The sequence below is a fragment of the Streptomyces sp. LUP47B genome, from assembly GCF_001746295.1.
GTDB lineage: Bacteria > Actinomycetota > Actinomycetes > Streptomycetales > Streptomycetaceae > Streptomyces.
Map to the genome: position 1 here is coordinate 1 of NZ_MJAH01000013.1, position 112671 is coordinate 112671.

Genomic DNA, 112671 nt, shown 5'->3' on the forward strand with positions numbered 1-112671 from the left:
CCCGTACGCCTCGCCGGCGCCCAGGTGCCCATCGGGCCCGGACCGCGGGTCGCCGACGCCCGTGCCGCCGCCGTGAAGGCGCCCCCGCCGGAGGCCGGTCTGGTCGCCACCTGGTCCCGGCCGCGCCCCGGCGTCAACGGTACGGAGCCCGCCGTGGGCCCCGCCGTACCGGTACCCCCGCCCGCGCCGCCGGAGAGCTCGGGCGGTTGGCGGCCCTGGCGGTTCCGTATGTCGAACGACGTGTGGGGCACCCCGGCCGTCGCCGGGGACCTCGTCTACGTCACCTCCTTCGAGGTGCACGCCCTCGACGTCGGTACCGGCCGGCGTCGCTTCAAGACGCGGGACGTGGCCTGGTCGATGGCGGTCGCGGACGGCCGTATCCACGCCTCCGACGGCCCCACCCTCTTCGCCCTCGACGCCCGCGAGGGCGCCGACCAGTGGCGGCTGAACACGGATGCGTGGGTGTACTCCCTCAAGGCCGAACGCGGGACGGTGATCACCGGGACCCGCGGCGGCGGCGTACAGGCCTGGGAGGGCGCCACCGGACACAAGCTCTGGGAGCTGGCCGGCTGCCAGACCGACTTCGAGTCCCCCGAGGCCGGGCCCGCGCTGCACGAGGGCACGGTCTACGTCTGGCAGGAGGGCCGCCTGCGGGCCCTGGACGCCCGCACCGGCGAGGAGCGCTGGGCGTTCCCCATCGGCGACGCGGCCTCCTGCGGCGGAGTGCCGGTCCGGGTGGCCCAGGCCCACGACGGGTTCGTGTACCTCTCGGCCGGGACACGCGTCATGGCGCTCGACGTGGCGAGCGGACGGGTGCGCTGGCACTTCGAGGCCCCGGCGGTCTTCCTGTGCCCGCCGACCTTCGTACCGGGGGCCGCGGTCACGGGCGGCGGGGTCTACCTCGCCGACTACCTCGGCACGGTGTACGCCCTGGACGCGACCGACGGCCGCGACCGCTGGCGCATCGCCACCGAGGCCCGGACGTCCGTCGAGCCGGTGCTGGTGGCCGGGGGACATGTCCACGTGGGCAGCGGCAAGGGGCTGTACACGCTGGACGCGGTCACCGGGACGCCGAAGTGGCGGTTCCAGGCGGGCGGGGACATCGTGGGGGCACCCGCGGTGGCCGAGGGGCGGATCCACTTCGGGTCCACCGACCATCTGCTCTACACCCTGAAGGCCGACGACGGCCGGCTGCGCTGGAAGCTCGCGACCGGCGGGGAGATCACCGGTTCGCCGGTGGTCAAGGACGGGGTCGTGTACGCGTGCAGCAAGGACCGGTGCGTGTACGCGCTGGACGCGGAGAAGGGGACGGGGACGGCCAGGGCCACCTGAGCGCGCTGTCGGAGGCCCCCGTTAGAGTGATCCCATGCATTCACGGGGGCGTGTTCTCAAATTCACGGCGGTCATGGCGACGGTGGTGCTCGCGCTGACGGGGTTCTCCAGCGGGCACAAGAGCAGCGGGCGGCACAAGAGCAGTCACAGCCACAGGGACAGTGACAGCGGCGGTGGCTGCAGCAGCTCCAGCCAGGACCACGACAGCTACACGCCGCCCCGCACCACCAGCACCCGCCGCACCTCGACACTCCAGGACGGCACGGCGAGGGTGGTGAGCTGCGCGACGAAGGCGACCCCCTACACGACGGTCGAGGTCTCCAACCCGAACAGCAGTCGGGCCACCTTCGAGATCGAGTTCTCCTTCACCGACACATCCGGCCGGACGCTGAGCTCTGCGGACAAGCGGATCACGGTGCCCGCCAGAGGCACGTCGAAGATCAAGGTGCAGGCGAGTGGGGCCGTCCTGGCGAAGCTCGACCGCTGCTGGGTGGAGCCGGAAGCCGACGTGGTGTAGCGCTAGCGCGACCTGAATCCCGGCTGCCGGGAACGGAACAGCTCCGCCTGCCGGTCCGGCGGGAGGTTCCCGAGCGCGACGAGGTGCGCCGCCTGCGCGAAGCCCTGTGCCACGGCGGCCTCCTTGGCGGCCCAGAGCGCGCGGACCGTGCCCTGCACCCCTTCCGGCGGATACCCGGCGATGACCTCGGCGGCGGCGACCGCGGCCGCCAACACCCCGCCCGGTGAGGTGAGTTCGGTGACGAGTCCGAGGGCGTGGGCGCGCTCGGCGGAGAGCCGTTCCGCCGTCCCCATCAGGGCCATCCGCGCGGCCTCCCCGTGCGGCATGACCTGCGCCATGAGCACCGACTCGTAGGCGCTGACCATCCCGTAGGTGGTGTGCGGGTCGAAGAAGGTGGCGGCCGGGTCGGCGACGAGGAAGTCGCTCTCCCCCAGGAGATAGAAGGCACCACCGCAGGCCATCCCGTTCACGGCGGCGACGACCGGTTTCCAGAGGTCGTTGGACTTCGGCCCGATGTGGAGGAGCGGATCATCCGCCATGTAGGGGGAGGTGGGCTGCGGAACCTCGGCGTCCCGGTCAAGGCCCGTGCAGAAGGCCCGCTCCCCGGCACCGGTCAGAACCACGGCCCGTACGGAGTCGTCGAACCGCAACTCCCGCCACGCGGCGATGAGTTCGTCCCGCATCTCCAGATCGACGGCGTTCAGCCGGTGCGGCCGGTCCAGAGTGACGACGGCGACACCGGTGTCCTTGTCCGCGGTCACCCGCAGGCCGGTCACGACAGCACCCACTGCGGAAGCCCGTCGGAGAACACCACGTGCACCCGGGCGCCGATCCGGATCCGGCCCGGGTCGACGGAGTTCAGCGGCGCGCCGGCCGCGGTGACCAGGTTCCCGACCAGCCGTATCCGGGGGGCCTCCTCCAACTCGACGACGACCACGTTGTACGGTGCCTGCGCCGCGTAGTCGGGCAGAAGGGGCGGGTGGGGGACGACGTAGGACCAGACGCGGCCGCGCCCGGAGACCTGGCGCCACTCCTCGGCGAACGACTGGCAGTGCGGGCAGCAGGGCCGGGGCGGAAAGCGGAGCTCCCCACAGTCGGCGCAGGCCTGGACGCGCAGTTCGCCCCGGGCGGCGTACTCCCAGAAGGGGGCGCCCGTGGCGTCCTTCACCGGTTCGAGCATGTCAGCTCCTGTTGGTCAGCAGCAGGGCGGAGGTGGGCACGCCCTCGCCGGCGGTGACGAGGCAGGTGGTGGCGTCCGGTACCTGGGCGGTGCTGGTCCCGCGCAGCTGCCGTACGCCCTCGTCGATGAGGTTGAAGCCGTGCACGTAGGCCTCGGACAGTCCGCCGCCCGAGGTGTTGATCGGCAGCCGTCCGCCGATCTCCAGGGCCCCGCCCTCCGTGAAGGCACCGCCCTCTCCGCGACCGCAGAAGCCGTAGCCCTCCAGGGAGAGCGGGACGAGGGAGGTGAACGCGTCGTAGATCTGGGCCACGTCGACGTCCTGCGGGGTGAAGTCGGCGTGTTTCCACAGGTGCCGGGCGGCGGTCCAGGCGGGCCCGGTGAGCGGGTCGTCGTTCCAGTAGTTGACCATGCCGTGGTGCTGGGCGGGCAGGCCCTGGGCGGCGGAGTGGACGTAGACAGGGGTGTTCGGGCAGTCGCGGGCGCGCTCCCGGCTGACCAGCACGCACGCCAACGCCCCGTCCGTCTCAAGGCAGTTGTCGAAGAGGCACAGGGGTTCGCTGATCCAGCGGGAGGACATGTACATCTCGCGGGTCAGGGGGCGGTCGTACATGATCGCGGCGGGGTTCTGGTTGGCGCGGTTGCGGCAGGCGAGGGCGACGTTGAAGAGGTGGTCGCGGGTGGCCCCGTACTCGTGCAGGTAGCGGCGGGTGAGCATGGCGATCTCGTCGGCGGGGCGGAGCAGGCCGAAGGGTCTCGTCCACTGGGCGGGGGTGGGGAGCTGGACGGTGGTGTTGGTCCAGGGGCGGGGGCCCGAGCCGCGCTTGCGGGACCGCCAGGCGACGCCGACGCTCGCCTGCCCGCTCGCTATCGCCGCCGCGAGATGCGCGACCGTCGCGCACGAACCGCCGCCGCCGTAGCCGGCCTTGCTGAAGAAGGTGAGATCGCCGAGGCCGACGGCCTTGGCCAGTTCGACCTCGTCCGTCTCCTCCATGGTGTACGAGGCCAGGGCGTCGACCTCGCCGGGGGCGATCCCGGCGTCGTCGAGGGCGGCGAGAACGGCCCGGCAGGCCAGGGTTCTCTCGTCCTCGGCGAGGCGTTTGGCGAACGGGGTCCGTCCGATGCCGACGATCGCCGTGGCGTCCTTGAGGGTCACGCTGCACGCACCTCCACACACTGTGAGGCCTGCTGACAGCCCGTCAGGCTACAGCTAATCTGACGGGTAGTCAGCTAATGCGTTTCCGCTTTCGGGGAGGCCGATGTGGAGTGGCGGAGCATCCCGGAGCTGGTCGCCCGGGCCGCGGAGCGGTACGGCGCCGCGGAGGCGGTCGTCGAGGGCCGCGGCCGGGTCACGTACGGCGAGTTGGGCACCCGCGTGGAGCGGGCGGCGGCCGCGTGCATCGCGAACGGCGTGCGCCCGGGCGACCGGGTCGCCGTCTGGGCCCCCAACTCCCTGGACTGGATGGTCTCGGCACTGGGCGCGGTGTCGGCGGGCGCGGTCCTGGTGCCCCTCAACACCCGCTTCAAGGGCGCCGAGGCGGCGGACGTCCTGCGCCGCAGCGGGACCCGGCTGCTGTTCGTGACCGGCACCTTCCTCGGCACGTCGTACGTGGCGTCCCTGCGCCGGGCGGTCGCGGAGGGGCCGGAGCTGCCCGAGCTGGAACAGGTGGTGGTGCTGTCGGACGACGCCCCGGCGGACTTCCGTACCTGGAAGGACTTCCTGGCGAGCGGGGACGGGGTCGGTCGGGCCGAGGTACGGGCGAGGGCCGCCGCGGTCGAGGGTTCCTGGCCCTCGGACATCGTCTTCACGTCCGGGACCACCGGCCGCCCCAAGGGCGCGGTGATCACCCACGAGCAGACCTTGCGGGCGTACGACGTCTGGTGCGAACTGGCCGGGCTGCGCCAGGGCGACCGCTACCTGATCGTGAACCCGTTCTTCCACACCTTCGGTTACAAGGCCGGGGTGATCGCCTGCCTGATGCGCGGGGCGACGATGATCCCGCAGCCGGTGTTCGACGTCGACACCGTGCTGGCGAACATCGCGGCGGAACGGGTCTCGGTGCTGCCGGGCCCGCCCACCCTCCACCAGTCGCTCCTGGACCACCCGGCGCGCACCTCCCACGACCTGTCCGCACTGCGCCTGGTGGTGACGGGCGCGGCGGTGGTGCCGTTGCGTCTGGTCGAACAACTGCACGGCGAGCTGGGCGTGGAGACGGTCCTGACCGCGTACGGCCTCTCGGAGGCGAGCGGCATCGTGACGATGTGCCGGCGCGGCGACCCACTGCCGGTGATCGCGTCGACGTCCGGGCGGGCCATCCCCGGGACGGAGGTGCGGGTCGAGGCGCCGCCCGGCGAGCCCGGCGAGGTCCTGGTCCGCGGCTTCAACGTGATGCGCGGCTACTACGAGGACGAGGCGGCCACCGCGGAGGCCGTGACGGAGGACGGCTGGCTGCGCACGGGGGATGTGGGAGTCCTGGACGCCTCCGGAAACCTGCGCATCACCGACCGGCTGAAGGACATGTTCATCGTGGGCGGCTTCAACGCCTACCCGGCCGAGATAGAGCAACTGCTCGGGCTGCACCCGGCGGTGGCCGACGTGGCGGTCGTCGGCGTGCCGGACGCACGGCTCGGCGAGGTCGGCAGGGCATACGTGGTCCGCCGCGCGGGCTCGGTCCTCACCGCCGACGACCTCATCGCCTGGGCCCGCCGGGAGATGGCGAACTACAAGGTGCCGAGGTCGGTGGAGTTCGTGACGGCGCTGCCGCGGAACGCGAGCGGGAAGGTGGTGAAGGGGGAGCTGCGCCGGTCCTGAGCGACCGGCCCCGGGACACGCCTCGGCCGCGACGGCTCCCCCTCCGCGCCGCCGCGGCCGATCCCCGTGCGAGGAGAAGTCCTTGTCAGGCCTTCTCGTCCGTGGCGTGGTTGTCGAGCGGCTTGACCGTGCCGTCCGTCGTACCGGCGGCCAGGGTGACGACCTTCTCGGCACCGGTGGCGTGGTTGTCGAGCGGCTTGACCTCGTCCTCGGTCCCCGTGGCGTGGTTGTCGAGCGGCTTGATCGTGCCGTCCTGCTTCTCGGTTGCACTCATGGGTGGTGACTCTCCCGTTCGTGTGATGGGCGATGCCCGCCCGGCGACTCCCCCGAGGGTCGCCGGGCGGGCACGTCAGGGTCGGTAACCCTAGCGATGGAGACCACCGCTGACCCGTCTGCCCCCCGACGCGACGGATCGACACCTTGAGGGTGCCGTGCGGCGATAAACGAACGATGAACGTCCGTCCGCCGGACGCCTGGACGGTGGCCGAAGGGGTCGGTGCTGCTCACCAGGGAATGCACACAAGGCCGCATTAGCTCGATCGTGTGATCGTCGCCTGCGAGCTCGCAGCGCCCTGGGCTGTTTGGGCTAGCGTGGTCGTGCGACCTGGGGATACCGGGTACGGCGTCAGCGTGCGGGGCCCCTGCTCCACCAGAGGATGGTTCAGGGCCTCCCCGTCGCCTCTGGCCGTACCCACATGGCCAGGTCGTGAGGGCTGTGTCCATCAGCGGCCTCCGGCCGCGGGGGCCTCCCGGGCCCGGACCGCGCACAGGATGCGTGTCGCCGCCCCGGGGTCGAGTACGCCGGGGACCTGGGGGTACCTCCCACGCCCTTAAGGCAGTGGGGGATCGCCCAAGACCGTTCGGGGCGCGCGGCTGAACGGACTCACTCCCGCTCAGTCCACAGGAACGGTGAGCAGGAGCCGTACGTCGGCCGCCTCCGGCGAGCCCAGTTGCTCGAAGATGCCGAGCGCCTCCTGCCAGCACGCCTCGGCCCGGCCGGGCTGCCCGAGCCCGCTCAGGGCCCTGCCGAGGACCGTCAGGACGTTGCCGCGCCGCCACTCGCCGCCGATGCCCCGCAGTACCGCCAGGGCCTGCTCGGTCAGGGCGGCGGCCTGCGCGGGCCGGTGGCCGACGAGGTGCGCCTCGGCGAGCCGGAAGAGCGTCATGCCCTCCCACAGCCGCTGCCGGCTGTCACGGAAGACCTCGAGCGCCTCGGTCAGCCGCTCCACGGCGGCGTCCAGCCGCCCCTGCCCGGTGAGCGCCAGGCCCAGCGCGTACCGGCCGTTCGCGCCGCGCAGCGCGTGCCCCAGCCGGTCATAGATGACGATGCCCTGCTGGGCGAGTTCCACGGCGCTGGTGCTCTGCCCCATGGCCAGGTGGATACGGGAGAGGTTGCACAGCGCGCTGGCCTCGCCCGCGAGGTTCCGGTCGAGCCGGAAGCTCTCGATGGCCTCTTTCAGGTACGCCTCGCCCTCGGGGTGGCGCCCTTGGTAGAGCGCGATGATTCCGCGGTCGTTGGCGGCCCAGCAACGGGGCGCCAGGTCGTCCGCCGCGCGGGCGAGGTCCATGGCCAGCCGGGCCTCCGTGTCCGCCTGCTCGAAGCGGCCGGCGACGAGATGGACGTTGGTGAGCGTGGTGAGCGCACGCGCGCGGCTGCGCGGGTCGTCCGCCGCGTCGGCCGCGTCCCGCAGGGCGACGGCGGCGACCTCGTACTGCTTGGAGTTGGCCCCCGACTCGGCCAGGTCCTTCGCCACCCACAGCAGATCCACCGCGCGTCGCAGCAGGGCCCCCTTCGCGCACTGCTGGACGAAGGCGAGCAGGGCGTTGGCCTCGGCGTACAGCCAGTCCTGTGCGGTGTGGCGGTCCTCGAAGGACAGTCCGGGGTAGCGGATCTCCTCCAGGTGCTCCACCAGCCGATCGCCCGGCCGCTCGATCGCGTACACACCAGCGGCGGTCGCCAGATAGAAGTCCAGCAGCCGCGACAGCGCCGCCTCCCTCTCGCTGGGCGGCCATTCGTCGCGTTCCGCGCACGCACGCGCGTAGAGCCGTACGAGATCGTGGAACCGGTAGCGGCCGGGCGCCGCCGATTCCAGCAGGGAGGTGTCGACCAGGGCCTCCAGGAGGTCCTCGGTGTCCTCCGCGGGGAGATCCAGCACCGCGGCGGCCGCGGCCAGCGAGATGTCCGGGCCGTCGGCGAGGCCCAGCAGGCGGAAGGCGCGGGCCTGGGCGGGCTCCAGCTGGCCGTAGCCGAGTTCGAAGGTGGCCTTCACCGCGAGGTCGCCGGCCTGGAGTTCGTCGAGGCGGCGGCGTTCGTCGGCGAGCTTCGCGGCGAGGACGGAGACCGTCCAGGTGCGGCGGGCCGCCAGGCGGGAGGCGGCGATGCGGATGGCGAGGGGGAGGAATCCGCAGGCGCCGACCACGTCGAGGGCGGCCTTGCGCTCGGAGGCGACCCGTTCCTCGCCGACGATCTTGGTGAACAGCTGGAGGGCCTCTTCGGGGGACATCACGTCCAGGTCGACCAGGTGGGCGCCGGCGAGGTCGACCATGCGGACCCGGGAGGTCACCAGGGCCGCGCAGCCCTCCGTGCCCGGCAGCAGGGGCCGTATCTGGGCCGCGTCGCGCGCGTTGTCGAGCAGGACGAGGATCCGGCGGCCGTCGAGGACCGAGCGGTACAGGGCGGACCGCTCCTGAAGGGAGTCCGGGATCGCGGAGTCGGCGGTGCCGAGGGCTCTGAGGAAGGCGCCCAGGACCGTCTCCGGCTCGGCCGCCCGGGAGCCCGCGCCCTGGAGGTCGACGTAGAGCTGCCCGTCGGGGAAGGCCGCGCGGGTCTGGTGGGCCACGTGCACCGCGAGGGTCGTCTTGCCGACGCCGCCGATGCCGGCCAGCGCGGAGACCGCCATCACGCGGCCCTCGGAGCCGGAGGCGAGCACCTGGCTCAGTTCGGTGACGAAGGACACGCGGCCGGTGAAGTCCGGGACGGTGGCGGGGAGTTGTGCGGGGCGGACGGGGGCGGCGACCGGTTCGGGCTGCGGGGAGGCGGGGGCCGCGAGGCCGGGGTCGGCCTGGAGGATGCGCTGCTGGAGTTCGCGCAGGCCGGGGCGGGGGTCGACGCCGAGTTCGTCGGCGAGCAGGCGGCGGGTGTCGGCGTAGACGGCGAGAGCCTCCGCCTGGCGGCCGGAGCGGTACAGGGCCAGCATGAGCAACTCGCGCAGGCGCTCGCGCAGGGGGTGCTCGGCGGTGAGGGCGGTGAGTTCAGAGACGGCCTCCGCGTGGCAGCCCTGCTCCAGGTCCATGTCGAGGCGGGTTTCGAGGAGTTGCAGCCGCCACTCCTGAAGGCGTACGCGCTGTGCCTCGGCGTACGGGCCCGGCACTCCCGCGAGCACCTCGCCGTCCCACAGGGCCAGCGCCCGGGTCAGCGCGTTTCGCGCATGGCACAGGTCCCCGGTGCTGCGGGCCTTCTCCGCCTGGGTGGCCAGTTCCTGGGCGGCCGCGAGGTCGAGCGCGTCCTCGCCGAGCCCGCGGATCGCGTACCCGCCGGACTCGCTGACCAGGATCCCGGGGTCGAGGATCTTGCGGAGCCGGGAGGCGTACGTGCGCACGGCGGCCAGCGCCTGGGAGGGCGGCTCCTCGCCCCACAGGGCGTCGATCAGCTCGGCGGCGGTCGCGGTACGGCCCTCACGCAGCAACAGTGCAGCGAGCAGCGCCCGTTGCTGGGGCGAGCCGGTGTTCAGCAACTCCTCCCCACGCCGGGCCCGCACCGGCCCGAGCACACAGAAACGCAGCGACTGTACGGGGTTCGTGTGCTGCCCGGCTTCCGTCGGGGGGCTCGTGTGCTGCCCGGCCCCGTCCACGGAGCCCACGTCCTCCCCGCCCCCCGCCGAGGAGCCGGGGCGCCTCTGCTCCGGCACCCGCGGTGCACCGTCCATCGCCGTCCCCCTAGGGCCTGTCTGCAACCCCGTCAGTTTGCCTTGTCCATGGCGGATGCGTCAGCTGTGGAGAGGCTGATCACAGATGGGCGCGCGGTAAGTCACAAGGCTCTCACCCTCTCTCCGCACACTTCCGCACAGGAACCGGCGTCATCGGCCGCCGCCCACCCAGCTGACGGACCGTCAGATCGGCGCTACCGTGAGCGCCATGGAGACCACGACGGCACTTCCGAAGATCATCTCCGTCGACGACCACACGGTGGAGCCCTCCGACGTCTGGCAGAACCGGCTCCCGAAGAAGTACCTCGACACCGGCCCCCGGATCGTCCGCGCCCCGCTCAAGGAGATCAGCTTCCTGGGCGGCCGCTTCAAGCCCGTGATGGGCGCCCCCGGGGACGACGGCCCCCTGGGTGACTGGTGGTTGTACGAGGGACTTCAGCGCCCCCTCACCCGCCTCGACACGGCGGTCGGCTACAGCAGGGACGAGATCAAGCTGGAGGTCATCACCTACGAACAGATGCGCCCCGGCTCCTACGACGTCCCGCAGCGCCTCACCGACATGGACGTCAACCACGTCCAGTCGGCCGTCTGCTTCCCGACCTTCCCGCGCTTCTGCGGTCAGACCTTCACCGAGGCCAAGGACCACGAGCTGGGCCTGCTGTGCGTCCAGGCCTACAACGACTGGATGGTGGAGGAGTGGTGCGGCCCCGACGCGCAGGGCCGGCTCATCCCGCTCACCCTCATCCCGCTCTGGGACGCCGAGTTGGCCGCCGCCGAGGTCCGCCGCAACGCCGCCCGCGGGGTCCGCGCCGTCGCCTTCTCCGAGATACCCCCGCACCTGGGCCTGCCCTCCGTCCACTCCGACGACTGGGATCCCTTCCTCGCCGCCTGCGACGAGACCGGCACGGTCATCTCGATGCACATCGGCTCCAGCAGCCGTATGCCCTCCACCTCCGCCGACGCCCCGCCCGCCGTCGGCTCCACGATCACCTTCGCCAACTGCTGCTTCTCGATGGTCGACTGGCTGATGAGCGGCAAGTTCGAGCGCTTCCCGAACCTCAAGGTCATGTACGCGGAAGGCCAGATCGGCTGGATCCCCTACATCCTGGAGCGCGCCGACGTGGTCTGGGAGGAGAACCGCGGCTGGGGCGGGGTGGCCGACAAGGTCCACCGCCCGCCGTCCGAGCTCTTCACCGAGCACGTCTACGGCTGCTTCTTCGACGACGCGTTCGGGCTGCGCAACCTCGACTCCATCGGCGTCGCCAACGTCCTCTACGAGACCGACTACCCGCACTCCGACTCCACCTGGCCCAAGTCCCGCGAGGTCGGCGAGGCCCAGATGGGACACCTGGACGCCGACGTGGTCGAGCGGATCGTCCGCGGCAACGCAATCGACCTGCTGGGCCTCACCCCCGAGGGCCTGTGGAGCGGTTCATGAAGTACGGCATCCAACTCCCCGTCCAGTCCCAGTCCACGATCTACGCCGAGCCCTGGGAGACCGGCGCCGGGCCTGAAGACCTCGCCGAGGTGGCCGGCGCCGCCGACCGCGCCGGGTTCGCGTACATCGCGGCCTGCGACCACGTGGCCGTCCCGCGGCGCCTCGCCCCCGCGATGAGCACGGTCTGGTACGACCCGGTCGCCACCCTCGCCTTCCTGGCCGGAGTGACCGAACGGGTGCGGCTGCTCAGTCACGTGGCGGTGGTCGGGCTGCGGCACCCCCTGCTCACCGCCAAGCAGTACGCCACCCTCGACCATCTCAGCGGCGGGCGGCTGATCCTCGGTGTCGGCGCGGGACATGTGCAGGAGGAGTTCGAGGCGCTCGGGGTCGACTTCGCGGGGCGCGGGGCCGTCCTCGACGAGTCGATCGACGCGCTGCGAAAGGCCCTGGGACCCGAGGAGTTCCCCGAACACCACGGCAAGCTCTACGACTTCGAGGGCCTCGGCCAGCGCCCCCGCCCCGCGCAGTCCCGCGTACCGGTGTGGGTCGGCGGGTCCTCTCCGGCCGCCGTACGCCGGGCCGCGCTCAAGGGTGACGGGTGGCTGCCCCAGGGAGACCCCCGGGACCGGCTGCCCGCACAGATCGACCGGATACGGCGGCTGCGGGCGGAGGCGGGCGTCGAAGGACCGTTCAGCGTCGGGGCCATCGCCGAGCCGCTCTACGTCGGCACGCCCACGTGGGACGTCGGCCGCAGGACGCTCAGCGGCTCGCCCGAGGAACTCGCCGAGTCCCTTCGCGCCTACCGCGCGATGGGCGTGGACCAGATCCAGGTGCGCTTCCGCAGTCGCGGCCGTACCGAACTCATCGACCAGATCTCGGCGTTCGGGGCCGACACCGCCCCCCACCTCTGAGGAGTCACCGCATGGGCAAGCTGGACGGACGTGTCGTCCTCGTCACCGGCGCGGCGCGCGGGCAGGGCGAGCAGGAGGCCCGGCTGTTCCGGGAGGAGGGCGCCGAGGTCGTCGTGGGCGATGTGCTGGACGAGCAGGGGAAGGCGCTCGCCGAGGAGATCGGGGCGCTGTACGTCCACCTGGACGTGAGTCAGGAGTCCGACTGGCGGCACGCGGCACAGGCCGTCGTCGAGGAGTACGGCCGGGTCGACGGGCTCGTCAACAATGCCGGCATCCTGCGCTTCAACACCCTTCTCGACACCCCCCTCGACGAGTTCATGCAGGTCGTGAACGTCAACCAGGTCGGCTGCTTCCTCGGCATCAGGACCGTGGCGCCGGTCCTGTCCGACGGCGGCACGATCGTCAACACCGCCTCCTACACCGGGGTGACCGGGATGGCGGGCGTGGGCGCCTACGCGGCCTCCAAGCACGCGATCCTCGGGCTCACCCGGGTCGCCGCGCTGGAGCTGGCACCACGCGGTATCCGGGTCAACGCCATGTGCCCGGGTGCCGTGGACACCGCGATGTCCAACCCGGCGGTCCTGGACCCCTCGGCGGACGGCGAGGAGGCCTCCCGGGGGCTCGACCGGTTCTACCGCAAGGTCGTCCCGCTGGGCCGGATCGGGCGGCCGGAGGAGGTGGCGGCGCTCGCGCTCTTCCTGACCTCCGCCGACTCCTCGTACATCACAGGCCAGCCGTTCGTGATCGACGGCGGGTGGCTCGCCGGGGTCTCCGTCATCTGACGGGACATCTGACTGACCGTCAGCTATTGACGGTGCATGCGGCCGGTGCCACAGTCGGCGGCAGATCGACAATCTGACGGTGTGTCAGAAACAGGAGCGTCAGGACCAGACTGGGGACGGTGAACCTCCTTGGAATTCGGGCTCTTTGTACAGGGATACGTGGGCAAGCGCGCCGAGACCGACCCGCTCGCCGAGCACAAGGCGCTGATGGAGGAGACCGAGTACGTCATCCAGGCGGACCGGTCCGGCTTCAAGTACGCCTGGGCGTCCGAGCATCACTTCCTGGAGGAGTACTCGCACCTCTCCGCCAACGACGTGTTCCTCGGGTACCTCGCGCACGCGACCGAACGGATCCATCTCGGCTCCGGGATCTTCAACCCGCTCGCCCAGGTCAACCACCCCGTGAAGGTCGCCGAGAAGGTGGCCATGCTCGACCATCTCACCGAGAACCGCTTCGAGTTCGGCAGCGGGCGCGGGGCGGGGTCGCACGAGATCCTCGGGTTCATACCGGGCGTCACCGACATGAACTACACCAAGGAGATCTGGGAAGAGACCATCGCGGAGTTCCCCAAGATGTGGCTCCAGGACGAGTACGCCGGCTTCCAGGGCAAGCACTGGCAGCTGCCGCCCCGCAAGGTGCTGCCGAAGCCGTACGGGAAGTCGCACCCCGCGATGTGGTACGCCGCCGGGTCGCCGCCGTCGTACGCCATGGCGGCCAGGAAGGGGCTCGGGGTGCTCGGCTTCAGCGTGCAGAAGGTCTCCGACATGGAGTGGGTCCTCGAGCAGTACAAGACGGCGGTGGTCGACGCCGAGCCGATCGGGGACTTCGTCAACGACAACGTGATGGTGACGACGACGGCCATCTGCGCGCCGACGCACGCCGAGGCGATCGACATCGCCGTGCGCGGGGGCCTGCACTATCTGCCGTCCCTGGTGTTCCGGTACCACGACACCTTCCCGCGGCCCGAGGGCTTCCCGGTGTGGCCGGAAACCCTGCCCGAGTACACCGCGGAGTTCGTCGAGCTGCTCATCGAGGAGGAGCTGCTGATCTGCGGGGACCCGGACGAGGTGGTCCGGCAGTGCAAGCGGTGGGAGCAGGCCGGCGCGGACCAGCTGAGCTTCGGGCTGCCGGTGGGGGTGCCCAAGGAGGAGACGCTGCAGACGATCCGGCTCATCGGGGAGCACGTGATCCCGAAGATCGACACGGATCCCGTGCATCGGACCACGCGGTTCCGCGAATCTGCGTAAGGGGGTTCGGTTCCATGCTCGACCACCTCATCAAAGGGGCGACCGTCGTCGACGGCACGGGCGCCCCCGCCCGCACCGCCGACGTCGGCATCCGGGACGGCCGTATCGCCGTCATCGGGACCGTCACCGAGGAAGCCCGTACCAGCGAGGACGCTTCCGGGCTCGTCCTCGCCCCCGGGTTCGTCGACCCCCACACCCACTACGACGCCCAGCTGTTCTGGGACCCGTACGCGACGCCCTCCCTCAACCACGGCGTGACGACGGTCGCGGCCGGGAACTGCGGCTTCACCCTGGCGCCGCTGAACCCGGCCCGCCCGGACGACGCCGACTACACCCGCCGGATGATGTCCAAGGTCGAGGGGATGTCGTTGGTGGCGCTGGAGGAGGGGGCGCCCTGGAGCTGGAGTTCCTTCGGGGAGTATCTGGACGCCCTCGACGGGCGGATCGCCGTCAACGCCGGTTTCATGGTGGGGCATTGCGCGCTACGGCGATACGTCATGGGGCCGGAGGCCGTCGGCGGGCAGCCGTCCGACGCGCAACTCGACGCGATGCTGCGGCTGTTGCACGACGCCATGGACGCCGGTGCCTGGGGTTTGTCCACCACCCAGTCGTCCACGCACTCCGACGGCGACGGAAAGCCCGTGGCGTCCCGGCACGCGTTGCCCGCCGAGCTGCTGGCCCTGTCGCGGGCCGTCGGGGAGCACGAGGGGACGCAGATCGAGGCGATCGTCGCCGGGTGCCTCGACCAGTTCAGCGACGCGGAGATCGATCTCCTCGTGGAGATGAGCGCGGCGGCCGGCCGGCCCCTGAACTGGAACGTGCTGACCATCGACTCGTCCGTGCCGGAGCGGGTGCCGAGGCAGCTGTTCGCGAGCGAGCAGGCCCGGAAGGCGGGCGGCCGGGTGGTGGCGCTGACCATGCCGATCCTCACCCCGATGAACATGTCCCTGGGCACCTTCTGCGCGCTGAACCTGATCCCCGGCTGGGGACCGGTCCTCGCACTGCCCGTCCCCGAGCGGATCGAGAAGCTGCGCGACCCGGACGTACAGAAGGAACTGCTCAGGCACTCCGTGTCCAAGGAGGCGGGGGTCTTCCGGCGGCTGACCAACTTCGGGCGGTACGTCATCGGCGACACCTACAGCGAGGCGAACCGCGGGCTCAGCGGGCGGGTCGTGGAGGACATCGCGGCCGAGCGCGGGCAGGAGCCGTTCGCCGCGCTGGTCGAGATCTGCGCGGCCGACTCGTTGCGTACGGTCCTGTGGCCCATGCCCACCGACAACGACCCGGCGTCCTGGGCGATGCGTGCCGAGGCCTGGCAGCACGAGGACGTGCTCCTCGGCGGATCCGACGCGGGCGCGCACCTGGACCGCATGTGCGGGGCGCCGTACACGACCCGCTTCATCGGGGACTGTCTGCGCGGCCGGAAACTGGCGTCTCTGGAGCAGGCCGTGAAGATGCTCACCGACGATCCCGCACGGCTCTTCGGGCTGCGGGAGCGCGGGCGGATCGAGGAGGGCTTCCATGCGGACCTCGTGCTCTTCGACCCGGAACGGATCGCCGCGGGCACGGCCACCCTGGTGCACGACCTGCCGGGTGACAGTCCGCGGCTGGACTCCAAGGCCATCGGGGTACGGGCCGTATGGGTCAACGGGGTCGAGGCGATCCGGGACGACGTGGTGAGCGGGGCCGTACCCGGCCGGGTGCTGCGGTCCGGGCGGGACACACGGACGGTGAGCACCAGGTGAGTTCGCCGGAGGAGCAACGGCTGTTCGTCGGCGGCGAGTGGGTGGCGCCGGAGGGCGGGCACTACGCGGTCGTCGACCCGGCCACCGAGGAGACCGTCGGATGGGCTCCGGAGGCCTCGCGGGATCAGGTGCGCGCGGCCTGCGCCGCGGCCCGCGAGGCCTTCGGGCCGTGGTCACGCACGTCGGCGGGGGAGCGCGCGGCGATCCTCGCCCGCGCCGGTGACCTCATCCGCTCCCGCCTGGTGCCGTACGCCGAACTCGCCCGGGCCGAGACGGGGGCGACCACCGCCACGGCCCGCGCGATGCAGGTCGGCGTCGCCGCCGCCCGCTTCCGGCGGTACGCGCAGGTCGAGCCCGCCGAGTGGGCGATCCCGCCGCAGATCAACGAGGCCGGGCCGATGGGGAAGGCCGCGGTGATGGGCGCGCTGGCCGTCCGGCAGCCCGTGGGGGTCGTCACCTGCATCACGTCGTACAACAACCCCTGGGCGAACCCATCGGGCAAGATCGCCCCCGCGCTCGCCATGGGCAACACGGTGGTCGTGAAGCCCGCCCCGCAGGACCCCCTCTCCGTCTACCGCATGGCGGAGGCGCTGGAGGCCGCCGGGGTTCCGCGCGGGGTCGTGAACGTGGTGAGCGGCCGCTCGGTGGAGGTCGGTGAGGCCGCGGTCGACTCCCCGGACGTCGACATGGTCAGCTTCACCGGCTCCACGGCGGTCGGACAGCGGATCGGCGAGGTGTGCGGGCGGTCCATGAAGCGGCAGTTGATGGAGTTGGGCGGGAAGGGAGCGGCGGTCGTCTTCGAGGACGCGGATCTCGGGTCGGCCGTGGCCGGGATCGGGACCACCTTCTCCTTCTACAGCGGACAGATCTGCACGGCACCGACGCGGGTACTGGTGCAGCGAGGGGTCTACGAGCGACTCGTCGAGCAAATGGCCTCTTATGCGGGCAGGTTGAAGGTGGGGGACCCCCGAGAGGCCGGGACGGTCGTAGGGCCGGTGATCTCGGCGGCGCACCGGGAGCGGGTGGAGTCGTACGTCGAACTCGGCCGCAAGGAAGGCGCTTCCGTCATCGTGGGCGGTGAACGGCCCGCCTCGGAGCGGGGTTTCTACGTCGCCCCCACCCTGCTCGCCGACTGCGGCCCGCAGATGAGGGTGGTCCGCGAGGAGATCTTCGGCCCGGTCGTGACCGTGACGCCCTTCGACGATGAGGAGGAGGGCATCGCGCTCGCCAACGACAGCGACTACGGCCTCATCGACTACGTCTGGTCGGCGGACGTGGCCCGCGCCTTCCGTGTGGCGCGGCGACTACGGGCCGGGGGAGTCGGGGTCAACACGGTCGGCCGCAACATGGAGGCGCCGTTCGGAGGCTTCCGCAGCAGCGGGGTCGGACGGGACTGCGGCTCGTACGCGCTGCACGCCTACAGCGAGGTGCAGTCGATCGTCTGGCCGGGGTGAGGCGGCGCGGCTTCTCCGGACCGGGTTCGGCCAACTGGCCGGTAACCCTCGGGCGGGCCCGTAGAGTCCCGGACCGGGGACGGCGACATCGATGTCGCCGTACTGAAAACCAGTCAAGAACCCTTCCGGAGAACTGACTTGAAGCTCACCAAGCGTCTCGCGCTGACCACTGCGGCTCTTGCCGCCGCGACCGCCTTCCTGGGGACCACCGCCGGTAACGCGGCCCCCGCCGATGCCGCGCCGAAGCCCGTGAAGGCCCCCGCGGCCCTCCAGGTGCCCGACGGCAACAAGCTGACGGGCGTCTACCCGGCCCGGGGCGTGCAGACCTACACCTGCACCGACGGGGCCTGGAAGCTCCTGGAGCCGGCCGCCACCCTGTCGGACCGCAGAGGCCGCACGGTCGCCCTGCACTCCCGTGGCCCCGTCTGGGTCTCCACGGTGGACGGCAGCGCGGTGAACGCCGCGGTGCTCGCCAGCTCCCCGAAGACCGGCACCATCCCCGAGCTCCTGCTCCAGGCCACGGCGACCCGGGGCACGGGCGTCTTCGGAGGCGTCTCCTACATACAGCGCCTGAACACCACCGGCGGCGTCGCCCCGGCCACCGCCTGCACCGGCACGGACCAGGTGAGCGTGGCGTACACCGCGACGTACGCCTTCTACAAGCCGGCGAAGTGACGCGGGGGAGTCTCTGAGCGGGGCGGCGGCGGCTTCCGCTGGAGCGGGGCCGCCGCCGTGCCGCATGCTCATGTGCTCCCGGTCCTCACAGGAACTCGCTCCGGTAGGCCGAGGCCAACTCGGCCGCGCGGCGGCGGCGCTCCGCGAGCTCGCTCTCCGACAGGTGCGGCGGCGGCGCGTCCTTGCCCGCGACGACATCGCCGATGCGCGTGAAGTACTCGTCCTGGCCGGCCGGGGTGCACATGCACAGCATGCGGGCCGGCGCACCCGAGGCGTTGCGGAAGTTGTGCGGGGCGTTGGCCGGGATATTGACCGTGGACCCGGCCCGTACCGTGTGCTTCTCGCCCCGGAAGGTGAACTCGATCTCGCCCTCGAGGACCGTGAACATCTCCTCGAAGTCGTGCCGGTGCGGCGGCGGGCCGCCGCCGTCGGGGACGCGCATGTCGATCAGGCAGTACCGGCCGTCGGTCTGCTCTCCGGTGACCAGCATGGCGTACGTGTTGCCCACCAGAGAGATGTACGTCGTACCGGGATCGTCGGGGTCCGCCACCGTCAGGGAGCGGGACGGGTCGTCGTCGGGGATCATCGTGGTCGTCTCCTTGAGAAGGTCAGAGGTCAGAGGTCAGGCGGCAGGCGCGACGATGACGACCTTGCCGTGCAGCTCGCCCGTGGCGGCCCGGGTGTGGACTGCCGGCAGTTCCGCCAGCGGCACCCGCTGCGCCACGTCGACCCGTAGCTCGCCGGAGTCGACCATCGCGACCAGCCGCGACAGCTGGTCGGCGTCGCTGTTGACGAACAGGTCGATGCCGCGCACGCCGCGTGATTCGTCGCTGGGCGCGGGCATCCACACCGTGGTGTTCACCAGCACTCCACCGGAACGGATCACGGTGAGCAGCGCGGCCAGCCGCGCCGGGTCGATCGGCGCGAGGTTGAGCACGACGTCGACCGGCTCGGTCACCGCCGCGGTCACCTCGCCGGCGGTGTGGTCGACGACCTCGTCGGCACCCGCCGTCTTGACCTGCTGGCTGCTGCGCGGGCCGGCCGTGGCGATCACGTACGCACCGGCGTTCTTGGCCAGCTGCACGGCGTAGCCGCCGACCGCGCCGCCCGCACCGTTGATGAGCACGCGCTGCCCCGGCACCAGCTTCGCGTGATCGAACAGGGCCTGCCAGGCGGTGAGACCCACCACCGGCAGCGCGGCGGCATCGGGCAGCGGGATGCTCCGGGGCGCCGGCGTCAGAATCCCGGCCGGGGCCACCACGTACTCGGCGGCCGCGCCGGTGCCAGCCATCGGCAGGAAGCCGACCACCTGATCGCCGATCTCGAGGCCGGACACGCCCTCACCCAGCGCGTCGACCGTGCCGGAGACGTCGATGCCGGGAGTGTGCGGCAACGTCACCGGGATGGGACCCTGCATGAAGCCCCCGCGGATGTTGCCGTCGACACCGTTGAACGAGGTCGCGGCCACCCGGACCAGAACCTGACCGGCGCCGGGCACGGGCTGCTCGACGTCCTCGTAGCGCAGGACGCTCGGGTCGCCGTACTCGTGGAAACGCACTGCCTTCATGGGAAGTCCTTTCGAAGCACTGTTGGGTCATGCCATGCCTGACCGCCCACGGCGGGCAGGAGCTGGAGCTTTTCGTGGCTGGGTGAGCCGGGTGTGGCGGAGAAGACGAGCAGTTCCTGGGCCTGGTCGGGGTCGATCAGGCGCTGGCAGTACAGCTCCAGTTCGCCCAGCTCGGGATGGCGGTAGCGCTTGAGGTCGTTGTGGTGGGTGACGTCCACCTCGTGCAACCGCCAGACCTCGGCGAACTCGGCGCTGGTGGCCAGGAGCGCCGCGACGATCTCGCCGGCCCGGCCCTGCGGGTCCGCGGTGTACGCCGCGCGGAGGTCGACGGTGAAGACCCTGCCCCGCAGGGCGTGGTCCTCGACGGGGTAGAGCTCGCGTTGCGCCGGGTCGGTGAACCAGCGGTAGACCAGGTAGCGGGACATTCCGCTGAAGCGGGTGTAGTCGCCCAGCAGAGCGATGGCCGGGCGGGTCTGCAGCAGCGTCTCGTTGAACCGGGACATCACCAACGCCGGTGTGTCCGCGAGCCGTTCGACGATGCGCATCATGGTGGGGCTGACGTGATCCTCGCGCAGGACCCGACGTGGCGCCGAGTGCCCGGCGAGGTCGAAGAGGTGGTCGCGCTCGCTCAGGCTCAGGTGCAGTCCCCGGGCGAGCCCGGCGAGCACCTGCTCGGAGGGCATCGGACCGCGCTGTTGCTCGATCCGGCTGTAGTAGTCGACCGACATCCCGGCCAGTGCGGCGACCTCCTCGCGCCGCAGCCCGCCGGTACGACGCCGTGGCCCGCGGGGAAGCCCCACATCCTCCGGCTGCAGCACCTCCCGGCGTGCCCGGAGGAAGTCGGCCAGCAGCGCCCGTTCCATCTCGACCTCCCGTGTTCGACTGACCCAGCGTGGCGTGAGTCGGAACCCGGATGAAGGCATGACTTATCCACGGACAAGTTGTCCGTGGCAGAGCGGGCGGGGCAGGTGGAGATGAACGCGGACTAGTCCCGCACGGCGGACAGGAGCTGAAGCTTCTCGTAGCTGGGGGTGCCGGGCGTGGCGGAGAAGACGAGCAGTTCCTGGGCCTGGTCGGGGTCGACCAGGCGCTGGCAGTAGAGCTCCAGTTCGCCCAGCTCGGGATGGCGGTAGCGCTTGAGGTCGTTGTGGTGGGTGACGTCGACCTCGTGCAACCGCCAGACCTCGGCGAATTCCGGACTGGCCGCCAGCAGCGCGGTGACGATCTCGCCGGCCGTTCCCTCGGGATCCGCCGTGTACGCCGCCCGGATCTCCGAGGTGAAGACCCTGCCTCGCAGGTCGTGGTCCTCGACGGGGTAGAGCTCGCGTTGCGCCGGGTCGGTGAACCAGCGGTAGACCAGGTAGCGGGACATTCCGCTGAAGCGGGTGTAGTCGCCCAGCAGAGCGATCGCCGGTTGGTTCTGCAGCAGCGTCTCGTTGAACCGGGACATCACCAACGCCGGTGTGTCCGCGAGCCGTTCGACGATGCGCATCATGGTGGGGCTGACGTGATCCTCGCGCAGGTGCCGTCGTGGCGCCGAGTGCCCGGCGAGGTCGAAGAGGTGGTCGCGCTCGCTCAGGCTCAGGTGCAGTCCCCGGGCGATCCCGGCGAGCACCTGTTCGGAGGGCATCGGACCGCGCTGCTGCTCGATCCGGCTGTAGTAGTCGACCGACATGCCGGCCAGTGCGGCGACCTCCTCGCGCCGCAGCCCGCCGGTACGACGCCGAGGACCGCGGGGAAGCCCCACATCCTCCGGCTGCAGCACCTCCCGGCGTGCCCGGAGGAAGTCGGCCAGCAACGCCCGGTCCATCGCTATCTCATCCTCCGCGAACGAGACACATGCCGAGGGACTGTCCGGTCGGCGAGATCCACGGTATCCCTTCAGCTGTCCAGATCCACCCGCACGGTCAACTGGCCGACCCCTACGGCCCGTACGGCCGCGCTGTTCATCAGGGGCAGCGAGCGCAGTCGTACGGCGGTGTCGTCGTCCGGCATCAGATGAGCGGTCCCGGTGTGCCACCGCCCCCTGATGCGCACCCGCACCCGCGGATCGGCCTTGATGTTGCGGACGTACTGCGACCGCTCGCCGAACTCGGAGACCAGCCAGAAGGACCCGCCGACCCGCTTGCCGCCCACAGGCGTCCTGCGGGGCAGGCCCGAGGTGCGGCCGGTGGTCTCCAGGACGGTCTGGAGCGGCAGTCGGCGCATGATCGGGTTGAAGCGGCGCTGGAGGGCCGTGACGGCGCGGTACTTGCGCTCGGGGTCGCGGGACATGGGTGGTGAGACTCCTGTCTCTGGTGTCCTCTCCGGTCTTCCGTAACCTGACCGGCGGCCTCGATGATCTCAGGGTGCGGCCGGGTGGACGAAGGGTGTCGGCGATGCGCGTGGTGACCTGGAACCTGTGGTGGCGCTTCGGCCCGTGGCAGGAACGCCAGAAGGCGATCCTGGCGGTGCTGCGGGAGCTGCGGCCGGATGTGGTGGGCCTGCAGGAGGTGTGGTCGGCGGGTTCCGAGAACCTCGCGCAGTGGCTGGCCGACGAGCTCGGCCTGCACTGGGCGTGGGCCCCGTCGCCCGCCTCGGAGCGCTGGCAGCGGCGGATCGGCGACCCCGGGGTGGAAGTCGGCAACGCGGTACTGAGCCGCTGGCCGGTGATCGACGAGGCCGTCCTGCGGCTGCCGGCCCCCGAGTCGCTGGACGACGGCCGCCTCGCCTTCCACACCCGGCTGGCCGGCCCGTCGTACGAGATCCCCTTCTTCACCACCCACCTCAGCTCGGCCCCCACCGCGTCGGCGATCCGCTGCCAACAGGTCACGGCGCTGGCGGAGTTCGTGGCGGCGCACCGGTCGGGCACCGACTTCCCGCCCGTCGTCACCGGCGACTTCAACGCCTGGCCCGACTCCGACGAGGTCCGCCTCTTCGGCGGCTACAAGACGGCCCCGGCCGCCCCGGACCAACTCTTCCTGGACGCCTGGGAGTACGCGGACCCCACGGCCCCCTCCGCGACCTGGGACCCGGCGAACCCGTACGTCCGCTTGGACCCTCCGGTCCGCATCGACTACATCCACGTGGGCCCGCCGGGGGCGAGGGGGTTGGGCCATGTCAGGGACGTCCGCCGGGCGGGCGACGGTCCCGTGGACGGCGTCTGGCCGTCGGACCACCTGGCGGTGGTGGCGGACCTGGCGGACGGGTCAGAGTGACTTCAGCAGGGCGGCGAAGGCGCCGTGGCTGACGGTGACGATGGTTTGGGCGGCGTCGGAGTCCGTGATGTGCACGTTGTGGGGGTCGGTGGATATATGGACGCAGGCCTCGCCCTCTTGGCAGTAGGACGACTTCCGCCAGGTGCTGGTGGGCATTTCGGCTCCTTCAGAGATTCTGGATGATGGAGTGGATCAGATCGCGGGACTTCGCGGGACTGAGGGCGATGCCCTCCACGACGTCCAGGAGGCGCCGGTACTTCTCCAGATGCGCCTCGGCATCGATGAGCATCGGACCGTGGAACTGGTCCAACTGCACGGTGTCCAGCGGCGTTACCGGTCCGCAGAGGTAGTTGATCGACTGGCCCGACCCGGGGAACGCCCCGACGTCGAAGGGGAGTACACGAAGGGTGATGTGCTCCCGCAGGCTCATGTCGATCAGATGCCGAAGCTGATCGCGTGAGACCCGGCGGCCGCCGACCAGCATGTGCAGGGCGGCTTCGTGAATCACCGTGCTGTACGGATTCGGGTTTGTCCGGAACACGAAGTCCTGCCGCTTGATCCGGTGCGAGACACGGTGCTCGACCTCCGGCGGCGTCGGGGTCGGGATCGCCTGGCTGAAGATCTCCCGGGCGTGCTCGGCGGTCTGGAGCATGCCGGGGATGTGGGCGGTGAAGGCGGTGCGGACGGCCGTGGCGTGGTGTTCCAGCTCGGCCAGGGAGAGAAGCCCTGAGGGCAGTACCTCGCGATACGCGTCCCACCACCAGCCACGGGACTTCTCGGCCGCCATGTCGGCGAGGGCGTCGACGTAGGGCTGGTTTGTGCAGGAGTACAGCGCGGCCATCGCCCGCACGCGCTCGGGGCTCACGCCGAAACGGGCGGACTCCACGTTGCTGAGTTGACCCGAACTCGTGCCGAGCAACTGTGCGGCCTCGGTCGAGGTCAGACCGGCCCGCTCGCGGAGTTTGCGCAGCTCCGTCGCGAGTCGGACGCGTCGGGCCGTAGGCGCGGGCCGGGGTGTCATGGGTGCTCCTCCTACCGGGCGGCCAGCGGGTTTGTCACCCACACGAGGGAGAAGACACCGAGATCCTTCGAAGTACCGCAAAGCACCTTTGCGAACCCTCTATCGTCATGTTCAGGCGCCGCTCCACCTGGAAGCGCACCGTGGGACGCCAGGGCGGAGACACCAGGCATCTGTCCAACTCCCCTCAGTGACCGGAGACTTCCGATGGCCACCGTATCCCCGTCGTGGAACTACACCCTGCATCTCCCGCACGATCCACGCGCACCGGGTATCGCCAGGGGTGCCTTGCGGCTGACCCTGGCCGCACACGACCTCCCCGACCTGACCCCCACCGCGGAGCTGCTCGCGGCCGAGTTGCTGGCGAACGCGCACTGCCACACGAAGGGGCCGTACGCCTTCCGCCTCCTGTCACCGTCCCCGGGGCGGGTACGGGTGGCGGTCTGGGACACCGACCCCCGCGTCCCACCCGGCTTCACGACCGACAAGCCGCCCGCCGCCCCGGACGCCGAGAACGGCCGCGGCCTGCACCTGGTACGAGCCTGCGCGGACGCGACCGGCGTCTCGGTACTGCGGCAACTGGGCGCGTCGAAGGGCGGGAAGCTGCTGTGGGCGGAGTGCGGGGTGCCGGGGTGGTGAGCAGGGTCATACTGAGAGGTGGAGCGACCGCTGTTCACCAGGAGCCGACCATGAGCGCACAGCCCGAGCACGGCTGGGGAGCGATGCCTCTCCCGGAGATCCGGACCGTGGACGACCTGCGCAGCGCGCTCAGCCGCTACGGTTTCCCCGGCGACCGGGAGCGTTTCGAGACCGAGCTCGCGGCAGCCATAGGGGCCTCGCCGACCAACGACTTCGCGGGCGCCGCCGCGGTCGTCCGGGCCTATCGCCACCGGGTCCTGATCAGGAACTCGCCCGAGATCATGACAGCCCTGGAAGACGCCCGTGGTGGAGGCGGCCGTACGTGAACGAGATCCCGCTGGAAGAGGCCGAGCCTGCGAGGAAGGCGTTCGGTGATCTGACGGAAGGGGAGCGGGAGGTGGTCCGCGAGGCACTGGCTGCCATCGCCCGCGACCCGGCCATCGGCCGAGAGGTCCCAGGCTGGCGCCCGCCGTCGGTGGAGTACACCTACACGACGCCTCTTGCCTCTGACTCGGCCGAGGCGATCACGGTCGTGTACACGCACACACCGGGCCTGGGGGTGACGATCGTTTATTACTTCCGTGATCCACAGGTAGTGGACTGAGACAGCTTTTCGGTTTCGGTTACCCCTTCGGGACCGTCCACTCCCTCGGTTCGTCCAAGCCGTCGGGCTGGTACAGCACGGACTCCCGGGCGCTTGGCGCTGGGGACGGTGAACACCAGCTTTCCCCGAGCACTCTTGCCGGCGGTCACTGTAACTTCGGTCGGAACCTCCGGCTTCGGAAAGTCGCCGTAGGTGGTGCCGGACGGGTTGATGCGGCTGCCGTCGCTGTAATACAGCGTCCAACTGGTCGTGTTGTCGGTGTACGAGCCTTTCGTGCCGCAGAGCTTCAGGTCCGCGTACGCCCAGACATAACCCGGCTCACCGGCCTCTTCGCTGGCTTTGCCGACTGAGGTGAACCCCTGTTTGTAGCTCAGCACGGTAAGGGTTCCTTCGAAGTGCTCGGCCGGGTCGATGTTGTTCAACTTCCAGGTGTTTCCGAAGGTGAAGGGCTTGGACGACGAGGGTGATGAGACCGGTGTCTCATCTGCTCCGGGTGTGGTGATGACGGTCTGCGCACTGGTGATTGTCGTGGTGGTCGTCGCCGAGGGCACCGCCTTGTCGGCACTGGAGTCGGCCGTGACCCCGATCAGCGCACCGGCGATGAGCCCGGCGAGGGCTGCGCCCGCATGGGTGAGGACGCTTCTACGAGTCGCGCGGTATGCGGCGGTTGAACGATGTCGGTGCGGGCCTGGGTGTGCAGGTGCCCGTCAGGAGGTCCCGACGGGGTCGGGCTGTTCATGGCTTCAGCGAGCGACCGTCAGGCTGTTCGCGCACTCCGGGTCTGTTGGGCCGGGGCAGTAGTCCATAGGCCGAATCAGTCGGCCCCTGTGTCGGCTGTCCCTCAGGTGCTCTGACATGCGGTGCACCCGACCAGGTGCTGAACTGGAGACTGCATCTGATCGAGCACAGGACGCTGCGATGATCGGTACTGGCAGACGACGCAACCCTCTATGGCGCATGCGAAGGAAGTGGGCATCCCTGGGCCTACTGGGCCGGATTCTGGTTGTGGCCCTCGGGTTGTTCGCCGTCTTTGTGCTCCTAGGGGGCATACTCAGCGCCGTTGACCCCTCTGACGGCGAGCCCGGCTCACCTGCGACCTCCAGTACTCCTGCAGCTGACGCCCCAAGCGCCCTCCCGACGCACCCCGTCAAAGTCCCTACAGTCACGGCTACCGAAGCCGTGACTGTCGCCCCCTCTCCGGCTCCCACGAAGACGGTGACCAAGACGGCCGAAGCGCCCGAACCGACGACGACCCCAACCCCTGACGTGTACTACAAGAACTGTGACGAGGCCCGGGCCGCCGGCGATGCCCCGCTCCACCGCGGCGATCCCGGATACGCGCCGCATCTCGACAGGGACGGTGACGGCGTAGCCTGCGAGCCATATGCAGGGCCTTGACGGCGACGGTGAGAAGGGTTGCGCGCAGACGCTCAGCCGCCTTGCTCCTGCCCCGTGAACACGCTGATCAGGCCGTGGGGTGTGTTGTCGCCGAACATCAGGGCGTAGAGCTCGGTGCCCTCCGTGGCGGCCTCGGTGCTGCGCGGGAACATCGCCCGCTCGTACTGGGTGAGCGCGGTCTCGAGGTCGTCGGGGTGGGAGGCCAGGGACTGGGCGAGCTCCGCGCCGTCGAGCATGGCGAGGTTGGCGCCCTCGCCGTTGGGGGCCGCGAGGTGGGCGGCGTCGCCGAGGAGGGTGACGCCGGGGACGCGGTCCCACCGGTGGTCGGCAGGCAGCTCGTTGAGGGGGCGCAGGACCGGCGCGGTGTCGGTGTCGGTGATCAGCGCGGTGAGTTCCGGGGCCCAGCCGTCGAACTCCGCCGCGATGCGGGCCGTGGCCGTGGCGGGGTCGGTGAAGTCGACGGCGGCGAACCAGTCCTGCGGCCGGGCGAGCATCGCGTACGTGTGCAGGGTGCCGGCCCTCTCGCGGTGTGCGGTGAGGCCCTTTCCCGGCGTCAACGCGAACAGTGCCCCGTCGCCGACCGCCTTCGCGGTGACGGGGTGCCGGGTGTCGGCGTCGAACAGGTAGGTCTCCACGGACGACATGCCGGTGTACTCGGGCACCGCGTCCGACAGCAGCGGCCGTACCCGCGACCACGCGCCGTCCGCGCCGACCAACAGCTCGGTGGCGACCGAGGTCCCGTCGGCGAACGTCACCTCGTGGCGGCCCTCCTCGAGCGCACGCGTGCCGCTGACCTTGTGGCCCCAGCGGACCGTCCCGGCCGGGAGCGAGTCGAGCAGGAGCTGTCGCAGTTCGCCGCGCTGCACCTCGGGGCGGCCGCCGGTGCCGTCGTCGGCCTTCTCGAAGAGGACCGTCCCGTCCCGGTCGAGCAGGCGCGTCGCCTCACGGCCCTCCAGGACGAGACCGCGGAACTCGTCCATCAGGCCCGCCGCCTCCAGCGCGAGCTGTCCGTTGTGGTCGTGGATGTCGAGCATCCCGCCCTGCGCACGCGCCGTCGGCGAGGACTCCGCCTCGTAGACGGTGGACGGAATGCCGTGGACGTGCAGGACGCGGGCGAGCGTGAGGCCGCCGAGTCCGGCGCCGATGATCGTGACAGGGCTGATCGTGACAGGGCTGTTCATCAGGTGGCTCCTTCGGGGCGGGGCCTCCCGGTGAGTTCCGGTCGGCCTTCTCCCCACACCCTCCGGGCCACCGTCGACAGACCCCCGACATCACACCGACGGCCCCGACAGACGACCGACAACCGCGTCACCGAGGCCTACATCGACCAGTCGATGCCGACCAGTCGGTATGGACATCCCCGCCCCGGCCCGGTACAGATGCAGGCATGCGAATTTCCGTGACGATCTTCCTCACCGACGAGACCATCACCCCGACCCGGCTCGCCCGTGAGCTGGAGGCGCGAGGCTTCGCCGGGCTGTATCTGCCCGAGCACACCCACATCCCCGTCGAGCGGGTCACCCCGTACCCGGCGGGCGGCGACCTGCCGCGCGAGTACGGCCGTACCCTCGACCCGTTCGTCGCGCTCGGCCAGGCCGCCGCCGTCACCGAGCGGCTCGGTCTCGGCACCGGCATCACGCTCGTCGCCCAGCACGACCCGATCGACCTGGCCAAGCAGATCGCCACCCTCGACCACCTCTCCGGCGGGCGGTTCACCCTCGGACTGGGCTTCGGCTGGAACGTCGAGGAAGCCGCCGACCACGGTGTCGAGTGGCGCACCCGGCGCGAGCTCGTCCGGGACCGCATGGCGCTCATGCAGGCGCTCTGGGCGGACGAGCCCACCGCCCACGAAGGTCGGTTCGGGAGTGTCCGGGCCAGCCACGCCTTCCCCAAGCCCGTCCGGAAGCGGACTCTCGTGGGTGGCGCCGCGGGGCCGAAGCTGTTCTCCCACATCTGCGAGTACGCCGACGGCTGGCTGCCCATCGGCGGACGTGGTCTAACCGAGTCCCTGCCCGTGCTGCGTTCCGCCTGGGCCGACGCGGGCCGCGACCCGGCCACCCTCCAGGTCGTCCCCTACGCCGTCCTCCCCACCCCCGGCAAGCTCGCCCACTACGCCGAGCTCGGCATCGAGGAGGTCGTGCTGCAGCTGCCGCCGGCGGGGGAGAGCGAGGTGTTCAAGGTGCTGGACGAGTATGGCCGTTATGTCCGGAACGGTGGGGACGAAGTGTGACGTCACCCACCTCTGTGCGGCACCGCCGCCCTGATCACCCCGCTCGTATCCTCGAAGGATGACGACTTCCGCGACCTCCGGAACCGGCCCCACCGACCGCCCCGGCGGTACGGGCCCCACCGAGAACTCCATGCGTCGCGCGCTCAAACGCGCCAGGGACGGCGTCGCCCTCGACGTCTCCGAGGCCGCGGTGCTGCTCCAGGCCCGCGGTCCGGCCCTGGACGACCTCACCGCGTCGGCCGCCCGTATCAGGGACGCGGGCCTCGCGCAGGCGGGCCGTCCCGGTGTCATCACGTACTCGAAGAGCGTCTTCATCCCGCTCACCCGGTTGTGCCGGGACAAGTGCCACTACTGCACGTTCGTGACCGTGCCCGGCAAGCTCCGCCGGGCCGGCCACGGCATGTTCATGTCCCCCGACGAGGTCCTGGACGTGGCCCGCAAGGGCGCCGCACTGGGCTGCAAGGAAGCCCTGATCACCCTCGGTGACAAGCCCGAGGACCGCTGGCCGGAGGCCAGGGAATGGCTGGACGCGCACGGTTACGACGACACCATCGCCTACGTCCGGGCCATCTCCATCCGGATCCTGGAGGAGACGGGCCTGCTCCCGCACCTCAATCCGGGCGTGCTGTCCTGGACCGACTTCCAGCGGCTGAAGCCCGTCGCGCCGAGCATGGGCATGATGCTGGAGACGACCGCCGAGCGGCTGTGGTCCGAGCCCGGCGGACCCCACTACGGCTCCCCGGACAAGGAGCCCGCCGTACGGCTGCGGGTCCTGGAGGATGCAGGGCGTTCGTCGGTGCCTTTCACGAGCGGCATCCTCATCGGGATCGGGGAGACGTACGAGGAGCGCGCGGAGTCGCTGTTCGCGCTCCGGAAGATCTCCCGCGCCTATCACAGCGTCCAGGAGCTGATCATCCAGAACTTCCGCGCCAAGCCGGACACCGCGATGCGCGGCATGCCGGACGCGGAGCTGGACGAACTGGTCGCCGCGGTGGCCGTGGCCCGCCTCATCATGGGTCCGGCCGCCAACATCCAGGCCCCGCCGAACCTGGTCGACAGCGAGTACGAGCGGCTGATCGGGGCGGGGATCGACGACTGGGGCGGGGTCAGTCCGCTCACCATCGACCACGTGAACCCCGAGCGGCCGTGGCCGCAGATCGAGGAGCTCACGGAACGCTCGGCGGCGGCCGGTTTCGAGCTGCGGGAACGTCTGTGCGTGTACCCCGAGTTCGTCCAGCGCGGCGAGCCCTGGCTGGATCCGAGGCTGCGCCCGCACGTGGCGGCGCTGGCCGACCCGGAGACGGGCCTCGCCCGCCCGGACGCCCTCCCGCAGGGGCTGGCCTGGCAGGAGCCGGAAGAGGTGTTCGTGGCGTCCGGCCGTACGGATCTGCACGCCTCCATCGACACCGAGGGCCGTACGTCCGACCGCCGCGACGACTTCGACGAGGTCTACGGCGACTGGGGCGCCCTGCGCGAGGCGGCCGCCCCCGGCATGGTGCCCGAGCGCATCGACACGGACGTCCGGGACGCGCTGCGGACAGCCGCCGACGACCCCACGAAGCTGACCGACGCGGAGGCCCTCGCGCTGCTGCACGCCGACGGGCCCGCCCTGGACGCGCTGACCCAGATCGCCGACGACGTGCGCAAGTCGGTGGTCGGCGACGACGTGACGTACATCGTCACGCGGAACATCAACTTCACCAACGTCTGCTACACGGGCTGCCGTTTCTGCGCCTTCGCCCAGCGGCGCACCGACGCGGACGCCTACACCCTGTCCCTGGACCAGGTGGCCGACCGGGCCGAGCAGGCCTGGGAGGTGGGCGCGGTGGAGGTCTGCATGCAGGGCGGGATCCATCCGGACCTGCCGGGGACGGCGTACTTCGACATCGCGAAGGCGGTGAAGGAGCGGGTGCCCGGCATGCATGTGCACGCCTTCTCCCCGATGGAGGTCGTCAACGGCGCGACCCGCACCGGCATGTCCATCCGCGAGTGGCTGACGACGGCCAAGGAGGCCGGCCTCGGCTCCCTCCCCGGCACGGCCGCCGAGATCCTCGACGACGAGGTCCGCTGGATCCTGACCAAGGGCAAGCTGCCGACGGCGACCTGGATCGAGGTCATCGAGACCGCGCACGAGGTCGGCCTCCGGTCCTCCTCCACGATGATGTACGGCCATGTGGACCAGCCACGCCACTGGCTGGGCCACCTGCGCACACTGGCCGGAATCCAGCAACGCACGGGCGGTTTCACGGAGTTCGTGACGCTCCCCTTCATCCACACCAACGCCCCGGTGTACCTGGCCGGCATCGCCCGCCCCGGCCCGACCATGCGGGACAACAGGGCGGTCACCGCGATGGCCCGCCTGCTGCTGCACCCCTGGATCCCGAACATCCAGACCAGCTGGGTCAAGCTCGGCACCGAGGGCGCGGCCGAGATGCTCCGCTCGGGGGCGAACGACCTCGGCGGCACCCTGATGGAGGAGACGATCTCGCGGATGGCGGGATCGTCCTACGGCTCGTACAAGTCGGTGAAGGACCTGATCGCGGTGGCGGAGGCGGCGGGCCGGCCCGCACGTCCGCGCACAACCCTGTACGGGGAGGTGCCGGAGGAGCGGCAGCAGGCGGCGCAGGTCTCCGACGGGCATCTGCCGGAGCTGCTGCCGGTGCTGGACTGAGTGAGGCGGAAGGTGTCTCGGCGGGGGCCGGTACGATGATCCGACCCCCGTTCGACGGGGATCCTTAGCCGAGGAGATGCGTGCCGTGCCAGCCCCGAAGGTCTGGGTGACGGGTCTGACCGTGGGGGCGATAGCCGCCGTCGTCGCCCTGGCCGTACAGGCCGACAAGGGAACGAAGCCGAGCGTGGCCGCCACCGCCCGGCCGAGCGTGTCGGCGTCTCCGCGCGCGTCCGCGCAGCCCGAGCCGTCGGCGACCGCGGTCCCGGACGCCTCCGGGACGGGCCGCCGGATCGTCTACTCGCTCGGCGACAAGCGGGTCTGGCTGATCGACGCGAGCGAGGCGGCCCGGCGGACCTTCGCGGTCTGGCCGGGGACGGTGGACCCGGCCCCGGGCACCTACTCGGTCTCGCTGCGCCGGGGAGACCCGACCACCGGGTCCGACGGCGTGCAGATCGAACACATCGTGTACTTCACCGCCGTGGGCGGCGTGAACGTCGCCTTCTCCAACGCGGTGGACGGCTCCTCGCCCCCGCCCGCGAACGGCACCCAGACCGGCGGCATCCGCATGAAGACGGCGGACGGCTCGGCACTGTGGACGTTCGGCGAGACGGGAACGAAGGTCGTCGTCGTCAACTAGCGCTGCGGTCCGGCAGATTGACCACCAGCAGCACGACCCCGCTCAGCACGAACACCCGCAGCGCCGCGTCCAGCCCGTTCCAGGTGTCCGACTGCCACATGGAGAACCACTCCCCGCCGATCGCGATGAACCCGGCGCCGAAGAGCAGCATGAGCATGAGCAGGCCGTAGGTGGAGAAGCGCCGGGCACGCGGATCGTCCCCGCGCACCCACAGATATGTGCCGTAGACCAGCACGAGCGCGGCCAGCGTCTCCCAGACGATGATCGCGACGTACGCCGTGTTCTGAAGTCCCTTGCTGGTGACGGCTCTCCACATCAGATCGTCGTCCTTGAACGTCGTATCCATCGCGAGAACGTGCTGCACGAACGCCTGGTTGGTCCCGAAGTCCGTGATGTTCCCGAACGCCACGAGCGCTATGTACAGCGCGACGCTCGCGGTGAGAAGGGTGGCGGAGAGGTGAAGTGCGCTGCGTGTGGTGCGTGGGGGTGTCGATGCCATGGGGGCCATCTTCCCTGTGCGTGGCGGCGTGATCCAGATCGGTTGCGTCAGAATGAGAGCCGGACGGGCCGCGACGAGGGGACGGACGCATGGCGCAGGCGGAGCCGTCGGCGCAGGAGCTGATCCTGCGGCGCACACGGGCCGGATTCGTGGGCCGCGAGGCCGAACGGACCGCGTTCCTGCGGAACTTCGACATCCCGGCCACCGACGCCCGGCACCGCTTCCGGTTCCATGTCCACGGCAGCGCGGGCATCGGAAAGACCTCACTGGTCCAGGAGTTGGCGCAACTCGCCCGCGAACGCGGGGCGCTCACGGCCTACGTCGACGACGGCGTCGGCAGCGTCCCGGAAGCCATGGAGACTCTGTGCCGTGAATTCGTCGACCAGGGACGGAGGTTGAAGGATCTGGAGCGGCGCCTGGCGACCTGGCGGGACCGGCGGCGCGAGGCGGAGGCGGCCACTCTCGCCGCGCTCGCGCCCGAGTCCTCGCCGGAGCCGGCGTCGGCGTCGGCCGGAAGCAGGATGGCGGTGGACCTCGGCCTGGGCGCCCTGGAGGCCGCCCTGCCGGGGGCCGGCCTGGTCACCCGGGCGCTTCCAGCCGACCGGCTTGCCCAGGGGGCCGACCGGCTGCGGGCCGGCCTCGGCGCCCGCTTCCGCAACCTCGACGACGTCGACCTGGTGCTCACCCCCGAGCGGGTCCTCACCCCGGTGCTGCTCGCCGAACTGAGGTCCGCCGCCTCCGCCGTACCGTGGATCGTCCTGTTCTTCGACACCTACGAACGGACCGGCCCCTTCCTCGACCCGTGGCTGTACGACATCCTGACCAAACCCCGCGAGCACGGCCGGCTGCCCGCCGCCGTCGTCGTGGTCACCGCGGGCCAGCGCCCGCTGGACACCGCCCGCTGGGGCGGCCTTGACTCGGTGGCGGAACTGCCGCTCGCCCCCTTCACCGAGACCGAGTCGCGCCGCCTGCTCGCCGCGCGGGGTGTCGTGGCCGAACCGGTCGTCGAGGAGGTGCTGCGCCTGACGGGCGGCCTCCCGGTCCTCGTGTCGACGCTCGCCGCCAGACGCCTCGACGGTCCGGACGACGTGATCGATCCGAGCAAGAGCGCGGTGGAACGGTTCCTGAAGCCGGAACCGGAGGCCCGCCGTAAGGTCGCCAAGGCCTGCGCGCTGCCGAGACGGCTGGACGAGGACGTCTTCCGGGTGCTCGTCACCTCCTCCGAAGACGAACTGGACGCCCAGTACGCGTGGTTGACCGGGCTTCCCTTCGTCGCGCAGCGCGGGGACCGGCTCCAGTACCACGACGTCGTACGCGCGCAGATGCTCCGGTTGGAGCGCCTTCGGTCCCGGACCGAGTGGACGACCCGGCACCGCCGGCTCGCGGAGGCGTTCGCCGAGTGGCGCGAGGACGCCGGATTCGGCCGCCGCGCCGAGGAGTTGTGGGCCGACGAGGAATGGTGCGAGCTGCGCCTGGAGGAGATGTACCACCTGCTGTGCGCCCGCCCGCCCGCGGCGCTCGCCGAGGCGCTGCGCGGATTCGTCGTGGCCTGCCGCGAGGACGAGGTCGTCGCCCGCCGCTGGGCACGGATGCTGGAGGAGGCGGGCGACGCGGCGGGCAACGCCGTACTGCGCGAGTGGGGGCGGTTGTTGGCCGCGGCGCTCGCGGACGAGGAGGGCGGGGTGACCAGGGCGACGGACCTGCTCCTGGCCCGTCCCGGTCTCGATCCGGCGGGCCGGGCGGAGGCGCACGCGCTGCGCGGCAGGGACCTGCGCAACCGCCAGGAGTACGCGCAAGCCTTGGAGGAGTACGACCGTGCGGTCGAGCTGGACCCGGAGCAACCGCTGGCCCACTACGGCCGGGGTGTCACCCACCAGCTGCTGGAGGATTATCCGGCGGCCCTGGCCGCCCTCGACCGAGCCGTCGAACTGGCCCCCGACAAAGGGTGGATCCTCGCCGAGCGGGCCGAGACCTACCGTCTGGCGTCCCGTCTCGACGAGGCGGACGCCGACTTCAGCCGTGCCGTCGCCCTCGACCCCACCGACGACATCGCCCTGACCGGGCGGGCGGTGTGCCGGCACAGCATGGGACGGCTCGACGAGTCGCTCGCCGACTTCAACCGTGCGCTGAGCATCGATCCCGAGTACCTGTGGGCGCTGGTGCGCAGGGCCCGGCTGCACCGTGCGCGGGGCGACCTGGACAAGGCGTTCGCCGACCTCGACCAGGCGGCCGCGCTCGCGCCCGAGCTGGCCTGGGTCGCGTCGGAACGCGGCGACGCGTACCGGCTCGCCGAACGGTACGAGGAGGCGGTGGCGGAACTGGGGCGCGCTGTGTCCCTGGAGCCGGGCTACGCGTCGGCGCTGGCGAGCCGCGCCCAGTCCCTGTACGAACTCGGCCGCTACGACGCGGCGTTGGCCGACTTCGACCGGGCCGTCGAGCTGATCCCCGACTACGCCTGGGCGCTGACGATGAGATCCCGGGTGAGGAATCGACTGGACGACCAGAGCGGGATGTTCGAGGACCTGCGGCGCGCCGCCGAGGTGGAGCCGGGTGCCCGCTGGATCCAGGTCGAGCTGGGTTGGGCGTACTGGCTCGCGGGGCGGCACGACGAGGCATCGGCCGCCCTCCAGGCCGTTCTGGCACAGGACCCCACCGACGACATCGCCCTGGCCGGCCTGGGAGCGATCCACCGCGTCCGTAAGTCCTACGAGGAGGCCCTCCATTACCTGGACCGCGCCGTGACCGCCGACCCAGAGTACGCCTGGGCCTACGGTCGCCGGGGCCGGGTGTGTCTGGCGATCGGCCGCACGGAGCAGGCCCTGTCCGACCTGGACCGCTGCGTGGCGCTGGACGCCGGGATGACGTGGGAGCGGGGCGCGGCGATCGAACTGCTGCTGTCGTGCGGGCGATGGGAGGAGGCGGGGGAGCGGTTGGCGGCGACCCACTCCGCGGAGCTGGACGACGTACGGGCGGAACTTCACCGTCATCACGGCGAGTGGGCGCAGGCCCGCGCTCTCGCCGAGCGCCTGCGCACCACGGACCCCCTCGCCGGCACCTTCCAACTGGCCATGACGGTCCACCGCTCCGAAGGCCCGGCTGCCGCCGAACCCCTCTGGCGCGACCTCTCCCACCTGGTCGAGCACGACCCCGACATGGAGCCCGTGACACGAGCCCAGGCCCACTGCTTCCTGGGCTGCGTACTGGCCGACGGCCCGGCGGCGGACCGAGGCCTGTCCGAACTCCTCACCCTCACCCCGGAATGGGACGACCTGGCCTCCTTGGCCGACATCCTCACCGAGCTCCTCACCGCCCCGGGGGCGGACCGGTCCTCCCGCACCGCGGCCTGCCTCACTGCGGTGAGCGAGGCGAGGGACGCGATCCAGGCCCTGTGGTCGGCGAGGAGCTGAGGACGGGGTCTCACGCCGACCGCCCGCCGCCCCCGCCCCTCGCGTCATAAGCCCGCCGAGCCTCCCCCACCCTCTCCAGATTCGGTGACCACTCCGCCAGCGTCGCGAACAACGGGGCCAGGCTGCGGCCCAGTTCGGTGATCTCGTATTCGACCCGGGGCGGGACCTCCGCGTGGTACGTGCGGTGGACCAGACCGTCGCGTTCCAGTTGGCGCAGGCGCTGGGTCAGGACCTTGGGGGTGATGGTGGCGATCCGGCGTTCCACTTCCACGAAGCGCTGACGGCCGTACTCGTGGAGGGTCCAGAGGATCGGTGTGGTCCAGCGGCTGAAGACGATGTCGACCACGGGGGCGATGGGACAGGCGTTCTCCGGGGGGACATCGGTCCTGGGTCCGCCACGGCCGTGTGCTGTGGTCTGCGTCACATCAACCCTCTCCGCTATTACTTTCCTCTAGGTACCTACTGTCCTCCCGATAGTAGCTTCGCCGTGTGTCCACAGGAACCAGTCCAGGGACCTCGGAAAAGGGGAGCAACATGATCGTGGTGACCGGTGCTACGGGGAACGTCGGGCGGCCCCTCGTGAGGGAACTCCTCGCGGCAGGGGAGCGGGTGACGGCCGTCTCCCGGCACAGCCCCCCGGAGAACCCGGCAGGGCTGCGGCATCACCGGGCCGACCTCGCCGCACCTCAGACCCTCAAACCCGCCCTCGACGGGGCCGAAGCGCTCTTCCTCCTGACCTCCGGCGACTTCATGGCACAAGGCGGCAACCTCGACGACGTCCTCGAAGTCGTCCGGGCCAGTGGTGTCCGGCGGGTCGTGCTGCTGTCCTCGCAGGGCGTCACCACCGGCGACCATCCCTCCGAACTGGAGGACGCCGTACGGCGGTCGGGGCTCGACTGGACCATGCTGCGGCCCGCCGGGTTCCACTCCAACACCCTTCAGTGGGCCGGAGCGGTGCACGCCCAGCGGACCGTTTCGGCGCCCTTCGGGGACGTCGCGCTGCCGACCGTCGATCCCGAGGACATCGCCCAGGTCGCCGCCGTGGCGCTGCGGGATCCCGGCCACGCCGGGCGCGTCCACGAACTGACCGGGCCCGCCCCGACATCCCCCCGGCAGCAGACCGCCGCGATCGGGGACGCGCTGGGCGAGCCGGTGCGGTTCGTCGAGCAGACCCGGGGCGAGGCCAGGGCGGAGATGGTGCGGTTCATGCCGGAGCCGATCGCGGACGCCACCCTCGACATCCTCGGCGACCCGTCACCGGGCCTGCGCCGCGTCAGCCCGGACGTCGAGCGAGTCCTCGGCCGCCCGCCCCGCAGCTACGCCGAGTGGGCGGCCCGCAACGCCTCCGCCTTCCGGTGACCTGCGGTTTCCGGGCGATAGCCGCACTTCGAGGACCAACCGGGTCGCACCTCGCATACCCACACGCCCCCTGAATCTCCCACCCCCCGTCGATTACAGTGCTGAGCGTCGTACATACGGACGGTCAACAGGGAGGTCTTGGTGGGTGCGACAGCCGGGGCCGTCGTCTGGGGGCGTGCCGAGCAGCAGGACTTCCGTAGCCGGGTGCGTGGGACGCTCCTCGGGGTGGCCGTGGGTGACGCGCTGGGCGCACCGGTCGACGGGCTCGGACTGGACGAGATCCGGGAGGCGTACGGCGCCGAGGGGCTCGTGGACCTCGGGTTCGGGTACGGCCGACGCGGTGCCGTCACTCATCTCACCCAGCTCAGCCTCTTCACCGTGGACGGGCTCATACGGGCCCAGGTCCGACGGGACACCGGCGCCTGGCATCCGCCCACCGATCTGCACCGGGCCTATCTGCGCTGGGCCGCCACCCAGCGGGACTGGGGACCCGACGAGCGGCGCAAGGACGACGGCTGGCTGGCCCGGGAGGAGTGGCTGTACGCCCGCCGCGACCCGACCCGGTCGCTGCTCATCGGGTTCGGCGACGACACCATGGGGACGCTGGAGTCGCCCAAGAACCCGAACGAACTCGGGCCCGAGGCCACTGCCCGGTCCGCCGCCTTCGGGCTGCTGGTCGGGTGGGAGCCGCAGCTCGTCGTACAGCTGGCCGTCGAGTGTGCCGCGCAGACCCACGGGCATCCCGTCGCCTATCTTTCGGCGGGCGCGTACGCCGTTATCGTGCACGCGCTGGCCCTCGGCGACAGTCTCGACGGGGCGGTGCAGCGGGCGCTCGCACTGCTGACCGCGCGGCCCGGGCACGAGCCCGTGTCGGACGCGCTCCAGCACGCGCTGGGTGCCGTACGGCAGGGGATGCCCACGCCGGCGCGGGTGGAGGAACTCGCCGCCGACGGCTCGGCCGACGGGCTGCTGTCCGCCGCCGTGTACTGCGCGCTGGTCGGGGAGGACGTACGGCACGGTCTCTGCCTCGCCGTGAACCACGACGGGCCCTCCGCCGCGGCCGGGGCGCTCACCGGCGGGCTGCTGGGTGCCCTGCACGGAGAGACGGCCCTCCCGCCGGCCTGGCTGGCCGAACTGGAGGGCCGTCCCACGCTCCTCGAACTGGCCGACGACTTCGCCATGGAGATGACCCAGGGGCCGGCCCTGCACGGGCCGGCCGGGGCGTCGCCGGGGTGGCTGGCCCGCTATCCGAGGGCCTGACCGGTCCGGTCGGAACTTCTCAGTCCTTGACCTTCGTACCGATCACGTCCTCCACACCGCCCACCGGAGTCGGAATGGCCGCGGCCGCCGCCCCGTCACCGTCCCCGTCCGTGTTGATCTTCTCGATGATCGCGAGGCGCTCCGGGGTGTCCTCGGGCCTGATGAAGCCGATGAGGATGTAGAGGACCAGGGAGACGGCCAGCGGGATGGAGACCTGGTACTGGAGCGGGACACCGCCGTCGACGTTCCAGTTGATCGGGTAGTTGACCAGCCAGAAGGCGAGCAGACCCATCGACCAGCTGGTGAGCGCGGCCGTCGGACCGGAGCGGCGGAACGGGCGCAGCAGGCCGAGCATCATCGGGATGGCCATCGGGCCCATGAGTCCGGCCACCCACTTGATCACGACGGTGATGATGTCCTTGAACGCCGGGGAGTTGACCTGGGTCGCCGCCGCCATCGACAGGCCGAGGAAGACGACCGTCGTGATGCGCGCGACCCGCAGGCCCTGACCCTGGTTCCAGCTGCGCGCCCTGCGCCACACCACCGGTGCGCAGTCCCGGGTGAAGACGGACGCGATCGCGTTGGCGTCGGAGGAGCACATGGCCATCGTGTGCGAGAAGAAGCCGACGATCACCAGGCCCAACAGGCCGTGCGGGAGCAGCTGTTCGGTCATCAGGCCGTAGGAGTCGGAGCCGTCCGGCTTCTTCGACTGGACCAGCAGCGGCGACATCCACATGGGGAAGAACAGGACGACCGGCCACACCAGCCACAGGATCGCCGACAGCCGCGCCGAGCGCTCGGCCTGGTGCGCGTTCGCCGTGGCCATGTAGCGCTGGGCCTGGTTGAGCATGCCGCCGTTGTACTCGAAGAGCTTGATGAAGAGGAAGGCGAGCAGGAAGACCGTCCCGTACGGGCCCACCAGCGGCTTTCCGTGGCCCTGGAGCGCCGGCTCGTCCCAGGCGCCGAAGAAGCCGATGCCCTTGTCGTCGAGCTTGAGGACCACGGCGATGAACATCGCGACACCGGCGAGGAGCTGGATGACGAACTGGCCCAACTCCGTGAGCGCGTCGGCCCACAGACCGCCGATCGTGCAGTAGACGGCCGTGATGCCGCCCGTGATGAGGATGCCCTGGTTGAGCGACAGCCCGGTGAACACCGACAACAGGGTCGCGATCGCCGCCCACTTGGCGCCCACGTCCACGATCTTCAGCAGCATGCCCGACCAGGCCAGCGCCTGCTGGGTCTTCAAGTCGTAGCGGTTCTTGAGGTATTCGAGCGGGGAAGCCACGTGGAGCCGTGAGCGCAGCCGGTTGATACGCGGTGCGAACAGCTTCGAGCCGATCGCGATGCCGAGTGCGATGGGGAAGGACCAGGTGACGAAGGATGTGACGCCATATGTGTAGGCGATGCCGGCGTACCCGGTGAACATCACCGCGCTGTAACCCGACATGTGGTGCGAGATGCCCGACAGCCACCACGGCATCTTGCCGCCTGCCGTGAAGAAGTCGCTGACGTCGTCCACCCGTTTGTGCGACCAGACGCCGATCGCGACCATCACGCCGAAATAGCCGATGAGCACGGCCCAGTCGAGACCGTTCATATGCGCCCTCCCAGGGATCAGCCCGGCGCTCATCGTGGGCGCCACCGCGTGGACACGACAAGCTGGTGTAGGGTCAAAGGGAGGTAAAGATATTCGTGGTGATGGCCTGCGTTCACCTACATGAACTCACCGCATCAGCTCCCCGGCGTTGACCAGCAACGACTGTCCGGTGATCGCCCGCGCCCGGTCCGAGGCCAGGAACACCGTCGCGTCCGCCACGTCCGCGTCGGTCGCGAGATCGGGCAGCGCCATCCGTTCGGTGAGCCGCTTCAGTACGTCCGCCTCCGGCACCTTCTCCGTATGCGCCGTGAACTGCACGTACGCCTGCACCGGCGGCCCCCACATCCAGCCCGGCAACACGGTGTTGACCCGGATCCGGTACGGCCCGAGCTCCCGCGCCATCGAGTACATCGCGCTGGTCAGCGCCCCCTTCGAGGCGGCGTACGCGGCCTGCCGCACCTGTGAGGGGGCGGCCACGGCCGACTGCGTCCCGACGAACACCACCGAACCGCCGCCCGCCGCCCTCAACCCCGGCAGACAGGCCCGGGTCATCCGCAGCGACCCCAGGAGGTTCACGTCGATGACCGACTGCCAGGTCGCGAAGTCCGCGTCCTCGAGCCCCCCGAAGTAGCTGTCCCACGCGGCCACCTGCACGACCGCGTCCAGCCGCCCGAACCGCTCCACCGCCAACTCCGCGAGCCGCACGCACTGTTGCTCGTCGGTGATGTCCGTCGACCGGTACGCCGTGTGCGCCCCGTCCGGATCGATCTCGGAGGCACTCCTCGCGAGGTTCGCCTCGGTCCGCGCCCCCAGCACGGCGTTCCCGCCGTCCCGTACGACGGCCGCGGCGACCTGATGACCGAGCCCGGCGCCGACACCCGACACGACGACGGTCTTCCCGGAGAGAAGTGACATAACCGGCGGCCTCCCTGCTCTGGCGCATTATCTGACGGAGCGTCAGAGTATGGGCGAGCGCTGAAGGAGGGAAGGTCCCATGTCAGAAGAGACCCACAGCGAGACGTACGCCGAACTGGCCGCCGTAGGACCCTACGGAGTCCGCCCCGGCCACGCGCTGATCACCATGGTCGAACCGCATCCCGGCCACGAGTACGCCTACAACCGCTGGTACGAGGACGATCACTTCATCGCGGGAGCGATGGCCATGCCCTGGATGTACGCAGGACGCCGCTGGGTGGCCACCCGCGACCTGCAACTCCTGCGCGTCCCGGAGAAGTCGGCGGTGGCCCAGCCGGTGACGGCGGGCTGCTATCTCACCACCTACTGGGTCACCGACGGCCGCTACGACGACCACATGAAGTGGACGGTGGCCATCAACAAGCGCCTCAACCGCGACGCCCGCGTGTACCGCGACCGCACGCACGTCTTCACGGCGTTCCAGGACCACGAGTCCACGGTCTACCGCGACGGCGCGGCGGGCCCGAGGGACTTCCACGCCCTGGACCACCCGTACCGGGGCCTGGTGCTGGAGGTGATCGACGCGGAATCCCCGGAGCGGCGGCGGGAGTTGCTGGAGTGGCTGGTCGCGCGACACCTGCCGAAGAGCGTGACGGGCTCCCCGGCGGCGATGGTGACCGTCTTCCGCCCGACCCCCCTCCCCGGCGACCGCATGACCTACGTGAAGCAGGTCGAGGGCGTCGACACCCGCCTCACGCTGCTGTGGTTCCTGGAGACGGACCCGAGGGAGTGCTGGGACCCCTGGTTCACGGGCCTGGAGGAGAAGATCACGGAGTCGGGACTCGGACGAGTGGAACTGCTGGCGCCCTTCGTCCCGACAGTTCCGGGCACGGACAAATACGTGGACCAGCTGCGCTGACCCAGGGGCGCGGGGCTGTGTCGATATGCGGCTCCGCCGCGCGGGCGCGACCAGCCACGACGGCGCAGAAGCCAAGCAACTACTTCAACTCATCCGGACAAGGCGTCCCGCGCGGCACGGTGTACGGCGCCGCCAACCGATACGTCCCCGCCCGCGGAGCGATCAGCATCGTCCACTTGTCCCCGTCCGCGTCCTCCGGCGTCTCCATCAGGCACCCGTTGACGTTGTCGAAGGTCTTCGGCTCCCCGTCGTCCCGCTCCTTCGACGCGTCCGTCTCCTGCGGTGGCTTCAGCTTGTTGCCCTCCGCGTCCACGATGGACAGCCAGGGCGAGTAGGGGATCCGGATGAGGATGCGCCCGGCCTTCTTCACCCGCATGGTCATCTCACCCTGCGCGGCCCGGTCGACGACCGTGTTCGGCGAGGCGAGCGGCGCCGGGTCGGTCACCTGGAACAGCTGCCAGTTCGCGTCGCCCCAGATCTGCTTCAGATACGGCATCCCGCGCTGGACCAGCTCCCGCTCCCGCTCGCCGCCGTCCCCGTCGGGCTCGTCCTTCGGCACGACCACGAAGTGCACGGCCCAGCGCTGGAGCCACTCGTGGTAGTTCGCGGAGTTCAGGGTGTCGTCGTAGAAGAGCGGGTTGCGCTCCATGTCGGCCTGCCGGTTCCAGCCCCGGGCGAGGTTGACGTACGGCGCGAGCGCGGACGCCTCGCGGTGGGAGGCGGCCGGTACGACCTCGACGCGGCCCTTCTCGGCGCCGACCTCCTGGAGCTCGTTGACGAGGGGGGCCAGCTCGCGGGCCCACGACGCCGTGGGGGTCGTGTGGACGACGTCGTCGACGGACTTGAAGCCGATCCAGACGGTGAAGCCGGCGAAGGCGACGACGATGGCGTACCACTTGCGGCTGCGCGGTTCCGCGAACGGCAGTGCGGCCGCCAGGGCCACCCCCGCGAACAGCATCGGCAGGCGCGAGATGTTGGAGCCGATCTGGGAGCTCACCAGCCAGACCAGGACGACCGACAGGCTGTAGACCCCGGCCGCGATCCGGACCGTCGTCCACTCGCGCGGGACGAGGAGGAAGACCAGGAGGCCGTAGGCCAGCGGCAGGAGCACCGAGGCGATCTTCATCGGCTGGGTGCCGGCGAACGGGAAGAGCCAGGCGGACAGGGCGACGACGGCCGTGGGAGCGATGCCCAGTGCCCAGGCGCCCGGACGCCGTTTCTGCAGGAAGAGGGCGACCGCCACCAGGCCCACGAACAGGCCGGCGACCGGTGAGGCCATGGTCGCCAGCGCGGCGAGCGGGGCCGCGCACAGGGCTTTCGCCCAGCGTTTGTAGCGCAAGTGGTGCGGCCAGCAGAAGACGACGGCGACCGCGCCGAGCGCGAAGACCGTGCCGAGCCCGAAGGTCACCCGGCCCGAGGCCGCGTTGCACAGGAAGGCGTACACGCCCGCCAGCGAGGCCCACAGGGGGTTCTTCACCGACCGGCTGCGGATGAGGATCAGTGTCAGCAGCCCGGCCGAGACCGTCCCGGCCAGCATCATCGTCGTACGGACGCCGAGGACCGACATCAGATACGGCGAGACGATGCTGTACGACACCGGGTGCATGCCGCCGTACCAGGCCAGGTTGTACGCGGAGTCCGGGTGCCGGCCGACGAACTCGGCCCAGGCGTCCTGCGCCGCGAGGTCGCCGCCGCTGTTCGCGAACGTGAAGAACCAGACGATGTGGAGGACGCCGGAGAGCGCGGTCATGGAGAGGACGGGGTGGCGCAGCAGCCGCTCGCGCAGCGCGAGGAGAGCGGTCCAGATCCTGGCCCTGAAGCCTGTGGGCGGGCTGCCGTTCCCGGTCTCAGGTTCCGCGGGCTCGCGTATTCGCGGGCCGGTACCCGGGCCCGGGTCGGTGTCGTCGGCGCGTGTCGGCTCCGCAGTGGCCACCTGAAGGCACTCCCCGTGGTGTCCCGTCTTCATTTCCCGGCCGCGCCCCAGCGTCGACCTGCCCCGGTTCGTGACGCTAGCACGCGGCCCGCCGTCCGGAACCCGGGCGGGGTCCGGCCGGTGGACCGCGTGAGGTGTCCGTCCCGGTGCGGGATCAGCCGACGCGGGTGAGCTTGTCGGTGAAGCCCGGTTCGGTCAGATCCTTCTGCAGGGTGACCGGCACCTTGACCGCGCCGCCCTCGCCGTCACCGACGGTGAGGCTGCCGACCTTGGTGCCGGCCTTCGCGGTGTGCGGTACGTCGTCGGCGGCGAAGGACAGCTTCACCTTGAAGCCGGCCCAGCCGACGGCGGTGACGTCCTTGGTCAGCACGACGGGGGTGTGGCCGCCGAGGCCGTCGTCCACGTACCCGACGACGTCGCCCTTCTTCAGGATCTTCGTCGAGGTCAGGGCGTCCTCGGCGGCGAGCAGCGCGACCTTGCTGACGTCGTTGACGGTCTTGATGATCGGCGCCTTGTGCTGGCCGAGGATCGCGCCTACGACGGTGACGGTCTCCCCGCCGACCTCCTTGCGGCCCGCGAAGAGGAGGTTGCCGCCGGCGGCGGTGGTGGTGCCGGTCTTGATGCCGATGCCGGTGTAGGGGACCAGATAGTTGTAGTTGTACCACTTCTGTCCGGACGGATCGATCCACTGTCCCATGGACGTGATCTCCACCAGTGCCGGGATCTTCACCAGCTCGTTGCCGAGCTTCACCTGGTCCTCGGCGGTGGAGACGGTGGTCTCCTTCAGGCCCGAGGCGTCGGTGTACTTCGTGTTCTTCATGCCGAGTTCCTCGGCGGTGTCGTTCATCTTCTTGATGAACGCCGCCTCGGAACCGGAGTCCCAGCGGGCGAGCAGCCGGGCGATGTTGTTGGCGGAGGGGATCATGATCGCCGCGATCGCCTGCCGCTCGGTGAGGACGTCGCCCTGCTTGACGGTGTTGAGGGTGGACTCGCCCTGCTTGTTGTAGCCGCCCTCCTTCTCGGCGAGCGCGTCGACGGTGATCTTCGGGCCCTCCTCGCCGGACTTGAGGGGGTGGTCCTTCAGGACGATGTAGGCGGTCATGGCCTTGGCCACGGAGCCGATCGCGACGGGGGTCTGCTTGCCGAAGTCACCCATGGTGCCGACGCCGTTGACGTCCAGCCAGCCCTGGCCCTGGGTGGGCCAGGGGAGGGTGGCCTTGCTGCCGTCGAAGGTGTAGGAGTCCTCGGCGGTGAGGCTGAGCGTCGGGGCCGGCAGCGGGCGCAGGCTCTGCGCGATCGCAAACGCGACGACCAGGAGGATGAGGATCGGGGTCCAGATCTTGACCCGGCGGCCGAGGGTGCGCAGAGGGCTGGGCGGAGGCGGCGGAGTGTTGGTGAGCTCCGCGAGCAGGTCGAGGGGCGGCTTCGGCGGCAGGGGCTGCTGCGTGGTCCGCTCCGGGCCGACCTGGCCGACCTGGGGGACGGCGGCGGTCACGTCCGGCTTCGGCCGCGACTCGCGGGGCTCGTCGAGGGCCTTCAGCGCGACGAACTTGCTCGTCCGCTCGGCGGCGGTCTCCGGCTTGCGGGGCGCGTCGGCATCCTTGGGCTCCGCCGCCGCATCCGCCGCCTTGCCGAGCTTCAGCATGGTGGTGGGCTGGTCCACGGGGGGCCGGGGTGCCTTGAAGACGGCGGTGGGCTGGTCGACGGGGGGCGTGTCGCTCACGTCCGCGTCATCGGGCCGACTGTCTTCGGGGTCCTCGCCGTCGCCGCCGGTCTCGTCGTCCGTCTGCGGCCCGGTAGGCGCGGGGCGCGAATCCGAGTCGCCGGTGTCCGGGCGGGGCCGGTCGTTGGGGTCGTCGACCGTCCGGGGGTCGGTGGGGGCTGGTCGCGCAGTTCCCCGCGCCTCTGGGGTGTCGGACTTGTCGTTGTCCGGGTGGGGCCGGTCGTTGGGGTCGTCGACCGTCCGGGGGTCGGTGGGGGCTGGTCGCGCAGTTCCCCGCGCCTCTGGGGTGTCGGACTTGTCGTTGTCCGGGACGTGGTCCTCGTCGTCGGCTACGGCCGTGTCGGCGGCGTCGGTCTCTGTCGCCGTGTCGGTGTCCGGGGCGGACTCGTCCTCGGAGGCGTCGTCGGCGGGCTCGGCGCCCTTGCCCTCGGGCCCGGGCTTCTCGTCCCCGGTGCGGACCCACGCCGCCACCGCGTCCCGCAGCCGCGCGTCGGGCGCGTCGGAGTCGTCGGCGCTCTCAGCCGTGGCCGAATCGTCCGGTCCCGCAGTCGCGTCCGCGTCGTCCGCGTTTTCCGCTGTGTCGGAGTCGCCGGAGCCCCCAGCCGTGGCCGAAGCGTCCGGGGCCTTCGTCGGGGCCGTGTCCTCCGGGTCTTCTGTCGGGTCGGCGTCGCCGGGGCTTTCAGCCGTCACGGAATCTTCCGGGCCGTCGGGCGTGTCCGTGGTGTCCGGGTCTTCTGTCGGGTCGGCGTCGCCGGGGCTTTCAGCCGTCACGGAATCTTCCGGGCCGTCGGGCGTGTCCGTGGTGTCCGGGTCTTCTGTCGGGTCGGCGTCGCCGGGGCTTTCAGCCGTCACGGAATCTTCCGGGCCGTCGGGCGTGTCCGTGGTGTCCGGGTCATCCGCCGGGTCGGCGTCGCCGGAGTCCTCAGCCGTGGGCGAAGCGTCCGTGGCCGGCTTCGTCGGGGGCGTGTCCTCCGGGCCCTTCGTCCCCTCGGCGTCCTCTGGGCGCTTCTCCGCGGGCGAGGGGGTCCCCGTGTCGGATCCGGCCGTTGCGGGCTCTGAGGGGCCCTCGGCGGGCTTCTCGGGGGTCGTCGGGAGGTCGCGTACCGAGAAGACCCTCGTGGCCGTGTCGACGCCGCCCAGGGAGATGGACTCCCGTGCCACCGCGAGCCGGGGATCGCGGGCGGAACTCCTCGCCTCGGGAACCGGACTCGCGCTCCCCGACGTCGGTTCTGCCGACGACTCGCGCTGCTTCGACCTGTCGGGGGACTCGCCCGCCACCGATGCCTCCTCCATGTGCCGCGGGTGATCGGTATCCGTCACCCTGCGTCTGCCGAACCGTTGAATCGCCGCCCGGGCAGCCGCCACACCACGCTGTCCGAACCATGTACCAGTGTCCTGTGTGTGGCCCTGTCCCAAGCGGTAGACGAGAACGACATACCTACCGGTTCCACTACAAACAGGTCACGCACCCTCGACAGACCAATGTGAGAGGGGTCACCCTGTCTTTCATCCACGCGGGGAGGCATGGATGGGCAGGAGCCGCAGAACACTTCCGGAAGAGCTTCTGCTGCTGGCGTTGGACCCGACCACGGGTACCACCGCACAGCCGCAGTCGCTCGACCTCGGTCTGGCCGGAGCACAGCTAGTGGAGCTGGCGCTGGCCGGACGGATAGCCCCAGACGGGGATCGTATCGCCGTGGTAGCCCCACGGCCGACTGGAGATCCGACTTTGGACTGCGCGTTGGAGTTGCTGCGAAGGCGTGGCGCTCCCGTGCGGGCAGTGAACTGGATCGGCGGGCCGCGACTGGGGCTCCGCCAGACATACCTCTCGCATCTGGAGCGGTGCGGCATGGTGCATGCCGTGGCGGGTCAGATGTGCGGAGTGCTGCCGACGACTCGCTACCAGGCGACGGACAACGAGATCAGCCGGGAGATCAAGTCCCGACTGGACTCGGCGATCCGCACCGGCGTACCGCCGGACCCGCGGACCGCGGCGCTCGCCGCCCTGGCACACGCGGTCGGCCTCGGCAAGCACCTGTATCCGGGCAACGAGGGACGGTCCTCGAGGTCCCGGCTGCGGGACCTCATCAGGCACGACCCGATGGGCGGTCTCGTCGCGCACGCCGTGATGGACGTCCAGAACGGCGTGGCCGCACAGCCGCGTCGTAACCCGGCACCCGCCGGCCGCCAGGCCGCCCCGGGAGCCAGGCCCGCACCGGAACCCGCTCGCGGCGTTCCGATGCAACCGCGCCGAGGACCGATGGCGCGCGCCGTGGCTCACTGAGCCGCAGTTCCACGGCACGCACCGCCGAGAGCACGACCCGCACGACTCGCACCACGCACCACTCAGCCGCCGCACCGTCAGTCCCCAAAGACCGGTCCGGGAGCCGCTGGTCCGCGCGGGGCGACGGAACCGTACGTCCGTACATCGGGCGTCGCCGGGTTCCGCCGCCCCGCGCGGCCGCATGTCCGGGCCCGGTCGGGCCGGCGCCCCAGCCGACGGGTACGCAGCGCATATACACCGTTTCCCAGCGGTAATAAGCACCTTGGTGGCAGTCTGCTCAACAGCAGATACGCAAAGTCAAGAACGAGGCACGCAGCCGGAGGTGCACGTCCCGTGGCGTCCAATGTCAATCCCACCGTCAGGCGGCGCCGGCTGGGCCAGGAGCTGCGCAGGCTCCGCGAGCTCAAGGGCATGACGGCCGAAGAGGTGGCGGAGCGGCTGCTCGTGTCGCAGTCAAAGATCAGCCGGCTGGAGAACGGCCGGCGCAGCATCAGCCAGCGCGATGTCCGCGACCTGTGCGGGGTCTACGAGGTCGAGGACCAGCGCATCGTCGACTCCCTGATGCAGATGGCCAAGGACTCGCGGCAGCAGGGCTGGTGGCATGCCTTCGGGGACATCCCGTACAGCGTCTACATCGGTCTGGAGACCGACGCCGAGTCGCTGCGGGTCTACGAACCCCAGATCATCACCGGCCTGTTGCAGACCCGGCCGTACGCCGAGGCCATCGTGCGCGGCGGCGCGCCCGAGGCGACGGAGACGGAGAACGACAAGCGGGTCGAGGTACGACTGCGGCGGCAGAGCCGGGTCGCGGCCGAGCGGGACCCGCTGCGGCTGTGGGTGGTCCTGGACGAGGCGTCCCTGCGCCGGGTCGTCGGCAGCCGGCAGGTGATGCGCGAGCAGCTGGAGTACCTCGTCGAGGTGTCCCAGCAGCCCCATATCACCGTGCAGGTACTGCCGTTCGACGTCGGCGCCCATCCCGGGCTCAGCGGCCAGTACTCCATTCTGGAGTTCTCGGACGCGGCCGATTCCAGCGTCGTCTACATCGAGGGCGTCACCAGCGACCTGTACCTGGAGAAGGCGCACGACGTGCAGAAGTACACCGTGATGTACGAGCACTTGAGGGCGCAGGCGCTCAACGTCGACCAGTCGCGTCAGCTGATCGAGGACCTCGCCAAGGAGTACGCCCGGGAATACGCCCGTTGAGGCGCTTCCAGACAGAGCGGGCGGGATAGTACACCTCGGCCTCGTCCGTCTGGAAGAGTCGCTTGGAATATGCCACCAGAAGAGTGAACGACTGCTCCGAAAGAGGAAGTCGGCGAGTAGCGTCGATCACGCCAACGATCAGTAAAGGTTGGCGTGATCCGAACACTGCACATCTGGCTACGGAGCGAATATGGCAATTCGTCTGGGAAACCTGGACACATGGACGACCTCCACCTACACCAACGCCAACGGGGCGTGCCTGATGGTGAGGTCGACCGAAGAGGAAGCACTCGAACTCGGCGACACGAAGATCCCCGAGGGTCCCAAGCTGGCCTTCCCCGCCGACGCGTGGAGTGCCTTCGTGGCCTCGGTCAAGGTGTGAGGGGCGGACCGGTCTGATCCCCGTCCCGTTCATCCACAACTGCACACCACAACTGCTCGCGACAACAGCACAAGCACCACCACAGAGCCCTCTCGACCAGATCGCCGTCCTTGCCGAGGGGGCTCGGCGTGTGCCCGCGCCTGCGGCGCTTCGGCCGATGGGTTGTGTGTCGGGTGCGGCTCCGTGGGGGCTGGTCGCGCCCCGCGGCGGAGCCGCTGATGTCACAGCCCCGCGCCCCTAAGTTGGTGCAGCTGGACCTACTCAAGAGGCGCGACCAGCCACGACGGACCCGCAGCCGCTACGCCAGGGCACCTTCCACGGCGGAGACGACGTCGTCCGACTCCGGCTCCGTCTGCGGGGAGAACCTCGCCACGACCGACCCGTCCCGGCCGATCAGGAACTTCTCGAAGTTCCAGCGGATGTCCCCGGTGTGCCCCTCGGCGTCGGCGAAGCCCACCAGACGCTCGTAGAGCGCGTGCCGCCCCTCGCCGTTCACCTCGACCTTCTCGGTCAGCGGGAAGGTCACCCCGTACGTCGCCGAGCAGAACTCCGCGATCTCCTCGGCGCTGCCGGGCTCCTGGCCCATGAACTGGTTGCAGGGCACGCCGAGCACGGTGAAGCCCTGCTCCGCGTAGCGCTCCTGGAGCTTCTCCAGGCCGTTGTACTGCGGGGTGAGCCCGCACTTGGAAGCCACGTTCACGATGAGGACGGTCTTGCCGGCGTACTGGCCGAGGTCGGCGGAACCGCCCGTGAGGGCACCGATCTCGACGCCCAGGGGAGAGGAACCATCTGTAGTCGTCATGACCGGATGCTAACTCCGCTCAGTGAATCCCCGGTTCCGGCCCCCGTTCACCGGTAGCGGCCCCCGACGCCTCCACGAGCACCTCCCCGGCCGCCGTCCGCGCATACAGCACCGACCGCCCGGCCCGCCGCCGCTCCACCAGGCCCGCGTCCAGCAGCACCCGCAGATGCCGTCCCACCGACCCCAGCCCCTGCCCGGTCACGGCGACGAGCTGGCTGGTGCTCAGCGGCGAGTCCAGGAGGACCAGCACCCGGGCCCGCGCGGCGCCGAGCAGCGTGCCGAGGCTCGCGGGCACGCTCCGGGCGCCCGGATCGGCGAGGGCGCCCGTGCAGCCGTAGACGATGGCGTACCGTCGCGGCTCCTCCCACGTCGCCCAGCCGCGGCCCGGGGTGACCGGCACGAAGACGAGCTCGGCGCCGGAGATCTCGCGGGGCGGACGCTCGTGCCGGTTCACCTGGAGCCGGTTGTCGCCGAGCCAGCGGGTCTGGCCCGGGGCCAGGGAGTCGATGACGGCGGCCCAGCCGCCCCGGCTCACCTGCGCGGTCCTGGCGACCACGTCCGCCTCCAGGATCCGCCGCCGACGGTTCCAGTACGGCCGTATGGTCCGCGTCCAGACGTAGGCGAGGAGCGCGGCGGCCCGCTCCGGGAGGTCGTCCCGCTCCAGGCCGGCGGGCAGCGGGCCGCGCAGGGAGACCCGGACGTTCGCGCGGGCCTCGGCGGGGTCGGTCGCCCGGATCCGCGCGAGTGTCTCCTCCAGGGGCGTGCCGTCGCGCGGCAGCGGTGCGAGGAAGTCGGCGATCCAGGACGTGCCCATCGCCGAGCGCACCAGCAGTGCGGTCACCGGGTCGGCCGCGAGGCGCGCGCGGTAGCCGGGCAGATGGGTGCGGAGCCAGGCCTCCTCGCCCGGGTGGGCGGCGGTGCCCGTGTGCAGCAGCCGCAGGGTCGCGAAGGTCTCGGTGAACGGGCAGACCACGAACCGGCTGCGGACGACGGTGTCCGCGTTGACCTGCCACCAGCCCATGTACCCCCCTTGGTTTCGCGACCGCGCGAAACACTAACCGTCAGCCGCCGACCGCTCCGAGACTCCCCCGCATGCGCAGCTACCGCACCCTTTTCCGCACCCCGGAATACGCCCCCTTCCTCCTCTCCTTCGCCGGCTACGCCGCCGCCCAGACGATCGCGGGCCTGGCCCTGGCCACGCTGGTCTACCGGGCCACCGGCTCCCCGCTGCTGTCGGCGGTGAGCATGTTCGGACCGCAGCTGGCGCAGTTACTGGGAGCCGCGTTCCTGCTCTCCGGCGCCGACCGCCTGCCCCCGCGCGCGATCCTGACCGTGATCTCCCTCGCCTTCGCGGCGGGGACGGCGGTGCTGGCGCTGCCCGGTCTGCCGGTCTGGGCGGTCTTCGTCGTCCTGCTCCTGCAGGGCCTGGTCGCCTCGCTCGGCGGGGGAGTGCGCGGGGGACTGATGAACGAGATCCTGCCCAAGGACGGCTACGTCCTGGGCCGTTCGGTCTTCAACATGCTCTGGGGCCTGGTGCAGGTGACCGGTTTCGCGACCGGCGGCGCGCTGCTGGCCCTGCTGTCTCCCCGTGTCTGTCTGCTCCTCGCGGCGGCGTTCTACGTGGCGTCCGCCCTCGTCAACCACGTCGGCCTCACACCCCGCCCGCCGCGCTCGGCCGGCCGCCCGTCCTTCTCCGCGACCTGGCGCACCAACGCCCTCCTGTGGTCCTCCCGCCCACGCCGCCTGGCCTACCTGGGCCTGTGGGTCCCCAACGGCCTGGTGGTCGGCAGCGATTCGCTCTACGTCTCCTACGCCCCCGCGGCCGCCGGCACGATGTACGCGTGCGGGGCGCTGGGCATGTTCGTGGGCGACATGGCGATCGGCCGCCTGGTGCCGCCCGCGCTGCGCCCCCGTCTGGCGACCCCGCTGCGCCTGCTGCTGGCGGCGCCCTACCTGTTCTTCGTCCTACGGCCGTCGGTGGCGCTGTCGGTCGTGGCCGTCACCGTCGCCTCCGTCGGGTTCGCCGCGAGCCTGGTCCTCCAGGAACGCCTGATGTCCCTCACCCCCGACGACCTCGCGGGCCAGGCCCTCGGCCTGCACACCACCGGCATGGTCGCCCTCCAGGGCATCAGCGCCGTCCTCGCCGGCACCGTGGCCCAACTGACCTCCCCGGCCACGGCGATGACACTGATGGCGGCCGCGTCGGTCACGGTCACCCTGACGCTCTTCGCGCTGGAGAGGCGCGAGGAGCGACAGCCGGGTGCCGGTGTGCCGACCGCCGCGGAGGCGACCGGCACCGGGTGAAGGGCGGTGGGGAGCGCGAGGCACCCGTCGTCCGGCTCTACGGAGTGGCGACCACGCCTTCGGCGGCGCTGAGGGGGACCGCCTCGACGTACTGCTCCCCGACCTCCTTCAGGTAGCTCTCGAGCGCCGGTGGGCGGTAGTCGGCGTCGCCCTTGCGGCGCAGCAGGACCGAGTCGGCCAGGTACTCGTGGCCGACGAGGTGTCCGTGCTCGTCCTTCTCCTGTCCGATGGGGCGGTGCAGCGGCTTGAAGAGCCGGTAGAAGCCCTTGCGGGAGGGGTCCCAGGGGCCCATCGGGTTCGGCTGGACGGCGAAGTCGATGCACTCGTCCGGGTCCATGGTGTCCGGCCCCTGCTCGCTGAGGGCCCGGGGGTCGAACTCCAGGCCGTACCGGGCGGCCTGCCGGACCATCCACAGGAGGGTGATGTCGGACAGGCCCGAGTCCTTCTCGCCGCCCCCGACGGCGGTGTGCACCCCGGAGAACCAGACCTGTCTCAACTCCTGGCCTTCGGTGGCGTCTTCGTCCTGCCGCCACAGCGTCGGCGGGAACGCCGAGCGCTCCTCGTCGACGGCCAGGGCCTGGAAGGCGCCGTTCACCGACTTGCTGAGGGTGGTGTCGTGGAAGGCCCAGCGGTGGTTGAAGCGGTCGACGAGCGGCTGGAGGAACGAGGGCGCCGGCACCGGGATGCCCAGGGAGCCGACCGTGTCCCAGACGCCGACGAAACGGATCTCCGTCTCGTACGCGTACGCCCTGCGGAACAGCGTGGCGGCCACGCTGGTCGGTTTGTCGGCGCGGCTGCGGTACAGCGCCCACGCCTCGTCGATCCGGTAGGCCTGTTCCGGGCGCAGGATGCCGCAGTTGTGCACCAGCCCCGCCAGACTGCGCGCGGTGAACGCCCCCCGGCTGAACCCGAACAGGTACAGCGTGTCCCCGGGTTCGTAGGTGTGGATCAGGAAGCGGTAGGCGTCGAGCACGTTGCGTGAGAGCCCCACCCCGAACGCCCCGCCCCGCAAGCGCTCCCGCCGGTTCGTGCCGACCCCGCTGTGGTAGTACACCCGCTGTTCCGTTCCGACAGCGGAGCGTCGCCGTACGGCCAGGGCCACCTTGGCGACATTGGTCTTGCTCGGCTGGTCGGCGAGATTCCAGGTCCCGTCGCAGCAGATCACCAGACGCTTGGCCATCATGTGTCTCCTCTCCCTGTAGAGAGGACCCCGCGACTGCTCGGTGGATACAGCCAGTACCGCAGGGACGGTGCCGACCCGCAACTCGGAGCCCGGTGGCGGGTCGGCGGCGGCCCGGTGGTCAGGCCACGACCGTGAACAACCCAGACTTCTCGCCCAGCCTCGACAACGAGACCTTGCCCGGGATGCCGTTGGCGTCGGCGCCGCTGTAGCCGAGGTGACGCTGCCACTTGGCGTAGGCGGCGACGGTGGTGGTGCCGAAGGAGCCGTCGCCCGCGTAGCTCCGGGAGAGATAGCCGAGTCCGACGAGGGCGGCCTCGGTGAGGTTGGTGCCGGCCATGTAGCTGACGTGGCCCTGCTTGGCCCCGGGATCGGTCTTGGCGGCCTTGACCAGCCGGGACAGGTCCACGCGGGGCTTGCCCGCCGGCTTCGTCGGCTCCGTCTTGCCGGGCTCCACCGCCAGTTGCTTCTTCACGGCGGCCCGGAAGTCGTCCATGTCGAAACTGGGGTCGATCTTCCCCGGCTGGCACTCCTTGTGCCCGGCGACGGACTTCTCGCTCCAGCCGTGCGCGCGGCAGATCGCGGCCGCCCACAGCACGGCCTGCCGGTACTGCGCGTTCGGGTATGGGTCCCCGCTCTTGCCGAGGTTCTCGATCTCCAGGCCGTACAGACAGTCGTTGCCGTCGGCAGTGGCCGCGTCGTCGTGGGGGAGCGGCTTCTCCTCGCGGAGCGCGTTCAGGACATCGATGTCGGCGTAACCGGCGTGGTTGGTACGGCCGTTGCCGATCATCCACAGCCCGGCAGTCTTGCCGAGCCAGGCGTGGCACAGCGGTCCCGGCAGGTCGGATCTGCCCTTGTAGCAGAGCTCCTTGTCGTTGTGTCCGCCGGTGTGGTGGATCAGCACCCCGATGACGGGACCGAAGGACTTCCCGGACGCCGCGTCGCGGTTGTGGGTCTTCCAGCCGGCGTGTTCGTGCACGGTGAGGCCCTCGGCCTTCAGCGCGGCGAGCATCTTCGCGGCGGACAGGGGTGTGGCCATGGCTGCGGTTCCCTCCGGGGGCGCGACGAGAAGACGTCAAGTGGCGTTCGTGTCTCGTCTGTTGACGTTCCGTTGGCACTCAGGGGGACGTGCCGCTGCCCATGATTGCGGCAACATCGCGCCACGCGGGGGGAATCGCGGCATTCACAGCCGAACGGGGCCCGGTCCTCGTCCCCAGGGATTCGGACCGTGTTCGGCGCGGCGGCCCGAAGGGCTACGACCGCCGCGCCGAGGCGGGGTCGCCGTGGCCGTGGGTCAGCCCGGCGCCACCGCGCGGCCGGTCTGGGGCGAGATCATGCCGGAGCACAGCCCCTTGGCGGCCAGTGTCTGCGCGATGCGCGGGATCGCCGCGCGGGTGTTGGCGGGCCAGTCGTGCATCAGGATGACCTGCCCGTTGGTGAGCCGCCCGACCGCCGCGACGATCGCGTCGGTACTGGCGTTGTTCCAGTCCTGCGAGTCGACCTGCCAGAGGACCTCGGTCAGCCCGTACTTCGCCTCCACGGCCTTCACCGTCGCGTTGGTCTCGCCGTACGGCGGTCTGAACAGCCTGGGCGTGCCGCCGCCCGCGTTCGCGACGGCCTGCTGGGTGCGGGAGATCTCGGAGTCGATCGTGGCCTGGCTCTGCTGGGTCAGATGCGGGTGCGTGTAGCTGTGGTTGCCGACCCACATCCCGGCGCTGACCTGGGCCCTGACGAGCGCCGGGTTGGCGGCGGCGTACTGGCCCTCGTTGAACATGGTGGCCCTGAGGCCGTACTGCTGGAGGGAGTTGAGCAGGGTGGTGGTCCCGCTGCCCGGGCCGTCGTCGAAGGTGAGTCCGACGTATCCGGCGCAGGCGGCGGCCTGTGCGGGGGCAGCGGCGGCGGGAGCCGCGAGGGTGCCGGCGGCGGCCAGAGCGGCGGCGGCCACTAACGGGAGGTGCGACCGGGCCCTCATCAGGACACCGTGATGTTCGAGCTGCCGCTGCTCTGGTAACCCTCGGTCGCGAGGATCATGTAGTACTTGAAGCTGCCCATCGGCATGCCGGCCCGGGCCCACGCGTCGAAGTGGTTGCCGGTGGTGATGGTGCCGCCGGTCCGCCTCGACTGCCGGACGCTCCAGTACTGGTTGAAGGTCTTGGTGCCTTCCACGGACGGGGCGTTGTAGCGGGTGGTCTGGTAGATGTCGTACGTCCCGCCGTCGCTGGTGACCGTGCCCTTGTACGTTCCCGTGGGCCGGTAGGTGCCCCAGTTGTCGACGACGTAGTACTCGACGAGCGGGTTCGAGGTCCAGCCGTAGAGGGCCAGGTAGGCGTTGCCGGACGGGTTGAAGCTGCCCGAGTAGCTCACGGTCCTGCGGGAGCCGTTGCTCCAGCCCTTGCCGGCCACGAAGTTGCCGGTGTTGCGCCAGGAAGTGCTGTAGTTCCCGCCGGAGTTCAGGGTCATGGAGACCGTGCCCTGGGCGTCCGTCCAGAACGAGTAGTAGTAGCCGTTGTTGGTTCCGGTCTGATTCGTGGTGATGACCGTGGCCGCCTCGGCGGTGCCGGGCAGGGCCAGGGTGGCCCCGGTGGCCAGCAGGAGGCCGCAGACACTGCGGCGCGTGGGGTGTGCGGGTGTGTCAGTCATGCCCCACAGTTTTGGTCTGCCCCTGTCAAGCGTCAACAGTTTCGGCAGATGTTTCGAATGCTTCGAGATCCCTCTCACCTGAGGAAATCGGCGAAATCTTTCGGAAGATCGCGGAGGGCGAAGATCGGAGAGGTCAACAGATCTTCGAATGTTTCGAAGGCTTTCCGGAGCGTATTCGAGGCTAGTGACCCTTGGTCGCGCAGGGAGGCGCGTCCCGCAGATGATCCTTCGCCCAGTCGGCGAGCTCCCTGAGCGCGGGCTCCAGCGCGGCTCCCGCCGCGGTCAGCCGGTAGGAGACCCGCAGTGGGGGGCCCTCGTCGACCTCGCGGAGCACGAGCCCGGCCGCGCCCAGCTCGACGAGCCGGTCGGCGAGCATGCGCTCGCTGAGACCGGGGATGGCCCGCCGCAGCTCGGAGAAGTAGGTCGGCCGCCCCATCAGCACGGCGAGGATCGGACCGTTCCAGCGCTTGCCGAGCAGCTGGAAGACGCGGGTGATGCCGTCGTCGACCCGCTTGCACGGTTCCTGGTCGTGGATCTGCTCGGCCGTCATGGGTGCAGGGTACCCCTCTGTCGTATGCTGCTGAAAAAAAGTAAGTACCTGTGCTAGATATAGCTAGGTACATATCCTCAGCTCATTATCGCGATGGAGAAGCTCATGGTCACCCTGCTGCACATCGACTCGTCCGTCCTCCCCGGTGAGGCATCCGCCTCCCGCGCCGTGACCGAGGCCTTCAGCAAGACCTGGCAGGAGCAGCACCCGACCGGCACGGTGATCTACCGCGACCTGGCCGTCGACCCGGTCCCGCACATCACCGCCGACGCCCATGCAGCGGGCTTCGCCGACCCGGCCACGCACACCCCCGAGCAGGCCGTGGCCTTCGCCGCCCGCCTGGAGCTCATCGAGGAACTGGAGGGTGCGGACGCGATCGTCATCGGCGCCCCGATGTACAACTTCACGATCCCGTCGACCCTCAAGGCATGGCTGGACAACGTGACCCTCTTCGGCCGCACCGGCGGCGAGGACCCCTCCGCCAAGGGCACTCCGGTCACCGTCGTCGCCAGCCGGGGAGGCTCCTACGGCCCAGGCACCCCGCGCGAGTCCTACGAGTTCGTCCAGACCTACCTGACGGCTCTCCTGGGAGGCGCTCTCGCCCTCGACGTCGACTTCATCGTCCCCGAGATGACGCTGGCCCCGCACAACCCGGCGCTCGCGGAGTTCATCCCCCTCTTCGAGGCCTCCCGCGCGCAGGCTCTCCAGGACGCGGAGGCCAGGGCGAAGACGCTCGCCGAACGTTTCGCGGCCTGAGCCGCAAGGAGACATGGGACGGCGTAGAGAACGACAAGGCAGGAGAAACAGCAAAGGCAAGGAGGTCACCCCACTCCTTGCCACTGTCAACGTATAGCGCACCGGGGGGCTTGCGGCAAGGCCCCGGTGCGGGCGCAGACTTACCCGCCTGAGCCGGAGGGCGCCGGAGAATCGGGAGTGGGTCGAATGCGCGCAGTTATCTCCTCGGCCGGCCTGGCCCTGTTCGAAGGGGCGGACGACTGCTTCGCCGTCGGCGAGGCCGGCCACCAGGTACTCTTCCGCCGGGTCGTCGCCGTCGTCCACCACGGCCGCTCCGGCCGGAGTGCCCCAGGTGGTCGTACCCCAGATCCTGGACCGGCCGAACCGGGCATCGGCGGGGCGCACGGCGGTCCCACGCCGACGTACGAGCGCTGACGGCAGCGCTCGCGAAGGCGGCGGCGGAGTCGCTGCTGGACATGGCCGGCCGGGCGTGCTCGCGCGTGGCCGGCCCTCGTGGTCGTAGAACATGACCTCACATCGGAGCTGCTGACTTGAATTCCCTGCCCACCAGCGTGTTCGCCCTTCCCGAGCGCCTCGCCGCCAAGGCCGACCCGACGCTGACCGCCGCCGACGAGCGGCACTTCGCGGCCATCGCGGAGTGCCTGGAGCAGACGATCGCCGACCTGTCCGCCACGCTCGACGCCACCCGCAGGGCGCCCGGCGGCATCGGCCAGGAGGCGATGGACCGGGACACCGAGATCCACCGGCTCAGCGCCCGGCTGCGCACCCTGCGCCGCTTCGGCCTGGACCTGTGCCTCGGGCACATGGTCGCCGCCGATGACCCCGAGCCGGTGTACGTCGGACGGCTCGGCCTCACCGACAGCACGGGCCGCAGGCTGCTCGTCGACTGGCGGTCCCCCGCGGCCGAACCGTTCTTCGGGGCCACCCACGCCAATCCGATGGGGCTGGCCAGCCGCCGCCGGTACCGCTGGACGGGCGGCCGGATCAGCGACTACTGGGACGAGGTGTTCGCCCCGGACGGGTTCGCCGGGCACCACGCCTCGCTCGACGACCAGTCCGCCTTCATCGCCAGCCTGGGCAGCGACCGCTCGGAACGGATGCGGGACGTCCTCGGCACCATCCAGGCCGACCAGGACGCCATCATCCGCGCGGGATCCCGCGGCGCGCTCGTCGTCGACGGCGGTCCCGGCACCGGCAAGACCGTGGTCGCCCTGCACCGCTCCGCCTACCTCCTGCACGCCGACCCGCGCCTCGGCCACCGCCGCGGCGGTGTGCTGTTCGTCGGCCCGCACCGGCCCTATCTGGCCTACGTCTCCGACGTGCTGCCCAGCCTCGGCGAGGAGGGCGTACAGACCTGCGTCCTGCGGGATCTCGTGGCCGAGGGAGCCACGGCGGGAATCGAGGCCGACCCGGAGGTGGCCCGGCTGAAGTCCTCCGCGGACCTGGTGAAGGCGATCGAGAAGGCCGTCAGGTTCTACGAGGAGCCGCCGACCGAGGGCATGATCGTCACGACCCACTGGTCCGACATCCGGCTGACCGCGACCGACTGGGCCGAGGCGTTCGACGCGGCGGAAGGCGCCCCGCACAACGACGCCCGCGACCAGGTCTGGAACGAACTGCTCACGATCCTGGTGGACCGGCACGAGGGCGACGCCCCGGAGAACCTGCTCCGCAAGTCCCTGCGCCAGAACAGGGAGCTGCTCACGGCCTTCAACCGCGCGTGGCCGCTGCTGGAGGCGGCCGACCTGGTATCGGACCTGTGGACGGTCCCCGCCTATCTGCGGATGTGCGCCCCCTGGCTCGACCGCGACGACGTACGCAGACTCCAGCGCGCGGACGGCCAGGCCTGGACGGTGTCCGACCTGCCGCTCCTGGACGCGGCCCGGCAGCGGCTCGGCGACCCGCGGACCTCGCTCCGCAAGCGCCGCAACGAAGCCACCCTCGCCGCCCAGCGCGAGCACATGGCCACGGTCGTGGACAACCTCAGCGCGGTCGCCGACGACGAGTACGGCATGGGCCTGGTGACGATGCTCCGCGGCGAGGACTTCCACCACGCCCTGGTGGACGAGAACGCCCTGCACACCGCCGACCCGGACCTGCTCGCCGGCCCCTTCGCACACGTCGTCGTGGACGAGGCGCAGGAACTGACCGACGCGGAGTGGCAGATGCTGCTGCTGCGCTGCCCGTCCCGGAGCTTCACCATCGTCGGGGACCGCGCCCAGGCGAGGCACGGCTTCACCGAGTCGTGGCAGGAACGGCTCGAACGGATCGGCCTGGACCGCGTCACCCTGTCGTCCCTGAGCATCAACTACCGCACCCCGGAAGAGATCATGAAGGAGGCCGAGCCGGTCATCCGCGCCGTCCTTCCCGACGCCAACGTCCCGACCTCCATCCGCAGCACCGGCGTCCCCGTCACCCACGGCTCGACCGCCGACCTGACCACGACCCTGGAGACCTGGCTCGCCGCCCACCCCGACGGCATCGCCTGCGTCATCGGCGACCCCGCCTTCCTGGCGACGCCCCGGGTCCGTTCCCTTCCGCCGGAACTCTCCAAGGGCCTCGAATTCGACCTGGTGGTCCTCGTCGACCCCCAGAACTTCGGCGAGGGCATCGAGGGGGCGGTGGACCGCTATGTGGCGATGACCCGGGCGACGCAGCGACTCGTCGTACTCACCGGTCTCTGACCGCCGTGCCCGCGGGCGGACGGCGGACATCGGGAGGTGCCGACCCACCCCCGTGCCGCACCCTGATCAAGGCCTACGACACCCGCGCGGCCGACCTCGCCCGGCCGTGCCGCCGGGGACGGTGCATAGAATCCGGTCCCATGCCGAACCCTGACGAGCTGATCGTTGACATCGCCGCCCTTGTGGAGTCCGGGCGGAGCAGTCACATGTCCCTGACCGTGGTCACCGGTGGTGCCGTCATCACCGGGCGACTGGCTCCCGAAGCCATGTGGAGGCAGCGGGTGTCGGAGGTGCTGACGGACTCCTCCGACCTGGGTGAGTTCTCCGCTGTCTTCGCCACCCCCGTGAAGAAGGACGGTCCGCCCACGCATCTGCACTTCCACGTCGCCCGGATCCTCCAGGGCACGGTGGGGATCCCGGAGACGGGCGGGATGTACCGCGTCGCGATCGAGGACGTCAGCGCCTGGACCGTGGGCGACTTCAGCTACTCCGACCACTGACACGCGCAACGGCCCCGGACGGGGAGTCCGGGGCCGTTCCACGTGAGCGCCTGGTTGTGCGGTGTGCCCCCGGCAGGATTCGAACCTGCGACACCGGCTTTAGGAGAGCCGTGCTCTATCCCCTGAGCTACGAAGGCGGGCTGGTCGGACGTGGTGCGATGCTGTCCACAGGGTCACCTGAGCAGACAACGCGACGTACCGACGGCTGACCAGTCATAGCGTAGCGGATACGCGTCGGCGAGGGTCCTTCAGTAGGGGGCCACCGGAGAGGACTGACATGGCACTGATCCTGGTGACCGGCGCGGCCGGTGGGCTCGGGCGGGACACGGCGGACGCGTTGGCCGACGACGGGCACGACGTGGTCGTCCACGTCCGGAACCCGGCGCGGCTCGCCGACGCGGAGGACACCGGCCGGTGGAAGGGCGTCGTCACGGGGGACCTCGCCGATCTCGACGAGATCCACGAAGTCGCCCGGCAGGCGGGCGCGTTCGGCCGCTTCGAAACCGTCATCCACAACGCCGGCACGATGGACGCCCGTGACGCGGGCACGGTCAACACGGTCGCGCCCTATGTGCTGACGGCCCTGATGGCCAAGCCGGCCAGGCTCGTCCACCTCAGCAGCTCCATGCACCGCACCGGCTCCACCGATCTGCGACGGCTGGCCGCCGGTTCCGCGTCCTACAGCGACAGCAAGCTGTGGGTGACCACCCTCGCGCTCGCGTGCGCGTCCCGGTGGGACGGCACCACGAGCCACGCGGTCGATCCCGGGTGGGTGCCCACGCGGATGGGCGGCGCCGGCGCCCCGGACGATCTGACCGAAGGGCACCGGACCCAGGTGTGGCTCGCCACCCACGACGACGTGACCCCGAGCACCGGCGGCTACTGGTACCACCGGCAGACGCAGACACCGCACCCGGCGGCGCTGGACGAAGAGTTCCAGGACCGCCTCATCCGGTTTCTGGAGAGCCACACGGGCGTTCCGCTCGACTGACGCGGTCGGCAGCGGCGTCCGGCCCAAAATGGATAGGTCGATCCGATTGTCAGGGTGGCCGGTATGACCCCTGGCGCCCCGCACCCCGAAGGCCCCGCCGCTCAGCCGCTGCGCAGTGACGCGGAGCGAAACCGGGAGCGGATCATCGCCGCCGCCCGCACGGTGTTCGCGCGTGACGGTCTGAACGCCTCCATGGCCTCCGTGGCCCGCGAGGCGGGCGTGGGGATCGCGACCATGTTCCGTCGGTTCCCCACGAAGGAGGAGCTGGTCGACGCCGTCTTCTCCGACCGCATGGGTGCCTACGCCGACGTGGTCACCGTCGCCCTGGAGGACCCCGACCCCTGGAACGGCTTCGTCGGTTACATCGAGACCGCCTGTGCGATGCAGGCCGCCGACAACGGCTTCGCCGACGTCCTGACCATGACCTTCCCCACCGCCAAGGTCCTGGAGGAGCGCCGCAACCGGGCGTACGAGGGCATGCTGCGCCTCATCGAGCGCACCAAGGCCACCGGCCGCCTGCGCGCGGACTTCGACGCCTCGGACCTGGTACTGATCCACATGGCCAACGCCGGCGTCGTCAACGCCACCGGCGACGCCGCCCCGGACGCCCGGGCACGAACCCCTCTACAAGGCCATGCTCCGCGCCGGTCAGGGCACCTCCGCACCGCCCTCGGGCAAGAGCGGCCGACCTCGGGAGCGTCAGAGGAGCGGTACCCGCGTGAAGTGGCTCGCCGCGTGGAGTTCGGTCTCCACGCGGGTCGCGGTGAGACGCAGTTCCGGGAGGATCTCCGCCACGCATTCCTCGGCCGTGCGGCCCGCCGCGTGCAGGGCCACGTTCACCGCGGCGACCACCCGGCCCGTACGGTCGCGGACGGGGACGGCGATGGTACGGAGGCCGTCCTCCCAGTTCTCGTCCAGCAGGGCGTAGCCCTGGGTGCGGACCCGGTCGAGGTCGGCGGAGCGCTCCTTGTCCGCCAGCAGGACCCGGCCCAGGGAGGTCGCCGAGGCCGGCAGGCGGGTGCCGGTCCTGATGTCCACGCCCATGATCCGGGGGGAGACGGCCCTCGCCGTGTACTGGATCTCCGCCCCCTCGCCCGATCCCGGCGGCACCAGGACCGCCAGTGCCGTCGACTCCCGCACCCGTGCCGAGAGATCGGCCAGGTGCGGGGCCGCGATGCGCGGGAGGGTCGTACGGGAGAGGGGCGGGAAGCCCAGGGACAGGACGCGGGGGGTGAGGCCGAAGGTGCGGGACTCCGGCTGCTGGCGGACCAGGCCCAGGTGTTCGTAGGTGATCAGGGCCCGGCGGGCCGTCGCCCTGGCCAGGCCGGTCGCCCGTGCCACGTCCGTCAGCGTGAGCGCGGCCCTGCCCTCGCCGAACGCCGTCAGGACCGTCAGGCCGCGGGCGAGGGACTCGATGAACTCCCGGCCCAGTTCGTTCTTGGCCGCGCCGATCCAGGAGGCCGATCCCGAGGGGGGCGGGCCCGGGTCCGGATCCGGGGTGGACGCCAGTTCGCGTTCCATCTCCGCCACCGTCGCCCGCAGCCGCGGCAGCAGGGTCTCGCGCAGGTCCGTCGCGGTGTGGCGGCTGGTGTGGCTCACGACGTTCGCCACGCAGGCGATCCGTCCCGTGCGCGGGTCCCGTACGGGAACGGAGACCGCCACCAGACCCGGCTCGATCAACTGGTCGTCCAGCGCCCAGCCGTCCCTTCCCGCCTGTGCCGCCTTCGCCTCGAACTCCCCTTGCGCGGCCGTAGGTTCCCGGGGCGGTACGGCGGGAAAGCCCCGGTCCTGCGGGTCCGCCGCCCGGCGCTCGCGCCAGGCCCGCCAGTCGGCGTCGGTCCACTCGGACGCGAACAGGGGCCCGGGGGCGGTGCGTTCGGCCGGGAGCAGGTCGCCGATGCGGAAGCTCAGGGACATCGCGCGGCGGCGGGTGGCCTGGTGGATGAAGCGGATGCCGTCGCGGTCGGCGACCGCGAGCGACACCGACTCGTCCAGCTCGTCGGCGAGGGCATCGGCCCGCCCGGACAGCAGAGCGGGCAGACGCAGGGCGGCGAGATAGGAGTTGCCGAGTTCCATGAGCCGGGGCGTGATCACCGCGTCCCGGCCGTCCAGGCGGACGTATCCCAGCCGGGCCAGCGTGGCCGTGATGCGGTCGACCGTGGAACGCGCCAGGCCCGTCGCCCGCTCCAGACCGCTCGGGCTCAGCGTCCCGCCCGCCTCGGTCAGCTCCCGCAGCACCCCGACCCCCCGGATCAGCGGTGCGACCGCCTCGGCCGGCACGGCGGACTCCGGTACCGGCGGGGATGTGGGCGTGGCAGCGGGCATCGGTTCTCCGGTACGGCGGTCGCGGGACGCCTACGGTAATCCGAACGGCGGGCGCGGCACGCCCACGGTCACCCGACTCGGCGGTTCGCCCCGCGACTACTCCCTGGTGACCTGCACCCGGTAGTCGCCGTTCCCGTCCGTCCCCACCACCCGCACCCGGATACCCTGGCCCGGATCCCGGAACTCCTCGCCTACCGCGAACGACGCGTCCGAGAGCTCCGCGTGGACGTTGGGGCTCCGCGTGCACCCCCCGCTGTTGCGCCGCGAGTCGTACACCCGCACCGGGCCCCGCCCGGTGTCCACGTCCGCGTCGACCCTGTAGACGAGGACCCCCGGCCGGCACACCGTCTCGTCGTTGCCCTCGCGGGTGCGGAGTTCGACCGCGTAGCCGGTGCGGCTGCCGAGGGGGACGAAGAGGAGTTTGGTGCCGGGTCCCGGCCGGGCCAGCGGGGTCAGGGTGTACTGCGAAGTCCCCTGCCCTGTCACGCAGTTGACCTGTGCCGCGTCCAGCCAGCCCAGCTTCCACTTGTGCCAGCCCAGGAGGTCGTTGTTGGCGCCCCAGTCCTCGCTCATGATGTCCCAGTGGCCGACCGCGCCCCCGCCCGCCTCGGTGTAGAGGTCGGGCAGGCCGAAGACATGGCCGTTCTCGTGGGGCAGGACCCGGTACCCGGTCTGCGCGTAGGAGCCGGAGCCGTCGTCCTGGCGGGAGTAGACGAAGGAGGCGTTGGCGACCGGGACACCGTCGGCGACTGGGGCGTCGGGGTTGCCGGCGAAGCTCACCGACAGGACCGTGTCGAGGGCGGAGGGACCGGCGTTCGGGGTCACCAGCACGTTCAGGAAATCGTAGGACCGGAAGTCCACCTTGGGATCGGCGGCGGCCACGATGTCCTGGACCAGCCGGCGGTAGCCCGGGTCGAAGGGGGCGCCGCGTTCTATGCCGTAGGCCCGGAAGGACTTCGGCATGCGCAGCCAGTCGGTGATCGGGGCCTCGGGGCGGTAGTCGAGACGGCCATAGGAACTGGTGCGGAACCAGTCCTGGGTCTGCGGGAAGAACTCGCGGAACCGGTCGAGCGCGGGCCCGGAGCCGGGTGCGTCGGAGAAGTCGATCATCAGGGTGAGGGCGTGGACGGTGCCGGTGGAGCGGGAGTAGCCGCCGGGCGTGGGCAGGCCCTCGGACATCTGGACCGCCGGTCCGCCGCTGATCAGACAGGCGCCCTGGGTGTCGGAGCGGGCCACGGCGATCGGACCGGCGGTCGTGGCACCCGGAGCGAGGCGCTCGGTGCCGGCCGAGGTGCTCACCGCGAGGGTCAGCGCGGTCACGGACACGAGGGCGGCGACCCGGCGCGGACGTATGCGACGGCTGGTCCACGGCATGCGGGCACCCTTCGGAGCGCGGCAGCCGCTGGTCGGAGGGCTGCACCCTTTCGATCACCCTGTGCCGGGGGAGGGGCCGACGCGCGCTGGACGAGACCGAACGTGGGTACCACCGGGAATGTGACTCAGGTCACAACATGATTTCTCCTCAACCTGAAATAACCGGGGAGCGTCTCCCCGTTTAGACGTGTGTCCGAGCGAAACGGGGACCGAATCCCCGGATCGCGAAACCAGACCCCGAGGGGAGCGCACCGTGACTGCCACGACGACCGCGCAGCGCAAGGCGCCCCGGCCCCGCGCCGACGCCCTGCGCAACCGCGAGCGGATCGTCACCGCCGCCAGCGAGATGTTCACCGAGTTCGGCCCCGACGTGCCGCTCGACGAGATCGCCCGCCGGGCCGGCGTGGGCAACGCCACGGTGTACCGCAACTTCCCCGACCGCGACGCGCTCGTCCGTGAGGTCGTCTGCTCCGTCCTGGACCGGACGGCGGAGGCGGCTGAGCTCGCGCTCGCGGCGACAGGGGACGCCTTCGGCGCGCTGGAGCGCTTCGTGCACACCGCCGCCGACGAGCGGATCACCGCACTGTGCCCGATGGTCCAGGGCACCTTCGACCAGTTCCACCCCGACCTGGTGGCCGCACGCGTACGCATCGAGCAGCTCGTCGGGCAGCTCATGGGCCGGGCCAGGGCGGCCGGTCAGCTGCGCGGCGACGTGAGCGTCGGTGACCTGATGGTCGCCGTGGCCCAGCTGTCCCGGCCCCCGGCCGGCACCGGCTGTCTCACCCTCGACGGGTTCGTGCACCGCACCCTTCAGCTGTTCCTGGACGGACTGCGGGCCCCGGCCCGGTCCGACCTGCCGGGCGCGGCGCTGACCATGGAGGACCTCCGCCAGGCCTGATCCGACGACACCGATTAGTTCAGAGCGCGAGAACAGTCAGCAACAACGACTTCCGACCGGCCGTCAGCGAAGACGGACCGTCCCCTCAAGACATCTTTTTTCCGTCCCGAAGTACCGGAGTGGGTACCCCCATGTCTGAAACAGCCGCAAAGGCTACCGGCGCACCGGCCACGTCCGGTGACGCCAACCGCTGGAAAGCGCTGGTCTTCATCGCGCTCGCCCAGCTGATGGTCGTCCTCGACGCGACGATCGTGAACATCGCCCTGCCGTCCGCCCAGACCGACCTGGGCATCTCCGACGGCAACCGTCAGTGGGTCGTCACGGCCTACGCCCTCGCCTTCGGTGGTCTGCTGCTCTTCGGCGGCCGCATAGCCGACCTGTGGGGCCGCAAGAACGCCTTCGTGGTCGGCCTGATCGGCTTCGCGCTGGCCTCCGCGCTGGGCGGCGCGGCCACCAGCGGCGCCATGATGTTCGGTGCCCGTGCCCTGCAGGGTGTCTTCGGCGCGCTGCTCGCGCCCGCCGCGCTCTCCCTGCTCGCCGTGATGTTCACGGACGCCAAGGAGCGCGCCAAGGCCTTCGGCATCTACGGTGCGATCGCCGGTGGTGGCGGCGCCGTGGGCTTCATCCTCGGCGGTGTGCTGACCGAGTACATGAACTGGCGCTGGACCTTCTTCGTGAACATCCCGTTCGCGATCGTGGCCGCGCTCGGCGCGTACTTCGTCATCCGTGAGCCCGAGGGCGGCCGCAACCGCAACCCGCTCGACATCCCCGGCGTCCTGCTGTCCACCCTGGGCCTGGTCGCGCTGGTCTACGGCTTCACCCGCGCCGAGTCCAACGGCTGGGGCGACTCGATGACCGTGGGCATGTTCGTCGCCTCCGCGGTCCTGCTGATCGCGTTCGTCGTCACCGAGGCCCGTACCAAGGCCCCGCTGCTGCCGCTGCGCGTCATCACCGACCGCAACCGCGGCGGGATCTACCTCTCGCTCGGTATCGCGATCATCGCGATGTTCGGCACCTTCCTGTTCCTCACCTACTACCTCCAGATCGTGAAGGGCTTCACGCCGATCAAGACCGGCTTCGCCTTCATGCCGATGATCGTCGGCATGATGGTCGGCTCGACCCAGATCGGTGCCCGCCTGATGACCCGCGTCCCGGCGCGGCTGCTGATGGGCCCCGGCTTCCTGGTCGCCGCGGTCGGCATGCTCCTCATGACCCAGCTGGAGATCGGTTCGTCGTACGCCTCGACGATCCTGCCGGCGATGCTGCTGCTCGGCCTCGGCATGGGTACGGCGTTCATGCCCGCCATGTCCCTGGCCACCCTGGGCGTCGAGCCCCGGGACGCCGGTGTCGCCTCCGCGATGGTCAACACCTCGCAGCAGGTGGGCGGTGCGATCGGTACGGCCCTGCTGAACACGATCGCCGCGTCGGCCACGACCTCCTACATCGCCGACCACATCGGCTCCGCGACCTCCAGGTCGCAGCAGCAGCTGGTCACGCTGGAGGGCCAGGTGCACGGCTACACCAACGCGATCTGGTTCGCCGTCGGCATGCTGGTGCTCGCCGCGGTGATCGTCGTGACCCTCGTAAACGCCGGCCGCACGGACACGGCCGCGGTGGCCGAGTCCGGCGAGGGCGCCGAGGAGGAGCTGGCGATTCCGGTCGTCGCCCACTGACGGCGACCGGTCGGTCGTACCCCTTCGAGAACCACGTACGTACGGGGAAGGGGACGCCCCGTACGTACGACCCAGGAACTGCCCTGGTCCTGCTGAGTGAGCGGCTCAGCGGAGCCAGGGCAGATCCGCGCCCGCCTCGTTCGGCTGGAGTCCCTCGGCGACGATCTGCATGATCTCGCCGAGGGACTTCTGCTGTTCGGGGGTGAGCCGATCGAAGAGGGCGTTGCGTACGGCCCGCACATGGCCGGGCGCGGCGCCCCGCAGCATTGCCAGGCCCGGGTCCGTGAGCACCGCGAACTGGCCGCGCTTGTCGTCCGGGCAGTCCTCCCGGCGCACCCAGCCGTTGCGCTCCAGACGGGCGATGGCGTGGGAGAGGCGGGACCGGGTGATCTTCGCCTTCATGGCCAGCTCGGTCATCCGCAGCCGCCGGTCCGGGGCCTCGGCCAGCCCCACGAGCAGTCCGTAGTAGATGTGCGGCATGCCGGCGTCCCGCTGGAGCTGGCGGTCGAGGTGATCCTCGAGGAGGGTCGTGGCGTGCACATAGGAACGCCAGATGCGCTGCTCTTCGTCGTCGAGCCACTGGGGCTCCTCGTCGGGGACGGATGCCGTGTTCATGTATCCCACTCTACGAGCTCTCTCCTTGAAGCTTAAACAAATGAGGCGTACAGTCATATCGAGAAGCTTAAATTTTGAAGCACTGCCCGCATCGGAAGTACCGGAGGAGTCCCCGCCATGTCCGCCGACACGCAGGAGCGCATGCCCGCCCTCTATCTGAGTCACGGCGCGCCGCCGCTCGCCGACGACCCGATCTGGCCCGGTGAGCTCGCCGCCTGGTCCGCGGACCTGCCCCGCCCCAAGGCGATCCTCATGGTCTCCGCCCACTGGGAGGAGGCCCCCCTCGCCCTCGGCGCGGTACGGACCGTCCCGCTCGTCTACGACTTCTGGGGCTTCCCCGAGCGCTACTACAAGGTGACGTACGGCGCCCCCGGCGCCCCCGAACTCGCCGAGTCCGTACGCAAGCTGCTGCGCGCCCCCGGCATCCCCGTGCAGGACATCCCGGACCGCGGACTGGACCACGGCGCGTACGTCCCGCTGGTCGAGATGTTCCCCGACGCCGACATCCCCGTCCTGCAGATCTCCATGCCGACCCTCGACCCGGTCAGGCTCATGGAGGTCGGGCGCAAGCTCGCCCCGCTGCGCGACGAGGGTGTCCTGATCGTCGGCTCCGGCTTCTTCACCCACAACCTCGCCGCCCTGCGCCACACCGGCTCCGGCGTGCCCACCTGGTCCTCGGAGTTCGACGACTGGGGCAGGCGGGCGCTGGAGACGCGGGACGTGGACTCCCTGCTGGACTTCCTCAACAAGGCTCCGGCCGGGCGCTACGCCCACCCGCGCACCGAGCACTTCGCGCCGCTGTTCGTGACGATGGGCGCAGCCGACGTGAGCGGCGAGCTGGACGCGCAGAGGTCCGTCATCGACGGGTTCTGGATGGGGATGGCGAAGCGGTCGGTGCAGTTCGGCTGACACTCTCGCGGGGGCCTACAGGGCCTTCTCGTACCAGGCCACGTCCCAGTAGCGGCCGAACTTCCGGCCCACCTCCCGGTAGGTGCCGACGTGCCGGAAACCGAAGCGTTCATGCAGCCGCGTGGACGCTTCGTTGGGTTGTGCGATGCCCGCGTAGGCGCGGTGCAGGTCCTCGTCGGCCAGGGCCTCGAAGAGGGCCTTGTAGAGGAGCGTGCCGACGCCCCGGCCGCCCGCGTCCGGGGCGAGGTAGACGGTGACCTCCACGGAGGTCGCGTACGCGGGCTTGGCGCGGAAAGGGCTGGATGTGGCGTACCCGAGGATCCGCTGTGAGGTTCCTGTCGGCTCCGTGTCGCTGGCAACCATCAGGCGGTACGGCCCGTCTTCAGGGTGGGAGAGCAGCCAGGGGCGGCGCTCTTCCGCAGTGAAGACGGCGGTATCGAATGTGATGGGCGTCTCACGAACGTAGTGGTTGTAGATGTCGGTGAGGGCCCCGAGGTCGCTTTCGGCTCCCGGTCTGACCTGCACCTCTGTACGTTCCGTCGACATCACGCCTCCCCATGTGGCCGGACAGGGTACTGCAAGATCAGAAAAATAGCGGCACGCCTTGGGAATTCTGTCCGGTTTCCAGTCGTTGTTTCCATCGGATGCAGGGCACCCGAGGAGAGTCCGGAAGCAAACCGGAGCCGGGACCCAGCGTCCGAAGGACCACCCGCTGACCCAACATCGCAAGGGAGCACGCATGGCAACCCGTGCCGTCGCCCGTCGTAAGTCCGCCACCGGCGGGTCTACCGACGCGGCGCGCAGTGTTCGCGTCCATGGCGGCGAGATCGCCGACCGCGACCTGGTCGGCATGTACCTCGACGAGATCGCGCGTACGCCGCTGCTCGACGCCGCCAAGGAAGTCGAGCTGTCCCAGATCATCGAGGCGGGTGTGTTCGCCCGACAGGTCCTCGACGGGTACGAGGAAGCCAAGGCGGACGCCACCCGCGAGGAGCTGGAGGCCCTGGTGGAGGAGGGTGAGCGCGCCAAGGACGTGTTCATCCGTTCCAACCTCCGCCTGGTCGTGGCCGTGGCCCGCCGCTACCCCCGCAGCGGTCTGCCCCTGCTCGACCTGATCCAGGAGGGCAACGCCGGCCTGGTGCGCGCGGTCGAGAAGTTCGACTACCGCAAGGGCTTCAAGTTCTCGACGTACGCGACCTGGTGGATCCGTCAGGCCATCACCCGCTCCATCGCCGACCAGTCACGCACCATCCGGCTGCCCGTCCACCTCGTGGAGGAGCTGGGCCGTATCCGCCGTGTGCAGCGCGAGTTCAACCGCGAGCACGGCCGCGACCCGGAGCCCGCGGAGATCGCCGCCGAGCTCGGCTCGAACCCGGAGCGCGTGATCGACGTGCTGGACTGGGCCCGCGACCCGGTCTCGCTGAACATGTCGGTGGACGACGACGGCGACACCCAGTTCGGTGACCTGCTCGAGGACACCTCGGCGGTCTCGCCGGAGCAGTCGGTGCTGACGCTGCTGCGCAGCGAGGAGCTGGACGACCTCATCGGCCGCCTCGACCAGCGCACCGCCTCCATCATCAAGATGCGGTACGGCATCGACGACGGACGCGAGCGCACGCTGACCGAGGTCGGCAAGGAGCACGGCCTCACCCGTGAGCGGATCCGGCAGATCGAGAAGCACGCCCTGCTGGAGCTGAAGAAGCTCGCGCGGGACACCGGGTTCGACGCGGCGGCGTAGGCGGGATCTGCCCGCGTACGCCGGGTGGCGAAAGACCGCGTAAACATGGCTGTACTAGGCCGCTTCAACCCGGCGGACCCTGGGAACAAGACTTCAGGGTCCAGGTGTTCGGGTCCCGGAGGCCCTGCCTCCGGAACCTCCTGAACCAAGTCCCGACGCAATCCCCCCCGGCGCCGGGACTCTCCCCGAGCCGGACTTCGGCGCCCCTCCCCCCGGGCGCCGGGGTCCGGCTCTTTCCGCACCCCGCCGAACAGACCGGTGGGTCACCCCGTACCTGAACCACGGGGTGCCCCACCGGACGGCAGATTCTGTCACACCGGGCATGGCACGCCAGTTGTGAGCAGGTCGGGCATGGTGCGGGGTGCGGCGAACGGTCCGTTGTGGCGCGCGAGGTGACGAACGGCCTGTCGTGGTGCGCGGGGTGCGGCGAACGGTCCGTTGTGGCGCGCGAGGTGGCGAACGGCCTGTCGTGGTACGCGGGGTGGCGAACGGCTTGTCGTGGTGCGCGCGGTGGCGAACGGCCCGTCGTGCTGCGCGGTGTGGCGAACGGCCCGTCCTGGCGCGGGTGACTGCAACTCCCCAGGGGCGCGGGGAACTGCGCGACCAGCCCCCACCGGCCCGCAGCCGCCCTCCGACAGCACCTGGCACCCCCATAGGCGCCCCGGCCCAAGCCCCCCGCAGGGGACCCGCTCAGACCCCGCCCGTCGCCCGGACCAACCGCCCGCCCAACTCCCGTACCGCAGAGCCCAGTTCCGCAGGTTCCTCCACCCGGAACTCCACCCCCGTCATCGCCAACCGCACCGCCAGCCACTCCACCGCGTCCCCCACGGTCCCCCGCAGCCGGCACCGCCCCTCCCCGAGAGGCTCCGGCACCCCCATCCACGCCGGCACCCGAGCCCTCACCGCCGTCACATCCGCCTCGAAGGTCACGGCGATCTCGTACGTCTCCTGACGGCGGTACATCGACTGCCGCAGATACTCCGCCGCACTCCCCGTCGGCAACTCCCGCGGAGCGAACCTCGCCCCCGTGGCGAAGGGATCGTTCACCCGGTCGACCCGGAAGGTCCGCCAGTCGTCGCGGTCGAGGTCGTAGGCGACGAGGTACCACCGCCGCCCGGTGGAGACCAGACGGTACGGCTCCACGACGCGTCGCGACTCGGCCCCGTCCTTCGCCCGGTAGGCGAACCGCAGCCGCTCGTGCCCGGCCACCGTGGACGCCATCACCGTCAGCGTCTCGGTCGCGATGCTCGCCCCGTCCCCGCTGGTCAGCGGAGTCGTCGCGGCCTGGAAGGTGGACACACGGTGCCGTAGCCGGGACGGCAGGACCTGTTCCAGTTTCGCCAGTGCCCGTACGGACGCCTCGTCCATCCCCTCGACCGCGTGCCCCGCCCCCGCCCGCAGCCCGACCGCGATGGCCACCGCCTCCTCGTCGTCGAGGACGAGCGGGGGCATGGCCTTGCCCGCGACGAGCCGGTAGCCGCCGTCGGAGCCCTTCGTCGCCTGGACGGGATAGCCCAGCTCGCGGAGGCGGTCGACGTCCCGTCGGACCGTGCGGCGGGAGACCCCCAGGCGGTCGGCGAGCTCACCGCCGGGCCATTCACGGGGCGTCTGGAGGAGGGAGAGGAGCGTCAGGAGCCGTGCCGGGGTGTCCGTCGTCATGAGTTCGAGGATGCCGTACCACTAGGACATGATCTGACCTAGTGGGGCCGTAGCTTCAAGGCATGACCTCCACCGAGACCACCCTTTCGGGCACCCCCGAGACGCCGCCCGCCGCAGGCGACCGGCGTCGCTGGTTCGCCCTCGCCATCGTGATGACCGCGGCCTTCATGGACCTCGTCGACGTCACCATCGTCAACATCGCCATCCCGTCCATCCGGCAGGAGGCCGGTGCCTCCGTCAGCCAGATCCAGTGGATCACCGCCGGTTATGCCCTCGCCTTCGCCGCGGGGCTGATCACCGGCGGGCGGCTCGGTGACATCCACGGGCGCAAGCGGCTGTTCCTCGTCGGCATCGGCGGGTTCACGCTCGCGTCGGCGCTGTGCGGCTTCGCGGCGAACCCGGAGATGCTGGTCGCGTCCCGGATCCTCCAGGGCGGCATGGCGGCGATGATGGTGCCGCAGGTCCTGTCGATCGTGCACGCGACCTTTCCGGGGCACGAGCGGGGAAAGGTGTTCGGGCTGTTCGGCGCGATCGTGGGGCTCGGGGCTGTCTCCGGTCCGCTGCTCGGCGCGCTGCTGACCGAGTGGAACCTGTTCGGGCTCGAGTGGCGGCCGATCTTCCTCATCAACCTGCCGGTCGGGATCGCGGGGCTCGTGCTCGGCAGCCGCTTCATCACCGAGTCCAAGGCCCCGCGGGCGCTGAAGCTGGACCTGGTGGGCGTGGGGCTCGTGGTGGTGGGCTTGCTCCTGCTGCTCTACCCGCTGACCCGCGGTGAGGAGCTGGGCTGGCCGCTGTGGGGGTATGTGTCGATGGCCGGTGCGCCCCTGGTCTTCGCCGCGCTGGTGGCGTACGAGAAGCGGAAGGGCGCGCGGGACGGGTCGCCGCTGGTCGAGCTGTCGCTGTTCAAGGTGAAGAGCTTCGCGGCCGGCATCGCGGTGCAGACCGTGTTCGGGGTCGGGCTCGGCATCTTCTTCCTGGTGTGGACGCTGTACATGCAGACCGGCCTGGGCTGGAGCCCGTTGCGTGCGGGGCTGACCGGGGTGCCGTTCTCGATCGCGGTCTCCACGGCGGCGGGTCTGTCGGTGCAGAAGCTCGTCCCGCGCTTCGGGCGCAAGGTGCTCCAGGCCGGTGCGCTGCTGATGGCGGTGGGTGTGCTGCTCTACCTCTGGGAGGCCGAGCGGTACGGCATGGGGATCAGCTCCTGGCAGATGGCGTTGCCGCTGGTCGTGATGGGTGCCGGCATGGGTCTGATCGTCGCGCCGCTGACGGACGCGGTGCTCTCGGACGTGCCGCGCGAGCACGCCGGTTCGGCGTCGGGGCTCATCAACACCGTGCAACAGATGGGCAACGCGCTCGGGCTCGGGCTGGTGTCCGTGGTGTTCTTCGGGGTCATCGGCGACGACCTGCGACCCGCTCAGGTGGGCCCGGCCTTCGTGGACGCCTTCCAGCACGCGCTCGGGTGGGTCGCGGCGGTGATGGGCGTGATCTTCCTGCTGATGTTCGCGCTGCCGAAGCGGCCCGCACAGCACGTGGAGGGGGCGGAGCTTCCCGGGGTGGAGGAGAAGACGCCCGAGCTCGTTTAAAGGGGTTCGCAGGGGTTGTTCGGCGTGGGGCCCGGTACCTGCCGTCAGGTGCCGGGCCCTTCTGACGTCGCCTTCTGTCCCGTGCGGACCGAGTCAGAAGTCCGTTCATGCCCGGATCACGCCCGAACCTGTTTACTTTCCAGAAATACAGGCGTAGCCTCCGTCTGAAACCACACGTTCGGGCATGGATCGGAGGCGAACGGATATGTACGCACCGGAGCGGCAGCAGGAGATCCTCCGGCTCGCTCGTGACGGCGGGCGGGTCGACGTCGTCTCCCTGGCCGAGGAGTTCCAGGTCACGGCCGAGACGATCCGCCGGGACCTGAAGGCCCTCGACCGTGCCGGTCTGCTGCGCCGGGTGCACGGCGGGGCCATCCCGGCCGGGCGCCTCGACTTCGAGCCGGACCTCGCCGAGCGCGAGACGACCGCGGCCGACGAGAAGGACCACATCGCCAAGGCGGCCCTCGCGGAACTGCCGACCGAGGGCACCCTGATCCTCGACGCCGGTACGACCGTCGCCCGGCTGGCCGCCGCCGTCCCGCTGGAGGCCTCGCTCACCGTCGTCACCCACAGCCTGCCGATCGCGGCCCGTCTCGCGGACCACCCCGGCATCCAGCTCCACCTCGTCGGGGGGCGCGTGCGGAACCGTACCCGCGCCGCGGTCGACGCCTGGGCGCTGCGGGCGTACGGCGAGATCCGGGCCGACGTCCTCTTCGTCGCGGCCAACGGCTTCTCCGCCGATCACGGCCTCACCACCCCCGACCTCGCCGAGGCCGCGGTCAAGCGCGCGGCGATCGCCGCCGCCCGCCGGGTGGTCCTGCTCGCCGACTCGGCCAAGCACGGCCAGGAGCACTTCGCCCGCTTCGGCGACCTGAGCGACGTGGACCTGCTGATCACCGACAGCGGGCTGAGCCCCGACGACGCCGCCGTGATCGAGCGCGGCGGCACGGAAGTGCTGTGTGTTTAGGAACGAGTGCGCATGATCCTCACCGTCACCCCGAATCCGTCCCTGGACCGTACGTACGAGGTCCCGTCCCTGGAGCGCGGCGAGGTCATCCGCGCCACCCGTGAACGCATGGACCCCGGCGGCAAGGGCGTCAACGTCTCGCGCGCCGTCACGGCCGCCGGGCGGCGCACGGTCGCGGTCCTGCCGCTGGGCGGTGCGCCGGGGGCGCTCGTCGCCGACCTGCTCGACGCGCAGGGCATCGAGGTCGCGCCGGTGCCGGTCGCGGGCGCCACCCGCTCGAACATCGCGCTCGCCGAGTCGGACGGGGTGCTCACGAAGATCAACGCGCCGGGTCCGGAGTTGTCCGCCGCCGAGCAGGAGCTCCTGCTGGAGACCGTGCGAGAGCAGTCCCCCGACGCCTCGTGGATCGCGTGCTGCGGGAGCCTGCCCCGGGGGCTCGCGCCCTCGTGGTACGCCGAGGTGGTCGCGCGGGCGCACGCCGGTGGTGCGCGGATCGCGCTGGACACCTCGGGGCGCGCGCTCCTGGAGGCGCTGCGCGAACGGCCCGACGTGGTGAAGCCGAACGCCGAGGAGCTCGCGGAGGCCGTCGGGCGCCCTCTCGCCACGGTGGGCGACGCCGTGAAGGCGGCCGAGGAACTGCGTGAGATGGGCGCATGCGCCGTGCTCGCCAGCCTGGGCGCCGACGGGCAACTGCTCGTGGACGGCTCGGGCGCCTGGTTCGCCAGCGCGCACGTGGAGGTCGTACGCAGCAATGTCGGAGCCGGCGACTCGTCGCTGGCCGGCTTCCTGATCGCCGGCGGCAGCGGCCCCGAGGCCCTCGCCTCCGCGGTCGCGCACGGCGCGGCGGCCGTCCAGCTGCCCGGCAGCGAGATGCCGACGCCGGACGACCTGGACCCGGCCGCGGTGACGGTCACGGCCGAGGTGCCCATGGACCGCGTGCTGACGGAGCCGGTGTCGTGACCCGCCCGACGCTTCCCACCACGGTGGTGTTTCCAGCCACCCCCGAGACCCCACACCGCTGCACCCCCGTCCCCCTCACCACCGCCCACCCCACTCCCCGGGCGATACGCGTGCGAAGGAGCCCGCGATGAGCGACATGATCACCGCGGACCTGGTCGATCTCGACCTGTCCGCCGATACCAAGGAAGCGGCGGCGCGTGCCCTCGCCGAGCGCATGGTCGCCCTGGGCCGGGTGACCGACCTGGAGGGCTTCCTCGCCGACGTGGCCGCCCGCGAGGCACAGATGCCGACCGGCCTCGACGGCGGCATCGGCATCCCGCACTGCCGCAGCGAACACGTCACCGAGCCGACGCTCGCCTTCGGACGCAGCGCGGCCGGGATCGACTTCGGCGCGGCCGACGGTCCCGCCGACCTGATCTTCCTGATCGCCGCACCGGCCGGCGCGGACGACGCCCACCTGACGATCCTGTCCTCGCTCGCGCGCCAGCTGATGAACGCCGAGTTCACGGACGCGCTGCGGTCGGCGGGGAACGCGGCGAGCGCCGCGGCGCTGATCCGCGGGGACGAGGCACCGGCGGAGGCGGCCGGCGAGGCCACCGCGGGCGCCGGTGAAGACTCCGTTGCGGCATCGGCGGCGGCCTCCGCCGATGCCGCAACGGCCAGTACGGCAGCGACATCGGCGACGGAACCGGCGCAGGACACGCGCCCCTTCCGGATCGTCGCCGTCACGTCCTGCCCGACCGGCATCGCCCACACCTACATGGCGGCCGAGTCGCTGGAGAACGCCGGCCGCGAGGCGGGCGTCGAACTCGTCGTCGAGACGCAGGGCTCCGCCGGCTTCACCCGGCTCGACCCGGCGGTCATCGCGGACGCGGACGGCGTGATCTTCGCGCACGACGTCCCCGTACGCGACAAGGACCGCTTCGCCGGCAAGCCCACCGTCGACGTCGGCGTGAAAGCGGGCATCAACCGCCCGGCCGAACTCATCACCGAGGTCCGCGGGAAGGCCGAGCGCGGCGAGGTCAGCTCGGCGGCCGGGGCCGGCTCCACGCCGGTCGAGCGGGCCGGCGAGTCCGGCGACAGCTACGGCACCAAGCTCCGCAAGTGGCTGATGACCGGCGTGAGTTACATGGTCCCGTTCGTCGCCGCGGGCGGTCTGCTGCTCGCCCTCGGGTTCGCGATCGGCGGCTGGCAGATCGCGAGCGCGCCCTCGGTCATGAAGCACTTCTCCTGGACCGAGATCGACAGCTGGGGCGCCCTGCTGTTCCAGATCGGCCAGGTCGCCTTCGGCTTCCTCATCCCGGTCCTCGCCGGATACATCGCCTACGGCATGGCGGACCGCCCCGGTCTCGTCCCCGGCTTCGTCGGCGGAATGATCGCCTCCAACATCGCCGCCGGATTCCTGGGCGGTCTGGTCGCCGGTCTGCTGGCCGGTGGTGTGGTCCTCGCGATCCAGCGGATCAAGATCCCACCGGTGCTGCGCGGCATCATGCCGGTGGTGGTGATCCCGCTGATCTCCTCGCTGATCGTCGGCTTCCTGATGTTCGTCGTGATCGGCAAGCCCATCGCCGAGGCCCAGAAGGGCATGACGGACTGGCTCAACGGCCTCTCCGGCGCCAACGCCGTCCTGCTCGGCGTCCTCCTCGGCCTGATGATGTGCTTCGACCTCGGCGGCCCTGTCAACAAGGTCGCGTACGCCTTCGCCACCGCCGGTATCGCCGTCCAGAACCCGAGCGACTCCGCGATGAAGGTCATGGCCGCCGTGATGGCCGCGGGCATGGTCCCGCCGCTGGGCATGGCGCTGGCGACCACCGTCCGCAAGAAGCTCTTCACCGAGACCGAGCGCGAGAACGGCAAGGCGGCCTGGGTGCTCGGCGCCTCCTTCATCTCCGAGGGCGCGATCCCGTTCGCCGCGGCCGACCCGCTGCGCGTCATCCCGGCCTCCATGGCGGGCGGCGCGGTCACCGGCGCCCTGTCGATGGCCTTCGGCGCCACCCTGCGCGCCCCGCACGGCGGCATCTTCGTGGTCCCGCTGATCGGCAGCCCGTTCCTCTACCTGATCGCCATCGCGGCGGGAGTGTGCGTCACGACCGCACTGGTGGTCGTCCTGAAGAGCATGCGCAAGCCGGCCGCGGGAACTGCGGCCACCACGGCGACGGCGGCCGCCGACGCCCCGACGGCCGAGCAGAAGCAGCCGGTCGCCGCGTGATACCTGCCCCTTTGGGGCGGCTGTGAGCTGTTCACGGCACCTGCGAGATACGTCACGGTCCGGGACCGAAGTCCCGGACCGTGGTGTCTACTGGAACGCATGCCTGAGCACGTCTCCGTCTACCAGTTGCTTGGTATGACCCTTCTCGTCCTGGTGGCCGTCGCCTGGGCGATCGGGCTGGCCGTCATGCTGCGCCGCGGCCGCCACGAGGCCGCACTGTGGCGCTCCGGCCATGGCCTGCCCGCCCTGCCCCACCAGCGACAGACCGGCCCCGGCCACGAGTCCGTCGAGCTGACCCCGGCGGAGGAGGACGCGTTCGCGGGTCTGGTACGGCAGCTCAGCGGCGGCCGCTGACAGGGGCGCCGGAACCGGGCGTACGGGGGGTGCGTGGGCCGTTCGTGCGGGAGCGGGGGCTTCAGGAGACCTGAGCCGCGCGCCGCTCCATGGCGTCGCGGGCCGCGTCCTCGGTGCCGTACACCTCGCACATGTGCCGCCCGTCGGGCGTCGCCGTGTGCTCGAGCTCCCACAGGGAGATCTCCGCGCCGTCGCGCAGCAGGAACGCGTGCTCGTACAGCGAGAAGGCCAGTCCGGCGCGCGCCGCCCGGCACGGGCGACCGAACGCCTGCGTGATCTGGTGGGCGAACGCCTCGGTCAGCAGCGCGGCCGTCTCTCGGCCCGGCCGGTCCGTGTTCTCCGCGCGGCGCAGGAGCCGGCGCGCGTGGTCCGCCGAGTCGTCCGGGACGTAGGCGTGCCGCGGTGTCTGCACGGCTGTGAGCTGCACCGTCACCGGCAGCTCGAAGTCCGGGGTGTCCGGCGGTAACGGAAGCCGCGCGGTCGCCGCCCGCACCTCCTCCTCGTCGACGTACACCTCGTGCTGCGGAACGCTGTCCCGCGCGGTGTTGTGGACGAGCTCCCACAGGGTGAGCGCCGACCCGTCGGCGAGCAGCCACGTGTGCCGGTACGTCTCACGGTGCAGCCCCGCACTGTGGTGCGCGGAGTGCAGCGAACTGTCGTGCGCCAGCGCGCAGTCCAGTCGCCGTATCGTCTCGTCGGGCAGCTCGAAGGAGTTCAGGGCACGACCGAGGAGCCGCGCGAGGTACTCCTCCGGAGACTCGGGCGACTCGGGTGGTTCGTACGCTGCCGTCTCGTACGGAACGCTCAAGGTTTCTCCCGGCGTTGCTGCATGTCACCTTGTGGGTGCATACCGTAGCTCCTCGGTCGGACATCATGTCCGGGAACCGAGAAAACGTACGCCCGGAAAACGCCCGGGCCGCGCAGGAAGTTCCCACGCGACCCGATGATCCGTCAAAAGCCCCTGATCAGAAGGGTTTTCCACTGATCAGGAGGTGCTGACGGCGCTCCCCGCGACCCACTCGTCCCACGACATGTTCCAGCCGTTCAGCCCGTTGTCGGGCGCCACCGTCTTGTCGGGGGAGTTCTTCACGATCACCACGTCCCCGATCAGCGAGCTGTCGTAGAACCACTTGGCCGGAGTGTCCGCCTGCCCGCCCTTGACGTCCCGCAACCCGACGCACCCATGGCTGGTACCGGTCTGCCCGAACGGCGGATTGCCCTTGTTGTACCAGTAGTTGCCGTGGATGAAGGTGCCGGACTGCGTCAGCCGCATCGCGTCCGGGACGTCGGGGATGTCGTACGCGTTGGCGAGGGCGACCGTCCGGCTGTCCATCCGGATCTTCTTGTACTTCTCGGAGATCGCCATCTGCCCGTTGTACGTGGTGAACTCCGGACTGCCCGTCGAGATCGGCACCGACTTGACGGTCTGCCCGTCCCGTACGACCTTCATGGTCTGCGTGTCGGCGTCCACCGTGGACACCTGGGAACGCCCGATCGTGAAGTTGACGGTCTTCTCCTGCACGCCGGTGACGTTGCTCGAGCCCTTGACCCCGTCCAGGTCGATCTTCATCGTGACCTTGGAGCCGGCCTTCCAGTACTCCTCGGGCCGGAAGTCGAGGCGCTGCGCCCCGAACCAGTGCCCGACCACCTGCTGCCCGCTGCTGGACGTCACCGTGATGTGCGACTGCACGGCCTTCTTGTCGCTGATCGCCTTGTCGAAGCTGAACGACACCGGCATCCCCACACCGACCGTCGTCCCGTTGTCCGGCGTGTACGTCCCGACGAAGCTGTTCGCCTTGGAGACGGTCGTGAAGACGGACTTCGCGGTCACGGACTTGCCGTCCGAGTCCTTCGCCGTAGCGGCGATCCGGTACCTCGTCCCGCGCTCCAACTGCTCCGTGGGCTTCCAGCCCTTGCCGCCCGCGACCATCGACCCCGGCACGTCCTGGCCCGTGCCCGCCACCGTCATCTTCACGCCGGTCAGCGTGCCGTCACTGACCCTCACGCCGGTCGAGTTGATCGACGCGCCGGTCGAACCGTTCTTGGCGGAGATGACGATCTCCGCCGCGGAGGTCTTCGCGGGGTCCTTGCCGCCCTTGCCTTCGCTCTCGGCGTCGGAGCCGCCTCCGCACGCGGTGAGGGTAAGGGCGCCCACCATCAGGACGGCACAGGCCCCCAGTGAGCGCCGCGCTGCTATGTCCGGCGTTGTCACGAGATACTCCAGATCCATTCGATATGCGCAGTCCGCTCCACTCCGTGAAGAAAGAGGGACCCGGTCCCCGCCCGGGTTCCCTGACACCGCGACGAATGCCATCACGTGACAGAACCCGGACAGAATGCGGGGGGTTCGCTTGGGTTGGCGGGGGCGCCTATTGGGGTGCCGGGTCAGGTTGTCGGGCGGGTGCAGGCCGGTGGGGGCTGGTCGCGCAGTTCCCCGCGCCCCTAAGGAGTTGCACTCACCCGCGCCACGACGGACGGTTGGCCGCACGGCGCGCCACGACGGGCCGTTGGCCGCGTACGGCGCGAAGGGGACGGGGTGGGGGGTGTCCGCCCGCAGCGGCCGGCGTCCGTCACCGAGCACTGTTGAAGCAGCCGAGCCGCCGGACCGAGGACGGACACCCCCCACCCCSGCCCCGACCCACCCACCGAACCCAACGCGCTACACCCGCCCCCACCGGACAGAAACAGGCCGCCGCAGGCACCCAGGGGCGCGGGGAACTGCGCAAAACGCCCGCCCCCMCCGACCCGCACCCGCACAGCCCGCCGCACGGCATCACCCCCCGTACAGCTCCCGATAAGCCGGCCACACCCCACCCACCCCCTCCACCGACTCCGCCGCCCGCACCGCCCGCACAATCGCCCGCGTCACCACATCCGCCCCCGCCGCGAGCACGGAGTTGAGCGCGAGCGGATCCCCGGCGTCGAGCGACCGCACCCCCGTGGCCAGAGCGAACACCGTGTCGCCGTCGTGCAGCAGGTGCACCGGCCGCACGGCACGCGCGATGCCGTCGTGCGCGGTCCCGGCCACCTTCTGGGCCTGCGCCTTCGACAGTTCCGCGTCGGTGGCCACCACCGCGAGCGTGGTGTTCAGAGGCGGCGGCGCATTCTTCGCCGCGGTCTCGGCGAGCCGCCGGCGCGCGGCCTCATGCACCCGCTCCTCCGGATACCGCACCCGCCCGTCGAACAACTCCCCATACAGAACCCCCGTCTCCGGATCGGACACCGCCCCCACCGCGTTGGCCACCACCAGCGCCGCCACGGAGATCCCCGAGGGCAGGACGACGCTCGCCGTCCCCACCCCGCCCTTCATCGCCCCGACCGCGGCCCCCGTCCCCGCCCCCACACACCCCTCCGGCACCTGCGCGCCGAAGGCACTCGCCGCGGCGGCCTCGACGGCGGCCCGCCCGGTCGCCGCGTCCGGCCGGGCCCGGAAGTCACCGCCGCGCCCCAGGTCGAAGACACACGCGGCAGGCACGACCGGCACCACATGCGAGGGATCCGGCCCCACCCGCACCCCCCGCCCCTGCTCCTCCAGCCAGGCCATCACCCCGGAGGCCGCGTCGAGCCCGTACGCGCTGCCCCCGGTCAGCACGATCGCCTCGACCTTCTGCACCAGGTTGCGCGGATCGAGCGCGTCGGTCTCCTTGGTGCCGGGGCCTCCACCGCGTACGTCCACCGCGGCGACGGCCCCGCCCTCCGGGGCGAGCACGACGGTGGTGCCGGTGAGCCAACCGTCGCCGGTGCGCGTCGCGTGCCCCACGCGCACCCCGGCGACATCCGTCAGAGCGTCAACTGTCATGGAACCAGTCTCGTCCAGCCTTGCCGCACGCCTCGGAACCGGCGGTCCGAAGACCCCGCGGACCGGTCGGACGAATCTCGTCCAGGCCCGCCGCATCCCTCGGAACCGGCGGTCCCAAGGCCCCGCGGACCGGTCGGACGAATCGTCCAGGCCCGCTGCACCTATTGGAACCGGCGGTCCGAAGACCCCGCAGACCAGCCGGACGAGGTCACGCCGCCCGAACCGGCTCCCCACGCTCCCGGGCCGCCATCCGCGCGGTCAACGTCGTCCCGGTCACCACCGCCAGCGTCGCCACGATGCCCGCGACCAGCACCGCCCAGTCGCCCAGGAAGGTGCAGCAGATCACCAGCAACGCCGTGACCGGCAGCACCAGTTGCTGCGCGATGCCCGCCTTGAAATACCGCGAGTGCAGGACCCAGACGGTCAGCAGATAGAGGGCGGTCGGCAGGGTCACCGCGGCCGACGCGGCCAGTGTCGAGGTGTGCGCCTTGCCGACGGCCTGTTCCACGGCCACCTCCAGGCCCGCCCCGATCGCGGCGGCCGACGCGAACACCAGGTAGTGGCCGTATCCCCACAGGAACGCCTGCTTGTTGGAGCGCAGATGGCCGTGGATGGGCACCACGAAGTAGATCCACCAGGCGGCGAAGACGATCAGCAGTCCGCCCGCGGCGATCGGCAGCAGCTCGTTCAGCGCGTCGTTCTCGTCGATGCCGGACTTCACGGCGACCGTGGCGGCGGCGATCGTCTCGCCGAGCACGATGATCGTGAACAGCCCGTACCGTTCCGCGATGTGGTGTGGATGCCACGACGTCGGATGGTCCCTCTCGGCGAAGGGCGGCACACACATCTCCAGGACCGCCATCACCAGGAAGACCCAGGCCCGTCCGCCCTCGGGCAGCACCAGCAGCCCCAGCCAGCCGACCTGGCACAGCAGCACGCCGAACACGTACCGCAGGGCCATCGTCCGCTCCGGGCCCTCGCTCGAACGCGCCACCCGCAGCCACTGCGTGATCAGCGCCATCCGCATGATCACATAGCCCGCCAGCACGGCCAGGAACTCGTGGTCCTCGAACGCCCGGGGCACCCCGGCCGCCAGCACCAGGACACCGGCGATCTGCACCAGGGTCACGACCCGGTAGAGCACGTCGTCGTTGTCGTACGCCGAGGCGAACCACGTGAAGTTCATCCACGCCCACCAGATGGCGAAGAAGAGCATCGCGTAGTTGAGGATCCCCTCGCCGGCGTGGCCCTCGGCGATGGCGTGCACGAGGGCCACGCCCGCCTGGGCGATGGCCACGACGAAGCACAGGTCGAAGAAGAGCTCCAGCGGCGAGGCGACCCTGTGGGCCTCGTCCCGGCCGCGGGCGGTGAGTCTGCGCAGTGGACTGTGTGTCGGACTGGACGTCATGGCTCAAGCACAGCAGATGCCGACCGGAAATTCCCTTGCGCCCCCTCACGAGCTGCCCGGGCGCGGTATCTGCGGCATACGAGCCGTCGGGACCGCTGCCGTACCCTGGACCGGTGAGCACCGCCCCCGACCCCACGCCCTCCGAGCCCAAGGCCGCGCTGGTCTTCGACGATCCGCTGGACCAGCAGTCCCCGGACGACACCGACCGAGGCTGGGGCGACCGGCCGCGCACCGACAGCGCGGCCGACCTGAAGCGCTTCCTCGACGAGAAGCCGCCCCACCACCTCTGAGCGCGGCGCCCGGCCCGGCTCGCTAACGCCCGTCGTGGCCCGAGCCCCGCTGAGCGACCAGGGCGTCGCGGATCTCCTTGAGGACCTCCAGCTCGGTCACCTCGATGATCTCGTGCGTGCCCTCCTTCGCCTTCCGGCGGGCCTCCATCCGAGCCAGGTACTTCGACATCGGCAGGACCATCAGGAAGTAGACGACGGCCGCCGTGATGAGGAAGGTGAGCGTCGCGCCGAGGACCGAGCCCCAGAGGATCCGGACCCCTTCCGCGCTGGCGCCGGTTCCTGTGCACGGGCCCTTGAGGCACGAGCTGTAACCGTCGAGGTTCTTCGTCCCGATCGTCCCCACCAGCGGGTTGATGATTCCCTTCACCACCGAGTTGACGATGTTGGTGAAGGCGGCGCCGATGACCACCGCGACAGCCAGATCGACGACGTTCCCGCGCATCAGAAAGGCCTTGAAGCCCTCCAGGACGCTCGGCTTCTTCTCGCTCACCTAGAGGCCTCTTCTCGCACGCACAGGTTCTGGAACAAACAGCTCCGCAACCTACGTCAACGCGAGGTGACCCTGTCCAATTGGGTCGCACGAAAAGGGCCCTTGACCGAAACTCCCGCAACGGACAGGCGGCACGGCTCAACACAGCGTCACCGCCAGCCGTGCCGTCGCGCTCGCGCCCGCGAGACGTGCCGCCGTCGACCGCGGCACCGAGAGCACGACCAGCGCCCCGCCCTCGGTCACACCGTCCAGCGGCTCAGGCACCTTCGTCACCCGCGCCCCGCGCGCGACCACCCGGGCATCCCCGCCCAGCGCCGACTCCTCGGCGGCGATGACGTCCACCCGGTCCCCGGGGCGCAGCAGCCGGACCGTCGCGGCGTCGGCGATCCGCACCGGCGCCGACACCGTCTCCACGGCACGGTGCTCGCGTACCGGTTCGGTCGCCGGATGCCCCCGCGCCCCGTCGGCGCCCCGCGGGCCCGCCGCCACCAGCGCGGCCGCGGTGACGGCCAGGCCGAGGGCCAGGGCGCGCCCGCGGTGCCGTACGAACCGCCGTAGCTGCCGGCGCCCGCCGCGCACCCGCACCGGCGCGAAATGCGGGACCTCGCAGGTCGGGGGAGCGTCGGTACCCAGCGGGAGGGGGACGAGGGGAGAGGGGGACGGAGCGAAGGACATGAGGACCACCACCAGCGACGAGACATCGGCTTGCGATGCCACGATGCGGCTTCGCGCCGGATCCCGCCGAGGCCGGTGGACTACCCACCGGTTGTGGAAAACTCCCTCACCCGAACGAGAACTTCCGTCGCCGTTACGGCAGTTCGAAGCCCGGATTCATCCCGCCCAGCGCGTTCACGCACAGGCAGTCCCGCTCCTCGTTCGAAGGCAGCGCCGCCACCGCGTCGAACAGCACGCCCCGCAGCCGGTCCACGTTCGCCGCGAACACCCGCAGCACCTCGTCGTGCGAGACACCCTCGCCGGTCTCGGCGCCCGCGTCGAGATCGGTGACCAGGGTCAACGACGTGTAGCAGAGCTCCAGTTCACGGGCGAGCGCTGCCTCGGGGTGGCCGGTCATGCCCACCACCGACCAGCCCTGGGCCTGGTGCCACACCGACTCGGCGCGGGTCGAGAACCGCGGCCCCTCGATCACGACGAGCGTGCCGCCGTCCACCGCCTCCCAGTCCCGCCCACGGGCGGCCTTCAGCGCGGCCGCCCGCCCGGTAGGGCAGTACGGGTCGGCCAGCGACACGTGCACCACGTTCGGCTCACCGCCGCCCGGCAGCGGCAGCCCGTCGAAGTACGTTCCCACCCGGGACTTCGTACGGTCGACCAGCTGGTCCGGCACGAGCAGCGTGCCCGGGCCGTACTCGGGGCGCAGCCCGCCCACCGCGCACGGACCGAGGACCTGCCGTGCCCCCACCGACCTGAGCGCCCACAGATTGGCCCGGTAGTTGATCCGGTGCGGCGGCAGATGGTGACCGCGCCCGTGCCGGGGCAGGAAGGCGACCCGTCGGCCGGCGACCTCGCCGAGGAAGAGGGAGTCACTGGGCGGTCCGTAGGGGGTCTCCACCTCGACCTCGGTCACGTCCTCGAGGAACGAGTAGAAGCCGGAGCCGCCGATTACGCCGATCTCTGCGTTCGCCATGACCAGCACAGTATCCGGCCCCGGAAACCCGCGGCGGCCGGGCTCGGGAAACACCGAGGACCCCGCCGTCGTACGACGGCGGGGTCCCGGAAGTGAGACCTACGCGGCGGAGCTGCTGCTGGACGAGGAGCCCGAGCTCGACGACTTCGAGTCCGAGGAGGACGAGGAAGAAGACGAGGGCGACGAAGACGACTCGGACGACGACGAGGTGGACGTCGACGGCTTCGAGGACGACGACGCCGGGGAGCTGCTCGACGAGGAGCCGCGGCTGTCGTTGCGGTAGAAACCGGAGCCCTTGAAGACGATGCCGACCGCGGAGAACACCTTCTTGAGGCGACCCTGGCAGTTGGGGCACTCGGTCAGAGCGTCGTCGGTGAACTTCTGCACCGCCTCGAGGCCCTCGCCGCACTCGGTGCACTGGTACTGGTAGGTGGGCACTGTCTTCCTCCTGGCACTCTCACTCAATGAGTGCTAACGATGGTCCATAGTGACGTATTCCCGGGGATCAGTCCACTGCCACCGGCACTCGGTGACCGATGCCACGTGCGACGGTCCGGGCGCGGGGCCGCGCCACGAGGTGTGAACGCAGCGCCAGCAGCGTCGCCAGGGCGAGCAGCGTGCCCCCCATCGGCACCAGGAACCCGGCGCCGCCCCAGAAGCGGTCCTCCAGCTGTCCGGCGATCGTGACGGCGGCCGCCTGGCCGAGTGCCACCGCGCCGGTCAGCCAGGTGAAGGCCTCGGTGCGGGCGCCTGCCGGGACCAGGCTCTCGACGAGGGTGTAGCCGGTGATCAGGGCGGGCGCGATGCACATGCCGACCAGGAGGCCGAGGCCGGCCAGGACGAGCACCGAGTGCGCGGCCCACAGGCCGGAGGCCGTCAGCGCGAGGGCGCCGTATCCGAGGAGCAGGCGCCGCTGGGGGGCCACCTTCCAAGCGATGGCGCCGCAGACCAGGCCGGAGAGCATGTTTCCCGCGGCGAAGACGCCGTACAGGACGCCGTTCAGTCCGGGTTCGCCGATCGACTCGCTGAACGCGGCCAGCGAGACCTGCATGCCGCCGAAGACGGAACCGATGCCGAGGAACGTCACGATCAGGACCCGCACCCCGGGGATGCGCAGTGCCGAGGCGTGCTCCACGCGTGCGTGCCCGTCGAGGGCCGTGACCGACGGCTGCGTGCTCTTCTGCGCGGCGAACAGCAGGCCGCCGAGCAGGGTCAGGGACGCCTCCGTCAGCAGGCCCGCGGCCGGGTGCACGGCGGTGCACAGCGCGGTGGCGAGCAGCGGGCCGAAGACGAAGGTCAGCTCGTCCGTGACGGACTCGAAGGCCGCCGCCGTGGTCATCAGGGGCGAGCCCTGCAGCTTCACGCCCCAGCGGGCGCGCACCATGGGCCCGATCTGCGGCACCGAGGCACCCGTGGGCACGGCCGCCGCGAACAACGCCCACAGGGGCGCGTGCGCGAGGGCGAGGGCCGTCAGGGACAGGCCCGAAAGGGTGTGCACGAGCACGCCGGGGATCAGCACGGCGCGCTGACCCCAGCGGTCCGCGAGACGGCCGCTGTAGGGCGCGAACAGTGCCATGGCGACACCGGTGACGGCCGCGACGGCGCCCGCCGCGCCGTACGAGCCGGTGGTGTGCTGCACGAGCAGCACGAGGGAAAGGGTGAGCATCGCGAACGGCTGGCGCGCCGCGAAGCCGGGGAGCAGGAACGTCCAGGCGCCGCGGGTACGCAGCAGCTGCCCGTATCCCGGGCGGGAGGAGGTGACCGTGGATGCCACGGCCCGTGCCTTTCTGCCGCCTGGTAGCGCGGCTCCCCTTCCAAAAGGGGCGGCGCCGAGAGCTGTCCTCTTGCGCGGACTGCGGTAGATGCCGGACTGCTCAGGGACGTCTCGGCCGCCATACGGTCGCGCCAGCTCTGCGTCAGGCAGAGTTGGTTCGATCAGGGGTGCGAGCTCATCGTACAGGGGACGCGTAACACGCTCTTAACGTGTGCGGTCGGCGCCGTCCGTACCCAGCCAGTCGGCCAGCTTGCCGCCGTGGCCCACCGCGCGCAGCCGCCGTTCCGCGGCGTCGCGGACCGGGTCGGTGGTGACGACGAGCAGTTCGTCCCCGCGCCGCAGCACCGTGGTGGGCAGCGGAACGAACGATTTTCCCTCGCGGACGACGAGGGTGACCGCGGCCCCCGGCGGCAGCCGCAGCTCGTTCACCTCGACGCCGTGCATCCGGGACCCCTCGGGGATCGCGACGGACAGCAGGTGTCCGCGCAGCCGCTCCAGGGGCGCCGACTCGATGCCGAGGTCGGCGGCCTCGGCGTCCCCGCCCAGACTCAGCTTGCGTGCCAGCCAGGGCAGCGTCGGACCCTGCACGAGGGTGTAGACGACGACCAGGACGAAGACGATGTTGAAGATGCGACGGCTGCTCTCGACACCGCTCACCATGGGGATCGTCGCCAGGATGATGGGCACGGCGCCGCGCAGTCCGGCCCAGGACATGAGCGTCTGCTCCTGCCAGGGCACCCGGAACGGCGTCAGGCACAGCACGACGCTCAGGGGCCGCGCCACCATGGTCAGCACCAGCCCGATGACGAGCCCGGGCAGCACGTCGTCGCCCAGCTCGTGCGGGGTGACCAGCAGCCCCAGCAGGACGAACATGCCGATCTGGGCGATCCAGCCGAGCCCGTCGGCGAAGCCGCGGGTGGCAGGCCAGTGCGGCAGCTTGGCGTTGCCCATCGCCATGGCGGCGAGATAGACCGCGAGGAAGCCGCTGCCGTGTGCCAGCGCGCCGGCCGCGTACGCGGTGACGGCGATCGCCATGACCGCGATCGGATAGAGGCCGGAGGCGGGCAGGGCGACGTGCCTGAGGCCCCAGGAGCCCAGCCAGCCCACCGCGATGCCGATGGCCGCGCCGATGGCCAGTTCCAGGGTTATCTCGCCGATCAGCGTGTACCAGTGCTCGACCGGGCCCGCCTGGGAGAAGGCGACCACCAGGATGACCACCGGGGCGTCGTTGAATCCGGACTCCGCCTCCAGCGTGCCCGTCACGCGCGTGGGGAGCGGGATCTTGCGCAGCACCGAGAAGACCGCCGCCGCGTCCGTCGAGGAGACGACCGCCCCGATGATGAGCGCCTGACGCCACTCGAGGTCGATCAGGTAGTGCGCGGCCGTCGCCGTGACCCCGACGCTCACCGCGACCCCGCCCAGCGCCAGCGCGGTGGCGGCCGGCAGGACCGGCCTGATCTCCTTCCACTTCGTGCCGAGGCCGCCCTCGGCCAGGATCACGACCAGGGCCGCGTACCCGATGACCTGGGTCAGTTCGGCGTTGTCGAAGTGGATGTCGCCGATGCCGTCCTGGCCCATGGCGATTCCGATCCCCAGGTACACGAGCAGGCTGGGGAGTCCGCTTCGCGAGGAGATCCGGACCGCTGCCACGGCGACGAGCAGGACGAGCGAGCAGACGAAGAGGAGCTGGTTGAGGTGGTGGACAGTCAGCGGCCGTTCCCTTCCCTGGCTCACCCGCATCACGCGCGCGTGAGCTCACGTACATAGGACACGAAGTGGTGGGACTCCGCATCCAAGTACTTCGTTACCTTACCTAACTCTTGACGATTTCTTGACGCTTCGCGAGGTGAGATCGAACGCTCGTCCGCGCTGATTCCCACTCCGCGTCAAGTCGGCCTGGGCCCTGCGCCTATGGTTGCTCCAGCGCGCAGAGCCTGCGTCACATCCCCGGCCGGGCGCGCGGCGTCTGGTGCGGCCGGGGATGTGACGCAGGCTCCCCGTCGAAAGCACAGCCCGCCCTGCCGCTCGCGTTAGGACAGCAAGGACAGCGATGCCCCCCACCACCACCGCCTCATCGGGTCAGCAGCCCGGCAAGTCCGGCAGGAAGAAGGGGCGCAGAGCCCGTCTGATCGTTCTCGTCCTCGTCCTGGCCGTCATCGGCGGCGTCGCCTACGGCGGGTACTGGTCGGTGAGCACCGTCCGCGCCTCCTTCCCGCAGACCAAGGGCTCGATCGAGCTCGAAGGCCTGTCGGGCCCCGTGGACGTCAAGCGCGACGGCTACGGCATCCCGCAGATCTACGCCTCCTCGGACGCGGACCTGTTCATGGCGCAGGGCTACGTCCAGGCGCAGGACCGCTTCTACGAGATGGACGTACGCCGGCACATGACCTCCGGGCGCCTGTCGGAGATGTTCGGCAAGGGCCAGGTCGACGACGACGAGTTCCTGCGGACGCTGGGCTGGGACCGGGTCGCGAAGAAGGAGTACGACACCAAGCTGTCGGCCGCCACCAAGAAGTACCTCCAGGCCTACGCCAAGGGAGTCAACGCCTACCTCCAGGGCAAGAGCGGCAAGGACATCTCCCTGGAGTACGCGGCGCTCGGCTTCAGGAACGACTACAAGCCCCAGAAGTGGACCCCGGTCGACTCGGTCGCGTGGCTGAAGGCCATGGCCTGGGACCTGCGCGGCAACATGCAGGACGAGATAGACCGCGCTCTGATGACGAGCCGCCTCGGCCCGAAGCAGGTCGCCGACCTGTACCCCGACTACCCGTACAGCCGGAACCAGACGATCGTCCAGGAGGGCCAGTACAACGAGCTGACCCAGACGTTCGAGCAGAACGGCAGCACGGAGAACAGCGGAACGACCGGCACCGGAACGTCCACGAGTGGCTCCGGAACGTCCACGAGCGGCACCACGGGCACGTCGGCCTCCACCTCGTCGTCGACGTCCTCCTCGACCTCCTCGGCGCTCCAGAGTCAGCTCTCGGGCCTCTACAACGTTCTGGACGACGTCCCCACGGCCGTCGGAGTCAACGGCCAGGGCATCGGCTCCAACTCCTGGGTCGTGGCGGGCTCCCACACCATCACCGGTCAGCCGCTGCTGGCCAACGACCCGCACCTGTCGGCCTCCCTGCCGTCCGTCTGGTACCAGATGGGCCTGCACTGCCGGACCCTCTCCAGCAAGTGCCAGTACGACGTCGCCGGCTACACCTTCGCGGGCATGCCCGGCGTGGTCATCGGCCACAACGCGAAGATCGCCTGGGGCATGACGAACTCCGGCGTCGACGTCACCGACCTCTACCTGGAGAAGCTCTCCGGCGACGGCTACCTCTACGACGGCAGGACCAAGCCCTTCACCACGCGCGAGGAGACCATCAAGGTCGCCGGCGGCGAGTCCAAGAAGATCGTCGTCCGTGAGACGAACAACGGCCCCCTGCTCTCCGACCGCTACGACGAACTCGTGAAGGTCGGCAAGAAGGCCACCGTCGACAACGCGGCCCCCGACCGCGGCGACGGCTACGGCGTCGCCCTGCGCTGGACCGCGCTCGACCCCGGCACCTCCATGGACGCCGTGTTCGCGATGGACAAGGCGTCGAACTGGAGCGAGTTCCGCGAGGCGGCGGCCCTGTTCGACGTGCCCTCGCAGAACCTCGTCTACGCCGACTCCGAGAACATCGGCTACACGCTGCCCGGCCGCATCCCGATCCGCGCGAAGGGCGACACCGGCGCGATCCCGGCCCCTGGCTGGGACCCCAAGTACGCCTGGACCGGCAAGTACATCGAGCAGGACGAGCTGCCCTACGAGTACAACCCGGAGCGCGGCTACATTGTGACCGCCAACCAGGCCGTGATCGACAAGAGCAAGTACCCCTACACGCTCACCACGGACTGGGGCTACGGCACCCGCAGCCGGCGCATCACGGACCTGATCGAGCAGAAGATCAAGGGCGGCGGCAAGGTCTCCACCGACGACATGCGCCAGATGCAGCTCGACAACAGCAGCGAGATCGCCAAGCTGCTCGTGCCCAAGCTGCTGAAGATCGACATCAAGGACAAGGACGTCCGTCAGGCGCAGGAGCTGCTGGAGGGCTGGGACTACACCCAGGACGCCGACTCGGCGGCGGCCGCCTACTTCAACGCCGTCTGGCGCAACATCCTCAAGCTCGCCTTCGGCAACAAGCTGCCCAAGGAGCTGCGGGTCAAGGGCCAGTGCCTGTGGGTCGACCCCATCACCACCACCGGGCCCGCGGACGAGGCGGACAAGGTCCGCGAGTGCGGTCAGCGGGACGCCGACCAGGCGCAGCCCGACGGCGGCGACCGCTGGTTCGAGGTCGTGCGCAACCTCATGGACGACGAGAACAGCGACTGGTGGAAGACCCCGAAGGGCGCGGGTGACCGTATCGCGGCCACCAACCGCGACCAGCTGTTCGAGCGCGCCATGATCGACGCCCGCTGGGAGCTGACCGCCAAGCTCGGCAAGGACATCGACACCTGGAGCTGGGGCCGGCTGCACCGTCTGTTCCTGAAGAACCAGACCCTCGGCACCGACGGTCCCGACATCGTGAAGTACATGCTCAACCGCGGCCCCTGGAAGCTCAGCGGCGGCGAGGCGACGGTGAACGCGACCGGCTGGAACGCCGCGGGCGGCTACGGGGTCGTCTGGGTGCCGTCGATGCGCATGGTGGTCAACCTCGGCGACCTCGACAAGTCGAAGTGGATCAACCTCACCGGCGCCTCCGGGCACGCCTACAGCGCGCACTACACCGACCAGACCGGCAAGTGGGTCAAGGGCGAGCTGCTGGACTGGTCGTTCTCGGACGACGCCGTCGCCAAGAGCACCACCGACACACTGGTGCTGAAACCGTGAGCCCGAGGCGGTAGCGCGAAGAAGGGGCCCGCCGCACGCGCGTGTGGCGGGCCCCTTCGTACGCGAGGAGGGCGTCACGTCCCCCGACGGTTACGCGCCGCTGTGGAAGCGGCGCACACCCGACGGTGTCACCACCGCGTGCACCGGCCGGTCGTGCGCCTCCTCCGGGACCTGCGCGACGACCTCGGCGTCGTACAGGAGCACCACCAGCGCCGGTCGCGCGCCCGCGCGCTCCAGGCGCGCGAGCACCCGGTCGTACGACCCCCCGCCGCGCCCCAGGCGCATCCCGCGCCCGTCCACCGCCAGTCCGGGCAGCAGCACGACGTCGGCGCCGGTCACGGCGTCCGGGCCCAGCCGCTCGCCGGAGGGCTCGAAGAGGGTCATCTTCCCGCCGTGCTGGACGCGCGCGACAGAGCCCTCGCCGGTGTAGGCGCCCCAGTCGAGATCGTTGTCCGGCAGAAGCGCCGGGAGCAGAACGCGCACGCCCCGCTCGCGCAGCGCGTCAAGGAGGGGGAGCGTGCCGGGTTCGCTCCCCACCGAGACGTACGCCGCCACCGTGCGCGCACGCGTCAGTTCGGGCAGCCCGAGGGCCCGGTCGGCCAGCTCGGCGGCCGCTTCTCGCACGTCATCGGCCGTCAACCTGTTCCTCACTGCCAGGTATTCTTGCCGCAATGTTTGCTTGTCAGACTTGGTGGGACGTCCGATGTGACTCAAGGTCTGCACCCGTACCCTTCTAATACGCTCATATAAGAGCTTATTAACCGGAGCCACAGATTCCAGGCAAAGGCACCGGATAGGGTGGCGAACATGACTCAGTCGCACCCTCGGATCAGCAAGGCTGTCATTCCGGCAGCAGGGCTCGGCACCCGCTTCCTGCCGGCAACCAAGGCCACTCCCAAGGAGATGCTGCCGGTGGTCGACAAGCCGGCGATCCAGTACGTGGTCGAGGAGGCCGTCTCGGCGGGCCTCGATGACGTCCTCATGATCACGGGACGCAACAAGCGTCCCCTGGAGGACCACTTCGACCGCAACTACGAGCTCGAGTCCGCCCTCCAGAAGAAGGGCGACGCCAGCCGGCTCGCCAAGGTCCAGGAGTCCAGCGACCTCGCCACCATGCACTACGTGCGCCAGGGCGACCCCCGCGGCCTCGGCCACGCCGTCCTGTGCGCGGCCCCCCACGTGGGCCACGAGCCCTTCGCCGTCCTCCTCGGCGACGACCTGATCGACGCCCGCGACCCCCTGCTCAAGCGGATGATCGAGGTGCAGGAGCAGTACGGCGGCAGTGTCATCGCGCTGATGGAGGTCGAGCCCGAGCAGATCCACCTCTACGGCTGTGCCGTCGTCGAGGAGACCGAGGACAGCGACGTCGTCAGGGTGGGCGGCCTGGTCGAGAAGCCGGAGGCGTCCGACGCCCCGTCGAACTACGCGGTCATCGGCCGCTACGTCCTCGACCCGCACATCTTCGACATACTCCGCAAGACCGAGCCGGGCCGGGGCAACGAGATCCAGCTCACCGACGCCCTCCAGCAGCTCGCCCAGGACGAGAAGGTCGGCGGCCCGGTGCACGGCGTCGTCTTCAAGGGCCGCCGTTATGACACCGGGGACCGCGGCGACTATCTGCGTGCCATTGTCAGACTCGCGTGCGAACGTGAAGACCTGGGCCCGGACTTCCGGACCTGGCTTCGCAGTTACGTAGCCGAGGAGATGTAGGCATTTGAGCAGCGCCGCGCCCCGCCCCGCCGACCAGGACCACCTCTGGTCGGTGGACGAACACCTGGAGGACATCCTCGCGACCGTGCGCCCCCTCGAGCCCATCGAGCTACAGCTGCTCGACGCCCAGGGCTGCGTCCTGGTCGAGGACGTCACGGTCCCGGTGTCCCTGCCGCCGTTCGACAACAGCTCCATGGACGGGTACGCGGTGCGGGTCGCGGACGTGGCGGGCGCGAGCGAGGAGTTCCCGGCCGTCCTGGACGTCGTCGGGGACGTCGCGGCGGGCGAGGCGGAGCTGCTGCACGTCGGCCCCGGACAGGCCGCCCGCATCATGACCGGGGCCCCGCTGCCGCCCGGCGCCGAGACCGTCGTCCCCGTCGAGTGGACCGACGGAGGCCTCGGCGAGGGCCCGGTGACCGGGATGCGCGCCCGCAGTCTCGCCCCCGAGGGCGCGGAGGGACACGTGCACGTGTACCGGCCCGCCGAGGCACGCGCGCATGTGCGCGCCGAGGGCAGCGACGTCCGGGCGGGCGACCGCGCCCTGGACGCCGGAACCGTCCTCGGCCCTCCGCAGATCGCCTTGCTCGCGGCGATCGGCCGCGGCACCGTACGCGTACGCCCCCGCCCGCGCGTGGTCGTCATGTCCACCGGCAGCGAACTCGTCCAGCCCGACGAGAGCCTCGGCACCGGCCAGATCTACGACTCCAACAGCTTCGCCCTGACCGCGGCCGCCCGGGACGCCGGCGCGATCGCCTACCGCGTGGGCGCCGTCGCCGACGACGCCGAAACTCTGCGCTCCACCATCGAGGACCAGCTCGTCCGCGCCGACCTCGTGGTCACCACGGGCGGCGTGAGCGTCGGGGCGTACGACGTCGTCAAGGAGGCGCTGTCCTCCGTGGGCGACGAGGACGAGCCGGGCAGCGGCGTCGACTTCCGCAAGCTCGCCATGCAGCCCGGCAAGCCCCAGGGCTTCGGCACCATCGGCCCCGACCACACCCCGCTGCTGGCCCTGCCGGGCAACCCGGTGTCGTCGTACGTCTCCTTCGAACTGTTCGTCCGGCCCGCGATCCGCACCCTCATGGGCCTCGACGACGTCCACCGGCCGCGGACCAGGGCGATCCTGACCGCGGACAAGGCGCTGACCTCGCCCAAGGGACGCCGGCAGTTCCTGCGCGGTGCCTGTGCCGACGGCTCGGTCGCCCCCGTCGGCGGCGCCGGCTCCCATCTGGTGGCCGCCCTCGCGCAGGCCAACGCGCTGATCGTCGTACCCGAGGACGTGGAGTCCGTCGAGCCCGGGACCGAGATCGAAGTGGTCCAGCTCGGCTGAGCACCCCTGGTTGGCGGTACCGTGTCGCGCACAACAGGCCGGACCGGGAGCGCCGCACAACCATGAGTACGCAGGACCGACTGACGCACATCGACGAAGCGGGAGCCGCCCGCATGGTCGATGTCTCCGGCAAGGACGTCACCGCACGCACCGCGCGTGCCAGTGGACGTGTTCTCGTGTCACCCCGAGTGATCGAGCTGCTGCGCGGCGAGGGCGTCCCCAAGGGCGACGCGCTGGCCACCGCGCGGATCGCGGGCATCATGGGCGCCAAACGCACCCCTGACCTGATCCCGCTGTGCCACCCGTTGTCGGTGTCCGGTGTGAAACTGGACCTGTCGGTCGCGGACGACGCCGTGGAGATCCTGGCCACCGTGAAGACGACGGACCGCACGGGCGTCGAGATGGAGGCCCTCACCGCGGTCTCCGTCGCCGCGCTCACCGTGATCGACATGGTCAAGGCGGTAGACAAGGGAGCGGTCATCACGGACGTGCGGGTGGAGGAGAAGACGGGCGGCAAGTCGGGCGACTGGAGCCGGGCATGACGTATCGCGCACTTGTGATCACCGCCTCCAACCGGGCCGCCGCCGGGGTCTACGAGGACAAGGGCGGCCCGCTGATCGCCGACGGCCTCAAGCGCTTCGGGTTCGCCGTCGACGGTCCGCAGGTCGTCCGCGACGGCGACCCCGTGGAGGCCGCCCTGCGCGCCGGCGTCGAGGCCGGATACGACGTCGTCGTCACCACCGGCGGCACCGGCATCTCGCCCACCGACCGCACCCCCGAGGCGACCCGCGCGGTGATCGCGTACGAGGTGCCGGGCATCGCGGAGGCCATCCGGGCGTTCGGACGGGAGAAGGTGCCGACCGCCGCGCTCTCCCGGGGCCTGGCCGGGGTGGCGGGACGCACACTGATCGTCAACCTGCCGGGTTCCAGTGGCGGGGTGAAGGACGGACTGGCCGTTCTGGAGCCCCTGTTGATACACGCCGTCGACCAGATCCGCGGCGGCGACCACCCGAGACCCGGCCCCGGCAGTGGGGGTGCGAGCTGAACAGCCCATCCTGGCCCGTCGTACTGGCGGACGGCGACGTCGTCCTGAGGCCGATAAAGATGCGTGACCAGCGGCTCTGGCGTGAGGTCAACCGGCGCAACCGGGACTGGCTGCGCCCCTGGGAGGCGACCATTCCGCCGCCCACCCCGAGCGGGCCGATCGCGCACCGGCCGACCTACCGTCAGATGGTCCGCCATCTCAGGTCCGAGGCGAACGCGGGGCGGATGCTGCCGTTCGTCATCGAGTACCGCGGTGAGTTGGTGGGGCAGTTGACGGTCGCCGGAATCACCTGGGGCTCGATGTGCTCGGGGCACGTCGGTTACTGGGTGGACCAGTCGGTGGCCGGGCGCGGGGTGATGCCGACCGCTGTGGCGCTTGTCGTGGACCACTGTTTCCGCACGGTCGGCCTGCACCGCATCGAGGTCTGCATTCGCCCCGAGAACGGGCCCAGCCGCCGCGTCGTCGAGAAACTCGGATTCCGCGAGGAGGGGCTGCGACCGCGTTATCTCCACATCGACGGCGCCTGGCGCGACCATCTCGTGTTCGCGCTCACCGCGGAAGAGGTGCCCGACGGTTTGCTCAGACGCTGGCAGCGGGCACGCTCCAGGAGTACGCCGCACGACAATCCCGCATAGCCGGGAAGCCGGGGCTGACGGCTTGACCCGAAAATGGAATAAGTGTTCGAAAATGATCGGTGCATGACCGTCTCGAGCCATTGAATTCACGACTGATGCGACCTGCTGATCGGATCGGTCACAAAAAAAGCTAGAAATATCAGCCAGATCGTGCGACACACCGGCGCAATTGGCAGATGGCCTCACGCAAACCCCTCTACCGTGTGAGGCGTGAGCAGCAGCGGCCTCATCTACGCAGTCATTGTCGGGGCCTGGGCCGCCTACTTGGTGCCGATGTGGCTCCGTAGGCAGGACGAGCTGAACGAGGCCCGTCCGACGGAACGCTTCAGCACGGCCATCCGGTTGCTGTCCGGACGGGCGGGCATGGAGCGTCGGTACGCCAAGGACCTGCGCGCGCGCTCCACCGACGAGGGGGAGCGCGGCGCCGACGAACCGGATGCCGTCACCGAGTCGGTGGACGTCCGGGCCTTCGCCATGCCTCCGACCCGTCCGCAGGCCCAGGCGACGGTCCAGGCGTCGGCTTCGGAGCGCCGGGAGGCGACGCGCGAGCCCGCGCGTGAAGCCGGCAGGGAAGCGGGACACGGCGAACCGGCCGGCGCGAAAACGAACGCGCCCGCGCCCGAACGCGGTGGCGCGCCCACGCGCAAGCAGGCACCCGCACCCGCCGACTCGGCGCACTCCCAGGCTCAGCCGCACGCCCCCGCAGCCCGGCGCACGGCCGCCGCGGAAGCGGCCGCGGCGCGCGCCCGGCGCACGAAGGTACTCGCGCGGCGGCGGCGTACGACCGTGATGCTCTTCATGGCCTTCACGCTCGGCGCGATCGTCGCCGCCGTCGGAGGACTCGCCTTCCTGTGGGCGCCCGGCGTGCCCGCCGTGATGCTCAGTGCGTACATCGCGCACCTGCGCTCCCAGGAACGCCGCCGCTTCGCCTACCAGATGGACCGGCGCCGGGCCGAGGCCGCCGCACAGCGACTGCGGGAACGCGCGCGCCAGCCGCGCCGGCGCGCGTCCGTGAGCACCGGCGTGGACGCCGGCGAACCGGAAGAGGGACCGGGGACGGAGACCGACCCCGGGCTCTCGGCGCTTGCCGCCGACCGGCGCGCCCTCGTCGAGCAGACCGATCACGCCGAGTGGATCGACCAGCAGCGCGAACGGCAGCACAGGCCCGGGCACGGGGACAGCTGGGACCCGGTACCGGTGCCGCTGCCGACGTACGTGACCGCGCCGGTCGCTCCGCGGGCCACCTCGGACGTGGACCTCGGGGCGCCGGACGCGTGGAGTTCGGCGCGCTCCAGCAGTGCCGCCACTCCGGAGCAGCCGGCCCAGGAGGCGACGCCCGCCGCGGAGGACGAGGAGTCGGAGGAACTGCCCGACGACGCCGAGGACAAGCCGTCGCCGGGCGGACGCAGCGACGCCCGCCGCGCCGCCTCCGCCCGCCGCGCACGCGAGCGTGGCCGTACGCCACTCTTCGACCAGTACGAGGAAGGCGACCGGCCGCGCGCGGCCAACGAGTGACGGACGGGGCGGGATCACCGCGCCCTGACCAGCCGGGAACGGATTTCCAGGCACCCGGACCGGGATGCTAGAGTTTCACTCGTTGCAAGGGCCTGTGGCGCAGTCCGGTAGCGCACCTCGTTCGCATCGAGGGGGCCAGGGGTTCGAATCCCCTCAGGTCCACGCAGCCCAAAGCCCCTGCCGGGGACTCCCGGTAGGGGCTTTGGCATGCCCTACAGCGGCATGATGGCTTCCCATGAGGACACAGGTGACGTTCGACAGTGCCGACCCGCACGCTCAGGCCGCCTTCTGGGCGCAGGTGGTCGGGTCCGCGGTGGAGGACCACTCGGCGCTGGTTGACCAGTTGGTCGCCGACGGTCACATGCCCGCAAACGACAGGATCGTGATCAACGGCCGCTCCGCGTTCCGGGACGTGGCAGCGTGCAGCGACCCGGCAAGTACCGAGCCCCGCTTCTACTTTCAGCGTGTGCCCGAGGGCAAGACCGCGAAGAACCGGGTGCACCTCGACATCCACGTCGATGCCGACCAGAAGGCAGCCGAGGTAGCGCGACTGGAAGCGCTCGGCGCGCGACTGATCGAGACGCACAGCGACCGCGGGCCTGTGACGTACGTCATGCGCGACCCGGAAGGCAACGAGTTCTGCCTGCACTGACGATCCAACCGGCTAACGGGTGATCGCGTGCCCCCTGACATACAGCTCAGCGCCCTGCCTGGCCGCGGAACCGTCGCCAGGGACAGCCTGCCGGTCCGTCTGGAACGCTCCGGGAGGCTCCCTGTGCATACCGCAGTCTTCCTGCTGAGAAGCGTGCTTGGCCTGGGTGGCGGTCTCGTGAGCGCATGGGAGCTCAACCGCCAGGCCTCAGGGCACGGTTGGAGGAAGCCCCGAGCCCTCGCAGCGATGGCGGCTTTGCTTCTCGCCGCTCTGCTCGCCACCTAGGGATGCCCGGCGGGACCCGCGGGCACCGGCGTTCTCACAGCGCCTTGGCGAAGCACCTGCTGTCCTCGTGGAAGCGGTAGTAGCCGAACTTCACGCACGGCTCGTAACCGCTCGACGTGTACAGGGCGATGGCCTCCGGCTGCTTGGTGCCGGTCTCCAGGACCATGCGGGTGCGGCCGGCCATGCGGGCGTCGTTCTCCAGGGCGGCGAGGATGCGGCGGGCGAGGCCCCGGCCGCGCGCCACGTCGACGACGTACATGCGCTTGAGCTCGGCGTCGCCGTCCAGGTTGCCCTCGCCGTTCGCGTCCCGGGCACGCCAGCCGCCCGTGGCCACGGGGGAGCCCAGCTCGTCGTACGCGATGAGGAAGATGCCGGTGGGCGGCTCGAAGTCCTCCGGTGCCAGGGTCGTGGCGTCGCCGCCGTCGCCGTAACGGACGTGGTACTCCGCCTGTACCTGGTCATTCAACTTCACGGCGTCAGGGTGGTCGAAGGGGACCTGGCGTATCTGCATGCTCATCACCATAGATTTTGATCAGATCGGCAACAAAGTCCGCTCCAGTGTGCCGGTATCGTGCGCGGGTGCTCACTGTGACCTCCGCCAACGTGAATGGACTGCGCGCCGCCGCGAAGAAGGGCTTCGTGGAGTGGCTCGCGGACACCTCCGCCGATGTGCTCTGCCTGCAGGAGGTGCGCGCCGAGCCGCAGCAGCTGCCCGAGGGGGTCCGAGCCCCCGAGGGCTGGCACGTGGTGCACGCGCCCGCCGCCGCCAAGGGGCGCGCCGGTGTCTCCCTCTACACCCGCCGGGAGCCGGACCGTGTCCGGATCGGCTTCGGGTCGGCCGAGTTCGACACCAGCGGGCGGTACGTCGAAGCCGACCTGCCCGGTGTCACCGTCGCCTCCCTCTATCTCCCCTCCGGCGAGGTCGGTACCGCGCGGCAGGACGAGAAGGTCCGCTTCATGGACGAGTTCCTCGCGTACCTGAAGAACCTGCGCGAGCGCGCCGCCGCCGATGGCCGCGAGGTCGTCGTCTGCGGCGACTGGAACATCGCCCACCAGCAGGCCGACCTCAAGAACTGGCGCGCCAACCAGAAGAGCTCCGGGTTCCTGCCGGAGGAGCGGGCCTGGCTGAGTCAGGTCCTCGACACCACCGACGGGGGGTACGTCGACGTCGTACGGTCGTTGCATCCGGACGTGGTGGGGCCGTACTCGTGGTGGTCCTACCGGGGGCGGGCGTTCGACAACGATTCAGGATGGCGCATTGACTACCACGTCTCGACGCCCGGCCTTGCGGCCAAGGCGGTCAAGGGGTTCGTGGAGCGCGCGGCCACACACGATGAGCGCTGGTCGGATCATGCGCCGGTGACCGTGGTCTACGACCTCTAGGCCGAGGGTTTGCGCAATCGCCGGTCCAACGCCAGTGACAGTTCCGCCTCCACCACGCTCCGTGCCAGCGGGCGCAGGCGGTGGAGGTCGTCCTCGTTCGCGTGGCGCAGGACCAGTTCGGCGAACATCTCGGCCAGGGCGTCGGTGTGTTCGCGGACTCGCTTGCCGGCCGCCAGGACCTCGGCCAGCGGGATGCCCTCGCGGACCAGGGCCGAGGAGACGTCCAGGAGGCGGCGGCTGATGTGGACGATCTCGTCGCCGTCGGTGCCGAGGTAGCCGAGGTCGAGAGCGGCCGCGAGGTTCTCCGCGGTGACCTCGCCCTCGAAGCGGGCGGCGAGTTCCTCGGGGGTGAGGCGGACCGGTTCCTCCTCCGTGGGCGCGACGCCCAGCACGTCGGCGACGTCGCGGCCGTGGTCCAGGGCCTCGGCGAGTTCCGCTATGCCGGTGAGGGTGTGGCCGCGCTCCAGGAGGGCCGCGATCGTGCGCAGTCGGGCCAGGTGGTGGTCGTCGTACCAGGCGATGCGGCCCTCGCGGCGAGGGGGCGGGATGAGTTTGCGTTCGCGGTAGAAGCGCAGGGTGCGCACTGTGATGCCGGCCAGGCGGGCCAGTTCCTCCATGCGGTATTCGCGCTTCTCCGTCACGGCCGCAGCCTATGTCGTACCTCCGGTAACTTCCTCGTCCCCGACCCCTACCCATCAGTACGGAGCTGCTCTACCCTCCCATTGCGCCAGTGTTCACTGGCAGAGTCGGGCAGGGAAGGCATCGGCATGGCCGAACACGAGCATGTGCGGGTGGCGGTGGTCGGGTCCGGATTCGGTGGGCTGGGGGCCGCCGTACGGCTGCGGCGCGAGGGTGTCACCGACTTCGTCGTGCTGGAGCGGGCCGGCAGTGTGGGGGGCACCTGGCGGGACAACAGCTATCCGGGGTGTGCCTGCGATGTGCCCTCCCACCTGTACTCCTTCTCCTTCGCGCCCAACCCGGACTGGCCGCGCACCTTCTCCGGGCAGGACCACATCCGCGCCTATTTGGAGCATGTGACGGACGTCTTCCGGCTCCGCCCGCACATCCGCCTCGACTCCGAGGTGAAGCGGATGACCTGGGACAGCCAGAAGCTGCGGTGGGACATCGAGACCGCCAGTGGCCATCTCTCGGCCGACTTCGTCGTCTCCGCCACCGGGCCGCTCTCCGATCCCAAGATCCCGGACATTCCCGGTCTGGACTCGTTCCCGGGCAAGGTCTTCCACTCCGCCCGCTGGGACCACGACTACGACCTGAGCGGCAAGCGGGTCGCCATGGTGGGGACGGGAGCCTCGGCCATCCAGATCGTGCCGGCCGTCCAGCCGCTCGCCCGGCAGGTCACGCTGTTCCAGCGCACCCCGCCCTGGGTGCTGCCCCGCGTGGACCGGGCGATCAGCGGCGCCGAGCGCCGGCTGCACCGGCAGCTGCCGTTCACCACCCAGGTCCGGCGCGGACTGCAGTGGGGGATCAGGGAGTTGCAGGTCCAGGCATTCACCAAGCGCCCGGGTGTGCTCGGTGCCGTGGAGCAGTTGGCCAAGCGCAACATGGCCCGTGCCATCAAGGACCCGGCCCTGCGCGCCAAGCTCACCCCCGACTACCGCATCGGCTGCAAGCGGATCCTGCTGAGCAGCACGTACTACCCGGCGCTCGCCCAGCCCAACGTGGACGTGGTCGCGAGCGGACTCAGCCGGGTGGAGGGGTCGACGCTCGTCGCCGCCGACGGCACCGAGGCCGAGGTCGACGCGATCGTCTTCGGCACGGGCTTCCACGTCACCGACATGCCGATCGCCGACCGGGTCGTCGGCGCGGACGGGCGGACGCTCGCCGAGGCGTGGAAGGGCGGGATGGAGGCGCTGCGGGGTGCCTCCGCCGCCGGCTTCCCCAACTGGATGAGCATCATCGGGCCCAACACCGGTCTGGGGAACTCCTCGATGATCCTCATGATCGAGTCCCAGCTGAACTACCTGGCCGACTTCGTGCGGCAACTCGACGTCCTCGGCGGCCGGGTGGCCCTCGACGCCCGGCCCTCCGCCGTGCGGGACTGGAACGACCGGGTGCAGGAGCGCATGGAGCGCACGGTGTGGAACACCGGCGGCTGCACCAGCTGGTACCTGGACGCGAACGGCCGCAACAGCACGATCTGGCCCGGTACGACGACCGAGTTCCGGCGGGCGACCCGGCGGGTGGACCTCGCCGAGTACGAGGTGCTGCGGGTTCCGGCGCACGCGGAGGTGACCGCCGTATGAGCCGTCCGACGCACGTCGTGTCCGGGCCGTACGCCCCACCCGTCCCCGTGCACGAACTCACCGCACTCTCCGCCGACGGCGCGCGTCTGCACGTGGAAGTGCACGGTCCCGACGACGCGCCCCCCGTCGTCCTCGCCCACGGCTGGACCTGTTCCACCGCGTTCTGGGCCGCCCAGATCCGCGAACTCGCCGTGGACCACCGGGTCATCGCGTACGACCAGCGCGGCCACGGGCGCAGTCCGGCGAGCCCGGCCTGCAGTGCGGACGGGCTCGCCGACGATCTCGAAGCCGTACTGGAGGCGACCCTCGGGGCGGGGGAGAAGGCGGTGATCGTCGGTCACTCCATGGGCGGGATGACGGTGATGGCGGCGGCGGGGCGTCCGGGGTTCCGGGCCCACGCGGCCGCCGTCCTGCTGTGCAGCACCGGTTCGTCGCGGCTGGTCGCCGAGTCGACCGTCGTACCGATCCGGGCCGGGCGGCTGCGCACCTGGCTGACCCGGCACGTCCTCGGGGCGCGGGCGCCGCTCGGACCGGTCACGCCGCTCGCCCGGCGGATCCTCAAGTACGGGACGATGGGCCCCGGTTCGGCCCCGCACATGGTGGAGGCGTGCGCGCGGATCGTGCACGCGTGCCCGCGCAAGGTGCGCCACGCCTGGTCGCAGGTCCTCGATCTGCTCGATCTGGACCACGGTGTACGGCAGCTCACCGTGCCGACGGCAGTCGTCGTCGGTACGGCCGACCGGCTCACGCCTCCCGTGCACGCACACCAGTTGGCCGCAGCGCTGCCCCACTGTCTCGGAGTGACCGAACTGCCCGGCGTCGGCCACATGACGCCCATCGAGGCGCCCGAGCCGGTCACCGCGCGGATCCGGGAACTCGTCACCACCTACGTCCAGGTCAAGGAGGGCGCATGAGCAGGGTCGGACTCGACGGACAGGTCGCGGTCGTCACGGGGGCCGCGCGGGGTGTGGGCGAGCTGCTCGCCCGCAAGCTGTCGGCGCGCGGGGCGAAGGTCGCGCTGGTCGGCCTGGAGCCGGACGCGCTCAAGCAGCTCTCGGAGCGGCTGCACGGCGACAGCGACCACTGGTACGCCGACGTCACCGATGACGAGGCGATGGCCCGGGTCGCGCGGGAGGTCAAGGAGCGGTTCGGGAAGGTCGACATCGTGGTCGCCAACGCCGGGGTCGCCACCGGCGGGCCCTTCGTCGACTCCGATCCGCAGGCGTGGCGGCGGGTGATCGAGGTGAACCTCATCGGATCGGCCGTCACCGCACGGGCGTTCCTGCCGGTGCTGATGGAGAGCCGCGGGTATCTGCTGCAGATCGCCTCCCTCGCCGCGATCACCCCGTCGCCGATGATGACCGCGTACTGCGCGTCCAAGGCCGGTGTGGAGGCGTTCGCGCACAGTCTGCGGGCCGAGGTCGGTCACAAGGGCGTGCGGGTCGGGGTCGGGTATCTGTCGTGGACCGACACCGACATGGTGCGCGGGGCCGACCAGGACGACGTCATGCGGGAGCTCAGGCAGCGGCTGCCGTGGCCGGCGAACAAGACGTACCCGCTGGGGCCGGCCGTGGAGCGGATCGTGGCCGGGATCGAGCGGCGGTCGAGTCATGTGTACGGGCAGGGGTGGCTGCGCGGGATGCAGGGCATGCGGGGGTATCTGCCGGGGCTCATCGGGACGGTCGGGCAGCGGGAGATGCGGCGGTTCGGGGAGCGCCTGGAGGGTATGCGGGTGGGACTCGTCGGTGCAGGTGGGGCCGCAGATGAAGAGGCTCGCGCTACGCACCGTGACTGATCGAAATGCGTTCTTTGTCCGGGCGTGTGAATCTGGTCGAGGCCCCGGCCAGGGGCCTTTCCCCTCACCCCCACGGGAGTGAACCCACATGGGTATGAAGGACCAGTTCCAGGAGAAGTCCGAGCAGTGGAAGCAGCAGGCCAAGCAGAAGGCCGAGCAGGCCAAGGAGCCGGGCCAGCGGGGTCGTCCGGGTCAGGGCCAGGGCCCGGACCGCGACCGCATGCGGGACGAGGAGAGCGAGCGGCTCCAGCGCGAGGAGCAGGAGCGGCTCGACCCTGACTACGAGATGTAGTCACTGCTTGAAGTGCGGGGTGCCCTCTGTTTGTCGGGAGGGCACCCCGCGCTTTTGTGCGCCGAGACAGGTTCGTTGTCGGCTGTCGGCCGGTGGGGCTTCTCGCGCAGTTCCCCGCGCCCCTAAAGGCGCTCACTGCGCCCTTTCTCAAGACCTCGGCGGAAGCTTCGGCCTTGATCTGTCCGGTACGTCACGGTAGTTGGGCGGCGTCGCCGGGGGGTTCGTCTGCAGTAGGTCCAGGGCCAGCCGTACCGCGTCGTCCAGTTGGGCGTGGCGGCCCTCCGCCCAGTCGAGCGGGGTGCGGAGGATCTCCAGGTCCGGGGGTACGCCCTGGTTCTCGATCGACCAGCCGTACTCGTCGAACCACGCCGCGTTCATCGGTACGGTGATCACCGTTCCGTCGCCGAGCTGGTGGCGGCCGGTCATGCCGACCACTCCGCCCCATGTGCGCTGGCCCACCACGGGACCGAGATTCAACAGCTTGATCGCCGCCGTGATCATGTCGCCGTCGGAGGAGGTCGCCTCGTCGGCCAGGGCGACCACCGGGCCGCGCGGGGCGTTCGAGGCGTACGACACCGGCTGGGCGTTTCTCGTCAGGTCCCAGCCGAGGATCTTGCGGGTCAGTTTCTCCACGACCAGCTCGCTGATGTGGCCGCCCGCGTTGCCGCGTACGTCGACGATGAGGGCGGGGCGGGAGACCTCCATCCGCAGGTCCCTGTTGAACTGGGCCCAGCCCGAGCCGCCCATGTCGGGGATGTGCAGATAGCCGCACCGGCCGCCGCTCAACTCCCGTACGACGACACGCCGTTTGGCCACCCAGTCCTGGTAGCGCAGGGGGCGTTCGTCCAGGAGCGGGACCACCGCCACCCGGCGGGCCCCTCCGGCGGGTGGGGCGAACGTCAGCTCCACCGTCGTACCGCCCGCCGCCGCGAGCAGGGGATAGGGGCCCGCGACCGGGTCGACCGCGCGGCCGTCCACGTGGGTGAGGACCGCGCCCTCGCGGATGCCCGTGCCGGCCAGCGGGGAGCGTGCCTTGGAGTCCGAGGAGTCGCCGGGGAGGATCCGCTTCACCGTCCAACCACCCTCCCTGAGCACGAGGTTCGCACCCAGCAGGCCCTGGCGGCGCTGGTAGTGCGGTGGGCCCTCGTTGCGGCGGGCGGCGGTGACATAGGCGTGGGAGGTGCCCAGTTCGCCGAGGACCTCGCGCAGGAGGTCGGCGAACTCGTCGGGGGAGGCGACCCGTTCGACCAGCGGGCGGTACTGGTCGAGCACCGCGTCCCAGTCGATGCCGCACATCCCCGGTTCCCAGAAGTACGACCGGATCAGGCGGCCCGCCTCCTCGTACGACTGGCGCCATTCCGCGGCCGGGTCGACCTCGTGGAGGATGCGGCGCAGGTCGATCCAGACGGTGGTGTCGCTGTCGCCGGACTCCGTGGCGGGGGCCGCGCGCAGCTCGCCCTCGTCCACCACGACCAGCCGGGAGCCGTCGCCGCTGACCGCGAACCAGTCCAGGTGCTCGACCAGTTCGGTCTTCTTCGCCTTGCCGATGGCGAAGTGTTCGAGGGTCGGGCGCTCGGAGGTGTCGTCCGGGTTCACGAAAGTCTCACCGAGGGCGCCTGAGATCGGCCAGCGCAGCCAGACCAGGCCGCCGCCCGCGACCGGGTACAGCGCCGAGTACTTCGAGGCGGGGACCGGGAACGGGGTCACCCGGCTCTCCAGCCCTTCGAGTTCGACCGTCACGGCCCCGCCCTCGCCGCTCTCGTCCTCGACCGGGTCCAGGCCTCCGGCGGCCGGGCGGCCCTCCGGGTTCAGGGCGAAGGGGGAGGGGGTCGCCGAGGACAGCGGGACCAGGTAGGGCCGGCAGCCGAGCGGGAAGGACAGGTCGCCGGTGTGGACGTCGTACACCGGGTCGAAGCCTCGCCAGGAGAGGAAGGCCAGGTAGCGGCCGTCCCGGGTGAAGACGGGGTTCTCGTCCTCGAAGCGGCCGTTGGTGACGTCGACGATCAGACGGTCCTTCATGCGGGCCATCTTGATCTGCCGCAGGGTGCGGCCGATCCCCGGGTGCGACCACGTCAGCCAGGAGCCGTCCGGCGAGAAGGCGAGGTCCCGCACCGGCCCGTTGACCGAGCGGATGAGTTCGGTGACCTCGCCGTCGGAGTCCTCCGTAGCGTCGAGAAGGAGCAGGCGTCCGTCGTGCGAGGCGATGGCCAGGCGCTCACCCCGCGGATCCGAGACCAGCTCCAGCACCCGGCCCAGCTCGCCGGACGCCAACCGTCGCGGCTCGCGGTCACCGGTGGCGCGGGGCAGATACGCGATCTCGACGGCGTCCTCGCCCTCCGCGTCCGTCACGTACGCGACCTGGCCGACGGGACCGAGCATCTCCGGTAGCCGTACCCGTACCCCCGGGGTGTCCGTGATCGTGCGGGCCGGGCCGTCCCGGTGGGTCAGCCAGTACAGGCTGCCGCGGACGACGACGGCGCTCGCGCGGCCCGTCTCGTCGACCGAGATGCCGTCCACGTGCCGGGCGGCGGGCACCTGGTACGTACGGCGGCCCGCGCGCGGCCCGCTCAGCCGTACGTCGAGCTTGCGGGCCTCGGACGAGAGGTCGTCGACGATCCACAGGTCGCCCCCGCACTGGTACACCACCCGGGCGCCGTCGCTGGAGGCGTGGCGGGCGTAGAAGGCGTCGTGATCGGTGTGCCGGCGCAGGTCGGAGCCGTCGTGGGCGCAGGAGTAGAGGTTGCCGACGCCCTCGTGGTCGGAGAGGAAGGCGATCCGGCCGCCGACGAACATGGGGGAGTGGAGGTGGCCGCCGAGGTCGGGCAGCAGGCGTTCGCCGTGCAGCCAGAGCCGGCCCGTGGCGCCGCCCCGGTAGCGCTTCCAGGCGGCCGGTTCGTGCGGTGGGGTGCCGGTGAGCAGGAGGGTCTTGCGGTCGGCGACCTGGATGTCGGAGACCGGGCCCCAGGGGAGCTTGCGGCCCGGGGAACCGTCGGTGGGGACCTTGTACGCCCACGTGAAGTAGGAGAAGGGCTCGCCGTGGGAGGCGACGGCGAGGATGGTGCCCCCTGTTTCTCCCTCGACGGGCGTCCACCCGCAGACCTGGGTGTCCGCGCTGCCCCAGTAGGTGAGCCGCCGGGCCGGCCCGCCGTCCACGTCGGCCAGGTGGATCTCGGGCACGAGACTGCGCCAGCTCGTGTACGCGATGTGGCGGCCGTCCGGCGAGAAGCGCGGATGGCCGACCTTGGTGCGGTCGACGGTCAGACGCCAGGCGCGGCCGGGACCGTCGAGAGGAGCCAGCCAGAGATCGTCCTCGGCCACGAAGCACAACAGGTCGCCGCTCAGGTGGGGAAGGCGCAGATAGCTCACCTCCCCATGCTTTTCCGGGGGATGGACCGGAGCAACTTGTGAAAATTCGGCCGACGGGGACCTGCGGTGACCTGGGGTGATGCACGACACGAACGAAACCGTTTCGTTTCGCTGAGGAATGCGCTACATTCGTGTCGTACGAAACAGTGTCGTTCGAAGTCCCGGAGCTGAAAGGGTGAGTGACATGACCGAGGTCTCGACCGCGCGTCGCAGCCGCATCACCCCCGAGCGTGAGGCCGAGCTGTACGAGGCCGTGCTCGAACTGCTCCGGGAGGTCGGCTACGACGCCCTCACCATGGACGCCGTCGCCGCACGCACCCGTTCCAGCAAGGCCACGCTCTACCGCCAGTGGGGCGGCAAGGCCGAGCTGGTGGCGAAGGCGGTACGGCACAGCAAGCCTGGCGGTAGGGGTTTCGAAGAGATCGACACCGGGTCCCTCAGGGGCGACCTGCACGCCGTCACCATGCGCTCGGACGACTGCACGATGGAGCAGAACTCCGCCCTCATGCGGGGTCTGGCCATGGCGATCCACGGCAACCCGGATCTCCTGAAGGCGTTCCGCGAGCACCTCATCGAACCCGAGATGGCGGAGTTCCGCGGACTGGTGCAGCGAGCGATCGACCGGGGCGAGGTGCGCCCCGACAACCCGGCGATCGAGTTCATGATCCACATGATGATCGGCGGGTTCGCGGCCCGCACGATGATCGACGAGCTGCCGCCGACCCAGGCCTTCCTCCTTTCGTACATCGACGCCGTGGTCCTCCCCGCACTCGGCGTTGCGCACGACTGACCCACAGTCTCCCCAGCAAGCCCTCCACCTGACGTAACCGCTCACGTCGTCGGGCTGATCATCCCTGCCCTTGGGCCGTGTCGCCCTGGACCCACGACCTGACCGGGAGTACGCCTTCGTGGCCACTTTCCTGTACAAACTCGGCCGCCTCGCCTTCCGGCGACGGCACTTCGTCGCCCTGATGTGGGTGGCCCTGCTGACCCTCGCGGGCGTCGGCGCGATCAGTGCGCCCGCCGCCGGAACCACCTCTTTCTCCATCCCGGGCACGGAGGCGCAGAAGGCCTTCGACCTGCTGGAACAGCGTTTCCCCGGGGCCAGCGCCGACGGCGCGACCGGACGCATGGTCTTCAAGGCGCCCGAGGGCGAGAAGATGACCGACGCCGCCCACAAGGCGACCGTCACGAAGACCGTCAAGGAACTCGGTGACGGATCCGAGGTCGTCTCCGTCACCGACCCGTTCACGACCAACGCCGTGAGCAAGGACGGCACGGTCGCCTACCTCTCGGTGAAGTACGACGCTCCCGCCGTCGGACTCAAGGACGCGACCAAGGACGCCCTGGAGACCGCCGGTGACGAGGCCCGGGCCACCGGTCTGACCGTCGACGTAGGAGGCGACGCGCTCCAGGCCCAGCCCGACGCGGGGGGAGTCGGCGAGGCCATCGGTCTCGCCATCGCCGCGGTCGTCCTGGTCATCACCCTGGGCTCGATGATCGCGGCCGGACTGCCGCTGCTGACCGCGATCATCGGCGTCGCGATCGGCGTCTCCACCATCACCGCACTCGCCAAGGCACTCGACCTCGGCACCACCACCTCCACGCTCGCGGCGATGATCGGCCTCGCGGTCGGCATCGACTACGCGCTGTTCATCGTCTCCCGCTACCGCGCCGAGCTGGCCGAGGGCCGCGACCGCGAGGAGGCGGTGGGCCGGGCCACCGGCACCGCCGGTTCCGCCGTGGTCTTCGCGGGCCTCACCGTCGTGATCGCGCTCGCCGGACTCGCGGTCGTCAACGTGCCGATGCTGACCAAGATGGGCCTCGCCGCAGCGGGCACCGTCGTGATCGCCGTCCTCATCGCGCTGACCATGATCCCGGCGCTGCTCGGATACGCGGGCCGCAAGGTCCGCCCGGCGGGCGAGAAGCGCAAGAAGACCACCGGGACGGCGCCCGCGAAGCCCAACCTGGGCACCCGCTGGGCGAGCTTCGTCATCCGCCGCCCGGCCGCCGTGCTGCTGCTCGGTGTGGTCGGCCTCGGCACCGTCGCGCTGCCGGTCAGCCAGTTGGAGCTGGGCCTGCCCGACGACGGCTCGCAGCCGACGTCCACGACCCAGCGCCGCGCCTACGACCTCCTCTCGGAGGGCTTCGGCCCCGGCTTCAACGGCCCCCTGATGATCGTGGTCGACGCGAAGAACAGCGACGACCCGAAGGCCGCGGCCACCACGGTGACCGACGGCATCAAGGGCCTCAAGGACGTCGTCACGGTCACCCCGGCGACCTTCAACAAGGCCGGCGACACCGCGACCATCACGGTCGTCCCCGACTCCAAGCCGTCCTCGACCCGGACCGAGGACCTGGTGCACGCCATCCGTGACCAGGGACCCGACGTCAGGTCCGACACCGGCGCGGACGTCCTGGTCACCGGCACGACGGCGATGAACATCGACTTCTCGCAGAAGCTGACCGATGCCCTCATCCCGTACCTGGCCCTGGTCGTGGGCCTCGCCTTCCTCCTTCTGATCGTGGTCTTCCGTTCGATCCTCGTCCCGCTGAAGGCGGCCCTCGGCTTCCTGCTCTCGGTGCTCGCCGCGCTCGGTGCCGTCGTCGCGGTCTTCCAGTGGGGCTGGCTCGGCGGTGTGCTCGGCGTCGAGGAGACCGGCCCGATCATGTCGATGATGCCGATCTTCATGGTCGGCGTGGTCTTCGGGCTCGCGATGGACTACGAGGTGTTCCTCGTGACCCGGATGCGCGAGGCGTACGTCCACGGCGAGTCCCCGAGCCAGGCCATAGTCACCGGCTTCAAGCACAGCGCCCGGGTCGTGGTCGCCGCCGCGGTCATCATGATGGCCGTCTTCGGAGGCTTCATCAGCTCCGGCGAGTCGATGATCAAGATGATCGGCTTCGGCCTCGCGATCGCCGTCTTCTTCGACGCGTTCGTGGTCCGCATGGCGATCGTCCCCGCGGTTCTCGCCCTGCTCGGCCGCCGCGCCTGGTGG

Annotated in this window: 102 protein-coding genes and 2 tRNA genes (1 of these 104 only partly in view); 57 read left to right on the forward strand and 47 right to left on the reverse strand. The window is 70.7% G+C overall.

Going from position 1 to position 112671, the window contains the following annotated elements:
- Window positions 1–1332, forward strand: a 1332-nt coding sequence (locus BFN33_RS33010; RefSeq protein WP_256122921.1) for a PQQ-binding-like beta-propeller repeat protein, incomplete at its 5' end; no start/stop codon positions are given.
- 73 nt (window positions 1333–1405) lie between these two features.
- Complete coding sequence (locus BFN33_RS33015; protein WP_256122922.1) at window positions 1406–1849, forward strand: hypothetical protein; 444 nt, start codon at window positions 1406–1408, stop codon at window positions 1847–1849.
- Between the two features lie 2 nt (window positions 1850–1851).
- Here BFN33_RS33015 and BFN33_RS33020 read toward each other — a convergent pair whose 3' ends face one another.
- Genes BFN33_RS33020 through BFN33_RS33030 form a run of 3 tightly spaced genes read right to left on the reverse strand, consistent with a single transcriptional unit; the run spans window position 1852 to window position 4182 of the window.
- Window positions 1852–2637: an enoyl-CoA hydratase/isomerase family protein gene (locus BFN33_RS33020; RefSeq protein WP_069763854.1), complete on the reverse strand. Its 786-nt coding sequence runs from the start codon at window positions 2635–2637 to the stop codon at window positions 1852–1854.
- On the reverse strand, window positions 2622–3029 hold the full coding sequence (locus BFN33_RS33025) for a Zn-ribbon domain-containing OB-fold protein (RefSeq protein ID WP_069763855.1): 408 nt from the start codon (window positions 3027–3029) through the stop codon (window positions 2622–2624). The genes BFN33_RS33020 and BFN33_RS33025 overlap by 16 nt, the downstream gene beginning before the upstream one ends.
- Window position 3030: 1 nt before the next feature.
- Window positions 3031–4182 (reverse strand): lipid-transfer protein, encoded by a 1152-nt coding sequence (locus tag BFN33_RS33030; RefSeq protein WP_069763856.1) that lies wholly within the window; start codon window positions 4180–4182, stop codon window positions 3031–3033.
- 105 nt (window positions 4183–4287) lie between these two features.
- On the opposite strand from BFN33_RS33030, the gene BFN33_RS33035 reads away from it, so the two are divergent.
- Window positions 4288–5838: a FadD3 family acyl-CoA ligase gene (locus BFN33_RS33035; RefSeq protein WP_069763857.1), complete on the forward strand. Its 1551-nt coding sequence runs from the start codon at window positions 4288–4290 to the stop codon at window positions 5836–5838.
- Between the two features lie 85 nt (window positions 5839–5923).
- On the opposite strand, the gene BFN33_RS33040 is transcribed toward BFN33_RS33035, so the two are convergent.
- Both BFN33_RS33040 and BFN33_RS33045 read right to left on the reverse strand, forming a co-directional pair.
- Window positions 5924–6112, reverse strand: coding sequence for a hypothetical protein (locus BFN33_RS33040; RefSeq protein WP_069763858.1), 189 nt, complete (start codon window positions 6110–6112; stop codon window positions 5924–5926).
- Window positions 6113–6731: 619 nt separating this feature from the next.
- On the reverse strand, window positions 6732–9764 hold the full coding sequence (locus BFN33_RS33045) for a BTAD domain-containing putative transcriptional regulator (protein ID WP_079141124.1): 3033 nt from the start codon (window positions 9762–9764) through the stop codon (window positions 6732–6734).
- Between the two features lie 208 nt (window positions 9765–9972).
- On the opposite strand from BFN33_RS33045, the gene BFN33_RS33050 reads away from it, so the two are divergent.
- The 7 genes from BFN33_RS33050 to BFN33_RS33080 all read left to right on the forward strand — a co-directional run bounded on the left by BFN33_RS33050 (window position 9973) and on the right by BFN33_RS33080 (window position 18017).
- Entirely contained in the window at window positions 9973–11202 is a 1230-nt protein-coding gene (locus BFN33_RS33050; RefSeq protein ID WP_370743336.1) for an amidohydrolase family protein, read from the forward strand.
- Window positions 11199–12113, forward strand: a complete 915-nt coding sequence (locus tag BFN33_RS33055; RefSeq protein ID WP_069763860.1) for an LLM class F420-dependent oxidoreductase — start codon at window positions 11199–11201, stop codon at window positions 12111–12113. Before BFN33_RS33050 ends, BFN33_RS33055 begins: the two co-directional genes overlap by 4 nt.
- An 11-nt stretch (window positions 12114–12124) precedes the next feature.
- Window positions 12125–12895: an SDR family NAD(P)-dependent oxidoreductase gene (locus tag BFN33_RS33060; RefSeq protein WP_069763861.1), complete on the forward strand. Its 771-nt coding sequence runs from the start codon at window positions 12125–12127 to the stop codon at window positions 12893–12895.
- A gap of 129 nt (window positions 12896–13024) precedes the next feature.
- A complete protein-coding gene (locus BFN33_RS33065) occupies window positions 13025–14143 on the forward strand; it encodes an LLM class flavin-dependent oxidoreductase (RefSeq protein WP_079141125.1) in 1119 nt (372 codons plus the stop codon).
- Between the two features lie 14 nt (window positions 14144–14157).
- Window positions 14158–15888 (forward strand): amidohydrolase family protein, encoded by a 1731-nt coding sequence (locus BFN33_RS33070; protein WP_069763862.1) that lies wholly within the window; start codon window positions 14158–14160, stop codon window positions 15886–15888.
- A 20-nt stretch (window positions 15889–15908) separates the two neighbouring features.
- Window positions 15909–17342 carry an aldehyde dehydrogenase family protein gene (locus BFN33_RS33075; RefSeq protein WP_069764092.1) on the forward strand — a complete coding sequence of 478 codons (1434 nt, stop codon included), beginning with the start codon at window positions 15909–15911 and terminating at the stop codon, window positions 17340–17342.
- A gap of 138 nt (window positions 17343–17480) precedes the next feature.
- Window positions 17481–18017 (forward strand): DUF3455 domain-containing protein, encoded by a 537-nt coding sequence (locus BFN33_RS33080; protein WP_069763863.1) that lies wholly within the window; start codon window positions 17481–17483, stop codon window positions 18015–18017.
- Window positions 18018–18102: 85 nt separating this feature from the next.
- Here the strand turns inward: BFN33_RS33080 and BFN33_RS33085 are convergent, their stop codons facing one another.
- From BFN33_RS33085 to BFN33_RS33105, 5 genes are all read right to left on the reverse strand, one after another.
- Window positions 18103–18603: a cupin domain-containing protein gene (locus BFN33_RS33085; RefSeq protein ID WP_069763864.1), complete on the reverse strand. Its 501-nt coding sequence runs from the start codon at window positions 18601–18603 to the stop codon at window positions 18103–18105.
- 36 nt (window positions 18604–18639) lie between these two features.
- Entirely contained in the window at window positions 18640–19584 is a 945-nt protein-coding gene (locus BFN33_RS33090; protein ID WP_069763865.1) for an NADP-dependent oxidoreductase, read from the reverse strand.
- Window positions 19581–20447 carry a helix-turn-helix transcriptional regulator gene (locus tag BFN33_RS33095; RefSeq protein WP_069763866.1) on the reverse strand — a complete coding sequence of 289 codons (867 nt, stop codon included), beginning with the start codon at window positions 20445–20447 and terminating at the stop codon, window positions 19581–19583. Before BFN33_RS33095 ends, BFN33_RS33090 begins: the two co-directional genes overlap by 4 nt.
- Before the next feature lie 122 nt (window positions 20448–20569).
- Entirely contained in the window at window positions 20570–21394 is an 825-nt protein-coding gene (locus tag BFN33_RS33100) for a helix-turn-helix transcriptional regulator (RefSeq protein ID WP_069763867.1), read from the reverse strand.
- 71 nt (window positions 21395–21465) lie between these two features.
- Entirely contained in the window at window positions 21466–21858 is a 393-nt protein-coding gene (locus tag BFN33_RS33105) for a nitroreductase/quinone reductase family protein (protein ID WP_069763868.1), read from the reverse strand.
- A 104-nt stretch (window positions 21859–21962) separates the two neighbouring features.
- Here BFN33_RS33105 and BFN33_RS33110 point away from each other — a divergent pair, with 104 nt between their 5' ends.
- On the forward strand, window positions 21963–22781 hold the full coding sequence (locus BFN33_RS33110; RefSeq protein WP_176742523.1) for an endonuclease/exonuclease/phosphatase family protein: 819 nt from the start codon (window positions 21963–21965) through the stop codon (window positions 22779–22781).
- On the opposite strand, the gene BFN33_RS33115 is transcribed toward BFN33_RS33110, so the two are convergent.
- The gene (locus BFN33_RS33115) at window positions 22773–22937 is read right to left on the reverse strand and encodes a DUF397 domain-containing protein (protein ID WP_069763870.1); all 165 of its coding nucleotides are present in this window, start codon (window positions 22935–22937) and stop codon (window positions 22773–22775) included. The two genes, BFN33_RS33110 and BFN33_RS33115, sit on opposite strands and share 9 nt — an antisense overlap.
- A 10-nt stretch (window positions 22938–22947) precedes the next feature.
- A complete protein-coding gene (locus BFN33_RS33120; RefSeq protein WP_069763871.1) occupies window positions 22948–23802 on the reverse strand; it encodes a helix-turn-helix transcriptional regulator in 855 nt (284 codons plus the stop codon).
- Window positions 23803–24006: 204 nt separating this feature from the next.
- On the opposite strand from BFN33_RS33120, the gene BFN33_RS33125 reads away from it, so the two are divergent.
- The 3 genes from BFN33_RS33125 to BFN33_RS33135 are packed head-to-tail and all read left to right on the forward strand — an operon-like array spanning window position 24007 to window position 25042.
- A complete protein-coding gene (locus BFN33_RS33125) occupies window positions 24007–24438 on the forward strand; it encodes an ATP-binding protein (RefSeq protein ID WP_069763872.1) in 432 nt (143 codons plus the stop codon).
- A 50-nt stretch (window positions 24439–24488) separates the two neighbouring features.
- Window positions 24489–24764 carry a hypothetical protein gene (locus BFN33_RS33130; RefSeq protein WP_079141127.1) on the forward strand — a complete coding sequence of 92 codons (276 nt, stop codon included), beginning with the start codon at window positions 24489–24491 and terminating at the stop codon, window positions 24762–24764.
- The gene (locus tag BFN33_RS33135; protein ID WP_069763873.1) at window positions 24761–25042 is read left to right on the forward strand and encodes a hypothetical protein; all 282 of its coding nucleotides are present in this window, start codon (window positions 24761–24763) and stop codon (window positions 25040–25042) included. Before BFN33_RS33130 ends, BFN33_RS33135 begins: the two co-directional genes overlap by 4 nt.
- Here the strand turns inward: BFN33_RS33135 and BFN33_RS52750 are convergent.
- Window positions 25012–25593 carry a DUF4352 domain-containing protein gene (locus tag BFN33_RS52750; protein WP_141758016.1) on the reverse strand — a complete coding sequence of 194 codons (582 nt, stop codon included), beginning with the start codon at window positions 25591–25593 and terminating at the stop codon, window positions 25012–25014. The two genes, BFN33_RS33135 and BFN33_RS52750, sit on opposite strands and share 31 nt — an antisense overlap.
- A 406-nt stretch (window positions 25594–25999) precedes the next feature.
- On the opposite strand from BFN33_RS52750, the gene BFN33_RS50375 reads away from it, so the two are divergent.
- Window positions 26000–26440: an excalibur calcium-binding domain-containing protein gene (locus BFN33_RS50375; protein ID WP_256122927.1), complete on the forward strand. Its 441-nt coding sequence runs from the start codon at window positions 26000–26002 to the stop codon at window positions 26438–26440.
- A 32-nt stretch (window positions 26441–26472) separates the two neighbouring features.
- Here BFN33_RS50375 and BFN33_RS33140 read toward each other — a convergent pair whose 3' ends face one another.
- Window positions 26473–27621 carry an NAD(P)/FAD-dependent oxidoreductase gene (locus BFN33_RS33140; RefSeq protein WP_176742524.1) on the reverse strand — a complete coding sequence of 383 codons (1149 nt, stop codon included), beginning with the start codon at window positions 27619–27621 and terminating at the stop codon, window positions 26473–26475.
- Window positions 27622–27827: 206 nt separating this feature from the next.
- Here BFN33_RS33140 and BFN33_RS33145 point away from each other — a divergent pair, with 206 nt between their 5' ends.
- The 3 genes from BFN33_RS33145 (at window position 27828) to BFN33_RS33155 (ending at window position 31978) form a co-directional block, all read left to right on the forward strand.
- Complete coding sequence (locus tag BFN33_RS33145; RefSeq protein ID WP_069763874.1) at window positions 27828–28670, forward strand: LLM class F420-dependent oxidoreductase; 843 nt, start codon at window positions 27828–27830, stop codon at window positions 28668–28670.
- Between the two features lie 58 nt (window positions 28671–28728).
- Window positions 28729–31341, forward strand: a complete 2613-nt coding sequence (locus BFN33_RS33150; protein WP_069763875.1) for a bifunctional FO biosynthesis protein CofGH — start codon at window positions 28729–28731, stop codon at window positions 31339–31341.
- Window positions 31342–31417: 76 nt separating this feature from the next.
- Complete coding sequence (locus BFN33_RS33155) at window positions 31418–31978, forward strand: hypothetical protein (protein ID WP_069763876.1); 561 nt, start codon at window positions 31418–31420, stop codon at window positions 31976–31978.
- Here the strand turns inward: BFN33_RS33155 and BFN33_RS33160 are convergent.
- A complete protein-coding gene (locus BFN33_RS33160) occupies window positions 31971–32477 on the reverse strand; it encodes a DUF2165 domain-containing protein (RefSeq protein WP_069763877.1) in 507 nt (168 codons plus the stop codon). The two genes, BFN33_RS33155 and BFN33_RS33160, sit on opposite strands and share 8 nt — an antisense overlap.
- An 89-nt stretch (window positions 32478–32566) precedes the next feature.
- Between BFN33_RS33160 and BFN33_RS33165 the strand changes: the two genes are divergently transcribed.
- Window positions 32567–35884 carry a tetratricopeptide repeat protein gene (locus BFN33_RS33165; protein WP_069763878.1) on the forward strand — a complete coding sequence of 1106 codons (3318 nt, stop codon included), beginning with the start codon at window positions 32567–32569 and terminating at the stop codon, window positions 35882–35884.
- Between the two features lie 10 nt (window positions 35885–35894).
- Here BFN33_RS33165 and BFN33_RS33170 read toward each other — a convergent pair whose 3' ends face one another.
- Entirely contained in the window at window positions 35895–36230 is a 336-nt protein-coding gene (locus BFN33_RS33170) for a winged helix-turn-helix transcriptional regulator (RefSeq protein WP_370743337.1), read from the reverse strand.
- A gap of 188 nt (window positions 36231–36418) precedes the next feature.
- Between BFN33_RS33170 and BFN33_RS33175 the strand changes: the two genes are divergently transcribed.
- Window positions 36419–37243 carry an NAD(P)H-binding protein gene (locus BFN33_RS33175; RefSeq protein WP_069763880.1) on the forward strand — a complete coding sequence of 275 codons (825 nt, stop codon included), beginning with the start codon at window positions 36419–36421 and terminating at the stop codon, window positions 37241–37243.
- 141 nt (window positions 37244–37384) lie between these two features.
- Entirely contained in the window at window positions 37385–38503 is a 1119-nt protein-coding gene (locus BFN33_RS33180; protein WP_069763881.1) for an ADP-ribosylglycohydrolase family protein, read from the forward strand.
- 19 nt (window positions 38504–38522) lie between these two features.
- Here BFN33_RS33180 and BFN33_RS33185 read toward each other — a convergent pair whose 3' ends face one another.
- Together BFN33_RS33185 and BFN33_RS33190 are read right to left on the reverse strand one after the other, a co-directional pair.
- Entirely contained in the window at window positions 38523–40103 is a 1581-nt protein-coding gene (locus tag BFN33_RS33185) for a sodium:solute symporter family protein (protein ID WP_069763882.1), read from the reverse strand.
- A gap of 126 nt (window positions 40104–40229) precedes the next feature.
- Entirely contained in the window at window positions 40230–41018 is a 789-nt protein-coding gene (locus BFN33_RS33190; RefSeq protein ID WP_069763883.1) for an SDR family oxidoreductase, read from the reverse strand.
- 79 nt (window positions 41019–41097) lie between these two features.
- Here BFN33_RS33190 and BFN33_RS33195 point away from each other — a divergent pair, with 79 nt between their 5' ends.
- Complete coding sequence (locus tag BFN33_RS33195; protein ID WP_069763884.1) at window positions 41098–41937, forward strand: hypothetical protein; 840 nt, start codon at window positions 41098–41100, stop codon at window positions 41935–41937.
- Window positions 41938–42016: 79 nt separating this feature from the next.
- On the opposite strand, the gene BFN33_RS33200 is transcribed toward BFN33_RS33195, so the two are convergent.
- Window positions 42017–43870, reverse strand: a complete 1854-nt coding sequence (locus BFN33_RS33200; protein ID WP_069763885.1) for a hypothetical protein — start codon at window positions 43868–43870, stop codon at window positions 42017–42019.
- A gap of 154 nt (window positions 43871–44024) precedes the next feature.
- A complete protein-coding gene (locus tag BFN33_RS33205; protein WP_069763886.1) occupies window positions 44025–46871 on the reverse strand; it encodes a hypothetical protein in 2847 nt (948 codons plus the stop codon).
- A gap of 250 nt (window positions 46872–47121) precedes the next feature.
- On the opposite strand from BFN33_RS33205, the gene BFN33_RS33210 reads away from it, so the two are divergent.
- The 3 genes from BFN33_RS33210 (at window position 47122) to BFN33_RS33220 (ending at window position 49462) form a co-directional block, all read left to right on the forward strand.
- Window positions 47122–47877 carry a GPP34 family phosphoprotein gene (locus tag BFN33_RS33210; protein WP_069763887.1) on the forward strand — a complete coding sequence of 252 codons (756 nt, stop codon included), beginning with the start codon at window positions 47122–47124 and terminating at the stop codon, window positions 47875–47877.
- Between the two features lie 333 nt (window positions 47878–48210).
- Window positions 48211–49080, forward strand: coding sequence for a helix-turn-helix transcriptional regulator (locus BFN33_RS33215; protein ID WP_069763888.1), 870 nt, complete (start codon window positions 48211–48213; stop codon window positions 49078–49080).
- A gap of 190 nt (window positions 49081–49270) precedes the next feature.
- Window positions 49271–49462: a DUF397 domain-containing protein gene (locus BFN33_RS33220; RefSeq protein ID WP_069763889.1), complete on the forward strand. Its 192-nt coding sequence runs from the start codon at window positions 49271–49273 to the stop codon at window positions 49460–49462.
- Between the two features lie 298 nt (window positions 49463–49760).
- Here the strand turns inward: BFN33_RS33220 and BFN33_RS33225 are convergent, their stop codons facing one another.
- On the reverse strand, window positions 49761–50264 hold the full coding sequence (locus BFN33_RS33225) for a glutathione peroxidase (protein ID WP_069763890.1): 504 nt from the start codon (window positions 50262–50264) through the stop codon (window positions 49761–49763).
- Window positions 50265–50283: 19 nt separating this feature from the next.
- The gene (locus BFN33_RS33230) at window positions 50284–51285 is read right to left on the reverse strand and encodes a helix-turn-helix transcriptional regulator (protein WP_069763891.1); all 1002 of its coding nucleotides are present in this window, start codon (window positions 51283–51285) and stop codon (window positions 50284–50286) included.
- A gap of 71 nt (window positions 51286–51356) precedes the next feature.
- On the opposite strand from BFN33_RS33230, the gene BFN33_RS33235 reads away from it, so the two are divergent.
- Window positions 51357–52568 carry an MFS transporter gene (locus BFN33_RS33235; protein ID WP_069763892.1) on the forward strand — a complete coding sequence of 404 codons (1212 nt, stop codon included), beginning with the start codon at window positions 51357–51359 and terminating at the stop codon, window positions 52566–52568.
- Between the two features lie 37 nt (window positions 52569–52605).
- On the opposite strand, the gene BFN33_RS33240 is transcribed toward BFN33_RS33235, so the two are convergent.
- The 5 genes from BFN33_RS33240 to BFN33_RS33260 form a co-directional block, all read right to left on the reverse strand.
- Entirely contained in the window at window positions 52606–53751 is a 1146-nt protein-coding gene (locus tag BFN33_RS33240) for a DUF2235 domain-containing protein (RefSeq protein WP_256122923.1), read from the reverse strand.
- Window positions 53752–53869: 118 nt separating this feature from the next.
- Window positions 53870–54787: an N-acetylmuramoyl-L-alanine amidase gene (locus BFN33_RS33245; RefSeq protein WP_069763894.1), complete on the reverse strand. Its 918-nt coding sequence runs from the start codon at window positions 54785–54787 to the stop codon at window positions 53870–53872.
- Between the two features lie 255 nt (window positions 54788–55042).
- Entirely contained in the window at window positions 55043–55693 is a 651-nt protein-coding gene (locus BFN33_RS33250; protein ID WP_256122924.1) for a polysaccharide deacetylase family protein, read from the reverse strand.
- Between the two features lie 26 nt (window positions 55694–55719).
- Window positions 55720–56388: a glycoside hydrolase family 11 protein gene (locus BFN33_RS33255; protein WP_069763896.1), complete on the reverse strand. Its 669-nt coding sequence runs from the start codon at window positions 56386–56388 to the stop codon at window positions 55720–55722.
- A gap of 181 nt (window positions 56389–56569) precedes the next feature.
- Window positions 56570–56938 carry a helix-turn-helix domain-containing protein gene (locus BFN33_RS33260; protein ID WP_069763897.1) on the reverse strand — a complete coding sequence of 123 codons (369 nt, stop codon included), beginning with the start codon at window positions 56936–56938 and terminating at the stop codon, window positions 56570–56572.
- Window positions 56939–57043: 105 nt separating this feature from the next.
- Here BFN33_RS33260 and BFN33_RS33265 point away from each other — a divergent pair, with 105 nt between their 5' ends.
- The 4 genes from BFN33_RS33265 to BFN33_RS33280 all read left to right on the forward strand — a co-directional run bounded on the left by BFN33_RS33265 (window position 57044) and on the right by BFN33_RS33280 (window position 60878).
- Window positions 57044–57694, forward strand: coding sequence for an FMN-dependent NADH-azoreductase (locus BFN33_RS33265; RefSeq protein WP_069763898.1), 651 nt, complete (start codon window positions 57044–57046; stop codon window positions 57692–57694).
- Window positions 57695–57880: 186 nt separating this feature from the next.
- Entirely contained in the window at window positions 57881–58108 is a 228-nt protein-coding gene (locus BFN33_RS33270) for a hypothetical protein (protein WP_069763899.1), read from the forward strand.
- Window positions 58109–58224: 116 nt separating this feature from the next.
- Window positions 58225–60378, forward strand: coding sequence for an RNA polymerase recycling motor ATPase HelR (gene helR, locus BFN33_RS33275; protein WP_069763900.1), 2154 nt, complete (start codon window positions 58225–58227; stop codon window positions 60376–60378).
- Window positions 60379–60518: 140 nt separating this feature from the next.
- Window positions 60519–60878 (forward strand): hypothetical protein, encoded by a 360-nt coding sequence (locus BFN33_RS33280; RefSeq protein WP_059206563.1) that lies wholly within the window; start codon window positions 60519–60521, stop codon window positions 60876–60878.
- A 64-nt stretch (window positions 60879–60942) separates the two neighbouring features.
- On the opposite strand, the gene BFN33_RS33285 is transcribed toward BFN33_RS33280, so the two are convergent.
- Window positions 60943–61015, reverse strand: a tRNA-Arg gene (locus BFN33_RS33285).
- A gap of 140 nt (window positions 61016–61155) precedes the next feature.
- Between BFN33_RS33285 and BFN33_RS33290 the strand changes: the two genes are divergently transcribed.
- Window positions 61156–61869: an SDR family NAD(P)-dependent oxidoreductase gene (locus tag BFN33_RS33290; RefSeq protein ID WP_069763901.1), complete on the forward strand. Its 714-nt coding sequence runs from the start codon at window positions 61156–61158 to the stop codon at window positions 61867–61869.
- Between the two features lie 699 nt (window positions 61870–62568).
- Here BFN33_RS33290 and BFN33_RS33305 read toward each other — a convergent pair.
- Both BFN33_RS33305 and BFN33_RS33310 read right to left on the reverse strand, forming a co-directional pair.
- Window positions 62569–64194 carry an IclR family transcriptional regulator C-terminal domain-containing protein gene (locus BFN33_RS33305; RefSeq protein ID WP_069763904.1) on the reverse strand — a complete coding sequence of 542 codons (1626 nt, stop codon included), beginning with the start codon at window positions 64192–64194 and terminating at the stop codon, window positions 62569–62571.
- Window positions 64195–64290: 96 nt separating this feature from the next.
- Window positions 64291–65568: a M6 family metalloprotease domain-containing protein gene (locus BFN33_RS33310; RefSeq protein ID WP_069763905.1), complete on the reverse strand. Its 1278-nt coding sequence runs from the start codon at window positions 65566–65568 to the stop codon at window positions 64291–64293.
- Between the two features lie 253 nt (window positions 65569–65821).
- Here BFN33_RS33310 and BFN33_RS33315 point away from each other — a divergent pair, with 253 nt between their 5' ends.
- Complete coding sequence (locus tag BFN33_RS33315) at window positions 65822–66466, forward strand: TetR/AcrR family transcriptional regulator (RefSeq protein WP_069763906.1); 645 nt, start codon at window positions 65822–65824, stop codon at window positions 66464–66466.
- A 131-nt stretch (window positions 66467–66597) separates the two neighbouring features.
- Window positions 66598–68139 carry an MFS transporter gene (locus tag BFN33_RS33320; RefSeq protein ID WP_069763907.1) on the forward strand — a complete coding sequence of 514 codons (1542 nt, stop codon included), beginning with the start codon at window positions 66598–66600 and terminating at the stop codon, window positions 68137–68139.
- 105 nt (window positions 68140–68244) lie between these two features.
- Here the strand turns inward: BFN33_RS33320 and BFN33_RS33325 are convergent, their stop codons facing one another.
- Window positions 68245–68754 (reverse strand): MarR family winged helix-turn-helix transcriptional regulator, encoded by a 510-nt coding sequence (locus tag BFN33_RS33325; RefSeq protein WP_069763908.1) that lies wholly within the window; start codon window positions 68752–68754, stop codon window positions 68245–68247.
- A 117-nt stretch (window positions 68755–68871) separates the two neighbouring features.
- Between BFN33_RS33325 and BFN33_RS33330 the strand changes: the two genes are divergently transcribed.
- On the forward strand, window positions 68872–69663 hold the full coding sequence (locus tag BFN33_RS33330) for a dioxygenase (RefSeq protein WP_069763909.1): 792 nt from the start codon (window positions 68872–68874) through the stop codon (window positions 69661–69663).
- A gap of 15 nt (window positions 69664–69678) precedes the next feature.
- Here the strand turns inward: BFN33_RS33330 and BFN33_RS33335 are convergent, their stop codons facing one another.
- The gene (locus BFN33_RS33335; protein ID WP_069763910.1) at window positions 69679–70209 is read right to left on the reverse strand and encodes a GNAT family N-acetyltransferase; all 531 of its coding nucleotides are present in this window, start codon (window positions 70207–70209) and stop codon (window positions 69679–69681) included.
- Between the two features lie 193 nt (window positions 70210–70402).
- Here BFN33_RS33335 and BFN33_RS33340 point away from each other — a divergent pair, with 193 nt between their 5' ends.
- Window positions 70403–71401, forward strand: a complete 999-nt coding sequence (locus BFN33_RS33340; protein WP_069763911.1) for an RNA polymerase sigma factor RpoD/SigA — start codon at window positions 70403–70405, stop codon at window positions 71399–71401.
- Window positions 71402–72091: 690 nt separating this feature from the next.
- Here BFN33_RS33340 and BFN33_RS33345 read toward each other — a convergent pair.
- Window positions 72092–73060, reverse strand: a complete 969-nt coding sequence (locus tag BFN33_RS33345; protein WP_069763912.1) for a YafY family protein — start codon at window positions 73058–73060, stop codon at window positions 72092–72094.
- A gap of 62 nt (window positions 73061–73122) precedes the next feature.
- Between BFN33_RS33345 and BFN33_RS33350 the strand changes: the two genes are divergently transcribed.
- The 5 genes from BFN33_RS33350 to BFN33_RS33370 all read left to right on the forward strand — a co-directional run bounded on the left by BFN33_RS33350 (window position 73123) and on the right by BFN33_RS33370 (window position 79133).
- Window positions 73123–74643 (forward strand): MFS transporter, encoded by a 1521-nt coding sequence (locus BFN33_RS33350; protein WP_069763913.1) that lies wholly within the window; start codon window positions 73123–73125, stop codon window positions 74641–74643.
- 205 nt (window positions 74644–74848) lie between these two features.
- A complete protein-coding gene (locus BFN33_RS33355) occupies window positions 74849–75610 on the forward strand; it encodes a DeoR/GlpR family DNA-binding transcription regulator (RefSeq protein ID WP_069763914.1) in 762 nt (253 codons plus the stop codon).
- 12 nt (window positions 75611–75622) lie between these two features.
- Window positions 75623–76570 carry a 1-phosphofructokinase gene (gene pfkB / locus BFN33_RS33360; protein ID WP_069763915.1) on the forward strand — a complete coding sequence of 316 codons (948 nt, stop codon included), beginning with the start codon at window positions 75623–75625 and terminating at the stop codon, window positions 76568–76570.
- Window positions 76571–76697: 127 nt separating this feature from the next.
- On the forward strand, window positions 76698–78779 hold the full coding sequence (locus tag BFN33_RS33365) for a fructose-specific PTS transporter subunit EIIC (RefSeq protein ID WP_069763916.1): 2082 nt from the start codon (window positions 76698–76700) through the stop codon (window positions 78777–78779).
- A 99-nt stretch (window positions 78780–78878) separates the two neighbouring features.
- Complete coding sequence (locus tag BFN33_RS33370; RefSeq protein WP_069763917.1) at window positions 78879–79133, forward strand: hypothetical protein; 255 nt, start codon at window positions 78879–78881, stop codon at window positions 79131–79133.
- Window positions 79134–79194: 61 nt separating this feature from the next.
- On the opposite strand, the gene BFN33_RS33375 is transcribed toward BFN33_RS33370, so the two are convergent.
- The 4 genes from BFN33_RS33375 to BFN33_RS33390 form a co-directional block, all read right to left on the reverse strand.
- Complete coding sequence (locus tag BFN33_RS33375) at window positions 79195–79941, reverse strand: DUF6227 family protein (protein WP_069763918.1); 747 nt, start codon at window positions 79939–79941, stop codon at window positions 79195–79197.
- A 177-nt stretch (window positions 79942–80118) separates the two neighbouring features.
- The gene (locus BFN33_RS33380) at window positions 80119–81345 is read right to left on the reverse strand and encodes an Ig-like domain-containing protein (RefSeq protein WP_069764095.1); all 1227 of its coding nucleotides are present in this window, start codon (window positions 81343–81345) and stop codon (window positions 80119–80121) included.
- A 561-nt stretch (window positions 81346–81906) separates the two neighbouring features.
- The gene (locus BFN33_RS33385) at window positions 81907–82932 is read right to left on the reverse strand and encodes a P1 family peptidase (RefSeq protein ID WP_069763919.1); all 1026 of its coding nucleotides are present in this window, start codon (window positions 82930–82932) and stop codon (window positions 81907–81909) included.
- Between the two features lie 208 nt (window positions 82933–83140).
- Window positions 83141–84340 (reverse strand): low temperature requirement protein A, encoded by a 1200-nt coding sequence (locus BFN33_RS33390; RefSeq protein ID WP_069763920.1) that lies wholly within the window; start codon window positions 84338–84340, stop codon window positions 83141–83143.
- A gap of 113 nt (window positions 84341–84453) precedes the next feature.
- Between BFN33_RS33390 and BFN33_RS51465 the strand changes: the two genes are divergently transcribed.
- Window positions 84454–84630, forward strand: a complete 177-nt coding sequence (locus BFN33_RS51465) for a hypothetical protein (protein WP_088245440.1) — start codon at window positions 84454–84456, stop codon at window positions 84628–84630.
- A gap of 22 nt (window positions 84631–84652) precedes the next feature.
- On the opposite strand, the gene mscL is transcribed toward BFN33_RS51465, so the two are convergent.
- The 6 genes from mscL to BFN33_RS33420 all read right to left on the reverse strand — a co-directional run bounded on the left by mscL (window position 84653) and on the right by BFN33_RS33420 (window position 90276).
- Window positions 84653–85120, reverse strand: a complete 468-nt coding sequence (mscL, locus tag BFN33_RS33395) for a large conductance mechanosensitive channel protein MscL (protein ID WP_069763921.1) — start codon at window positions 85118–85120, stop codon at window positions 84653–84655.
- Window positions 85121–85258: 138 nt separating this feature from the next.
- A complete protein-coding gene (locus tag BFN33_RS33400; protein WP_069764096.1) occupies window positions 85259–85795 on the reverse strand; it encodes a hypothetical protein in 537 nt (178 codons plus the stop codon).
- 133 nt (window positions 85796–85928) lie between these two features.
- On the reverse strand, window positions 85929–86762 hold the full coding sequence (locus BFN33_RS33405; protein ID WP_069763922.1) for an S-methyl-5'-thioadenosine phosphorylase: 834 nt from the start codon (window positions 86760–86762) through the stop codon (window positions 85929–85931).
- Window positions 86763–86861: 99 nt separating this feature from the next.
- Complete coding sequence (locus BFN33_RS50390; RefSeq protein ID WP_079141131.1) at window positions 86862–87200, reverse strand: FmdB family zinc ribbon protein; 339 nt, start codon at window positions 87198–87200, stop codon at window positions 86862–86864.
- 67 nt (window positions 87201–87267) lie between these two features.
- Window positions 87268–88536, reverse strand: a complete 1269-nt coding sequence (locus BFN33_RS33415) for an MFS transporter (RefSeq protein ID WP_069763924.1) — start codon at window positions 88534–88536, stop codon at window positions 87268–87270.
- 204 nt (window positions 88537–88740) lie between these two features.
- Window positions 88741–90276, reverse strand: a complete 1536-nt coding sequence (locus BFN33_RS33420) for a potassium/proton antiporter (protein WP_069763925.1) — start codon at window positions 90274–90276, stop codon at window positions 88741–88743.
- 310 nt (window positions 90277–90586) lie between these two features.
- Between BFN33_RS33420 and BFN33_RS33425 the strand changes: the two genes are divergently transcribed.
- Window positions 90587–93403 carry a penicillin acylase family protein gene (locus tag BFN33_RS33425; protein ID WP_069763926.1) on the forward strand — a complete coding sequence of 939 codons (2817 nt, stop codon included), beginning with the start codon at window positions 90587–90589 and terminating at the stop codon, window positions 93401–93403.
- Between the two features lie 90 nt (window positions 93404–93493).
- Here BFN33_RS33425 and BFN33_RS33430 read toward each other — a convergent pair whose 3' ends face one another.
- The gene (locus tag BFN33_RS33430; RefSeq protein WP_079141147.1) at window positions 93494–94117 is read right to left on the reverse strand and encodes a 5-formyltetrahydrofolate cyclo-ligase; all 624 of its coding nucleotides are present in this window, start codon (window positions 94115–94117) and stop codon (window positions 93494–93496) included.
- Between the two features lie 93 nt (window positions 94118–94210).
- Between BFN33_RS33430 and galU the strand changes: the two genes are divergently transcribed.
- The 8 genes from galU (at window position 94211) to BFN33_RS33470 (ending at window position 100287) form a co-directional block, all read left to right on the forward strand.
- The gene (gene galU, locus BFN33_RS33435; protein ID WP_069764097.1) at window positions 94211–95113 is read left to right on the forward strand and encodes a UTP--glucose-1-phosphate uridylyltransferase GalU; all 903 of its coding nucleotides are present in this window, start codon (window positions 94211–94213) and stop codon (window positions 95111–95113) included.
- A 4-nt stretch (window positions 95114–95117) separates the two neighbouring features.
- Window positions 95118–96440 (forward strand): gephyrin-like molybdotransferase Glp, encoded by a 1323-nt coding sequence (gene glp / locus BFN33_RS33440; protein ID WP_069763928.1) that lies wholly within the window; start codon window positions 95118–95120, stop codon window positions 96438–96440.
- A 62-nt stretch (window positions 96441–96502) separates the two neighbouring features.
- Entirely contained in the window at window positions 96503–96982 is a 480-nt protein-coding gene (moaC, locus tag BFN33_RS33445) for a cyclic pyranopterin monophosphate synthase MoaC (protein ID WP_053852462.1), read from the forward strand.
- Complete coding sequence (locus BFN33_RS33450) at window positions 96979–97485, forward strand: molybdenum cofactor biosynthesis protein B (protein WP_069763929.1); 507 nt, start codon at window positions 96979–96981, stop codon at window positions 97483–97485. The genes moaC and BFN33_RS33450 overlap by 4 nt, the downstream gene beginning before the upstream one ends.
- Window positions 97482–98120, forward strand: coding sequence for a GNAT family N-acetyltransferase (locus tag BFN33_RS33455; RefSeq protein WP_079141132.1), 639 nt, complete (start codon window positions 97482–97484; stop codon window positions 98118–98120). Before BFN33_RS33450 ends, BFN33_RS33455 begins: the two co-directional genes overlap by 4 nt.
- Before the next feature lie 210 nt (window positions 98121–98330).
- Window positions 98331–99635 carry a gephyrin-like molybdotransferase receptor GlpR gene (gene glpR, locus BFN33_RS33460; RefSeq protein ID WP_069763931.1) on the forward strand — a complete coding sequence of 435 codons (1305 nt, stop codon included), beginning with the start codon at window positions 98331–98333 and terminating at the stop codon, window positions 99633–99635.
- A gap of 88 nt (window positions 99636–99723) precedes the next feature.
- Window positions 99724–99797: transfer RNA gene (locus tag BFN33_RS33465), tRNA-Ala, on the forward strand.
- 73 nt (window positions 99798–99870) lie between these two features.
- Complete coding sequence (locus tag BFN33_RS33470; protein ID WP_069763932.1) at window positions 99871–100287, forward strand: VOC family protein; 417 nt, start codon at window positions 99871–99873, stop codon at window positions 100285–100287.
- Window positions 100288–100606: 319 nt separating this feature from the next.
- Here BFN33_RS33470 and BFN33_RS33475 read toward each other — a convergent pair whose 3' ends face one another.
- Complete coding sequence (locus BFN33_RS33475; RefSeq protein WP_069764098.1) at window positions 100607–101083, reverse strand: GNAT family N-acetyltransferase; 477 nt, start codon at window positions 101081–101083, stop codon at window positions 100607–100609.
- A 68-nt stretch (window positions 101084–101151) separates the two neighbouring features.
- Here BFN33_RS33475 and BFN33_RS33480 point away from each other — a divergent pair, with 68 nt between their 5' ends.
- Window positions 101152–101955 (forward strand): exodeoxyribonuclease III, encoded by an 804-nt coding sequence (locus BFN33_RS33480; RefSeq protein ID WP_069763933.1) that lies wholly within the window; start codon window positions 101152–101154, stop codon window positions 101953–101955.
- Here BFN33_RS33480 and BFN33_RS33485 read toward each other — a convergent pair.
- Window positions 101952–102596: a MerR family transcriptional regulator gene (locus BFN33_RS33485; RefSeq protein WP_088245442.1), complete on the reverse strand. Its 645-nt coding sequence runs from the start codon at window positions 102594–102596 to the stop codon at window positions 101952–101954. The two genes, BFN33_RS33480 and BFN33_RS33485, sit on opposite strands and share 4 nt — an antisense overlap.
- Window positions 102597–102722: 126 nt before the next feature.
- Between BFN33_RS33485 and BFN33_RS33490 the strand changes: the two genes are divergently transcribed.
- The 4 genes from BFN33_RS33490 (at window position 102723) to BFN33_RS33505 (ending at window position 106306) form a co-directional block, all read left to right on the forward strand.
- The gene (locus BFN33_RS33490; protein ID WP_069763934.1) at window positions 102723–104219 is read left to right on the forward strand and encodes an NAD(P)/FAD-dependent oxidoreductase; all 1497 of its coding nucleotides are present in this window, start codon (window positions 102723–102725) and stop codon (window positions 104217–104219) included.
- Window positions 104216–105133 (forward strand): alpha/beta fold hydrolase, encoded by a 918-nt coding sequence (locus tag BFN33_RS33495; RefSeq protein ID WP_069763935.1) that lies wholly within the window; start codon window positions 104216–104218, stop codon window positions 105131–105133. Before BFN33_RS33490 ends, BFN33_RS33495 begins: the two co-directional genes overlap by 4 nt.
- Window positions 105130–106014: an SDR family oxidoreductase gene (locus BFN33_RS33500; RefSeq protein ID WP_069763936.1), complete on the forward strand. Its 885-nt coding sequence runs from the start codon at window positions 105130–105132 to the stop codon at window positions 106012–106014. Before BFN33_RS33495 ends, BFN33_RS33500 begins: the two co-directional genes overlap by 4 nt.
- 88 nt (window positions 106015–106102) lie before the next feature.
- The gene (locus tag BFN33_RS33505) at window positions 106103–106306 is read left to right on the forward strand and encodes a hypothetical protein (protein WP_069763937.1); all 204 of its coding nucleotides are present in this window, start codon (window positions 106103–106105) and stop codon (window positions 106304–106306) included.
- Between the two features lie 147 nt (window positions 106307–106453).
- Here the strand turns inward: BFN33_RS33505 and BFN33_RS33510 are convergent, their stop codons facing one another.
- Window positions 106454–109672, reverse strand: a complete 3219-nt coding sequence (locus tag BFN33_RS33510) for a S41 family peptidase (RefSeq protein ID WP_069763938.1) — start codon at window positions 109670–109672, stop codon at window positions 106454–106456.
- A gap of 184 nt (window positions 109673–109856) precedes the next feature.
- On the opposite strand from BFN33_RS33510, the gene BFN33_RS33515 reads away from it, so the two are divergent.
- Together BFN33_RS33515 and BFN33_RS33520 are read left to right on the forward strand one after the other, a co-directional pair.
- A complete protein-coding gene (locus tag BFN33_RS33515) occupies window positions 109857–110462 on the forward strand; it encodes a TetR/AcrR family transcriptional regulator (RefSeq protein WP_069763939.1) in 606 nt (201 codons plus the stop codon).
- 118 nt (window positions 110463–110580) lie between these two features.
- On the forward strand, window positions 110581–112671 hold the 5' portion of the coding sequence (locus tag BFN33_RS33520; RefSeq protein WP_069763940.1) for an MMPL family transporter. 117 nt of this gene lie beyond the right edge of the window; only the first 2091 of its 2208 coding nucleotides appear in the window; the start codon lies at window positions 110581–110583; its stop codon lies beyond the right edge, outside the window.

Excerpts from the sequence above, each read along its gene's own strand:
- BFN33_RS33015 (WP_256122922.1), top strand. The coding sequence starts at position 1,406 with ATGGCGACGGTGGTGCTCGCGCTGACGGGGTTCTCCAGCGGGCACAAG.
- BFN33_RS33025 (WP_069763855.1), bottom strand. The coding sequence starts at position 3,029 with ATGCTCGAACCGGTGAAGGACGCCACGGGCGCCCCCTTCTGGGAGTAC.
- BFN33_RS33040 (WP_069763858.1), bottom strand. The coding sequence starts at position 6,112 with ATGAGTGCAACCGAGAAGCAGGACGGCACGATCAAGCCGCTCGACAAC.
- BFN33_RS33045 (WP_079141124.1), bottom strand. The coding sequence starts at position 9,764 with ATGGACGGTGCACCGCGGGTGCCGGAGCAGAGGCGCCCCGGCTCCTCG.
- BFN33_RS33050 (WP_370743336.1), top strand. The coding sequence starts at position 9,973 with ATGGAGACCACGACGGCACTTCCGAAGATCATCTCCGTCGACGACCAC.
- BFN33_RS33055 (WP_069763860.1), top strand. The coding sequence starts at position 11,199 with ATGAAGTACGGCATCCAACTCCCCGTCCAGTCCCAGTCCACGATCTAC.
- BFN33_RS33060 (WP_069763861.1), top strand. The coding sequence starts at position 12,125 with ATGGGCAAGCTGGACGGACGTGTCGTCCTCGTCACCGGCGCGGCGCGC.
- BFN33_RS33070 (WP_069763862.1), top strand. The coding sequence starts at position 14,158 with ATGCTCGACCACCTCATCAAAGGGGCGACCGTCGTCGACGGCACGGGC.
- BFN33_RS33085 (WP_069763864.1), bottom strand. The coding sequence starts at position 18,603 with ATGATCCCCGACGACGACCCGTCCCGCTCCCTGACGGTGGCGGACCCC.
- BFN33_RS33090 (WP_069763865.1), bottom strand. The coding sequence starts at position 19,584 with ATGAAGGCAGTGCGTTTCCACGAGTACGGCGACCCGAGCGTCCTGCGC.
- BFN33_RS33095 (WP_069763866.1), bottom strand. The coding sequence starts at position 20,447 with ATGGAACGGGCGCTGCTGGCCGACTTCCTCCGGGCACGCCGGGAGGTG.
- BFN33_RS33100 (WP_069763867.1), bottom strand. The coding sequence starts at position 21,394 with ATGGACCGGGCGTTGCTGGCCGACTTCCTCCGGGCACGCCGGGAGGTG.
- BFN33_RS33105 (WP_069763868.1), bottom strand. The coding sequence starts at position 21,858 with ATGTCCCGCGACCCCGAGCGCAAGTACCGCGCCGTCACGGCCCTCCAG.
- BFN33_RS33110 (WP_176742523.1), top strand. The coding sequence starts at position 21,963 with ATGCGCGTGGTGACCTGGAACCTGTGGTGGCGCTTCGGCCCGTGGCAG.
- BFN33_RS33115 (WP_069763870.1), bottom strand. The coding sequence starts at position 22,937 with ATGCCCACCAGCACCTGGCGGAAGTCGTCCTACTGCCAAGAGGGCGAG.
- BFN33_RS33120 (WP_069763871.1), bottom strand. The coding sequence starts at position 23,802 with ATGACACCCCGGCCCGCGCCTACGGCCCGACGCGTCCGACTCGCGACG.
- BFN33_RS33125 (WP_069763872.1), top strand. The coding sequence starts at position 24,007 with ATGGCCACCGTATCCCCGTCGTGGAACTACACCCTGCATCTCCCGCAC.
- BFN33_RS33130 (WP_079141127.1), top strand. The coding sequence starts at position 24,489 with ATGAGCGCACAGCCCGAGCACGGCTGGGGAGCGATGCCTCTCCCGGAG.
- BFN33_RS50375 (WP_256122927.1), top strand. The coding sequence starts at position 26,000 with ATGCGAAGGAAGTGGGCATCCCTGGGCCTACTGGGCCGGATTCTGGTT.
- BFN33_RS33140 (WP_176742524.1), bottom strand. The coding sequence starts at position 27,621 with ATGAACAGCCCTGTCACGATCAGCCCTGTCACGATCATCGGCGCCGGA.
- BFN33_RS33145 (WP_069763874.1), top strand. The coding sequence starts at position 27,828 with ATGCGAATTTCCGTGACGATCTTCCTCACCGACGAGACCATCACCCCG.
- BFN33_RS33150 (WP_069763875.1), top strand. The coding sequence starts at position 28,729 with ATGACGACTTCCGCGACCTCCGGAACCGGCCCCACCGACCGCCCCGGC.
- BFN33_RS33155 (WP_069763876.1), top strand. The coding sequence starts at position 31,418 with ATGCGTGCCGTGCCAGCCCCGAAGGTCTGGGTGACGGGTCTGACCGTG.
- BFN33_RS33160 (WP_069763877.1), bottom strand. The coding sequence starts at position 32,477 with ATGGCATCGACACCCCCACGCACCACACGCAGCGCACTTCACCTCTCC.
- BFN33_RS33165 (WP_069763878.1), top strand. The coding sequence starts at position 32,567 with ATGGCGCAGGCGGAGCCGTCGGCGCAGGAGCTGATCCTGCGGCGCACA.
- BFN33_RS33175 (WP_069763880.1), top strand. The coding sequence starts at position 36,419 with ATGATCGTGGTGACCGGTGCTACGGGGAACGTCGGGCGGCCCCTCGTG.
- BFN33_RS33185 (WP_069763882.1), bottom strand. The coding sequence starts at position 40,103 with ATGAACGGTCTCGACTGGGCCGTGCTCATCGGCTATTTCGGCGTGATG.
- BFN33_RS33190 (WP_069763883.1), bottom strand. The coding sequence starts at position 41,018 with ATGTCACTTCTCTCCGGGAAGACCGTCGTCGTGTCGGGTGTCGGCGCC.
- BFN33_RS33195 (WP_069763884.1), top strand. The coding sequence starts at position 41,098 with ATGTCAGAAGAGACCCACAGCGAGACGTACGCCGAACTGGCCGCCGTA.
- BFN33_RS33210 (WP_069763887.1), top strand. The coding sequence starts at position 47,122 with ATGGGCAGGAGCCGCAGAACACTTCCGGAAGAGCTTCTGCTGCTGGCG.
- BFN33_RS33220 (WP_069763889.1), top strand. The coding sequence starts at position 49,271 with ATGGCAATTCGTCTGGGAAACCTGGACACATGGACGACCTCCACCTAC.
- BFN33_RS33225 (WP_069763890.1), bottom strand. The coding sequence starts at position 50,264 with ATGACGACTACAGATGGTTCCTCTCCCCTGGGCGTCGAGATCGGTGCC.
- BFN33_RS33230 (WP_069763891.1), bottom strand. The coding sequence starts at position 51,285 with ATGGGCTGGTGGCAGGTCAACGCGGACACCGTCGTCCGCAGCCGGTTC.
- BFN33_RS33235 (WP_069763892.1), top strand. The coding sequence starts at position 51,357 with ATGCGCAGCTACCGCACCCTTTTCCGCACCCCGGAATACGCCCCCTTC.
- BFN33_RS33240 (WP_256122923.1), bottom strand. The coding sequence starts at position 53,751 with ATGATGGCCAAGCGTCTGGTGATCTGCTGCGACGGGACCTGGAATCTC.
- BFN33_RS33245 (WP_069763894.1), bottom strand. The coding sequence starts at position 54,787 with ATGGCCACACCCCTGTCCGCCGCGAAGATGCTCGCCGCGCTGAAGGCC.
- BFN33_RS33255 (WP_069763896.1), bottom strand. The coding sequence starts at position 56,388 with ATGACTGACACACCCGCACACCCCACGCGCCGCAGTGTCTGCGGCCTC.
- BFN33_RS33260 (WP_069763897.1), bottom strand. The coding sequence starts at position 56,938 with ATGACGGCCGAGCAGATCCACGACCAGGAACCGTGCAAGCGGGTCGAC.
- BFN33_RS33265 (WP_069763898.1), top strand. The coding sequence starts at position 57,044 with ATGGTCACCCTGCTGCACATCGACTCGTCCGTCCTCCCCGGTGAGGCA.
- BFN33_RS33270 (WP_069763899.1), top strand. The coding sequence starts at position 57,881 with ATGCGCGCAGTTATCTCCTCGGCCGGCCTGGCCCTGTTCGAAGGGGCG.
- BFN33_RS33280 (WP_059206563.1), top strand. The coding sequence starts at position 60,519 with ATGCCGAACCCTGACGAGCTGATCGTTGACATCGCCGCCCTTGTGGAG.
- BFN33_RS33290 (WP_069763901.1), top strand. The coding sequence starts at position 61,156 with ATGGCACTGATCCTGGTGACCGGCGCGGCCGGTGGGCTCGGGCGGGAC.
- BFN33_RS33305 (WP_069763904.1), bottom strand. The coding sequence starts at position 64,194 with ATGCCCGCTGCCACGCCCACATCCCCGCCGGTACCGGAGTCCGCCGTG.
- BFN33_RS33310 (WP_069763905.1), bottom strand. The coding sequence starts at position 65,568 with ATGCCGTGGACCAGCCGTCGCATACGTCCGCGCCGGGTCGCCGCCCTC.
- BFN33_RS33320 (WP_069763907.1), top strand. The coding sequence starts at position 66,598 with ATGTCTGAAACAGCCGCAAAGGCTACCGGCGCACCGGCCACGTCCGGT.
- BFN33_RS33325 (WP_069763908.1), bottom strand. The coding sequence starts at position 68,754 with ATGAACACGGCATCCGTCCCCGACGAGGAGCCCCAGTGGCTCGACGAC.
- BFN33_RS33330 (WP_069763909.1), top strand. The coding sequence starts at position 68,872 with ATGTCCGCCGACACGCAGGAGCGCATGCCCGCCCTCTATCTGAGTCAC.
- BFN33_RS33335 (WP_069763910.1), bottom strand. The coding sequence starts at position 70,209 with ATGTCGACGGAACGTACAGAGGTGCAGGTCAGACCGGGAGCCGAAAGC.
- BFN33_RS33340 (WP_069763911.1), top strand. The coding sequence starts at position 70,403 with ATGGCAACCCGTGCCGTCGCCCGTCGTAAGTCCGCCACCGGCGGGTCT.
- BFN33_RS33345 (WP_069763912.1), bottom strand. The coding sequence starts at position 73,060 with ATGACGACGGACACCCCGGCACGGCTCCTGACGCTCCTCTCCCTCCTC.
- BFN33_RS33350 (WP_069763913.1), top strand. The coding sequence starts at position 73,123 with ATGACCTCCACCGAGACCACCCTTTCGGGCACCCCCGAGACGCCGCCC.
- BFN33_RS33355 (WP_069763914.1), top strand. The coding sequence starts at position 74,849 with ATGTACGCACCGGAGCGGCAGCAGGAGATCCTCCGGCTCGCTCGTGAC.
- pfkB (WP_069763915.1), top strand. The coding sequence starts at position 75,623 with ATGATCCTCACCGTCACCCCGAATCCGTCCCTGGACCGTACGTACGAG.
- BFN33_RS33365 (WP_069763916.1), top strand. The coding sequence starts at position 76,698 with ATGAGCGACATGATCACCGCGGACCTGGTCGATCTCGACCTGTCCGCC.
- BFN33_RS33370 (WP_069763917.1), top strand. The coding sequence starts at position 78,879 with ATGCCTGAGCACGTCTCCGTCTACCAGTTGCTTGGTATGACCCTTCTC.
- BFN33_RS33385 (WP_069763919.1), bottom strand. The coding sequence starts at position 82,932 with ATGACAGTTGACGCTCTGACGGATGTCGCCGGGGTGCGCGTGGGGCAC.
- BFN33_RS33390 (WP_069763920.1), bottom strand. The coding sequence starts at position 84,340 with ATGACGTCCAGTCCGACACACAGTCCACTGCGCAGACTCACCGCCCGC.
- BFN33_RS33400 (WP_069764096.1), bottom strand. The coding sequence starts at position 85,795 with ATGTCCTTCGCTCCGTCCCCCTCTCCCCTCGTCCCCCTCCCGCTGGGT.
- BFN33_RS33405 (WP_069763922.1), bottom strand. The coding sequence starts at position 86,762 with ATGGCGAACGCAGAGATCGGCGTAATCGGCGGCTCCGGCTTCTACTCG.
- BFN33_RS33420 (WP_069763925.1), bottom strand. The coding sequence starts at position 90,276 with ATGCGGGTGAGCCAGGGAAGGGAACGGCCGCTGACTGTCCACCACCTC.
- BFN33_RS33425 (WP_069763926.1), top strand. The coding sequence starts at position 90,587 with ATGCCCCCCACCACCACCGCCTCATCGGGTCAGCAGCCCGGCAAGTCC.
- galU (WP_069764097.1), top strand. The coding sequence starts at position 94,211 with ATGACTCAGTCGCACCCTCGGATCAGCAAGGCTGTCATTCCGGCAGCA.
- moaC (WP_053852462.1), top strand. The coding sequence starts at position 96,503 with ATGAGTACGCAGGACCGACTGACGCACATCGACGAAGCGGGAGCCGCC.
- BFN33_RS33450 (WP_069763929.1), top strand. The coding sequence starts at position 96,979 with ATGACGTATCGCGCACTTGTGATCACCGCCTCCAACCGGGCCGCCGCC.
- BFN33_RS33470 (WP_069763932.1), top strand. The coding sequence starts at position 99,871 with ATGAGGACACAGGTGACGTTCGACAGTGCCGACCCGCACGCTCAGGCC.
- BFN33_RS33475 (WP_069764098.1), bottom strand. The coding sequence starts at position 101,083 with ATGCAGATACGCCAGGTCCCCTTCGACCACCCTGACGCCGTGAAGTTG.
- BFN33_RS33490 (WP_069763934.1), top strand. The coding sequence starts at position 102,723 with ATGGCCGAACACGAGCATGTGCGGGTGGCGGTGGTCGGGTCCGGATTC.
- BFN33_RS33495 (WP_069763935.1), top strand. The coding sequence starts at position 104,216 with ATGAGCCGTCCGACGCACGTCGTGTCCGGGCCGTACGCCCCACCCGTC.
- BFN33_RS33500 (WP_069763936.1), top strand. The coding sequence starts at position 105,130 with ATGAGCAGGGTCGGACTCGACGGACAGGTCGCGGTCGTCACGGGGGCC.
- BFN33_RS33505 (WP_069763937.1), top strand. The coding sequence starts at position 106,103 with ATGGGTATGAAGGACCAGTTCCAGGAGAAGTCCGAGCAGTGGAAGCAG.
- BFN33_RS33515 (WP_069763939.1), top strand. The coding sequence starts at position 109,857 with ATGACCGAGGTCTCGACCGCGCGTCGCAGCCGCATCACCCCCGAGCGT.